This window comes from Streptomyces sp. NPDC030183, assembly GCF_055573455.1.
Window position 1 is genome coordinate 281,135 of sequence record NZ_JBVIBK010000002.1, and the last position, 113,970, is coordinate 395,104.

At 72.5% G+C, this 113,970-nt stretch carries 95 protein-coding genes, 1 tRNA gene, 1 pseudogene and 1 riboswitch (2 of these 98 only partly in view); of the genes and pseudogenes, 46 read left to right on the top strand and 51 right to left on the bottom strand.

The genetic code is table 11. The features are described from left to right. Both ACZ4Z2_RS04145 and ACZ4Z2_RS04150 read right to left on the bottom strand, forming a co-directional pair. Positions 1 to 465, bottom strand: partial view of an SUKH-3 domain-containing protein gene (locus tag ACZ4Z2_RS04145; protein ID WP_468072128.1) — the 5' portion only. Its footprint begins 30 nt before the window's first position; 465 of the gene's 495 nt are visible here — the first part of the coding sequence; its start codon is at positions 463 to 465; the stop codon falls past the left edge of the window. Between the two features lie 220 nt (positions 466 to 685). After that, a complete protein-coding gene (locus ACZ4Z2_RS04150) occupies positions 686 to 1,195 on the bottom strand; it encodes a YwqJ-related putative deaminase (RefSeq protein WP_468072130.1) in 510 nt (169 codons plus the stop codon). 360 nt (positions 1,196 to 1,555) lie between these two features. On the opposite strand from ACZ4Z2_RS04150, the gene ACZ4Z2_RS04155 reads away from it, so the two are divergent. The 3 genes from ACZ4Z2_RS04155 (at position 1,556) to ACZ4Z2_RS04165 (ending at position 6,497) form a co-directional block, all read left to right on the top strand. Next, positions 1,556 to 2,557 carry an SMI1/KNR4 family protein gene (locus ACZ4Z2_RS04155; RefSeq protein ID WP_468072132.1) on the top strand — a complete coding sequence of 334 codons (1,002 nt, stop codon included), beginning with the start codon at positions 1,556 to 1,558 and terminating at the stop codon, positions 2,555 to 2,557. A 7-nt stretch (positions 2,558 to 2,564) separates the two neighbouring features. Then, on the top strand, positions 2,565 to 5,387 hold the full coding sequence (locus ACZ4Z2_RS04160; protein ID WP_468072133.1) for an SUKH-4 family immunity protein: 2,823 nt from the start codon (positions 2,565 to 2,567) through the stop codon (positions 5,385 to 5,387). Between the two features lie 225 nt (positions 5,388 to 5,612). Beyond that, entirely contained in the window at positions 5,613 to 6,497 is an 885-nt protein-coding gene (locus ACZ4Z2_RS04165; protein ID WP_468072135.1) for a cellulose-binding protein, read from the top strand. Between the two features lie 4 nt (positions 6,498 to 6,501). Here the strand turns inward: ACZ4Z2_RS04165 and ACZ4Z2_RS04170 are convergent, their stop codons facing one another. From ACZ4Z2_RS04170 to ACZ4Z2_RS04180, 3 genes and pseudogenes are all read right to left on the bottom strand, one after another. Beyond that, complete coding sequence (locus ACZ4Z2_RS04170; protein WP_468072137.1) at positions 6,502 to 8,172, bottom strand: sodium/solute symporter; 1,671 nt, start codon at positions 8,170 to 8,172, stop codon at positions 6,502 to 6,504. Positions 8,173 to 8,252: 80 nt separating this feature from the next. Next, positions 8,253 to 8,765: pseudogene (locus tag ACZ4Z2_RS04175) on the bottom strand (DUF485 domain-containing protein); the annotation flags it as partial. A gap of 196 nt (positions 8,766 to 8,961) precedes the next feature. Beyond that, on the bottom strand, positions 8,962 to 10,455 hold the full coding sequence (locus ACZ4Z2_RS04180) for an MFS transporter (RefSeq protein ID WP_468072138.1): 1,494 nt from the start codon (positions 10,453 to 10,455) through the stop codon (positions 8,962 to 8,964). Between the two features lie 468 nt (positions 10,456 to 10,923). Here ACZ4Z2_RS04180 and ACZ4Z2_RS04185 point away from each other — a divergent pair, with 468 nt between their 5' ends. After that, complete coding sequence (locus ACZ4Z2_RS04185; protein ID WP_468072140.1) at positions 10,924 to 11,712, top strand: ABC transporter ATP-binding protein; 789 nt, start codon at positions 10,924 to 10,926, stop codon at positions 11,710 to 11,712. Further along, on the top strand, positions 11,709 to 14,354 hold the full coding sequence (locus tag ACZ4Z2_RS04190; RefSeq protein ID WP_468072142.1) for an ABC transporter permease: 2,646 nt from the start codon (positions 11,709 to 11,711) through the stop codon (positions 14,352 to 14,354). Before ACZ4Z2_RS04185 ends, ACZ4Z2_RS04190 begins: the two co-directional genes overlap by 4 nt. A 133-nt stretch (positions 14,355 to 14,487) precedes the next feature. Here the strand turns inward: ACZ4Z2_RS04190 and ACZ4Z2_RS04195 are convergent, their stop codons facing one another. Continuing rightward, positions 14,488 to 15,045, bottom strand: a complete 558-nt coding sequence (locus ACZ4Z2_RS04195; protein ID WP_468072144.1) for a phospholipase A2 — start codon at positions 15,043 to 15,045, stop codon at positions 14,488 to 14,490. 113 nt (positions 15,046 to 15,158) lie between these two features. Beyond that, positions 15,159 to 16,601 carry a DUF2079 domain-containing protein gene (locus tag ACZ4Z2_RS04200; RefSeq protein ID WP_468072145.1) on the bottom strand — a complete coding sequence of 481 codons (1,443 nt, stop codon included), beginning with the start codon at positions 16,599 to 16,601 and terminating at the stop codon, positions 15,159 to 15,161. Between the two features lie 435 nt (positions 16,602 to 17,036). On the opposite strand from ACZ4Z2_RS04200, the gene mfd reads away from it, so the two are divergent. Next, positions 17,037 to 20,570, top strand: coding sequence for a transcription-repair coupling factor (mfd, locus tag ACZ4Z2_RS04205; protein WP_468072147.1), 3,534 nt, complete (start codon positions 17,037 to 17,039; stop codon positions 20,568 to 20,570). Between the two features lie 424 nt (positions 20,571 to 20,994). Here the strand turns inward: mfd and ACZ4Z2_RS04210 are convergent, their stop codons facing one another. After that, positions 20,995 to 21,642 (bottom strand): TetR/AcrR family transcriptional regulator, encoded by a 648-nt coding sequence (locus tag ACZ4Z2_RS04210; RefSeq protein ID WP_468072149.1) that lies wholly within the window; start codon positions 21,640 to 21,642, stop codon positions 20,995 to 20,997. Between the two features lie 198 nt (positions 21,643 to 21,840). Here ACZ4Z2_RS04210 and ACZ4Z2_RS04215 point away from each other — a divergent pair, with 198 nt between their 5' ends. Then, positions 21,841 to 22,677: an SCO6745 family protein gene (locus ACZ4Z2_RS04215; protein ID WP_468072339.1), complete on the top strand. Its 837-nt coding sequence runs from the start codon at positions 21,841 to 21,843 to the stop codon at positions 22,675 to 22,677. A 138-nt stretch (positions 22,678 to 22,815) separates the two neighbouring features. Then, entirely contained in the window at positions 22,816 to 23,535 is a 720-nt protein-coding gene (locus tag ACZ4Z2_RS04220; protein ID WP_468072150.1) for an HNH endonuclease family protein, read from the top strand. A gap of 72 nt (positions 23,536 to 23,607) precedes the next feature. On the opposite strand, the gene ACZ4Z2_RS04225 is transcribed toward ACZ4Z2_RS04220, so the two are convergent. Continuing rightward, entirely contained in the window at positions 23,608 to 24,342 is a 735-nt protein-coding gene (locus tag ACZ4Z2_RS04225; protein WP_468072152.1) for a hypothetical protein, read from the bottom strand. A gap of 144 nt (positions 24,343 to 24,486) precedes the next feature. Then, on the bottom strand, positions 24,487 to 24,870 hold the full coding sequence (locus ACZ4Z2_RS04230) for a hypothetical protein (protein ID WP_468072154.1): 384 nt from the start codon (positions 24,868 to 24,870) through the stop codon (positions 24,487 to 24,489). 211 nt (positions 24,871 to 25,081) lie between these two features. On the opposite strand from ACZ4Z2_RS04230, the gene ACZ4Z2_RS04235 reads away from it, so the two are divergent. From ACZ4Z2_RS04235 to ACZ4Z2_RS04310, 16 genes are all read left to right on the top strand, one after another. Beyond that, on the top strand, positions 25,082 to 27,109 hold the full coding sequence (locus tag ACZ4Z2_RS04235; RefSeq protein ID WP_468072156.1) for an N-6 DNA methylase: 2,028 nt from the start codon (positions 25,082 to 25,084) through the stop codon (positions 27,107 to 27,109). Positions 27,110 to 27,327: 218 nt separating this feature from the next. Continuing rightward, on the top strand, positions 27,328 to 27,939 hold the full coding sequence (locus tag ACZ4Z2_RS04240) for a hypothetical protein (protein ID WP_468072158.1): 612 nt from the start codon (positions 27,328 to 27,330) through the stop codon (positions 27,937 to 27,939). Between the two features lie 38 nt (positions 27,940 to 27,977). Beyond that, positions 27,978 to 29,471, top strand: a complete 1,494-nt coding sequence (locus ACZ4Z2_RS04245; RefSeq protein WP_468072341.1) for a protein kinase domain-containing protein — start codon at positions 27,978 to 27,980, stop codon at positions 29,469 to 29,471. Between the two features lie 133 nt (positions 29,472 to 29,604). Continuing rightward, positions 29,605 to 30,471 (top strand): glycoside hydrolase domain-containing protein, encoded by an 867-nt coding sequence (locus ACZ4Z2_RS04250; protein ID WP_468072160.1) that lies wholly within the window; start codon positions 29,605 to 29,607, stop codon positions 30,469 to 30,471. Positions 30,472 to 30,674: 203 nt separating this feature from the next. Next, on the top strand, positions 30,675 to 31,343 hold the full coding sequence (locus ACZ4Z2_RS04255; RefSeq protein ID WP_468072162.1) for a SurA N-terminal domain-containing protein: 669 nt from the start codon (positions 30,675 to 30,677) through the stop codon (positions 31,341 to 31,343). A gap of 142 nt (positions 31,344 to 31,485) precedes the next feature. Next, positions 31,486 to 32,490 carry a nucleoside triphosphate pyrophosphohydrolase gene (locus ACZ4Z2_RS04260; protein ID WP_468072164.1) on the top strand — a complete coding sequence of 335 codons (1,005 nt, stop codon included), beginning with the start codon at positions 31,486 to 31,488 and terminating at the stop codon, positions 32,488 to 32,490. A 42-nt stretch (positions 32,491 to 32,532) separates the two neighbouring features. Then, positions 32,533 to 34,641, top strand: coding sequence for a tetratricopeptide repeat protein (locus ACZ4Z2_RS04265; protein WP_468072166.1), 2,109 nt, complete (start codon positions 32,533 to 32,535; stop codon positions 34,639 to 34,641). 104 nt (positions 34,642 to 34,745) lie between these two features. After that, a complete protein-coding gene (locus ACZ4Z2_RS04270; protein WP_468072343.1) occupies positions 34,746 to 35,993 on the top strand; it encodes a cytochrome P450 family protein in 1,248 nt (415 codons plus the stop codon). Between the two features lie 183 nt (positions 35,994 to 36,176). Further along, a complete protein-coding gene (locus tag ACZ4Z2_RS04275) occupies positions 36,177 to 37,211 on the top strand; it encodes a transglycosylase family protein (protein ID WP_468072167.1) in 1,035 nt (344 codons plus the stop codon). Between the two features lie 182 nt (positions 37,212 to 37,393). Further along, a riboswitch (cyclic di-AMP (ydaO/yuaA leader) is annotated at positions 37,394 to 37,593 on the top strand. A gap of 4 nt (positions 37,594 to 37,597) precedes the next feature. Beyond that, positions 37,598 to 38,278, top strand: a complete 681-nt coding sequence (locus ACZ4Z2_RS04280) for a transglycosylase family protein (RefSeq protein ID WP_468072169.1) — start codon at positions 37,598 to 37,600, stop codon at positions 38,276 to 38,278. Between the two features lie 418 nt (positions 38,279 to 38,696). Beyond that, on the top strand, positions 38,697 to 39,977 hold the full coding sequence (eno, locus tag ACZ4Z2_RS04285; RefSeq protein ID WP_107424049.1) for a phosphopyruvate hydratase: 1,281 nt from the start codon (positions 38,697 to 38,699) through the stop codon (positions 39,975 to 39,977). Between the two features lie 108 nt (positions 39,978 to 40,085). Further along, a complete protein-coding gene (locus ACZ4Z2_RS04290) occupies positions 40,086 to 40,562 on the top strand; it encodes an FtsB family cell division protein (RefSeq protein WP_468072171.1) in 477 nt (158 codons plus the stop codon). A 33-nt stretch (positions 40,563 to 40,595) separates the two neighbouring features. After that, positions 40,596 to 41,201, top strand: coding sequence for a DUF501 domain-containing protein (locus tag ACZ4Z2_RS04295; protein WP_468072173.1), 606 nt, complete (start codon positions 40,596 to 40,598; stop codon positions 41,199 to 41,201). Next, positions 41,198 to 42,139, top strand: coding sequence for a Ppx/GppA phosphatase family protein (locus ACZ4Z2_RS04300; protein ID WP_468072175.1), 942 nt, complete (start codon positions 41,198 to 41,200; stop codon positions 42,137 to 42,139). Before ACZ4Z2_RS04295 ends, ACZ4Z2_RS04300 begins: the two co-directional genes overlap by 4 nt. A gap of 494 nt (positions 42,140 to 42,633) precedes the next feature. Next, positions 42,634 to 44,025, top strand: a complete 1,392-nt coding sequence (locus ACZ4Z2_RS04305) for an NAD(P)/FAD-dependent oxidoreductase (RefSeq protein ID WP_468072177.1) — start codon at positions 42,634 to 42,636, stop codon at positions 44,023 to 44,025. A gap of 330 nt (positions 44,026 to 44,355) precedes the next feature. After that, on the top strand, positions 44,356 to 45,654 hold the full coding sequence (locus tag ACZ4Z2_RS04310; RefSeq protein ID WP_468072179.1) for a class I SAM-dependent methyltransferase: 1,299 nt from the start codon (positions 44,356 to 44,358) through the stop codon (positions 45,652 to 45,654). Between the two features lie 70 nt (positions 45,655 to 45,724). Here ACZ4Z2_RS04310 and ACZ4Z2_RS04315 read toward each other — a convergent pair whose 3' ends face one another. Both ACZ4Z2_RS04315 and ACZ4Z2_RS04320 read right to left on the bottom strand, forming a co-directional pair. Continuing rightward, a complete protein-coding gene (locus ACZ4Z2_RS04315; RefSeq protein WP_468072181.1) occupies positions 45,725 to 48,259 on the bottom strand; it encodes an ABC transporter permease in 2,535 nt (844 codons plus the stop codon). A gap of 101 nt (positions 48,260 to 48,360) precedes the next feature. Next, entirely contained in the window at positions 48,361 to 49,131 is a 771-nt protein-coding gene (locus tag ACZ4Z2_RS04320) for an ABC transporter ATP-binding protein (RefSeq protein WP_468072182.1), read from the bottom strand. 503 nt (positions 49,132 to 49,634) lie between these two features. Between ACZ4Z2_RS04320 and ACZ4Z2_RS04325 the strand changes: the two genes are divergently transcribed. Then, a tRNA-Leu gene (locus ACZ4Z2_RS04325) sits at positions 49,635 to 49,717 on the top strand. 127 nt (positions 49,718 to 49,844) lie between these two features. On the opposite strand, the gene ACZ4Z2_RS04330 is transcribed toward ACZ4Z2_RS04325, so the two are convergent. The 14 genes from ACZ4Z2_RS04330 to ACZ4Z2_RS04395 form a co-directional block, all read right to left on the bottom strand. After that, the gene (locus ACZ4Z2_RS04330) at positions 49,845 to 50,579 is read right to left on the bottom strand and encodes a DsbA family oxidoreductase (RefSeq protein WP_468072184.1); all 735 of its coding nucleotides are present in this window, start codon (positions 50,577 to 50,579) and stop codon (positions 49,845 to 49,847) included. A 14-nt stretch (positions 50,580 to 50,593) separates the two neighbouring features. Beyond that, a complete protein-coding gene (locus ACZ4Z2_RS04335; RefSeq protein ID WP_468072186.1) occupies positions 50,594 to 51,100 on the bottom strand; it encodes a flavin reductase family protein in 507 nt (168 codons plus the stop codon). A 131-nt stretch (positions 51,101 to 51,231) separates the two neighbouring features. After that, positions 51,232 to 52,650, bottom strand: coding sequence for a dihydroorotase (locus tag ACZ4Z2_RS04340; protein WP_468072188.1), 1,419 nt, complete (start codon positions 52,648 to 52,650; stop codon positions 51,232 to 51,234). Positions 52,651 to 52,759: 109 nt separating this feature from the next. Beyond that, positions 52,760 to 53,926: an acyl-CoA dehydrogenase family protein gene (locus ACZ4Z2_RS04345; protein ID WP_468072190.1), complete on the bottom strand. Its 1,167-nt coding sequence runs from the start codon at positions 53,924 to 53,926 to the stop codon at positions 52,760 to 52,762. Beyond that, a complete protein-coding gene (locus ACZ4Z2_RS04350; protein WP_468072192.1) occupies positions 53,905 to 55,017 on the bottom strand; it encodes a PrpF domain-containing protein in 1,113 nt (370 codons plus the stop codon). The genes ACZ4Z2_RS04345 and ACZ4Z2_RS04350 overlap by 22 nt, the downstream gene beginning before the upstream one ends. Beyond that, positions 54,951 to 56,765: an asparagine synthase (glutamine-hydrolyzing) gene (gene asnB, locus ACZ4Z2_RS04355; protein ID WP_468072194.1), complete on the bottom strand. Its 1,815-nt coding sequence runs from the start codon at positions 56,763 to 56,765 to the stop codon at positions 54,951 to 54,953. The genes ACZ4Z2_RS04350 and asnB overlap by 67 nt, the downstream gene beginning before the upstream one ends. A 9-nt stretch (positions 56,766 to 56,774) precedes the next feature. Then, entirely contained in the window at positions 56,775 to 57,569 is a 795-nt protein-coding gene (locus tag ACZ4Z2_RS04360) for a cupin domain-containing protein (RefSeq protein WP_468072196.1), read from the bottom strand. Then, positions 57,505 to 58,452 carry an EamA family transporter gene (locus tag ACZ4Z2_RS04365; RefSeq protein WP_468072198.1) on the bottom strand — a complete coding sequence of 316 codons (948 nt, stop codon included), beginning with the start codon at positions 58,450 to 58,452 and terminating at the stop codon, positions 57,505 to 57,507. Before ACZ4Z2_RS04365 ends, ACZ4Z2_RS04360 begins: the two co-directional genes overlap by 65 nt. A 224-nt stretch (positions 58,453 to 58,676) precedes the next feature. Then, positions 58,677 to 58,940, bottom strand: coding sequence for an acyl carrier protein (locus ACZ4Z2_RS04370; RefSeq protein WP_468072200.1), 264 nt, complete (start codon positions 58,938 to 58,940; stop codon positions 58,677 to 58,679). Between the two features lie 78 nt (positions 58,941 to 59,018). Further along, complete coding sequence (locus tag ACZ4Z2_RS04375) at positions 59,019 to 60,281, bottom strand: ketosynthase chain-length factor (RefSeq protein WP_468072202.1); 1,263 nt, start codon at positions 60,279 to 60,281, stop codon at positions 59,019 to 59,021. Further along, positions 60,278 to 61,549 (bottom strand): beta-ketoacyl-[acyl-carrier-protein] synthase family protein, encoded by a 1,272-nt coding sequence (locus tag ACZ4Z2_RS04380; protein ID WP_468072204.1) that lies wholly within the window; start codon positions 61,547 to 61,549, stop codon positions 60,278 to 60,280. Before ACZ4Z2_RS04380 ends, ACZ4Z2_RS04375 begins: the two co-directional genes overlap by 4 nt. Further along, positions 61,546 to 62,334: a thioesterase II family protein gene (locus ACZ4Z2_RS04385; protein WP_468072206.1), complete on the bottom strand. Its 789-nt coding sequence runs from the start codon at positions 62,332 to 62,334 to the stop codon at positions 61,546 to 61,548. The genes ACZ4Z2_RS04380 and ACZ4Z2_RS04385 overlap by 4 nt, the downstream gene beginning before the upstream one ends. Then, positions 62,331 to 63,320, bottom strand: a complete 990-nt coding sequence (gene rfbB / locus ACZ4Z2_RS04390) for a dTDP-glucose 4,6-dehydratase (protein WP_468072208.1) — start codon at positions 63,318 to 63,320, stop codon at positions 62,331 to 62,333. The genes ACZ4Z2_RS04385 and rfbB overlap by 4 nt, the downstream gene beginning before the upstream one ends. Next, entirely contained in the window at positions 63,317 to 64,474 is a 1,158-nt protein-coding gene (locus tag ACZ4Z2_RS04395) for a DegT/DnrJ/EryC1/StrS family aminotransferase (protein ID WP_468072210.1), read from the bottom strand. The genes rfbB and ACZ4Z2_RS04395 overlap by 4 nt, the downstream gene beginning before the upstream one ends. 185 nt (positions 64,475 to 64,659) lie before the next feature. On the opposite strand from ACZ4Z2_RS04395, the gene ACZ4Z2_RS04400 reads away from it, so the two are divergent. From ACZ4Z2_RS04400 to ACZ4Z2_RS04425, 6 genes are all read left to right on the top strand, one after another. Further along, positions 64,660 to 65,445 (top strand): 3-oxoacyl-ACP reductase, encoded by a 786-nt coding sequence (locus ACZ4Z2_RS04400; RefSeq protein ID WP_468072211.1) that lies wholly within the window; start codon positions 64,660 to 64,662, stop codon positions 65,443 to 65,445. A gap of 25 nt (positions 65,446 to 65,470) precedes the next feature. Further along, positions 65,471 to 66,421 (top strand): aromatase/cyclase, encoded by a 951-nt coding sequence (locus ACZ4Z2_RS04405; protein ID WP_468072212.1) that lies wholly within the window; start codon positions 65,471 to 65,473, stop codon positions 66,419 to 66,421. After that, positions 66,418 to 67,278, top strand: a complete 861-nt coding sequence (locus tag ACZ4Z2_RS04410) for an SDR family oxidoreductase (protein WP_468072214.1) — start codon at positions 66,418 to 66,420, stop codon at positions 67,276 to 67,278. The genes ACZ4Z2_RS04405 and ACZ4Z2_RS04410 overlap by 4 nt, the downstream gene beginning before the upstream one ends. A 359-nt stretch (positions 67,279 to 67,637) precedes the next feature. Continuing rightward, complete coding sequence (locus tag ACZ4Z2_RS04415) at positions 67,638 to 68,264, top strand: hypothetical protein (RefSeq protein ID WP_468072216.1); 627 nt, start codon at positions 67,638 to 67,640, stop codon at positions 68,262 to 68,264. Beyond that, positions 68,258 to 69,697 (top strand): multicopper oxidase family protein, encoded by a 1,440-nt coding sequence (locus ACZ4Z2_RS04420; protein WP_468072218.1) that lies wholly within the window; start codon positions 68,258 to 68,260, stop codon positions 69,695 to 69,697. Before ACZ4Z2_RS04415 ends, ACZ4Z2_RS04420 begins: the two co-directional genes overlap by 7 nt. Positions 69,698 to 69,875: 178 nt before the next feature. Next, positions 69,876 to 71,336 (top strand): MDR family MFS transporter, encoded by a 1,461-nt coding sequence (locus ACZ4Z2_RS04425; RefSeq protein ID WP_468072220.1) that lies wholly within the window; start codon positions 69,876 to 69,878, stop codon positions 71,334 to 71,336. 101 nt (positions 71,337 to 71,437) lie between these two features. Here the strand turns inward: ACZ4Z2_RS04425 and rfbA are convergent, their stop codons facing one another. The 5 genes from rfbA to ACZ4Z2_RS04450 all read right to left on the bottom strand — a co-directional run bounded on the left by rfbA (position 71,438) and on the right by ACZ4Z2_RS04450 (position 76,836). Further along, complete coding sequence (gene rfbA / locus ACZ4Z2_RS04430; RefSeq protein ID WP_468072221.1) at positions 71,438 to 72,379, bottom strand: glucose-1-phosphate thymidylyltransferase RfbA; 942 nt, start codon at positions 72,377 to 72,379, stop codon at positions 71,438 to 71,440. 184 nt (positions 72,380 to 72,563) lie between these two features. Then, complete coding sequence (locus ACZ4Z2_RS04435; protein WP_468072223.1) at positions 72,564 to 73,481, bottom strand: NADP-dependent oxidoreductase; 918 nt, start codon at positions 73,479 to 73,481, stop codon at positions 72,564 to 72,566. After that, complete coding sequence (locus ACZ4Z2_RS04440; RefSeq protein WP_468072225.1) at positions 73,478 to 74,479, bottom strand: aromatase/cyclase; 1,002 nt, start codon at positions 74,477 to 74,479, stop codon at positions 73,478 to 73,480. The genes ACZ4Z2_RS04435 and ACZ4Z2_RS04440 overlap by 4 nt, the downstream gene beginning before the upstream one ends. A gap of 25 nt (positions 74,480 to 74,504) precedes the next feature. Further along, the gene (locus tag ACZ4Z2_RS04445) at positions 74,505 to 75,560 is read right to left on the bottom strand and encodes a hypothetical protein (RefSeq protein ID WP_468072227.1); all 1,056 of its coding nucleotides are present in this window, start codon (positions 75,558 to 75,560) and stop codon (positions 74,505 to 74,507) included. A gap of 118 nt (positions 75,561 to 75,678) precedes the next feature. Further along, a complete protein-coding gene (locus ACZ4Z2_RS04450; RefSeq protein WP_468072229.1) occupies positions 75,679 to 76,836 on the bottom strand; it encodes a nucleotide disphospho-sugar-binding domain-containing protein in 1,158 nt (385 codons plus the stop codon). Between the two features lie 144 nt (positions 76,837 to 76,980). Between ACZ4Z2_RS04450 and ACZ4Z2_RS04455 the strand changes: the two genes are divergently transcribed. The 8 genes from ACZ4Z2_RS04455 (at position 76,981) to rfbH (ending at position 85,585) form a co-directional block, all read left to right on the top strand. Continuing rightward, positions 76,981 to 77,703, top strand: a complete 723-nt coding sequence (locus ACZ4Z2_RS04455) for a nuclear transport factor 2 family protein (RefSeq protein ID WP_468072231.1) — start codon at positions 76,981 to 76,983, stop codon at positions 77,701 to 77,703. A 257-nt stretch (positions 77,704 to 77,960) separates the two neighbouring features. Next, positions 77,961 to 79,082 carry an acyl-CoA dehydrogenase family protein gene (locus ACZ4Z2_RS04460; RefSeq protein ID WP_468072233.1) on the top strand — a complete coding sequence of 374 codons (1,122 nt, stop codon included), beginning with the start codon at positions 77,961 to 77,963 and terminating at the stop codon, positions 79,080 to 79,082. 61 nt (positions 79,083 to 79,143) lie between these two features. Next, positions 79,144 to 79,608: a nuclear transport factor 2 family protein gene (locus ACZ4Z2_RS04465; protein ID WP_468072235.1), complete on the top strand. Its 465-nt coding sequence runs from the start codon at positions 79,144 to 79,146 to the stop codon at positions 79,606 to 79,608. Between the two features lie 10 nt (positions 79,609 to 79,618). After that, on the top strand, positions 79,619 to 80,686 hold the full coding sequence (locus ACZ4Z2_RS04470; protein WP_468072237.1) for an LLM class flavin-dependent oxidoreductase: 1,068 nt from the start codon (positions 79,619 to 79,621) through the stop codon (positions 80,684 to 80,686). Between the two features lie 37 nt (positions 80,687 to 80,723). Continuing rightward, positions 80,724 to 81,674: a 3-hydroxyacyl-CoA dehydrogenase NAD-binding domain-containing protein gene (locus ACZ4Z2_RS04475; RefSeq protein WP_468072239.1), complete on the top strand. Its 951-nt coding sequence runs from the start codon at positions 80,724 to 80,726 to the stop codon at positions 81,672 to 81,674. A 181-nt stretch (positions 81,675 to 81,855) separates the two neighbouring features. Further along, entirely contained in the window at positions 81,856 to 83,202 is a 1,347-nt protein-coding gene (locus tag ACZ4Z2_RS04480; RefSeq protein ID WP_468072241.1) for an NDP-hexose 2,3-dehydratase family protein, read from the top strand. Then, positions 83,199 to 84,227 (top strand): Gfo/Idh/MocA family protein, encoded by a 1,029-nt coding sequence (locus ACZ4Z2_RS04485; RefSeq protein ID WP_468072243.1) that lies wholly within the window; start codon positions 83,199 to 83,201, stop codon positions 84,225 to 84,227. The genes ACZ4Z2_RS04480 and ACZ4Z2_RS04485 overlap by 4 nt, the downstream gene beginning before the upstream one ends. Then, on the top strand, positions 84,224 to 85,585 hold the full coding sequence (rfbH, locus tag ACZ4Z2_RS04490) for a lipopolysaccharide biosynthesis protein RfbH (RefSeq protein ID WP_468072245.1): 1,362 nt from the start codon (positions 84,224 to 84,226) through the stop codon (positions 85,583 to 85,585). Before ACZ4Z2_RS04485 ends, rfbH begins: the two co-directional genes overlap by 4 nt. A gap of 72 nt (positions 85,586 to 85,657) precedes the next feature. Here rfbH and ACZ4Z2_RS04495 read toward each other — a convergent pair whose 3' ends face one another. From ACZ4Z2_RS04495 to ACZ4Z2_RS04525, 7 genes are all read right to left on the bottom strand, one after another. Continuing rightward, positions 85,658 to 86,497: an AfsR/SARP family transcriptional regulator gene (locus ACZ4Z2_RS04495; protein WP_468072247.1), complete on the bottom strand. Its 840-nt coding sequence runs from the start codon at positions 86,495 to 86,497 to the stop codon at positions 85,658 to 85,660. A 160-nt stretch (positions 86,498 to 86,657) separates the two neighbouring features. Next, the gene (locus ACZ4Z2_RS04500) at positions 86,658 to 86,924 is read right to left on the bottom strand and encodes an acyl-CoA carboxylase epsilon subunit (protein WP_468072249.1); all 267 of its coding nucleotides are present in this window, start codon (positions 86,922 to 86,924) and stop codon (positions 86,658 to 86,660) included. Beyond that, positions 86,921 to 88,513 carry an acyl-CoA carboxylase subunit beta gene (locus tag ACZ4Z2_RS04505; protein WP_468072251.1) on the bottom strand — a complete coding sequence of 531 codons (1,593 nt, stop codon included), beginning with the start codon at positions 88,511 to 88,513 and terminating at the stop codon, positions 86,921 to 86,923. Before ACZ4Z2_RS04505 ends, ACZ4Z2_RS04500 begins: the two co-directional genes overlap by 4 nt. 19 nt (positions 88,514 to 88,532) lie before the next feature. Then, positions 88,533 to 89,450, bottom strand: coding sequence for an MBL fold metallo-hydrolase (locus ACZ4Z2_RS04510; protein WP_468072253.1), 918 nt, complete (start codon positions 89,448 to 89,450; stop codon positions 88,533 to 88,535). After that, positions 89,447 to 90,337: a 4'-phosphopantetheinyl transferase family protein gene (locus ACZ4Z2_RS04515; protein ID WP_468072255.1), complete on the bottom strand. Its 891-nt coding sequence runs from the start codon at positions 90,335 to 90,337 to the stop codon at positions 89,447 to 89,449. The genes ACZ4Z2_RS04510 and ACZ4Z2_RS04515 overlap by 4 nt, the downstream gene beginning before the upstream one ends. A 2-nt stretch (positions 90,338 to 90,339) precedes the next feature. Then, entirely contained in the window at positions 90,340 to 92,124 is a 1,785-nt protein-coding gene (locus tag ACZ4Z2_RS04520) for an acyl-CoA dehydrogenase (protein ID WP_468072256.1), read from the bottom strand. A 101-nt stretch (positions 92,125 to 92,225) separates the two neighbouring features. Then, entirely contained in the window at positions 92,226 to 93,389 is a 1,164-nt protein-coding gene (locus ACZ4Z2_RS04525; protein ID WP_468072258.1) for an IS701 family transposase, read from the bottom strand. Positions 93,390 to 93,850: 461 nt separating this feature from the next. On the opposite strand from ACZ4Z2_RS04525, the gene ACZ4Z2_RS04530 reads away from it, so the two are divergent. Next, positions 93,851 to 96,871: an AfsR/SARP family transcriptional regulator gene (locus ACZ4Z2_RS04530; RefSeq protein ID WP_468072260.1), complete on the top strand. Its 3,021-nt coding sequence runs from the start codon at positions 93,851 to 93,853 to the stop codon at positions 96,869 to 96,871. 119 nt (positions 96,872 to 96,990) lie between these two features. Here ACZ4Z2_RS04530 and ACZ4Z2_RS04535 read toward each other — a convergent pair whose 3' ends face one another. The 4 genes from ACZ4Z2_RS04535 to ACZ4Z2_RS04550 all read right to left on the bottom strand — a co-directional run bounded on the left by ACZ4Z2_RS04535 (position 96,991) and on the right by ACZ4Z2_RS04550 (position 100,146). Further along, positions 96,991 to 97,239, bottom strand: a complete 249-nt coding sequence (locus tag ACZ4Z2_RS04535; protein ID WP_468072262.1) for a hypothetical protein — start codon at positions 97,237 to 97,239, stop codon at positions 96,991 to 96,993. 194 nt (positions 97,240 to 97,433) lie between these two features. Then, positions 97,434 to 98,552, bottom strand: a complete 1,119-nt coding sequence (locus ACZ4Z2_RS04540; RefSeq protein WP_468072264.1) for a hypothetical protein — start codon at positions 98,550 to 98,552, stop codon at positions 97,434 to 97,436. 56 nt (positions 98,553 to 98,608) lie between these two features. Beyond that, the gene (locus ACZ4Z2_RS04545) at positions 98,609 to 99,190 is read right to left on the bottom strand and encodes an NADPH-dependent FMN reductase (RefSeq protein WP_468072266.1); all 582 of its coding nucleotides are present in this window, start codon (positions 99,188 to 99,190) and stop codon (positions 98,609 to 98,611) included. Between the two features lie 383 nt (positions 99,191 to 99,573). Then, on the bottom strand, positions 99,574 to 100,146 hold the full coding sequence (locus tag ACZ4Z2_RS04550; RefSeq protein WP_468072268.1) for a YbaK/EbsC family protein: 573 nt from the start codon (positions 100,144 to 100,146) through the stop codon (positions 99,574 to 99,576). A gap of 369 nt (positions 100,147 to 100,515) precedes the next feature. Between ACZ4Z2_RS04550 and ACZ4Z2_RS04555 the strand changes: the two genes are divergently transcribed. Next, positions 100,516 to 101,397, top strand: coding sequence for a Bax inhibitor-1/YccA family protein (locus ACZ4Z2_RS04555; RefSeq protein WP_468072270.1), 882 nt, complete (start codon positions 100,516 to 100,518; stop codon positions 101,395 to 101,397). Positions 101,398 to 101,498: 101 nt separating this feature from the next. On the opposite strand, the gene ACZ4Z2_RS04560 is transcribed toward ACZ4Z2_RS04555, so the two are convergent. Beyond that, on the bottom strand, positions 101,499 to 101,729 hold the full coding sequence (locus ACZ4Z2_RS04560; RefSeq protein ID WP_009338122.1) for a DUF4287 domain-containing protein: 231 nt from the start codon (positions 101,727 to 101,729) through the stop codon (positions 101,499 to 101,501). Positions 101,730 to 101,832: 103 nt separating this feature from the next. Here ACZ4Z2_RS04560 and ACZ4Z2_RS04565 point away from each other — a divergent pair, with 103 nt between their 5' ends. Beyond that, positions 101,833 to 102,144 (top strand): hypothetical protein, encoded by a 312-nt coding sequence (locus tag ACZ4Z2_RS04565; RefSeq protein WP_468072272.1) that lies wholly within the window; start codon positions 101,833 to 101,835, stop codon positions 102,142 to 102,144. 28 nt (positions 102,145 to 102,172) lie between these two features. Here the strand turns inward: ACZ4Z2_RS04565 and ACZ4Z2_RS04570 are convergent, their stop codons facing one another. The 3 genes from ACZ4Z2_RS04570 to ACZ4Z2_RS04580 form a co-directional block, all read right to left on the bottom strand. Continuing rightward, positions 102,173 to 102,955 (bottom strand): hypothetical protein, encoded by a 783-nt coding sequence (locus ACZ4Z2_RS04570; RefSeq protein WP_468072274.1) that lies wholly within the window; start codon positions 102,953 to 102,955, stop codon positions 102,173 to 102,175. Between the two features lie 282 nt (positions 102,956 to 103,237). After that, complete coding sequence (locus ACZ4Z2_RS04575; protein ID WP_468072276.1) at positions 103,238 to 104,458, bottom strand: acetyl-CoA C-acetyltransferase; 1,221 nt, start codon at positions 104,456 to 104,458, stop codon at positions 103,238 to 103,240. Between the two features lie 390 nt (positions 104,459 to 104,848). Next, on the bottom strand, positions 104,849 to 105,937 hold the full coding sequence (locus tag ACZ4Z2_RS04580) for an SGNH/GDSL hydrolase family protein (protein ID WP_468072277.1): 1,089 nt from the start codon (positions 105,935 to 105,937) through the stop codon (positions 104,849 to 104,851). A 158-nt stretch (positions 105,938 to 106,095) separates the two neighbouring features. Between ACZ4Z2_RS04580 and ACZ4Z2_RS04585 the strand changes: the two genes are divergently transcribed. After that, a complete protein-coding gene (locus tag ACZ4Z2_RS04585; protein ID WP_468072279.1) occupies positions 106,096 to 107,490 on the top strand; it encodes a cystathionine beta-synthase in 1,395 nt (464 codons plus the stop codon). Positions 107,491 to 107,888: 398 nt separating this feature from the next. Here the strand turns inward: ACZ4Z2_RS04585 and ACZ4Z2_RS04590 are convergent, their stop codons facing one another. Further along, positions 107,889 to 108,338 carry a hypothetical protein gene (locus ACZ4Z2_RS04590; RefSeq protein WP_468072281.1) on the bottom strand — a complete coding sequence of 150 codons (450 nt, stop codon included), beginning with the start codon at positions 108,336 to 108,338 and terminating at the stop codon, positions 107,889 to 107,891. Between the two features lie 195 nt (positions 108,339 to 108,533). Between ACZ4Z2_RS04590 and ACZ4Z2_RS04595 the strand changes: the two genes are divergently transcribed. From ACZ4Z2_RS04595 to ACZ4Z2_RS04605, 3 genes are all read left to right on the top strand, one after another. Then, positions 108,534 to 109,115 (top strand): aromatic amino acid lyase, encoded by a 582-nt coding sequence (locus ACZ4Z2_RS04595; protein ID WP_468072282.1) that lies wholly within the window; start codon positions 108,534 to 108,536, stop codon positions 109,113 to 109,115. Further along, entirely contained in the window at positions 109,112 to 109,990 is an 879-nt protein-coding gene (locus tag ACZ4Z2_RS04600; protein ID WP_468072284.1) for a MurR/RpiR family transcriptional regulator, read from the top strand. The genes ACZ4Z2_RS04595 and ACZ4Z2_RS04600 overlap by 4 nt, the downstream gene beginning before the upstream one ends. A gap of 178 nt (positions 109,991 to 110,168) precedes the next feature. Continuing rightward, complete coding sequence (locus ACZ4Z2_RS04605; RefSeq protein WP_468072286.1) at positions 110,169 to 110,765, top strand: hypothetical protein; 597 nt, start codon at positions 110,169 to 110,171, stop codon at positions 110,763 to 110,765. 65 nt (positions 110,766 to 110,830) lie between these two features. On the opposite strand, the gene ACZ4Z2_RS04610 is transcribed toward ACZ4Z2_RS04605, so the two are convergent. The 4 genes from ACZ4Z2_RS04610 to ACZ4Z2_RS04625 all read right to left on the bottom strand — a co-directional run. Further along, complete coding sequence (locus tag ACZ4Z2_RS04610; protein WP_468072288.1) at positions 110,831 to 112,195, bottom strand: APC family permease; 1,365 nt, start codon at positions 112,193 to 112,195, stop codon at positions 110,831 to 110,833. Between the two features lie 125 nt (positions 112,196 to 112,320). Then, entirely contained in the window at positions 112,321 to 113,013 is a 693-nt protein-coding gene (locus tag ACZ4Z2_RS04615) for a lipoprotein (RefSeq protein WP_468072290.1), read from the bottom strand. A gap of 156 nt (positions 113,014 to 113,169) precedes the next feature. Beyond that, on the bottom strand, positions 113,170 to 113,544 hold the full coding sequence (locus ACZ4Z2_RS04620) for a roadblock/LC7 domain-containing protein (protein WP_033524857.1): 375 nt from the start codon (positions 113,542 to 113,544) through the stop codon (positions 113,170 to 113,172). A gap of 16 nt (positions 113,545 to 113,560) precedes the next feature. Continuing rightward, on the bottom strand, positions 113,561 to 113,970 hold the 3' portion of the coding sequence (locus ACZ4Z2_RS04625) for a roadblock/LC7 domain-containing protein (RefSeq protein ID WP_468072292.1). It continues 202 nt past the right edge of the window; the window shows 410 of its 612 coding nt (coding positions 203-612); the start codon falls outside the window, past its right edge; its stop codon occupies positions 113,561 to 113,563.

Consider the following 113,970-nt stretch of genomic DNA (forward strand, 5'->3'; position numbering starts at 1 on the left):
GCCCGTGAGGAGGGTGGTGAGGGCCGCGTCGATGTGGGGGCCCAGGTACCAGTCGCCGGTGTGGTCGAGGGCGTAGGCGCGGCCCTCGGTGTCGATGGCGAGGAGCGCTCGGGTGGCGGTCTCGTGGCCGAGGGGGCAGACCTCGGTGTCGAGGGCGCGGCCGAGGTCGCCGAGGGTGCGGGCCATGTGGAGGCCGTGCAGGGGGTCCAGGTGGAGGTCGACGGGGGCGAGTTGGCGGCCGGGGCCCTGTGCGGTGAGGTGGAGGCCGCCGAATTCGGCCCACGCCTCGACCGCGGCCGGGAAGACGGCGTGGCGGTGTCCCGCGGGTGAGGTGTGCTCGCGCAGGGTGTCGGCCCAGAACTCGGCCTGCTTTATGTCCCAGCGTCCGGGCTGCCAGCCGGCGGCGCGCAGGGCGGCGTCGACGGGTACGGAGAAGCGCGTGGTGGAGGTGCGGTCGGTGTGCATCTGCCCTTTGTTCGTCGGGGGGTTGGTCGGCGGCTCGGGTGGGGGTCGGCGTGGGTCGTCGAGGGTCTCCTGGTGTCCGGTGCGTGAGGCGTGTGTTTGCTCGCGTAACAGGTGACGTGTCGGGCGGGGCGGTGGTTCCGGGGGGTTCCGGTGAGTCCGTCCGGCTCGGCCGGTTTTCCTCCGGGGGCTTCCCTCAGTACTCCCGGTGAGGTGATCCCGTTCAGTTGCCCTGGGTCGGGTCGACGATGCGGACGCCGAAGTGGGCGCTGAGGGCGGTGCAGGCGCGGCAGGGGGTGGCGAAGCCGCCGTGGAGGGGGTCGCCGTCCTCGCGGATGTGGCGGGTGGTGAGTTTGGCCTGCTTGAGGGCCTTGCGGGCCTCGCCGTTGGTCATGGGTCTGCGGGAGGCGCGCTTGCTGCGGGCCGCGTCGGCGGTGGTGATGTGCCGCGAGATGAGGATGGCCTCGGCGCAGCGGCCGGTGAAGCGGTCGCGTTGCGCGGTGGCGAGGGAGTCGAGGAACTCCTGCACGAGGGGGTGCAGGGGCGGGGCGTGGTCGCCGCGCGCCGCGGTGCCGGTGAGGGTCTCGCCGCGTACGGAGAGGGCGGCGGCGACGGTGGGCAGGATGCCGTCGCGGCGGTGGAGGAGGGCGGGGGCGGGTGCCTGTTCGGCGGTGCTCCAGCCGATGCGTGGGTCGCCCGAGGGTCCCGCCTGCGTGGTGCTCATGATCGTCATCCCCTCCTGTCGCATCCCCCGTCAGCGGACACAGAGTGCCAAATGGCGTGGCCTGTGTGGAAGCTGGGGTTGTGCGACACGCCCGGGCTTAGGCGCACGGTGAGGGTGGTGTGACGGCTGGTCACGGAAGCGGAGGGCCGGTGACCGGGGTCGCCGTACCGCATAGGCTGTCGACAACCGCGATCCCCACGGGTCCCGCGTTCGAGTGCGGGTCCGGGGCGGGTCGGGGAGTGGGAAGGGGCCTTCGACGGGGCCTTTTTCACTGCCAGTGGTCAGTCCGTACAGACGTCAGTACCAGTCAGCCAACACCGTCAGCCAGTACCAGAACAGGTCGACAGAACGCCGCAGGGGGCTACCGCCATGACGACAGGTCGGCTCGGGCAGCAAGCCGCGCCGCCGAACGCGGCCTACGCCGGGCAGGTCGTGCAGTTCCCGGACCCGGTCCGGGCCGCGCGTCATCCGAGGGGTGTCCGTGTGGACGCGCACGGCTATCCGGATTTCTCGCCCTACGCGCGTGCCGCCGCGGAGATCGCCGATCCCCCGGAGGGGTTCGGGGTGGACGAGCTGCGGTTGACGGACTACGTGTCCGCGAACGCGGCGCTGGCGGCGTCGGGGCACGCGTTGTGGGACACGATTCCACCGGTGGCGACGCCGCACGGCTGGACGTGGCACCACGTGGTGGGCAGCCGGCGGCTGGAGTTGGTGCCGGTCGAGGTGAAGGCGCTGCTGCGGCACCACGGTGGTATCGCGACGGCGCGGGTCGACCAGGGCAAGCGGGGCACGCGGCCGTTGCAGGAGACGCGGCCGGCGCACTTCGGGTTGCCGAAGTCGTCGGCGGTGGCGGTGACGGAGGCGCAGGTGCAGGGGGTCGAGGAGGACCTCGGGTACCGGTTGCCGGGCGCGTACCGGTCGTTCCTGAAGGCGGCGGGCGGTTGCGCTCCGGTGGGGGCGGCGCTGGACGCGGAGTTGGGGTTGCTGGTGGACCAGCCGTTCTTCACGGTGCGGGACGAGGCGGCGATCAACGACCTGGTGTATGTCAACAAGTGTCTGCGGGACCATCTGACCAAGGACTATCTGGCGGTGGCGTTCGCGCAGGGCGGGCTGGTCGCGGTGAAGGTGAAGGGCGACCGGATCGGTTCGGTGTGGTTCTGCGCGTATGACGACGCCCGTGACGTGGATCCGTCGTGGCCGCCGGCCGAGCGGGTGGAGCGGTTGCTGCTCCCCGCCGGTGAGGACTTCGACGTGTTCCTGTCCCGGTTGGCGGGCAATCCGCCGGAGTTGGAGACGGTGGCGAATCTGATGGTGGACGGTGGGTTCGCCCGGGCCGTTCCGGTCGCCGCCTCGTCTTCGGTGGGGGAGTGAGTTCTTGATGGTGACGTTCGCTCAGGCGCAGGAGCGCGCCGAGGAGTGGATCAACGGTGATCTGCCCGCGTACCAGCACCGTGAGGTGCGGGTGCGGGAGTTCGACCTGGGGTTCGTGGTGTGGGCGGAGGACCGGGCGGACGGTCCGCGGTCCGACGGCGGTGCCCAGCGGCTGGTGATCGCCCGGGACAGCGGGGAGGCCACGTTGTGGCCGTCGCTGCCGGTGGGTGAGGTGATCCGCCGTTACGAGGAGGAGTACGGGCGGACGGAGGTGCCGCCCGCCGAGGCGCCGGCTCCTCCGGCGCGGGTGGATCTGAACCAGACGTCGTTCCTGCTGACTCCGCCGGAGTGGTTGCAGGACGCGGCGGACCGGATGGGTATCCCGGATCGTCGTTCTGGTGCCGGCTCGGGCGGCGCCGGCGCGTCGGACGGTGCCGGGTCGCGTCCGGCGGCGTCCGTGACCGGCGGTGCGATGCCTCAGACGCTGGCGGGGCCGTCGGGTCCGCCGTCCCCGGCGCCCGCGGACGCGCCGCCGGCCGGTGCCACGCCGTGGCCGGCCGCCGCGTCGGTGGAGGACGAGGTACGGGACGCGGTGCCGCCGCCGAGGGACGCCGAGCCGCAGGACGCGGCGCCGGGTGTGCCGGACGGGGCGACGCCGTGGGCCGGGACGGACACCAACGCCGAGGTCGAGGACGACCGTTCGGTACCGCTGCCGGACACGGTGTTCGCGCCGCAGCTGACCGAGGTGAGCGACGAGGACGACACGCCGCCGCCCAGTGCCCTGCCCGAGGCCAAGACCGCGCTGATCTCCGGCGGCAGTCAGCTTCCGCGGACGGCGGTCGCTCCCGCGCTGGATCCGTCGGGGCAGCCGCAGCCGCAGCCGCAGCCGCAGTCGCAGTCGCCGGCCGGTCCGGGGACCCCGCCGCCGGGTACGCCGTCGTACGGGTATCCGCAGGCCGGCGCGCAGGGGCCGGGTACTCCGCCGCCGGGGCGTCCGCTGGCGCCGCACGCCGGGGACATCGCCGACGCCGCGACGAGCAAGGCGGCGCCGCCTCCGCGCAGGGGTGGTGGGCTGGGTACGCCGCCGCCTCCGCCGGGTGTTCCGGGGGCGCCCGGTGCCCGTCCGGGCGCCACGCCTCCGCCGCCGTCCGCGCCGGGCGCGCCTGGCGCTCCGGGGGCGCCGGCGGGTGCGTATGTGCCGACACAGATGGTCTCCGCCCTCGGCCCGGACGGGCCCGGGGGTGCGCCCGGCGCTCCGGGCCGGCCGGGTGCTCCCGGTGAGCCTGGGGCTCCCGGCGCACCTGGTGCGCCGAATCCGCCGGGGGGTACGCCCGCCGGTGGTGTGCATCACGCGGCGACGATGCTGGCCGGGCCGTCGATCGGCGGTCCGGGCGCGCCGTTGCCGCCGGGCGCGCCCGGTGCTCCTGGTCAGCCGGGTGCTCCTGGTCAGCCGGGTGCTCCTGGTCAGCCGGGTGCTCCCGGTGCGCCGAATCCGCCGGGGGGTACGCCCGCCGGTGGTGTGCATCACGCGGCGACGATGCTGGCCGGGCCCGCCGTGGGCGGTCCGGGGGCTCCGCTGCCGCCGGGGGTTCCTGGCGCGCCCGGTGCTCCGGGGCAGCCCGGGACCCCGCACGGTGGTCCCGCTCCGGTGCATCACGCCGAGACGATGCTGGCCGGGCCCCCGGTGGGCGGCCCCGGCGCCCCCGGCATGCCGCAGCCGCCCGGCCCGCCCGGTATGCCGCCGGGGGCGCCGCAGGGCATGCCCGGTCACCCGGGTCAGCCCGGGCACCCCGGGCACCCCGGGCAGCCGATGGGTGGTCCGCCGGCGTACGGGTATCCGCAGCAGCCGACGGGGCAGCCGACCGTGGGCCCCGGCTACCAGGCCGTCCTGCGGTACCGCGCGCCCGACGGTTCCGAGCAGCAGGTGATCCGGCGTTCCGCGCCGGGCACCCCCCACCCGGAGTGGCAGATCTTCCACGAGCTGCGCGGGCTGAACATTCCGCCGGAGGCGGTGCTGGAGCTGCACACGGAGCTGGAGTCGTGCGAGCTGCCGGGGGCGTACTGCGCGCGGATGATCCGCGAGCAGTGGCCCAACGCGCGCATCACGTCCATCGCCCCGTACGGCAAGGACCACGCGAGCCGGCAGCAGGGCATGGCGCAGCTGCTGGCGCATCAGGGCGAGCTGCACCAGGTCGCGGACGGTCCGGCGCGGCCCGCGCCGGTGCGGGCGCCGTTGCCGCCGGTGCAGCCGGCGCCGCCGATCCCGCCGGAGGCGATCGGGCAGGAGCTGGCGGCGGCGTTCGGGCCGGGGGTGTTCCGGTTCGACCAGCAGGCGGTGTCGCGGCAGGGGGTTCCCCCGATCGTGGCGCACACGCTGGTGGTGGCCGGGCTGCCGGTGGACATGGGTCCGTTCTTCTGGGCGCAGGCCCAGCCGGGCCGTCCGGTGCCGACGCTGGCGGAGCTGGCGCAGGAGCGGGGTGTGCGGCCGGCGGCGGACGCGGGCTCGTACCTGGTGATGGGCAGCGACTTCGGCAAGGCGCTGTGTGTGCAGTACGGCACGGCGAACATCGTGGCGGTACCGGTGGAGGCGGGGCCGGGCGGTGCGCCCGTACCGCCGCAGTTCGTGAACACCGGACTGCCGGAGTTCGCGCGCTGCCTGGCGCTGCTGGGCCGGATGTGGCGGCTGCGGTTCGGGCTGAACCAGGAGCAGGCGGGTCGCTGGACCGTCGACTTCCAGGCGCAGCTGGCCGCCCTGGACCCGGCGGCGCTCGGTTCGCCGGAGAGCTGGTGGTCGGTGCTGCTGGAGCAGATGTGGGACGGCCTGCTGTGAGCCGAGGCTGTAGCTGTAGCCGCTGACGTAGGCGGCGGCGGACATGAGGGGCCGGGCCCGGTCGTGCGACCGGGCCCGGCCCCTCGTTGTTTTCCGCCGTCTCGCGTGACCTGCTTCCGCCGCCCGGCCCTCGCACGGAGTGTCGTGTTGTGAACACGTCTGTCCGGTACCTCAAGATATGCGCGAAATCATCATTTCGTGTGCGTCCGGCGAGAGGTTCCCAGCATGAGCAGCGCACCGGCGGCGCCCCAGGGGTGCGACTTCGACTTCGACGTCGTACGGCGTGGCTACCGCCCCGACCAGGTCGACGCCTGCGCGGCGGCCCTCTCGCAGGACCGTGACGCGGCGTGGGAGCGTGCGGCCCGGCTGACGGTGCTGGCCAAGGAGATGGGCGCGGAGCTGGCCCGGCTGCGGGAGACCGTGGCCGGGCTGCCCCGGCAGACGTACGAGGCGCTCGGGGGGCGGGCCCGGCAGCTGTTCGAGCTGTGCGTCGAGGAGGCGGCGGCGCTGCGGGAGGACGGGCGCGCCGAGGCCCGGCGGCTCGTCGAGGAGGCCGAGGAGGCCGCGCGGCGCGCGCGGGAGGAGGCGCGGGCGTACGCCGACCAGCTGCGCGGTGAGGCGGAGGAGCGGGCCCGGCAGCGGGTCCTCGCGGCGCGGGCCGAGGCGGACGACCTGCGGATCACCGCACGGCTGTCCGTGAAGGAGGGGCGGACCGAGGCGCTGGCGGCGCTGCGGGAGGTGCGGGAGCGCACCGAGGGGATGCTCACCGAGATCGACAAGGAGTTCGCCGAGCGGGTGGCCGGCATCGAGCGGGCGGTCGCCGAACGGGAAGCCGTGTTCGACGCCCGCCACGCGGAGCGGGTCGCCCGCGCGGAGGCCGCCGTCGTCGAGGCGGAGCGGGCCCTCGCCGAGGCGGAACGGCACGCGGCGCAGACGCAGGCGGAGGCGGAGGCCCGTGCCGCCGAGGTGATCGCGGAGGCACGGGTCCGGGAGGAGCGCGTCGCCCGGGACACCGAGCGGGTCCTGCGCGAGCACGCCGAGCGTGAAGAGGGCCTGAAGGTGCAGATGGACTACGTCCGCGACAGCCTCTCGGCGCTCACGGACCAGTAGCCGGTCACCCGCCCTCGTTCGCGGCCCCGCTGCGCACCGCGCCCGCGAGGATCCAGCCCTCCACCGCCTCGTACTGCCTGCGCTGCTGTTCCGCCTTGCCGCGGCCCGACCACACCGTGCCCAGCCAGCCGAACGCGAAGCCCAGCGGGATGGAGACCAGGCCGGTCGTGGTGAACGGGAACCAGTTGAAGTCGGCGCGCGGGAACGCGGCGAACGGTGAACCGGACACCAGGTTCGTGCCGGTCATGAGGACCATGACGGCGAGCGTGCCGCCGATGAGCGTGCACATCAGCCCCGTACGGGTGTAGCGGCGCCAGAAGAGGCCGTAGACCAGGGCGGGGGCGATCGCGGAGGCGCCCAGGCAGAACGAGAGGGTGACCAGCGGCTGGAGGCTGCGGTTCTGGACCAGCGTGGCGAGGACGATCGCGGTGACACCGACGGCGCCCGCCGACAGCCGGGCGATGGTCATCTCGCGGCGGGGCGTGAGGGGCCGGGTGGCGACGGCGGCGAACACGTCGTGGGCCAGGGAGTTCGCGCAGGCGAGGATCATGCCCGCCACCGAGGCGAGGAGCGTCAGGAAGACCGCTGTGGCGACCGTGGTGAACAGCAGTGTCTCCGCGGTGGAGACCTCGGCCCCGAACGCCGCCATCGAGCCCAGCAGATAGGCCGTGTTGCCCTGCGGGTCGGCCGTCGCGATCACCTCGCGGCCGATCAGTGCCGTCGCGCCGAAGCCGATCACCGCGATGATCAGCACGAACAGGGCGACCGACGGCACCGCCCAGGACAGTGAGCGGCGGACCTGGCGGGCGCTGCGCGCGGTGTACATGCGCATGGTGACGTGGGGCAGGCAGGCGCCGCCGAGGACGACGGTCAACTGGGCGCTGATCATGTCGAGATCGGGGTACGGGCCGCCCGAGAACTGGAGCCCGGAGTGGAGGTAGCCGGTGCCGACCCCGCTCTTGTCCGCCGCGGCACCCAGCAGGAGGCCGGGGTCCCAGTCGAACCTGTTGAGGATCAGGACGGCGATGACGCCGCCGGAGCCGAGCAGCATCACGATCTTGATGATCTGGATGAGGGCGGTGCCCTTCATCCCGCCGATCGCCGCGTAGCCGATCATCAACGCGCCGACGACGACGACCACACCGGTCTTCAGGCTGTCGTTGGAGAAGCCGAGGATGAACGCCAGCAGGTCGCCGGTGCCGGCCAGTTGCACCAGCATCATCGGCATCAGCGCCGCGAGCGTCACGACGCACGCGGTGATGCGCACGGCCCGGCCGGGCATCCGCCGGGCCAGCGCGTCCCCCATGGTGAACCGGCCCGCGTTGCGCAGGGGTTCGGCCAGCAGGAGCATCAGCAGCATCAGGGACAGGGCCGTGCTGAGGGCCAGGACGACACCGTCGTAGCCGAAGAGGGCGATGACTCCGCCGGTGCCGAGGACCGTCGCGGCGGAGATGTAGTCGCCCGCGATGGCGAGGCCGTTGCGCATGGGGGAGAGCGAGCTGTAGCCGGTGTAGAACTCGTCGAGGTCGTCCCGGTCGGGGCCGGTCATCACGCACAGCAGCAGTGTCACCGTGGCGACCGCGGTGAAGCCGACGAGGGACATGGCCTGCGCCGATCCGCTGAACTCGGCGACGACACCGGCGGCGGTGGGCAGGGAGGAGGCGGTGGTGATCATCGGGCGGGCCCCCACGAGGAGTTCTGGTTGACGTTCCGTCGGGGGGCGCGGTCGGTGCTCCGGCGGGTGCGGTCCGCCTCCCGCTGGGCGTCGCGGCGCGCATCGGCCTCCGCCAGTCGGCGTATCCGGTCCGCGAGGGGGTCCACGCGGCGGCGCGCGGTGCGTTCGTACAGCCAGATCGCCAGACAGGTCACGGGCACCTGGAGCAGCCCTAGCAGCAGTCCCGTCGACAGTCCGCCGCTGACCGTGCTCGTCATGAACGACGGGGCGAACGCCGAGAGGGCCAGGAACAGCACGAAGTAGCCCAGCGCGGTCAGCGTCGCCACCCGCCGCTGCCAGCGGTACGCGCTCCGCAGCAGGCGCAGGTCGCTGTGGTGGTGCAGAAGGGGGTCGTCGGACGCGTCGGGCAGCGGCGGCGCGAGAGGGGGGTCGTACGGGGACGGGTACTGGGTCGGGTACGTGGGTGAGGACTGCTGGGCGTACGCGGACGGGGACGCGTACGCGGACGGGGGCGGGGGCGGGTACGAGGGGGCGGACTGGTGGGGTGGACGGGACGGGGGTCGGTGCGGGGGTGACGAGAACGGGTCGGTCATCCCTTGTCTCCTTGCGCGGCTCTGGTCCGGTGCCTGCGGACCGCAGGGAGCGGGGGGCGGGCGTGAACGCTACCCGCGGGTTCGGTTACGCGCGAGGGTTTCCGCAAACTGAGTGGTCGGTATGCGCTTTCTTCTGGGAACCCGTGCTGACCTGGGGTGTTACCCGGATTAACTCAGGCTTTTTCGCGGCCTCGGCTCAGTCCTTCAGCACCGGGAACCGGCGCGGCGCCACCACCAGTAGCACCAGCAGGGCCACCGTCGCCGCGCAGGCCGCGCCCAGGTACACCGCGTGGACCGCCTCCGCGACCGCGCGGCGGACCGGCTCCGCCGTCGTGCCCGCGTCCAGACCATGGGTCACCGCGTCGAGGTCGCCCGCACCGCCCAGGCGGGAGGCCAGGACGCCGTTCGCGACCGCGCCGAAGACCGCCGCGCCCAGGGTCTGGCCGGTCTGGCGGCAGAAGAGGATCGATCCCGTCGCCGTGCCCCGTTCCTCCCACCGCACCGTCGACTGGACGCCCACGATCAGCGGGAGCTGGAAGAGGCCCAGCGCGGCGCCCAGCAGGAGCATCAGCAGGGTCGGCTGCCACGCCTCGCCGGGGTACGGCAGGAACGGGAACGCGAACAGCAGCAGCGCCGCCGCCGCGATGCCCAGGATCGCCGTGTCCCGGAAGCCGATACGGCGGTACACGTGCTGGCTCAGGGCCGCCGACACCGGCCAGCTCAGCGTCCAGATGGAGACGACGAAGCCGGCGGCCACCGGGGCCAGGCCCAGGACGGACTGGGCGTAGGTCGCGAGGAAGACCGTCGGCGCCACCATCAGCAGGCCCAGCGCGGCCAGCGCCAGGTTCACGGCCGCGATCGTGCGCCGCCGCCACACCCAGCCGGGGATGATCGGGTCGGCCGCCCGGCGTTCGATGACGATCAGCGCCGCGACGAGGGCGACTCCCGTGCCCAGCAGGGTCAGTGAGGGCCACGACAGCCAGGCCCAGGCCACTCCGCCCTGCACCAGCGCCGTCAGCAGGGCGCCTCCGCAGGCGAAGACCGTCAGGGCGCCGGCCCAGTCCACCCGGGGCCGGGCGGTGCGCTCCCGGGCCGGCTCGTGCAGATGCCGGACCAGGAGCCAGAGGGCAGCGGCACCGAGCGGGAGGTTGATCAGGAAGATCCAGCGCCAGTCCGCGTAGGCGGCGAGGACGCCGCCCACTCCGGGGCCGGCCACCGCCGACACCGCCCAGACCGTGGACAGCTTCGACTGGATCCTGGGCCGCTCCTCCAGGGGGTAGAGGTCGGCCGCCAGCGTCTGCACCGTGCCCTGGAGCGCCCCGCCGCCCAGGCCCTGGACGACGCGGAAGGCGATCAGCGCGCCCATGTTCCAGGCCAGCGCGCACAGCAGCGAGCCCAGCAGGAACAGGGCCGCGCCCGCGATCAGCACCGGCTTGCGGCCGAAGGTGTCGGAGAGCTTGCCGTACAGGGGGAGGGTGACGGTGACGGCGAGCAGATAGCCGGAGAACAGCCAGGAGAAGACGGAGAAGCCGCCGAGGTCGGCGACGATCTGCGGGACGGCGGTCGAGACGATCGTCGAGTCCAGCGCGGCCAGGCCCATGGCCAGCATGAGCGCGGCGGTGACCGCTCCCCGTCTGCCGGATCCGGTGTGCCGTGCCGTGTCGCGGAGCGCGGGTCGCGTGTCGCCCACCGGATTCCTTCCCCCTGCATCTATCTGCCGGGCACCACCATGCCACTTGTCCCTCAAGCCACGGCAGGGTGCAACCTGACTGCATCGGAAGGCGGAGTCCGACCCTGAGACCGGCTCCACCTCTCGGTGGAGATCCCTTAGGGGTACCTCCGTACAACGGCCAGGGGTGGGTTCGTACCGCCGGAGGAAGAGGCGGACCTCTCCCCGTCCTTAACGTGGTCCTACGCCGCTGGGGGGCGGCGCGCCGGGACCACGGGGGTGGGGGCCGGAGCCCCGGGGGTGGGGTTTTCCCCAGCGGAAGACTGCGCCGAGCACCAGGGCGCCGGACACCCCCGGACGACCAGACTCAGGGCATCACCTCGTACCGCCGCGCATCCGCTGAGCGGCGGAACCACTTGCTGACGACATACCTGCTCACCGACACACCTGCTCACCGACATACCTACAGAACGACATAGGAGACATACCGTGACATCGGCTGTGACCATCACCAGGCACGGGGGCACTGGAGGGCGTACGGCCGTTGCCGCGCGGGCGCGGCAGGTCGTGAAGGCGTACGGGTCCGGCGAGACCCGTGTCGTCGCCCTCGACCATGTGGACGTGGACATCGCGCGGGGTCAGTTCACCGCGATCATGGGGCCCTCGGGGTCCGGCAAGTCCACGCTCATGCACTGCCTCGCCGGACTCGACACCGTGACGAGCGGTCAGATCCACCTCGACGAGACCGAGATCACCGGCCTGAAGGACAAGAAGCTCACGCAGCTGCGCCGGGACCGGATCGGGTTCATCTTCCAGGCGTTCAACCTGCTGCCCACACTCAACGCCATCGAGAACATCACGCTGCCCATGGACATCGCCGGGCGCAAGCCCGACAAGGAGTGGCTCGGCCGGGTCGTGGAGACCGTGGGGCTCGCCCAGCGGCTGAAGCACCGGCCGACCCAGCTCTCCGGCGGCCAGCAGCAGCGCGTCGCCGTGGCCCGGGCCCTGGCCGCGCGCCCCGAGATCATCTTCGGGGACGAGCCGACCGGCAACCTCGACTCGCGCGCCGGCGCCGAGGTGCTGGGCTTCCTGCGGCGCTCCGTCGACGAGCTGGGCCAGACCATCGTGATGGTCACCCACGACCCGGTCGCCGCCTCGTACGCCGACCGCGTGCTGTACCTCGCCGACGGACGCATCGTCGACGAGATGCACCAGCCGACGGCCGACCAGGTGCTGGACCGCATGAAGGACTTCGACGCCCGGGGGCGCACGTCATGAGCGTGATGAGAACGTCGATGCGCAACTTCTTCGCGCACAAGGGCCGGATGGCGCTGTCGGCCATCGCGGTCATGCTGTCGGTGGCGTTCGTCACGGGCACCCTGGTCTTCACCGACACGATGGGCACCACCTTCGACAAGCTGTTCGCGGCCACCTCCTCCGACGTCACGGTCTCCGTGGCCGGCGGTGAGGCCGACGAGGTCTCGCGGACCGGACGGCCCGAGTCCCTGCCCGCCTCCCTGGTGAAGGACGTGGCCGCCGCCGAGGGCGTCAAGTCGGCCGAGGGCGCCGTCTCCTCGATGGACGTGACCGTCGTCGACCGTGACAACAAGAACATGGGCTCCTCCACCGGCGCCCCCACCATCGCGGGCAACTGGACGAAGAACGACCTGCGTTCCATGGAGATCACCTCCGGGCACGCCCCGCGCGGCCCGACCCAGGTGATGGTCGACGCGGACACCGCCGACAAGCACGGACTGAAGCTCGGGGACGAGCTGCGCACCATCACCGTCAGCGGTGACGTCACCGCCCGGATCGTCGGCATCGCCTCGTTCAAGGTGACCAACCCCGGTGCCGCCGTGGTCTTCTTCGACACCACCACCGCCCAGCGCGGACTCCTCGGCGCCACCGACCGGTTCACCCAGGTCAACGTCGTCGCGGAGGCGGGCGTCAGCGACACCCGGCTGAAGCGGAACGTCAGCTCGGCCCTGGCGGCCCTCAAGGCCCGGGACGCGCAGGGTGCGAAGGGCGAGCAGGGCGGGCAGGGCGCGAAGGGGGCGCAGGAGGCGGCGTACCAGGTCCGTACGCAGCAGGAGACCGCCGACGCCAACCGCGGCGACGTCGACGAGTTCATGAGCGTCATCAAGTACGGGATGCTCGGCTTCGCCGGGATCGCGTTCCTCGTCGGTGTCTTCCTGATCATCAACACGTTCTCGATGCTGGTCGCCCAGCGCACCCGCGAGATCGGCCTCATGCGGGCGGTCGGATCCTCCCGCGGACAGGTCAACCGGTCGGTCCTCGTCGAGGCGACCCTGCTCGGTGTCCTCGGTTCGGTCGTCGGCGTCGGCGCGGGCATCGGCCTCGCGGTCGGCCTGATGAAGCTCATGTCGGCCGTCGGCATGGAACTGTCCACCCGCGACCTGACGGTGCACTGGACGACCCCGGCCATCGGCCTGCTGCTGGGCATCGTGGTCACGGTCCTCGCGTCCTATCTGCCGGCCCGCCGCGCGGGCAAGGTCTCCCCGATGGCGGCCCTGCGCGACGCCGGCACCCCGGCGGACGGCAAGGCCGGACTCGTCCGGGGCCTGGTGGGCCTGGCCCTCACCGGCGCGGGTGCCTTCGCGCTCTATCTGGCCGCCACCGCGGACCAGGCGAAGCAGGGCTCGCTGGTCCTGGCCGCGGGCATCGTCCTCAGCCTCATCGGCTTCGTCGTGATCGGCCCGCTCCTCGCGGGCGGTGTCGTGCGGGTGCTCAGCGTCGTGCTGCTGCGGGCCTTCGGCCCGGTCGGCCGGATGGCCGAGCGCAACGCCCTGCGCAACCCCCGCCGTACGGGCGCCACCGGCGCGGCCCTGATGATCGGCCTGGCCCTGGTCGCCTGCCTCTCCGTGGTCGGCTCCTCCATGGTGACCTCCGCCACCGCCGAGCTGGACAGGTCGGTCGGCGCCGACTTCATCGTCACCGCCGGCAACGGCGGCAAGCCCCTCAACCCCGCCACCGTCAAGGCAGTCGAAGGGGTCAAGGGCCTCGGCCACGTCACCCGTCTGAAGGAGGCACCGGCCAAGGTGACCGCGCCCGACGGCACCTCCGTGTCGGAGCAACTGCTCGCCGCGGAGCCCACCTACGCCGACGACCTGCGCCGCGAGACGGTCGCCGGTGACCTCGCGGCCGCCTACGGCGACGACGCGATGTCCGTCGGCTCCGAGTTCGCCGAGAAGGCGGGCCTGAAGGTCGGCGACACCCTGACCGTGGCCTTCGACGGGGGCCGCACCGCGAAGCTGAGGGTGGCGGCCATCACCTCCGACGACACGGGCCTCGACCAGGGCGCGATGTACACCAACCTCACGACCGTCGAGCGCTATGTGCCGGCCGAGCGGCTGCCGCTGGACACGGCCCTGCTCGCCAAGGCGGACGAGGGCAGCAAGGACCAGGCGTACGCCGCGCTCAAGACGGCCGTCGCCAAGGACCCCACGGTCCAGGTCATGGACCAGACCGACTACAAGCAGAACCTGAAGGACCAGGTCGGGCAACTGCTCAACATGGTCTACGGCCTGCTGGCGCTGGCCATCGTCGTCGCCGTCCTCGGTGTCGTGAACACGCTGGCCCTGTCGGTGGTCGAACGCACCAGGGAGATCGGCCTCATGCGGGCCATCGGCCTCTCCCGCCGCCAGCTGCGCCGCATGATCCGCCTGGAGTCCGTGGTGATCGCCCTGTTCGGCGCGCTGCTGGGACTGGGCCTGGGGATGGGCTGGGGCGCGACCGCCCAGCGACTCCTCGCCCTGGAGGGCCTGGAGGTCCTGGACATCCCGTGGCCGACCATCATCGGCGTCTTCGTCGGCTCGGCGTTCGTGGGCCTGTTCGCCGCCCTCGTCCCCGCGTTCAGGGCGGGACGGATGAACGTCCTCAAGGCGATCGCGACGGACTGACGCCGGCGCGGTAAGGAGCCGGGACGACCGGGCGGACCCGGCCCCTCGGACCGGTACGGGGGTCCCGCCCGAGGGGCTGTGCAACGGGGACGGCGGGGCGTGGGGAATGATCCCCACGCCCCGCCGGTTCTCGTCAGCCGGAGAGGCGGACGGCCTGGTAGTACTTCTTCGCCGTCTTCAGGCAGGCGGCCTTGGCCTTCGCGCGGACGGTCGGCGTCAGCGGATCGGCCCAGAACCTCTGTCCGCAGACACGGTTCATGTCGCCCAGAAACGCCTTGTCGATCCGCTGCTTGTGGGACCGCTTGAACGCGGCCTTGCCCGCGATCGTCTTGTAATTGCGGTATCCGAAGTCGTGCCGGTAGCAGGCGAACGAGAAGTCGTAGCCGCCCCAGAGCTTGTCCGGCGACGAATTGCAGTAGTTCGTGCTCCAGTTGAACTTGTACTTCGTGATCGCCGGCTTGTGCTTGCGGTGCTGCCCGAGCGCCGTGAACCAGTTGGTCTGGGAACCGGACGAGTTCCCCGTGAGAGTGCCCAGTTTCGAGAGCTTCTGCGCCTTGGTGACGCCGGCGACCGCCTGGGTGGACGCCCCGCCGTCCGCCGTGACGGGACCGGCGAGGGCGGGTGCGGCGCCGGTCAGCAGAAGAACTGCCGAAAGAGTGGCGCCGGGAATTACTCCGCGTAACGTGGTCATGGTTTTTCCCCGTTTCTGGTCGACTGCTTCCCGGAAGCGATCGCCACGGTGTCATGTCCACGGAGGGGTGCCAATTGTCCCTTGGTGCAGGGCGGAGGGCAGAGGGCAGGCGGTCACACGCGGCGCAGCAGTACATGTCCCTGGATGACGCCATCGAGTTCGTAGCGGTCCCGGGGATGCAGCTGACGGGCGTAACGGGGCACGTCCTTGACCCACCGCGAGGAGTTGTCGAAGACGATGTAGTCCGGGGCGAGGCCCTTGGTCCAGCCGATCCAGAAGACGCGGCAGCGTGACGTCAGACGGCTGATCGGGCCGATGTTGGACTCGACGGTGGCGCCGTCCGGGATCGTCGCCAGCAGCTTCTCCACGGCCACCACACGCTCCGGCACCCGGTAGGCGTCGGCTTCGGTGAGCGCCGACAGGGGCAGCGAGGTCGTCAGCGCCAGCGCCGCCGACGCGACCCCGGCGGGCAGATGGAACGCGTACGAGCGCAGCCACCGCCGGGGGCTGCGGCGCGCGGCCGGCAGCGCGTCGACGAGGGTGAGGAACACGATCGGCATCAGTACGGCGCTGTAGTGCCAGTTCGTGCCCCAGTAGTGGTCGTCGGACGACAGGAAACGCCAGCCCAGGGTGGGCAGGGCGGCGAGGAGGAGCGGCGAGCGCAGGGCGAGCAGCCCGGTGGTGGGGACCAGCAGCCACAGCAGGGTGCGGACCTTGGTGTCGAGGCCCTCGAAGGGGCCGGCCCCGCCGACCTTGCTCCAGTAGCCGTAGCCGCCGGAGGTGTGGAACGCCGGGATGATCATGGTGACGGTGACCAGCGCCGCGACCGCCCCGAACGACGCGACGGCGACGCCGAGGGCGACGTCGCGCTGCGAACCGTGCCGCCCGGCCCGCAGCACGACGAGCAGCGCGAGCGCCGCCACCGTGACCCCCAGGTCCTCCTTGACCAGCACCAGCGGCAGGGCCCAGAGCAGCGCCGCCCGCCATCGGTGGGCGAGCAGCGCCTCCAGGGAGAACCCGATCAGAGGTGCGGCGAAGCAGACCTCGTGGAAGTCGAAGTCCACCGCGCGCTGGAGCCCCCACGACAGCCCGTACGCCACGCCGATCGCGAGCCCCCGCGGCCGTCCCAGCCGCCGGGTCGCGGCACGTGTCACCGGCACCGCCGACAGGGCGAACAGCGCGGCCTGGGCGACGAGCAGCGTCACCGGCGAGGGGAAGACCCGGTACAACGGCGCGAGCAGCGCGGTGACCGGGCTGAAGTGATCGCCGAGCACATGGAACCCCGGCCCCTTGAGATCGACGACCGGCGTCCGCAGGTGCGCGTACGCGCGCACCGCCTGCTCGAATATCCCCAGGTCCCACGATCGTGTCCCCATGTTCCGGTACCGGCAGACGGACTCCGTCGCGTACGCCGCGAACAGGCCCACGGCCAGCAGATGGGGGGTGCGCCGCGCGAGGAACGAGCGCCGGTCGAGCGGCCGCGACGGCGCGGCCGTGACCGGCTCGGGTATACCGGGCGGGACGGAGGACGCCGGTGGTGACACGGTCGAGGACATCGGGACTCACGTTCATCGCGGGACTGCTGTGCGCCGAGCGCCCTACAGGGTAGGCGCACCCTCCGGACGAGGGGCGTGGAGCGAGGCGGTACGGAGGAAACCGGCCGCAGGCACCCATAGGGGCGCGGGGAACCGCGCGGGAAACCACGACGGTCCGCAGCCGAGCGAGCGCGGGAAGCCCCCTGCTTCATTGGGCGGGGCCCGGGGGGCCGGCCCCCGGCGGGGTCGAAGGGGCGCAGCCCCTGGGAGGGGACGGGTGAGCGCGGCGGGGCCGACTCCCTGACGGGGCCCGCCCCCGGTTGTCCACAGCCTCCGCACCACCCCCACCACCCGTCGTACCCTGGACACCCCCGGCCCCTCCCACGAGGTCGGGCGTTCGTGTTGCCCCCGCTGTACCCCAGCCGCAGCCTGACCCCCGGACGGGAAACGCCCTTCATGAGCCTCCACGGTCTGCTCGACGCCGTAGTCAAGGACGCCCCCCTCGCGGAAGCGATCAGGGCCGCGGCCGACGGCCACCGCACCCACGTCGACCTGGTCGGCCCCCCGGCGGCCCGGCCCTTCGCCGTCGCGGCCCTCGCCAGGGACGCCGGCCGCCCCGTACTGGCCGTGACGGCCACCGGCCGCGAGGCCGAGGACCTCGCGGCTGCCCTGCGCTCCCTCCTCCCCCCGGAGGGCGTCGTGGAGTACCCGGCCTGGGAGACCCTGCCCCACGAGCGCCTCAGCCCCCGCAGCGACACCGTCGGCCGCCGCCTCGCGGTCCTGCGCCGGCTGACCCACCCGCGCCCCGACGACCCGGAGACCGGCCCGGTCCAGGTCGTCGTCGCCCCCGTGCGTTCCGTCCTCCAGCCCCAGGTCAAGGGGCTCGGTGACCTGGAGCCCGTCTCCCTGCGCAGCGGCGAGAGCGCCGACCTGAACCGCACGGTCGAGGCGCTCGCGGCGGCCGCGTACTCCCGGGTCGAGCTGGTCGAGAAGCGCGGCGAGTTCGCCGTGCGCGGCGGCATCCTCGACGTCTTCCCGCCGACCGAGGAGCACCCCCTCCGGGTGGAGTTCTGGGGCGACGACATCGAGGAGATCCGGTACTTCAAGGTCGCCGACCAGCGCTCCCTGGAAGTCGCCGAGCACGGACTGTGGGCCCCGCCCTGCCGCGAGCTCCTCCTCACGGACGAGGTGCGGGGGCGCGCCCGCGCCCTCGCCGAACGCCACCCCGAACTGGGCGAACTGCTGGGCAAGATCGCCGAGGGCATCGCCGTCGAGGGCATGGAATCCCTCGCCCCGGTCCTCGTCGACGACATGGAACTCCTGATCGACGTCCTGCCGAAGGGCGCGATGGCGGTCGTGTGCGACCCGGAGCGGGTGCGCACGCGCGCCGCGGACCTGGTGGCCACCTCGCAGGAGTTCCTCCAGGCGTCGTGGGCGGCCACGGCCGGCGGCGGCGAGGCGCCCATCGACGTCGGCGCGGCCTCCCTGTGGTCCATCGCGGACGTCCGGGACCGGGCCCGCGAGCTGGACATGATGTGGTGGTCGGTGTCGCCGTTCGCCGCCGACGAGGAGCTGGACGGGGACACCCTCAAGCTCGGCATGCAGGCTCCCGAGACCTACCGCGGCGACACCGCGAAGGCGCTCGCCGACACCAAGGGCTGGCTCGCCGACGGCTGGCGCACGGTCTATGTGACCGAGGGCCACGGCCCCGCCTCCCGCACCGTCGAGGTCCTCGGCGGCGAGGGCATCGCCGCCCGTCTGGAGGCCGACCTCGGACAGATCGCCCCGTCGGTGGTGCACGTGGCGTGCGGCTCGATCGACTACGGCTTCATCGCCCCGTCCCTGAAGCTCGCCGTCCTCACCGAGACCGACCTCTCGGGGCAGAAGGCGGCCGGCAAGGACGGCACCCGCATGCCCGCCCGCCGCCGCAAGACCATCGACCCGCTCACCCTCGAAGCGGGCGACTACATCGTCCACGAGCAGCACGGCGTCGGCCGCTACATCGAGATGGTGCAGCGGACCGTGCAGGGCGCGACCCGCGAGTACCTGGTCGTCGAGTACGCCCCCGCGAAGCGCGGCCAGCCGGGCGACCGCCTCTACATCCCCACCGACCAGCTGGAACAGATCACCAAGTACGTCGGTGGCGAGGCACCCACGCTGCACCGCCTGGGCGGCGCCGACTGGACGAAGACCAAGGCGCGCGCGAAGAAGGCCGTCAAGGAGATCGCCGCCGACCTGATCAAGCTGTACAGCGCCCGCATGGCCGCCCCCGGCCACTCCTTCGGCCCGGACACCCCCTGGCAGCGGGAGCTGGAGGACGCCTTCCCGTACGCGGAGACGCCCGATCAGCTGACCACGATCGCCGAGGTCAAGGAGGACATGGAGAAGACGGTCCCGATGGACCGCCTGATCTGCGGCGACGTGGGCTACGGCAAGACGGAGATCGCGGTCCGCGCCGCCTTCAAGGCCGTCCAGGACGGCAAGCAGGTGGCGGTGCTCGTCCCCACGACGCTCCTGGTGCAGCAGCACTTCGGCACGTTCAGCGAGCGGTACTCGCAGTTCCCGGTCAGCGTCAAGGCCCTGTCCCGCTTCCAGACGGACACCGAGGCCAAGGCCACCCTGGAGGGCCTGCGCGAGGGCTCCGTCGACATCGTCATCGGCACCCACCGGCTGTTCTCCTCGGAGACCAAGTTCAAGGACCTCGGCCTCGTCATCGTCGACGAGGAGCAGCGCTTCGGCGTCGAGCACAAGGAGCAGCTGAAGAAGCTCCGCGCCAACGTGGACGTGCTGACGATGTCCGCGACACCGATCCCGCGAACCCTGGAGATGGCGGTCACCGGCATCCGGGAGATGTCGACGATCACCACGCCCCCGGAGGAACGCCACCCGGTCCTGACCTTCGTCGGCCCGTACGAGGAGAAGCAGATCGGCGCGGCCATCCGCCGTGAACTGCTGCGCGAGGGCCAGGTCTTCTACATCCACAACCGGGTCGAGTCGATCGACCGCGCCGCCGCCCGGCTGCGCGACATCGTCCCCGAGGCACGGATCGCGACCGCGCACGGCCAGATGTCGGAGCAGGCCCTGGAGCAGGTGGTCGTCGACTTCTGGGAGAAGAAGTTCGACGTGCTCGTCTCCACGACGATCGTGGAGTCCGGCATCGACATCTCCAACGCCAACACCCTGATCGTGGAGCGCGGCGACACCTTCGGCCTGTCCCAGCTCCACCAGCTGCGCGGACGCGTCGGCCGAGGCCGGGAGCGTGGCTACGCGTACTTCCTCTACCCGCCGGAGAAGCCGCTCACGGAGACCGCCCACGAGCGCCTGGCCACGATCGCCCAGCACACCGAGATGGGCGCGGGCATGTACGTGGCGATGAAGGACCTGGAGATCCGAGGCGCGGGCAACCTCCTCGGCGGCGAGCAGTCCGGCCATATCGCGGGCGTCGGCTTCGACCTATACGTCCGCATGGTCGGCGAGGCGGTCGCGGACTACCGGCGGCAGCTGGAGACGGGGGAGATCGAGGAGGAGCCGCCGCTGGAGGTCAAGATCGAGCTGCCGGTCGACGCGCACGTCCCGCACGACTACGCGCCCGGCGAGCGGCTCCGCCTCCAGGCGTACCGGGCCATCGCCTCCGTCAACAGCGAGGCCGACATCGCCGCGGTGCGCGAGGAACTCGTCGACCGCTACGGCAAGCTGCCGGAGCCGGTGGAGAACCTGCTGCTGGTGGCCGGGCTGCGGATGCTCGCGCGGGCCTGCGGGGTCGGCGAGATCGTGCTCCAGGGCAACAACATCCGCTTCGCGCCGGTGGAGTTGAGGGAGTCGCAGGAGCTGCGCCTCAAGCGCCTCTACCCCGGGACGGTCATCAAGCCGGCCGTCCACCAGGTGCTGGTGCCCCGCCCGAAGACCGCGAAGGTCGGCGGCAAGCCGCTGCTCGGGCGGGAGTTGCTGGGGTGGACGGGGGAGTTCCTGGCTTCGATTCTGGGGTCGTAGGTGTGGGGGTAGGTGCGGCTGCGGGCGGTCGGCTGTCGGTGGTGGGCTGCGGGGTGTGGCTGTCGGTGGTGGGCTGCGGGCGGTCGGCTGTCGGTGGGGGGCTGCGGAGGGCTGCGGGCGGTCGGCTGTCGGTGGTGGGCTGCGGAGGGCTGCGGGCGGTCGGCTGTCGGTGGTGGGCTGCGGAGGGCTGCGGGCGGTCGGCTGTCGGTGGTCGGCTGCGGGGTGCGGCTGTCGGTGGTGGGCTGCGGGGCGCGGCTGCCGGTGGTCTGCTGGGGGGTACGGCTGCCGGGCGTAGGTGCGGCTGCCGTGTGCGGCTCTCGGTGTGGGGTGCGACTTCCCGTGGCCGTGGCCGTGGCCGTGTCGTTGGCGGAGGCCGTCGCGTCGGCGGTCACTGCCCTGCGGGCCGGGGCCGTCGCGCCCGCGGTCACTGCCCCGTGGGCGGGAACATCAGCTCCGTGGCCGTGCGGAAGACGTCGTCCGGGTCCTGGTCACCGACCACCGCGTCGAGGTTGTGGCTGAGGAGCAGCGTGGCGAAGCCGTGGGAGAGGGACCAGGCGGCGATGCCGGCCAGCCGGGGGTCCGCCTGAGCGAACTCGGGGCGGGCGGTGGCGACCGCGACGCGCAGCCGCTCGCCCGAGAGGGCGCGGGCGGTGGTCAGTTCGAGGTCGTCCTCGCGGAGCAGCTCCGGCCGGAACATCACCTGGAAGTGGGCCGGGTGCTCCCGGGCGAAGCGGACGTAGCGGACGCCCGCGTCCCGCAGGTCGCCGGCCTCGGTGAGCGCGGCGGCCAGCAGGGCGTGACCCTCCGCCGCGATCGCCGTGAGCAGTCCCGTGCGGTCCTTGAAGTGGTGCGCCGGAGCCGCGTGCGAGACGCCCGCGCGGCGGGCCAGGTCCCGGAGGCTGAGCGCGGAGGGTCCGTCGGCGGCGATGACGTCGAGCGCGGCACGGAGGATCGCGCGCCGTAGATCGCCGTGGTGGTAGGGCCGGTCGGGACGAGCAGGCCGAGCGGGCCGAGCAGGGCGATCGGGCCGGTCGGGGCGGTCGGCGTCGTTGGTGGGGCTGCTGCGGGGCATGGGGTCAGCGTACGCCCAATCTTGTCGTTGACAAGTTCGTGGCCGGTCGGGCAATCTTGGCAGTGACAAGTTCTGGCCCGGTCGTCGAGGCCGGGGGAGCGTCGAGGGGGATGTGCCATGTCTGAGAACGTCACGGTGAACGGTGTGGGTGCGGCAGAGGACCGGCGTGACGGCGTCGCGCCGGGCGAGGTCCGCCGGATGTGGCACCTGCTGGAGCCGCTGCACGCCGTCTTCTACTACGCGCCGGAAGCCTTCGAGGAGGCCGCCGCCCTGGGATACGACGTGGCGGAGCGCTGGCCGAGCTACTTCGCCTACCGGGCGGCCCCCCTGGGGGCGGCCGGAAGCGAGCGAGTGGCCTCCGCGTTCTACAGCTTCAGCCCCCGCATGGTCGCCGAACACATCGAGCCCGCCTGGAGGACCGCGAGCCCCGAGGCGGTGCTGGCGGCACGGGACCGGGCGATGGACCGGGTGTATCGCGGGATGTTCGGCGAGCGTGCGCACAGCCCCGAGCTGGTCGAGGCCGCCGCCTTGGCCCGCCGCGCCGCGGAGTCCGTGAGCACCGCCGGCCGCCCGCTGGCCGCGGCCAACGCCGAACTGCCCTGGCCCGAGCCCGCACACCTCCAGCTCTGGCGGGCGGCGACGATCCTGCGAGAGCACCGCGGGGACGGCCACCTCGCGGCCTTGCTGGTCGCGGACCTGGACCCGGTCGAATCCCTCGTCTCTTTCGCGGCGATAGGCGCGGCATCCGTGGAGCGCTTCGCGAGCCGAGGCTGGTCCCCGGCCGAATGGGCGGCTGCCCGTGACCGTCTCGCCGCACGCGGACTGGTCGACTGCGACGGTACGGCCACGGAAGCCGGCCGGAGTCTGCGCGCGGAGGTCGAGCGTCACACCGACCGACTGGCCGCCGCGCCCTGGCGGTCCCTCGGCCCGGCGGACAGTGCGCGCCTCGCGGACCTGCTGGGCGAGTTCTGGGTCGCCGCGATCGGCTCGGGACTGCTGCCCTCCGAGACGACGCTGGGCATAGGCAAGGTGTGAGCGCGGAACCGGCGCCTGCCCCCTCGCCTTACCCATTGCCCCTTACCCACGCGGGCTACGGTGTCGGCCGGAGCGGGCAGGGAACACAGGCAGGGCAACCGGACCGTAGCAACCAGCAAGGACAGTGAGGAGGGTCGCGTGGTGCGTCTGAGGGGTGGGGTGGCCGTCGTCTCCCTGGTACTGGTCGCCGCCGTCAGCGGCTGCGAACCGGGCACCGAGGGATCCGCAGGGCCGGCGGAGAACCCCGGCGGGAGAGGCCCCGCCCTCGCCGCGGCGGAGTCCCTGACCGTGAAGGGGCGTGCTCCCAAGACCGGTTACGACCGGGAGGAGTTCGGCAGCCCGTGGGCCGACACCGACTCCAACGACTGCGACACCCGAGACGACATACTCCAGCGCGACCTGGAGAAGGTGACGTTCCGGGACGGGGACTGCCGGGTGGCCTCCGGTGTGCTCGACCCGGACCCGTACACCGGGGAGGACGTGTCGTTCGTGCGGGGCCGCAGCCAGATCGACGTAGACCACATCGTGGCCTTGTCGGACGCCTGGCAGAAGGGCGCCCAGCAGTGGGACGACAGCAAGCGCATAGCCCTGGCCAACGACCCGCTCAACCTCCTCGCGGTCGACGCGGGCACCAACCGGAGCAAGGGCGACGGTGACGCGGCCACCTGGCTCCCGCCCAACAAGGAATACCGCTGCACCTATGTGGCCGCCCAGGTCGCCGTGAAGAAGAAGTACGGCCTGTGGGTCACCTCGGCCGAACAGTCCGCGATGAAGCGGGTGCTGAGCGCCTGCCCCGACCAGAAGCTCCCCAGCGGCGGGAACCCGACGAAGGCCCCGGCCCGCTTCCACGCGGACTGAGGCCACCCGACGGGCCGGGACCCCCGGGGACCCGTGCGGGCCGTGCCCGCTCCGAGCCCCCGGGGTGTCACGTCAGCTCCACTCCTTGTCCAGGTCGATGACCTTGCCCTTGGGGGCGTCGGCCGGGACGGGCTTGTTGTAGTCGGTGAAGCTCATGTCGCCCGGCTCCTTGGCGGACTTGCTCACGACCCGCAGGAGGTACGGCTTGCCCTTGGTGGCGACGGACAGGGTGTAACGGTCCTTGCCGTCCTTCTCGTGGAGGAGGATCGCGGGGGTGCCGTCGACCGTGGTGGTCTTGCCGCGCTCGGCGTCGGAGTTGGTGTCCTCGAAGTCGGCGAGCACGGTGTCCAGGTCGCAGAAGCTGGCCATCTCCTTGGAGTCCTTGGCGGTCGCGGACGTCTTGGTCCACTTGCCGGCCAGCATGTCCACGATCATGTCGGTCTCCTCCTTGGAGGAACCGCCGGCCTGGGCGCGCAGGAACGCCTCGTCGTACTTCATGTAGATCGTGTCGCCGGTCTTGATCAGGTCGGCCTTGCCGTCCTTCATGCCGATCGTGCCGGCGCAGTCGCCCTTCTTGTTGAGGGCCATGTCGAGGTCGATCGTGCCGCCGGCGCTGTCGTCCTGGATCTCGCCCTTCATCCGGAGCGAGTCCGCGTCGGAGGTGGCCTTCACGGCCTTGTCGGCGATCTCACCGCCGCTCAGGCCGGAGAACGGCTCGTTCGACTTCTCCTCGCCGGGCAGGCAGCCGGTGAGCGAGAAGGTGGCCGCGGCGGCGATGCAGAGAGCGGCGAGTGCGGTGCGACGCATGGGAGGTCCCCCCTGGGATCTGATGTGTGAGCGGTGTCCCCGCCGCACACGGGCACGGGTGTGCGTGCGGCGGTGGACATGAGCGGTTGAGCGGTGTTCTCGGAGCGGTGGGCGGTGACGTCCGCCAGTGAAAGGAGGTGTCTGTCAGTAGGCGCGGGTGGCGAGTTGCTCGCCCGCCGCGTCGTAAACCGTGACGCGGCCCCGCTCGTCGTGCTTCCAGTCGGCGAAGGCGGCGGCGATCAGCCGGGCGGGGCGGGTACCGCCGCCTGGTGGGCCGCCGGTGAAGTCCGTGAGGACATCGGCGGAGTCTGTCCCGCCCGCGAGCGGTGCGGGTCTGTGCACCGCGGTCACATGCGAGACAGCGGCTCTCTCGGCGATGGTGCCGTGAGTGTTCACAAAGGCTTTGAATCGGTCGACGGATCCCGTGCCGTAGGCGGCGCTGTCACCGGTCTCGGCGTTCGCGGAGACCACACCGATGACGAGGAGACCGACCGTCGCATGCAGTGCGAGCTGGGTCTTCATGCCCATGGGCGGGTCTCCTTTCCTGGTGGACGGCCGCACGACGAGGTGTGACCACCCGAGGCGGGCGGCCCGTCGTTCGATGGGTCAATCACAGCAGAGCTTGTGAACCGAGTCAACACGGTTCACGATAGCGAGTGCGTACACGGCGTGAAGCGGTAGATCTTGCGTGCGTCGGTATGCTCAACGCCACACACCAGGTACGAGGGGAGCCGGGCGCGTGCAGGACAACGGGACAGAGGTCACCGCCGCGGAGATCGCGCGGCTCGCCGGCGTCGGCCGCGCCGCCGTCAGCAACTGGCGACGTCGGCATGCCGACTTCCCCAGGCCGGTCGGCGGCACGGAGACCAGCCCGTCCTTCGCGCTGACCGACGTCGAGGAGTGGCTGCGCAGACAGGGCAAGCTCGCCGAGGTCCCGCTCAAGGAGCGGGTCTGGCAGCAGGTCACCGGCCACCCGGACGGCCCCGTCGCGGCCCTGGTGCACGCCGGCTGCGCCCTGCTGTACCTCCACGACCGTCCCCTGGCCTGGCTGGAGTTGAGCGCCACCTCCGACGACGAGGAGTTGGCGGGCCGGCTGGCCGAACAGCTCGCGCAGTTCCTCCCCCCGCGCTTCGGCCCGGACGGCGAGCCCGCCGTGCACCTCCCCGCGGCCACCGACCTCCTGCCTTCGATCCCGCTGCTGCGCGGCGCCACCGAACTCGCGGCGGACCTGGGCGCGCGGCAGACCTTCGAGTTCCTGCTGGCCCGCCATCTCGACGCCAACCCCCGCCAGTACACGCTCACTCCGGGCGAGCTGGCCGAGCTGATGGCCGAACTCGCCGGTCCCGCCCGCTCGGTGCTCGACCCGGCCTGCGGCACCGGTGCCCTCCTGCGAGCCGTCGCCCCCCGCCCCGGCCAGGAGCTCCACGGCCAGGACAGCGCCCCGGAACTGGCCGCCCTCACCGCGCTCCGGCTCGCCCTGCGCACCAAGAGCGTCATCCGCACGGCCGCCGGGGACAGCCTCCGCGCGGACGCCCACGAGCGCCTCAGGGCGGAGGCGGTGCTGTGCCACCCGCCGTTCAACGAGCGCAACTGGGGTCACGACGAACTCGCCTACGACCCGCGCTGGGAGTACGGCTTCCCGGCCCGCACGGAGTCCGAACTCGCCTGGGTGCAGCACGCGCTGGCCCGACTGGAGGACGGCGGCACCGCCGTCCTGCTGATGCCGCCGGCCGTGGCGAGCCGCCGCTCGGGCCGCCGTATCCGCGCCGACCTGCTGCGCCGCGGCGCCCTGCGCGCGGTGATCGCCCTGCCGGTCGGCGCGGCACCCCCGTACAACATCCCGCTGCACCTGTGGGTGCTGCGCCGGCCGGGCCGGACGTCCGCCCCGCCGGAGCTGCTGCTCGTGGACACCGGGCGACTCGGCGCCGAGGGGCGCGGCGGGGTCGACTGGACCGCCGTGAGCGCCGCCGTGCTGGAGGCGTGGAAGCCGTTCGACCGCAGCGGCGAGGTGGTGGAGCGGCCGGGGCTGAGCCGTTCGATGCCGGTCATCGAACTGCTCGACGACGACGTGGACCTGGCGCCCGCCCGGCATCTGCCGCCACCGGCCGCGGGCGGAGGCGCCGCGGAACTCGCCGCCGTGCGCGAACGCCTCGGCGAGACCCTGCGGCTGACCGCCGACCTCACGCCCCCGCTCGCCGACGCGACGCAGCTCCCGCGCTGGCCGCTCACCACCGTCGGGGAACTCGCGCGCGGCGGAGCCCTGTTGCTGCGCACCGGCGGGAACGGCCCCCACACGCGCGTGCTCACCGACCACGACGTCCTGGCGGGCACGGCGCCCTCGGGGACCCTCACCGAGACCGGTGAGGAGCCGGTGCTGCTGGAGCGGGGCGACATCGTCGTGCCCGTCCTCGGCGGCGGCGGGGTCGCCCGGGTCGTCGACGAGGACACCGCCGGGGCCGCCCTCGGCCGCAACCTCACCCTGCTGCGCCCCGACCCGGCGGCACTCGACGCGTGGTTCGTCGCCGGGTTCCTGCGCGGCACCGCCAACAGCCGCCAGGCCAGCAGTTACGCCTCCACCGCCAGCCGCCTCGACGTGCGCCGCCTCCAGCTGCCCCGGCTGCCCCTGGACCAGCAGCGCCGCTACGGCGAGCGGTTCCGGGCGCTGGCCGCCTTCGAGGACACACTCCGCGAGGCGGGCCGACTGGGCGCACGACTCGTGCGCGGTATGTACGACGGACTGACGGACGGCACGGTCTCCCCGGACTGAAACGACGAACTGCCCGTACGATCAGGGGGTTCCGCCGAACAGTCGTGTGGATCCGCCGGGACGGCCGACACGGGTCCACCGGACGGAACCGCTCCGCACCGGGACGGCGTGACCAGGACCGCAACGGTTGTCCACAACCCTGGACCGCTTGTCGTGGTCGACCGATACGCTCGGAACCGACATCGCAGTCCACTTCCACCAGGCCCTCAGGAGCAGCCATGCACGGCCACGGCTACGCGCCGCAACAGCCCCCCGGCCCCTCGCAGGGGGCGCCGGTCACGCTGCGTGTGATCTTCGTGGTGGTCACCGTCATGAGCTGCGGCCTCCTCGGCTGGGCCAGCCTGCTGCGACTGGCCTCCGTCACCCGCAAACCGCTCGACTGGTTCCTGTTCGCCCTGGCGGTCGTGCACATCGTGACGACGCTCTACATCCTGGGCAGCGACCCGGGTGAGGAGGAGTTCACCACCTGGCGCGGCGACGTCGGCATGTCGATGCTGCTCATCGGCCTCGCGGTCACCGTCGCGTACTACCTGTACGCGGACATACGCCACTTCAGCCCCGCCCGCCCGGCCCCGCCGTCGCCGTTCGCCCAGAGCACCGTCTACTCCCAGCAGACGGGCTACAGCTACCCGCCGGTCCAGGCCCCGCAGCCCTACACCACGGCACCGCAGCCGCCCGTGCGGGCGCAGCAGACGCCGATCCCGGGGCCCCCCGTCCAGCCGCAGCCCGCCCCGGACCCGCAGCGTCCCGGCCCCGCCCGCATCGACCAGGTGCGCGCCGAGCTGGACGAGCTCAGTGACTATCTCCGCAGGAACGAAGGAGACCGGTGACCCAGGGGACCGGCCGCCTGATCACCGGCCGCTACGAACTGTCCACGCTCATCGGGCAGGGCGGCATGGGCCAGGTGTGGACGGCGTACGACCAGCGCCTCGACCGGCGGGTGGCGGTCAAGCTGCTGCGCCCGGACAAGGTCGCCGGCCAGGAGGCCGACGAACTGCGCCGCCGCTTCGTGCGCGAGTGCCGGGTCACGGCCCAGGTCGACCACCCCGGCCTGGTCACCGTGCACGACGCGGGCAGCGAGGGCGAGGAGCTGTTCCTCGTCATGCAGTACGTCGACGGCGCGGACCTCTCCGACCACCTCGCCGAGCACGACCCCTACCCGTGGCAGTGGACGGTCGCGGTCGCCGCCCAGCTGTGCGCGGTGCTGTCCGCCGTGCACGCGGTGCCGATCATCCACCGCGACCTCAAGCCGCGGAACGTGATGGTCAAGCAGGACGGCACGGTCACCGTCCTGGACCTCGGCGTCGCCTCCGTGATGGACACCGACACCACCCGCCTCACCCACACCGGCTCACCCATCGGCAGCCCCGCCTACATGGCCCCCGAGCAGGCCATGGGCGGCGCGGTCGGCCCGTACACCGACCTGTACGCCCTCGGCGTGCTGATGCACGAACTCCTCAGCGGGAACGTCCCGTTCACCGGCTCCACGGCCCTCGGCGTCCTGCACCGCCATCTGTACGAGCCGCCCGTCCCCGTCCGCCGGGTCCGCCCCGAGGTCCCCGAGGCCCTGGAGACGCTGGTGCTGCGCCTGCTCTCCAAGGACCCCCAGCACCGCCCCTCCTCCGCGCAGGAGACCTACGAGCAGCTCCTGCCGCTGCTCCCGGCGCGCGGCATGCCCACGGGCTCCCCGCTCGACCCCACCCGCCCCTTCCTGCGCCCGCACGCCCCCTGGCCGGACCGTGCCCGCATCCCGGCGCCGCAGCCCTCCGCGGCCCCGGCGGAGGCCCCTCCGGTCGACAAGCCCGATGTCGCGGGCGCGGTCGACGAGGTCAAGCGGCTCCTCGGCGAGGGCCGTATCACCCAGGCCGTCGACATCCTCGGGGCGATCCTCCCGGCCGCCGCCGCCCAGCACGGCGAGCACTCACCCGTGGTGCGCACCCTGCGCAAGCAGTACGCGGCCACGCTGATGGACGACGGCCAGTACCGCCGCGCCCTGCCCGAGCTGCGCCGCCTCGCCGACGAGCGCGCCGCCGAGGCGGGCCAGGCCGACCCGCAGTCCCTGCGCTTCCGCTACGACTGCGCCCAGTGCCTCGAACAGCTCGGCGAACCCGCGGCGGCCCTCGCGGAGTACCGCTCGCTGCTGCCGTACTTCGAGAACCAGTACGTGGGCGGCGACCCCGAGCTGGCCCTCGACGTCCGGCGCCGCATAGGCCACCTGCTCCTCGCCCTCGGCGACCGGGGCGCCGCCCACGAGACCCTGGGCCGCCTCCTGCTGGACGTGGAGCGGCTGCGCGGACCCGGCCATCCGATGGCGGGGGAGATCCGGCGCACCTTGCAGTGGCTGGGGCAGGTACGCGGCTGACACCCGACGCCGGGCGTATGTTTTGCGCCGCCTTGGCCGAAGTTTGCCGCATCGCAGAGACGGTGTTTCCCGAATCAGGAGCCGCCGCCGCTTAGCTGTGCACACACAGAGCGATCAAGAGGTGGGGCCACTCATGTCCGACGAGACGACCAGCCGCAGACGGTCCGGCAAGCCGAGTCACCGGCAGTCCCGGAGACGCCGGTACACCGCCTGGGCCGCGGCCGGGGCAGCCGTGCTCGCCGGCGCCGGAGTCGCCGCGCAGAACTCCCTCGCCACGACCACCGCCTGGCCGGCCGCCAAGGTCTACACGGGCCGCGCCTTCGACACCTGCACGGCACCGTCGCTGTCCGCGATGAAGGCGTGGCACACCGGCTTCTACGGCGCGGCGGCCGTCTACATCGGCGGTAAGAACCGCGGCTGCGCCCAGCCCAACCTCACCGCCTCCTGGGTGAAGTCGGTCAACACCCTCGGCTGGAAACTCGTCCCGCTCTACGTGGGCGCCCAGCCGCCCTGCCAGACCGGCTCCAGCCCCGAGGTGATCACCGCGTCGACCGCCGCCTCCCAGGGCGCCGCCGACGGAGCCGACGCCGTCGCCAGGGCCGCCGCCCTCGGCATGAAGCCCGGCAGCGCGCTCTACCTCGACATGGAGGCGTACGACATCACGAACACGGCGTGCAACGACGCCGTCCTCACCTACGTCCGGGCCTGGCACAAGGCGCTCGGCGCCAAGCAGTACCGCTCCGGGTTCTACGGCTTCAGCAGCTCCAGCGCCAAGGCGGTCGCCACCGCCACCGACCGCACGAATCTGCCGGGCAACCTCTGGTACGCGAAGTGGGACAAGGTCAACACCACGACCAGCGACTGGCCGTACGCCCCGACGCTGTACACCGGCCACCACCGCGCGCACCAGTACATGGTCAACAGCAAGGAGAGCCGCGGCGGCTACACGATCACCGTGGACCGTGACGCCTGGGACGCACCGGTGGCGATCGTCGGATAAGCCGCACAGCCGGACGGCGGGTGTGGTCCCGCGGAGGCCACGGGGAGACGGGCGCGGGCCGACGGGGGCGGCCTCGCGGTGCGGCGGTGCCGGAAGTCGGTGTGAATCGTTGGTCGAATGGCTGGCCGAGAGCAGGGCCACTGCCTACCATCGATCACCGCAAGACCTTGTGCACCGTCGCACAATCTCCTCGGGAGGCCAACTTGCACCGCCGCCGTCGCACCGCGCTCGTCCTCTCCGCCGCGATCGCCGCCGCGGCTCCCCTTCTGACCGCCTGCGGGAGCGACGCGCATCCCGGCGCGGCGGCCGTCGTGGGCGGCGAGCGGATCACGGTCGCGCAACTGGAGAACCGGGTGAACGACGTGCGCACCGCCCAGCGCGCCGCCAGCGGGGACGACGCCCAGTACCAGCGCCTCGTCGCCCAGACCGGCACCCTCACCCGCAACACGCTCAACGGCATGGTCCTGGAGAAGGTCCTCGACCAGGCGCTCGACGACGCCGGTGTGACCGTCTCCCGCAAGGAGGTCCAGAAGTACCGGGCGGAGCTGGAGCACGAGGCGGGCGGTTCCCGGGCGCTGGAGGCGGCCTGGCTCCAGCAGTACAACGTCGCCCCCGAGCACCTGGAGGAGAGCCTCCGCAGCGACGTGGAGGTCCAGAAGCTCGCCACCGCGCTCGGCGCCGACATGAACAGCCCCGAGGGCGGCACCGTCTTCTGGAAGGCCATGGCCGACGCGTCCGAGAAACTCGGCGTCGACCTCAACCCGCGCTACGGCTCCTGGGGCGTCGCCCAGGACGGCCGCCTCGGCATGGCGGACTCCAAGACGCCCTGGGTCCGTGAGGTGACGAAGGCGACCCAGCAGCAGCCGACCTGAGCCACCCGGCGAAGACCCGAGCCGCTGGACAGCGGGCCTGTGGGCACCGGGCCTGTGGACAGCGGGGCTGTGGACACCGGGCCTGACAGCGGGCCTGTGGATAACTTCGGGGGTCGTCGGTGACGTGGGTTACGTTCGTGGGGTGAACGCACACCGCCCCCATGACGCCCCCGACACCGCGGCCCCCGCCTCCGGCCCCGGCCGGGTCGTCCTGCTCACCACCAGCCACCGCGTCGCACCCGGCCTGCTCTCCTGGCCCGCCTGGCAGGCCCTGCGCGACGCCGACCGCGTCCTCTGCGCGGACGAGGCCCACCCGCAGCTGCCGTATCTGCGCGAGGCCGGCATCACCGTCGAGCAGGCCGCCCCCAGCGCCGAGGACCTGGTCGACGCCTGCGCCGGCGACCGGACCGTGGTCGTGGTGGCGACCGCCGAGGGCGAACCCCGCCTCACCGACGGCCTGGCCCGCCTCGCCGGTTCCGGGCGCCTGCGGATGCCGGCCCTGGAGCTGCTCCCCGCCTCCTACGACCTCCCCGGTGCCCGTCTCCTCGACCTGATCCAGGTCATGGACCGCATCCGCGCCGAGTGCCCCTGGTCCTCCCGCCAGACGCACAAGGGCCTCGCCAAGTACGGCATCGAGGAGGCGTACGAACTGGTGGAGGCGATCGAGGAGGGCGACCGGGACGAACTCCGCGAGGAACTGGGCGACGTCCTCCTCCAGGTCGTCTTCCACTCCCGTATCGCCGAGGAGGACCCCGAGGCGCCGTTCTCCATCGACGATGTCGCCGCCACCATCGTCACCAAGCTCATCCACCGCCACCCCCATGTCTTCGGCGACGCGACCGCCACCACACCGGAGGAGGTCAAGGAGCACTGGCTGCGCACCAAGGCCGTCGAGAAGCAGCGTGAGTCGGTCACCGACGGCATACCCCTCGGCCAGCCCGGCCTGGCCCTCGCCGCGAAGCTCGCGTCCCGGGTCCGCACGGCGGAGCTGGACGTCCCCCTCCCCGCGGGCGACGGCATCGGGTACGAGCTGCTGGCGATGGCCGTACGGGCCGAGGCCGCCGGCGTCGACCCCGAAGCGGCGCTCCGGGCGGCCGCCCGCTCGTACCGCGACGCCGTGCGGGCCGCTGAAGGGCTGAACGCTTAGTACCGTTGTTCTCACGGGTGGTCGCGACGCGTGGGGGCTTGAGTGGGTCGGGAGTCGGACGAGGAGACCGGGGGCAAGCGGTGGGTGAAGGCCGGCAGCGGCTCCATCGCCGCCGGGGGCAGCATCGGCAACGCCTTCACCGGCAGCGTCAGCAACGGCTTGTTCATCCAGGCCGGCCACATCGGCCACCTCTCGCCCGGGCCCTCGACCGACGAGCGCCCCGCCGGGTTCCCCGAGGACCGCGCCGGCGCCGCCGAGCACGACCGCTACGGCCGGGTGCTCGACCCGGCCGCCTGGCGGCCGGTCGGCGAGGTGGAGCCCCTGGAGTTCGGTGTCGGCCCGACCCGGCACATACCGGGCCAGCCCGACGTGCCGCCGTACGTGCCGCGCGACTGCGACGCGGACCTGCGCGCCAAACTCGCCCACAGCGGGCTGGTGCTGGTCCTCGGCGAGCGCTACGTGGGCAAGTCGTACACCGCGTGGCACGGGGTGCGATCGCTGGAGGGGTACCGGCTGTACGCCCCGGACCCCGGGGAGGACCTGCGGGCGGTGCTCGCCGCGCTGAAGGGCGCGCCCGGCAAGTACGTCATCTGGCTGGACGAGTTGACCGACCACCTCGGCGAGGACGGGCTGGACCGGAGGCTGCTGGGGCGGCTCGTCGGCCTGGGCGTGGTTCTGCTCGGCACGATGCGTTCCGAGGAGTACTACCGGCGCCGGATGATGAGCGACCCCATCGGCCTCGCCCTGACCAAGGCCCGCACGGTCGAAGTGCCGCGGGAATGGAGCGAGGACGAGCTGAACCGCCTCAAGGACCTCGACGACCCGCGCGCGTACCCGGCGTACATGTGGAGCGGCAAGGAGGGCGCCGCGTCCTACTTCGCGATCGGGCACACCCTGTACGACGAGTGGCGGCGGCCGGGGACGAAGGTGGAGCACCCGCGCGGCCAGCTGCTGGTCCGGGCCGCCGTCGACCTGGCGCGGTGCGGAGTGCAGGGCGCCGTACCGACGGAGCTGCTCAGACAGGTGCAGGAGCAGTACGGCACGGAGGAGCGCGAGTCGTTCGAGGATGCCCTCACCTGGGCCACGACCCGTATGTTCGGGGTCTCGGGCCTGCTCGTGGCGGGCGAGGAGCACCGCACCTGGCGGGCGTACGGGGCGCTCGTCGCGGGGGCGGAGGCCCTGCGCGCGGAGGATCTGCGCGCCGAGGACCTGGAGCCGGTGCCGGACGCGGTGTGGTGGCTGCTGCTGGACGCGGCGGAGGGGGGCGCGGGGATCGACCGCGAGGCCGTGCTGGACGCGGCCCGCGCGGCGCTGCGCCCGAGGATCGAGGCGGGCGAGCCCGACCTGCTGGTCGCCCTGGCCGAGCGTGTGGGCGGGGACGAACGCGCGGACCTGATCCGCCGGGCCGCGGAGGCCGGCCACCGTGGGGCCGCCGAGGAGTGGGCGGCGCATCTGGTGGAGGCCGGTGACGAGGTGGCCGCGATCCGGTACCTGGAGATCGCCGCGCAGGGCGGAAGCGTCGACGCGGCGCGGGAGGCGGGGCGGTTGCACCGCGAGCGCGCGGAGGCGCTGCTGCGGACGGCGGCCGAGGCGGGCGACGGGGCGGCGGCGCACGAGCTGGGCACGCTTCTCCGTGGGGGAGACCCTCACCAGGCCCTTCACTGGCTGACTCGCGCCGTCGAGGCCGGTCACACCGACGTCGCCGCCGACCTGGGAGGTCTGTTCCACGACTGGGATGACAAGGAGGAGGCGGAAGCCTGGTACCGCCGTGGCGTTGCTCAAGGGGATACCGACGCCATGCACGACCTCGCGTGTCTGCTGGACGAGCGAGGAGGCCACGACAGAGAGGTTGAACGGCTTTTCCGCCGTGCTGTGGAGAACGGGCATCAGGGGGCGTTCGCGAGTCTCGGGTCCTATCTGGCGGAGAAGGGCGCTGTCGACGAGGCTGAGGCACTCATGCGGCAGGTTGCTCTCGAAGGGCATTCGGAGGCCACGTACCAGCTGGCGCTGCTGCTCGACCGGCAGGGCAGGAAGGACGAAGCCGAGGCATGGCTGGGTAAGGCCGCCCGACAAGGCCACTACTACGCGAGGAAACGGCTCGCGGAGGCTCCCACCCCCCAGCCCGACCGGCCCGATACCGTCGACGAGTGACCAACCAGCCCCACCCGCCACACTCCCAGCCGCAGCCGCAGCCGCAGCCGCAGCCGCAGCCGCACTCCCAGCCGCAGCCGGAGTCTCCCTCTCAGGCCGCCCCGGTGCCCGCCCTGTTCACCTGGGAGTTCGCCACCGACCCCTACCCTGCCTACGCCTGGCTCCGCGAGCACGCGCCCGTGCACCGCACGAAGCTGCCCAGCGGCGTGGAGGCATGGCTGGTCACCCGGTACGCCGACGCCAAGCAGGCCCTCGCCGACCAGCGTCTGTCCAAGAACCCGGCGCACCACGACGAGCCCGCGCACGCCAAGGGCAAGACCGGTATCCCCGGTGAGCGCAAGGCCGAGTTGATGACGCACCTGCTGAACATCGACCCGCCGGACCACACCCGGCTGCGCCGCCTGGTCTCCAAGGCGTTCACGCCGCGCAGGGTCGCCGAGTTCGCCCCCAGGGTGCGGGAGCTGACGGACGACCTCATCGACCGGTTCGCGCAGAAGGGCGAGGCCGACCTCATCCACGAGTTCGCCTTCCCGCTCCCGATCTACGCGATCTGTGACCTGCTCGGCGTCCCCCGCGAGGACCAGGACGACTTCCGGGACTGGGCGGGGATGATGATCCGGCACGGCGGAGGGCCGCGCGGCGGCGTCGCCAGGTCGGTGAAGAAGATGCGCGGCTATCTCGCGGACCTCATCCACCGCAAGCGTGCGGCGCTGCCCGCCGAACCCACCCCTGGCGAGGACCTCATCTCCGGTCTCATCCGGGCCTCGGACCACGGTGAGCACCTCACCGAGAACGAGGCGGCCGCCATGGCCTTCATCCTTCTCTTCGCCGGTTTCGAGACCACCGTCAACCTCATCGGCAACGGCACCTACGCCCTGCTCACCCACCCCGAGCAGCGCGCCCGCCTCCAGACCTCCCTCGGCGCGGGCGAGACGGCCCTGCTGGAGACCGGCGTCGAGGAACTCCTCCGCTACGACGGTCCCGTGGAGCTCGCCACCTGGCGGTTCGCCACGCGGCCGCTGAGCATCGGCGGGCAGGACATCGCCGCCGGCGACCCGGTGCTGGTCGTCCTCGCGGCGGCGGACCGCGACCCGGCCCGCTTCGCCGACCCCGACACCCTCGACCTCTCCCGCCGCGACAACCAGCACCTCGGCTACGGCCACGGCATCCACTACTGCCTGGGCGCCCCCCTCGCCCGCCTGGAGGGGCAGACCGCGCTGGCGATGCTCCTCACCCGCCTGCCCGACCTGCGGCTCGCGGCCGACCCCGCCGACCTGCGCTGGCGGGGCGGTCTCATCATGCGCGGACTGCGCACGCTTCCCGTCGAGTTCACACCGCGTCAGGGCTGGTGAACGGGCCGTACCCCTATCAGGAACAGCGGCGGAAAGTGACACACCCTCAAGTTCGTGATCTTCACGTGATCTCCGCTGCATTAACTTGTGACAACTGATCGTCTACGGATACGTTCACACGTCAGTGCGAAGGATGGTCACATCCCTCGCACAGCTCTCTGCTGTCGCGTGAAAGGCAACCGCATGCTCTCCGGGAACGGTCGTCACCGTCGCCCCCGTCAGGCTCCGGCACTCCTCGTCGCGGCCGGAGTGACCGGCTCCGCCATCGCCATCCCGCTCCTCGGCGCCACCGGCGCGAGCGCGGCCAGCGGAACCACCTGGGATCAGGTGGCGGAGTGCGAGAGCGGCGGCTCCTGGAGCGCGGACACCGGGAACGGGCGCTACGGCGGCCTCCAGATCTCCCAGGCGAACTGGGAGCGCCACGGCGGCCTCGACTACGCGACCAGCCCCGACCAGGCCAGCCGTTCGCAGCAAATCGCGGTCGCCGAGAGAATCCTCGCCGATCAGGGTGTCGGCGCCTGGTCCACCTGCGGACTCCTCCACAACCTCGACGGTGACTCCGCCTCGGCCGACGTGGACACAGGCGTGGCGGGAGATTCCTCCAGCTCGGGTGATTCGTCCGGTTCATCCAGTTCATCCGGTAACTCCACCAAGTCCACTGACTCCTCTGATTCATCCGGTTCATCCGTTTCATCGGACTCCTCGGATTCCTCCGGATCGCCTGATGGGTCGGGTTCATCGGAATCGTCTGATTCGTCCTCCGATGTCGCTGGCGCCTCCGAGGACTCCGCCGAGGCCGACACCGCCGACGGCTCGCAGGAATCCGGCAGCTCGGCCCCGGATGACGCCAAGAGCGGCGACTCGGACAACTCCGCGCGGAGCGACACGTCTTCCACCAGCGGCGATGTCGATGGCGGCACCGGTCGCCACCGTGGCGCGAGCGCCGAGGAAGGCGTCCACGCCGACGCCGCCGACTCCCGCGGCGAGACCTCCGCCGGCCGTCATGCCTCCCGCGGCGGCGACGCCTCCCGTGAGGCCGTCGACGGCTCGTACACCGTCCGCCCCGGGGACAGCCTGACCGCCATCGCCGACTCCCTTGAGGTGGGCGGCGGGTGGCGGGAGCTGTACGCCGAGAACGAGGGCACGGTCGGAACCGACCCGGACCTCATCCTTCCCGGTCAGACCCTGGAAGTCGGTGCCGAAACGGGCGAAAAGTAGCGGCAGTTCGGGTCATGGTTCGCCCCTTGATGTCCGTTTTGATCTCGGTGGGAGATGAATCACAGACCCCCTGATCGTCTTTGAAATTCGGCGAATCACGTGTTTACGGTCGTGACCGCTCGCCACAGCGGGCCCTTGCGGTCGTCACGCCGAATCCTGCCGACGGCCGCTCGGAACAGTCGTCGCGTCAAGCGCCGTAGGCAGGAGCGGGGGACCCAAGGTTTGCGCCGGGTCCGGCGGTTGAGGCCCTTCGGGGTCACGCCGCCGGCACCGGCTCGGGGTGAAGCCGCATCACGTGCGCCGGAAGGCGAGCGGGTGCGGCCGGGCAACTCAACCGGCCCGAACCCGACAGCTCACCTCGTAGGCGTCGGTGAGGGGATCACTCCATGCTGTTTTCCAGCAAGGGCAAGCACCGTCGTCCGTCCAGGACCGCTCGCGCCATCGCCGTCGCCGGTGTCACCGGCGCCGCCGCGATCGCCGCCCCGCTCATGGCGGCCGGCAGCGCCTCCGCCGCCACCGAGTCCGAGTGGGACGCCGTCGCCCAGTGCGAGTCCGGCGGTGACTGGTCCATCAACACCGGCAACGGCTACTACGGCGGTCTGCAGTTCTCGGCCTCCACCTGGGCCGCGTACGGCGGCACGCAGTACGCCTCCACGGCCGACCAGGCCAGCAAGGCCCAGCAGATCGCCGTCGCCGAGAAGGTCCTCGCGGGCCAGGGTGCGGGTGCCTGGCCGGTCTGCGGCAAGGGTCTGTCCAGCGCCTCGTACGACGGCGCCGCCGCCTCCTCCGGCAACTCCGGCTCGGACTCCTCCTCTTCCTCGTCGCAGGAGAGCACTCAGGAGACCCGCGCCTCGCGTTCCTCCGAGCGCGCCACCGTCGAGACCCCGACCGGCAAGAAGGTCAAGAAGGGCGACGGCGAGTACAAGGTCGTCAGCGGTGACACCCTCAGCAGCATCGCCGCGAAGAAGAACGTCAAGGGTGGCTGGGAGAAGCTCTTCGAGCTGAACAAGGACATCATCGACGACGCCGACTTCATCTACCCCGGCCAGCAGCTCCACCTGAGCTGACGACCGGACCAGGACCGATGGTTCGGCCGGGCCGAAAAATGGCCGCTCCCCGGCTGAACCTCGGTCCGCTCCCGGCCGTGTCCTCCTGAGTGAAGACCTCGTGAGGGCCGCCCCCCGTCCCCACGGGCTCCCCGCCCCGGTGCGCATTCCCCCGTACGCACCGGGGCGGGGTTTTTCTGTGTCCGGGCCTGCTCCGCCCATCTGTCCGGGCCCGCTCCGCCCACCTGTCCGGCCCTCCGCCGACCCTTCTGTTCACTTTCCCGCCCACCCCCCTTTGTTCCGGGCTGGAACAATGGGTACGGTCTGTCTGTCCACGGGACGGTCGGTCGGCTGCCGACGGGCCCGGGGCGGTTAGGCTCTAGTCGCATGGCCCTCGTGGCCCCGCACCAACGCGTCACATCCCAAGAAGGAGATGCTCGTGCCGTCCATCGACGTCGTCGTAGCCCGGGAAATCCTGGACTCCCGAGGCAACCCCACGGTCGAGGTCGAGGTCGGCCTCGACGACGGCAGCACCGGTCGTGCCGCCGTCCCGTCCGGCGCCTCCACGGGCGCCTTCGAGGCCATCGAGCTCCGTGACGGCGACCCCAACCGCTACCTCGGCAAGGGCGTCGAGAAGGCGGTCCTCGCCGTGATCGAGCAGATCGGCCCGGAGCTGGTCGGCTACGACGCCACCGAGCAGCGCCTGATCGACCAGGCCATGTTCGACCTGGACGCCACCGACAACAAGGGCTCCCTCGGCGCCAACGCCATCCTCGGCGTCTCCCTCGCCGTCGCCCACGCCGCCTCCGAGGCCAGCGACCTGCCGCTCTTCCGCTACCTGGGCGGCCCGAACGCGCACCTGCTGCCCGTTCCGATGATGAACATCCTGAACGGCGGCTCGCACGCCGACACCAACGTGGACATCCAGGAGTTCATGATCGCCCCGATCGGCGCGGAGTCCTTCTCCGAGGCGCTGCGCTGGGGTGCCGAGGTCTACCACACCCTCAAGAAGGTCCTGAAGCGCAAGGGCCTCAACACCGGCCTCGGCGACGAGGGCGGCTTCGCCCCGAACCTGGACTCCAACCGCGCCGCCCTCGACCTCATCCTGGAGGCCGTCAACGAGGCCGGCTACACCCCCGGCGAGCAGATCGCCCTGGCGCTCGACGTCGCCGCCTCCGAGTTCTACAAGGACGGCGTGTACGTCTTCGAGGGCAAGGAGCGCACCGCCGCCGAGATGACGGACTACTACGCGGAGCTCGTCGACGCGTACCCGCTCGTCTCCATCGAGGACCCGCTGTTCGAGGACGACTGGGACGGCTGGAAGACCATCACCGAGCGCCTCGGCGACAAGGTGCAGCTCGTCGGTGACGACCTGTTCGTCACCAACCCCGAGCGTCTCGCCCGTGGCATCGAGGAGGGCGCGGCCAACGCGCTGCTCGTCAAGGTCAACCAGATCGGCTCGCTCACCGAGACCCTGGACGCCGTCGAGCTGGCCCAGCGCAACGGCTTCAAGTGCATGATGTCCCACCGCTCCGGCGAGACCGAGGACGTCACCATCGCCGACCTCGCCGTCGCCGTGAACTGCGGCCAGATCAAGACCGGCGCCCCGGCCCGCTCGGACCGCGTCGCCAAGTACAACCAGCTGCTGCGCATCGAGGAGATCCTCGACGACGCCGCGGTGTACGCCGGCCGCAGCGCGTTCCCGCGCTTCAAGGGCTGACACCAGTAGGGCGGCAGTAGGAAGCGTCGCACGTACGTCCCCGTACCCGGTCCCGTACCGTGTGCGGGGACGTACGCACGTAGGGACCGTAGGAAGGGGAAGTGGGACATGCCCGTGAAGGACCGGGACCGTTTCTCCACCGCGACCCGGCTGAAGCTGCTCGGCGAGCAGACGGCCGCCCGGGTCTACCGCTCCCAGACCCGGCGCCAGGCCCGCCGCTCCCGGCTCACCGGCCGCGCCGCACTGCTCGCCCTCGTCCTCTGCTCGATGATCGTGGCCCTCGCCTACCCCATAAGGCAGTACGTCTCCCAGCGCGCCGAGATCGCCGACATGCGGCGGCAGCGCGAGGAGGCGCGCGAGCGCGTCGAGGAGCTGCGCGACCTCAAGGCGCGCTGGCAGGACGACGCGTACGCCGAGCAGCGCATCCGGGAGCGGCTGCACTACGTCATGCCGGGCGAGACCGGCTACATCATGATCGACCCGGACGCGGCGAAGCAGTCCCGCACGACGCAGGGGGCGGCCGACCTCCCCTGGTACACCAACGTCTGGGACGGGGTCGACAAGGCCGACGCCGCCGACCAGTAACCGACCAGAGCTCCAGAGGACTTACGTACAGGTATGGACACGCCCCCGCCCTCCACTCCGCGCACCGAGCCCACCGACGCGGACGTCGAGGCCTTCCAGCAGCAGCTCGGCCGCCCGCCGCGCGGACTGCGCGCGATCGCGCACCGCTGCCCGTGCGGGCAGCCGGACGTCGTCGAGACGGCGCCGCGCCTGCCGGACGGGACGCCGTTCCCGACGACGTACTACCTGACGTGTCCGCGGGCCGCCTCCGCGATCGGCACGCTGGAGGCGAACGGCGTGATGAAGGAGATGACGGAGCGGCTGGCGGCGGACCCCGAACTGGCCGCCGCCTACCGCGCCGCGCACGACGACTACATCGCCCGCCGCGACGAGATCGAGGTCCTGGAGGGCTTCCCGAGCGCGGGCGGCATGCCGGACCGCGTCAAGTGCCTGCACGTCCTCGTGGCGCACTCGCTGGCCGCCGGGCCCGGGGTGAACCCGCTCGGCGACGAGGCGATCGCGATGCTGCCGGAGTGGTGGGCGAAGGGACCGTGTGTGATTCCCGCGGGGCCGCCGGCAGGTGAGGGCTGGGACGTGGACGCGAGCGAGTCCGGCTACTTCGCGTCCAAGCCCGTCGATCCGGAGGAGGACGCCCAGTGACCCGTGTCGCCGCCATCGACTGCGGTACCAACTCGATCCGGCTGCTCGTCGCCGACGCCGACCCCGCAACGGGTGAACTCGTCGATCTGGAGCGCCGGATGACGATCGTCCGGCTCGGCCAGGGCGTCGACCGCACGGGCCGCCTGGCGCCCGAGGCGCTTGAGCGGACGTTCGCCGCGTGCCGTGAGTACGCGGCGGTCATCAAGGAACTCGGCGCGCAGCGGCTGCGGTTCGTGGCCACGTCCGCCTCGCGGGACGCGGAGAACCGGGACGAGTTCGTCCGGGGCGTCATGGACATCCTCGGTGTCGAGCCCGAGGTGATCTCCGGCGACCAGGAGGCCGAGTTCTCCTTCACCGGCGCCACCAAGGAGCTGCTGGGCCGGGACGATCTGGCCAAGCCGTTCCTGGTGGTGGACATCGGCGGCGGCTCCACGGAGTTCGTCGTCGGCGACGACCACGTGCGCGCCGCGCGTTCCGTGGACATCGGCTGCGTGCGGATGACGGAGCGCCACCTCGTCCGGGACGGCGTCGTCGTCGATCCCCCCGGCCCCGAGCAGATCGCGGCCGTCCGCGCCGACATCGAGGCAGCCCTGGACCTCGCCGAGCGGACCGTGCCGCTGCGCGAGGCGCACACCCTCGTGGGGCTCGCCGGATCGGTCACGACGCTGTCCGCGATCGCGCAGGACCTCCCCGCGTACGACTCGACGGCCATCCACCACTCCCGGATCCCCTATGAGCGCGTCAGGGAGATCACCGAGGGGCTGCTGTGCTCCACCCACGCCGAGCGGGCGGCGATCCCCTCGATGCACCCCGGGCGGGTGGACGTGATCGCCGCCGGGGCCCTCGTGCTGCTCGCGATCATGGAGCGGATCGGGGCCGAGGAGGTCGTGGTGAGCGAACACGACATCCTGGACGGGATCGCCTGGTCCGTCGCGTAGTCCCGGGGCCGGTTCCGGGCGTTCTCCCGGTCGGCCCCGGGCTCGTGTGAGGACCTGTTTACTACTCGCCGGTAGCCTCTGTTGAGCTGTTCGGATAACGTATGAGCGCCTCCGAGGGGTGCTCGGGCACCCCTCGTTGACCCGCCGCCGTAAAACTTCGTGAAGTTCTTCACAAGAGAATCGGCCCTGTTGGGCGACGTTTTGAGGCTCCGCAGAGCCTTCGGGGGCTCCAGGGGGTCGGGAGGGTGCCTTCGAAGGGGCCATGGAGGGTGCTCGTCCGGGTGAAAACCGGGCCCCGATCGGAGTGTCGGCGAGGGGTCCGCAGGGCCGGAAGGGCAGTTCACGCGGCATTGACAACGGTCGGCCGTGCGGCGTGGTTCCCTCATCGGGCGAGGACCTGGATCAGGAGGGCCGCGCAGTGTAGCAGAGGGGCTGGGGAAGCTTGTGAAGGGGCGCACGAGCACCCCTCGGATGGCGGGTACATACTCGATGGCATGAGCACCACGGAGCGTCCCAGGATCCTCGTAGTAGGCGGTGGGTACGTAGGCCTGTACGCAGCTCGGCGCATCCTCAAGAAGATGCGCTACGGAGAGGCGACCGTCACGGTCGTCGACCCCCGGTCGTACATGACCTACCAGCCCTTCCTCCCCGAAGCCGCCGCCGGCAGCATCTCCCCGCGGCATGTCGTCGTCCCGCTGCGACGCGTGCTGCCCAAGGCGGAGGTCCTCACCGGTCGGGTCACCACCATCGACCAGGACCGCAAGGTCGCCACCGTCGCGCCGCTGGTCGGCGAGGCGTACGAGCTGCCCTTCGACTACCTGGTGATCGCGCTCGGCGCCGTCTCCCGCACCTTCCCGATCCCCGGCCTCGCCGAGCAGGGCATCGGCATGAAGGGCATCGAGGAGGCCATCGGCCTGCGCAACCACGTGCTGGAGCAGCTCGACAAGGCCGACTCCACGACCGACGAGGACGTCCGCCGCAAGGCGCTGACCTTCGTCTTCGTGGGCGGTGGCTTCGCCGGCGCGGAGACCATCGGCGAGGTCGAGGACATGGCCCGCGACGCCGCGAAGTACTACAAGAGCGTGTCGCGCGAGGACATGCGGTTCGTGCTCGTCGACGCCGCCGACAAGATCCTTCCCGAGGTCGGCCCGAAGCTCGGCAAGTACGGCAAGGAGCACCTCGAAGGCCGCGGTGTCGAGGTCTACCTCAACACCTCCATGGAGTCCTGCGTCGACGGCCACGTCGTGCTGAAGAACGGCCTGGAGGTCGACTCCAACACAATCGTCTGGACCGCCGGCGTCAAGCCGAACCCGGTCCTCTCCCGCTACGGCCTCCCGCTGGGCCCCCGCGGTCACGTGGACACCGCCCCGACCCTCCAGGTCCAGGGCACGGACTACATCTGGGCCGCCGGCGACAACGCGCAGGTGCCGGACGTCGCCGCCCGCAAGGCCGGCGTCGAGAACGCCTGGTGCCCGCCGAACGCGCAGCACGCGCTGCGTCAGGCGAAGGTCCTCGGCGACAACGTGGTCTCCGGTATGCGGGGCTTCCCGCAGAAGGAGTACGCGCACTCCAACAAGGGCGCGGTGGCGGGCCTCGGCCTCCACAAGGGCGTCGCGATGATCGTCATGGGCAAGATGAAGATCAAGCTCAAGGGCCGTCTCGCCTGGTACATGCACCGTGGCTACCACGGTCTGGCCATGCCGACCTGGAACCGCAAGATCCGCGTCTTCGCGGACTGGACGCTCGCGATGTTCCTCAAGCGCGAGGTGGTCTCCCTCGGCGCGATCGAGTCGCCTCGCGAGGAGTTCTACGAGGCGGCCAAGCCGGCCCCGGTCGCTGCGGCTGCGGCTGCCGCCAAGACCGAGGAGAAGGCCAAGGCCTCCTGACCTCTTCCGGTCACCTCCCTTCTGTTCGACCCGAAGGACCTTCCGCCATCCGTGGTGCGGGGGGTCCTTCGGAGTTTGGGGGCGCCTGGTAGCTCGGGGGTGCGCGGTTCGTCGGCGGGTGCGGGTGGGTCGTGGTTTCTCGCGCAGTTCCCCGCGCCCCTGAAAAGCGCGGGCTGCGCCCGTTCCTTCAGGGGCGCGGGGAACTGCGCGAACAACCCCCACTCACTCGCACCCGAACAACACACCCCCTACCGGGACTACGGCGGAGCCCCGCCCGTGTTTACCGTGGCGTTGGACATTCCGGGATCTGCTGTCACGGAGGTGTGCGCCATGCAGGACGCCGCGTCGCGGCTGACGAGCCTGTTCGAGCAGGCACTGGGGGCCCCGCTCCCGGTCCGGCTTCGGGCGTGGGACGGTTCGGAGGCCGGCCCCCCTCAGGCCCCCGCGCTGGTGGTACGGAACCGCAGGGCCCTGCGCCGGCTGCTGTGGAAGCCGGGCGAGCTGGGCCTGGCCCGTGCCTGGGTCGCCGGTGACCTGGGCGTCGAGGGGGACCTGTACGCCGTACTGGACCTGATGGCCGGGCACGTGTGGGAGCGGGACGAGGACGCCAGGGGGCTGGGTGACGCCCTGCGTGACCCGGAGGTCCGCGCGGCCGTCCGGGGGCTGTTGAAGCTGGCCGGGCCCGCCGTCCTGGTGCCGCCGGAGCCGCCCCGCGAGGAGGTGCGCAGAACCCGCCACCTGCACACCAGACGCAGCGACAAACGGGCCGTCAGCCACCACTACGACGTGGGCAACGACTTCTACGAGATCGTCCTCGGCCCGTCGATGGTGTACTCCTGCGCTTACTGGGAGACCGCCGACGGCACCCTCGAAGCCGCCCAGCGCGCCAAGCTCGACCTCATCTGCCGCAAGCTCGCCCTCGCACCGGGGCAGCGCCTCCTCGACGTCGGCTGCGGCTGGGGCTCCATGGCCGTGCACGCCGCCCGCGAGTACGGCGTCCGCGTCGTCGGCATCACCCTGTCCCAGGAACAGGCCGCGTACGCCCGCAAACGCGTCGCGGACGAGGGGCTGACCGACCGCGTCGAGATCCGCGTCCAGGACTACCGGGACGTCACCGACGGGCCCTACGACGCCATCTCCTCCATCGGCATGGCCGAACACGTCGGCGCCGACAAGTACCTGGAGTACGCCGAGAACCTGTACGCCCTCCTCCGGCCCGGCGGACGGCTCCTCAACCACCAGATCTCACGCCGGCCGCGCTCCGACGAGAGCGCGTACTCCATCGACGGGTTCATCGACGCGTACGTCTTCCCCGACGGTGAACTCGCCCCCATCGGCACCACCGTGACCCAGCTCGAACGCGCCGGGTTCGAGGTCCGCGACGTGGAGTCCCTGCGCGAGCACTACGGCCTCACCCTGCGCGCCTGGGTCGCCAACCTCGAAGCCCAGTGGTCCCGGGCCGCCACCCTCGCCGGGCCGGGCCGCGCCCGCGTGTGGCGCCTGTACATGGCCGCCTGCGCCCTCGGCTTCGAACGCAACCGCCTCGGCGTCAACCAGGTCCTCGCCGTGCGGACGTCGCAAGAGGGTGCCTCGGAGCTGCCGCTCAGGACCCGCACCTGGGGCGGCTGACAGCCCGTACGCCCGCGGGGCCCGTTCCTGGACGGAACGGGCCCCGCGGGCGTCTGCCGCTGCGGCGCCGCTACTCCGCCTTGATCGCGGCCAGCATGTTCAGCTTCGCCGCGCGCCGGGCCGGCCACATCGCGGCCAGGACGCCCACCGTGCCGGCCAGCAGCAGGAAGACACCCATCCGGGCCCAGGGCAGGACCAGTTCGTACGTCGGCATCCGGGAGGCGACCAGCTCACCGGCGGCCCAGCCGAAGAAGACACCGAGACCGATGCCGAGGACACCGCCGAACAGTGAGATGACCAGGGACTCCAGACGGACCATCCGCTTGATGTTGCGGCGGTCGAGGCCGATCGCACGGAGCATGCCGATCTCCTGGGACCGCTCGAAGACGGACATGGCCAGGGTGTTGATGACGCCGAGGACGGCGACGATCACGGCCATGGCCAGCAGGCCGTACAGCAGGTTCAGCATCAGCGTGAACATCTGGGCGATGTCGTCGGAGAGGTCGTCGCCGTCCTGGATCTTGATGGCCGGGTTGTCGCCGAGGGCCTTCGCCAGCCGGTCCTTGGTGGCGTCCGAGGCGCCGGACGAGGTCTTCACCATGACCATCATGTCGGCCGGGCGGGTGTCGGCGGGCAGCCGCTCGGCCAGCGTCCGGTTGTCCAGGAGGATGCCCCGGATCAGCTCGTTGGCCTCGTAGACCCCGGCCACGGTCAGCTTCCGCTTCCCGCCCTCGAACCCTGCCGTGAGGGTCGTCCCGGCCTTCCAGCCGTTGCGCTTCGCGGTCTCGGTGTCCACCACGACCTTCGTGCCGCCGACCTCGAACCTGCCCTGGTCGACGGGGAACTTCGTCACCTCGGCGATCGCGTCGCCGTTGACGCCGGTGACGAACTCCGTCCGCCCGTCGATGCGGGACTCGGCATTGCGCAGCGGAGAGACCGCCGTGACGCCCTCGGCGCCGGCGAGCTTCTTCTCCACGTCGGGGGAGAGGTAGTTGCCGTTGGCCATCGAGACGACGTAGTCCGCCTTGATGGAGTCGGCGGCCATCTTGCCGATGGCGGTCTGCAGGCTGCCCGCCATCACCGTCATACCGGTGATCAGGGTGAGGCCGATCATCAGGGCCGAGGCGGTGGCCGCGGTGCGGCGCGGGTTGCGCACCGAGTTCTGCCGGGCGAGCTTGCCGGAGACCCCGAAGACGCGCAGCACGGGGGCGGCGGCCGCGATCAGCGGGCGTGACAGCAGCGGCGTCAGCACGAACACGCCGATGATCAGCAGCACGGCGCCGATCCCCATCGGGACCTGGCCGTCGGAGCCCTCCAGCGTCGTGGCGTACAGGACGGTGGCGATGCCCGCGCCGGAGAACAGCGCGCCGATCGTGTTCCGTACGACGAGGGACCTGGTCGTGGCCTTCGCGTGGACGCTGCTCATCGCCGCCACCGGCGGGATCTTCGCCGCGCGCCGGCCCGGCAGCCAGGCGGCCAGCATGGTGATCAGCACACCGACCAGCAGGGCGGTGGCGACCGTGCCGGGGGTGACCACCAGCGGGCCGTCGGGCACGGTGTCGCCGAGCGTCCCGATCAGCGCCCGCATGCCCGCGCCGATGCCGACACCGACGGCCAGACCGGCGACCGCGGCGACCGCGCCCACCACGAACGCCTCGACCAGCACCGAACGCGTCACCTGGCGGCGGGAGGCGCCCACCGCCCGCAGCAGGGCCAGCTCCTTGGTGCGCTGGGCCACGAGCATCGTGAAGGTGTTGGCGATGATGAACGTGCCCACGAACAGGGCGATGCCGGCGAAGACCAGCAGACCGTTCTTCAGCCCGCTCATCGACGCGGCGATCTGCGTGGCCTGCTGGGACGCGAGCTGCTCACCGGTGATCGTGGTGGCGACGTCCTCGGGGAGGGCCTTGTCGATGGCCGACCGGAGCCGGTCCTGGCCGGTGCCGGGCGCCGCGGTCACGGTGATCTCGTCGAACTCGCCCTCGCTGTGGAAGAGCTTCTGGGCGGTCGCCGTGTCGAACAGGGTGAGGCTGCCGCCCGCGGCGACGTTGCCGTCGTCCGTCGTGAAGATCCCGCTGATCCTCGGCGTGAGGACCGGGCCGTCGACGGACAGCCGGACGGTGTCGCCGACCTCGTACCCGGCCCGCTCGGCGGTCTTGGCGTCGATGGCGATCTCGTGCGCGCCCCGGGGAGCCCGGCCCTCCTCGATCGGGTACCTGGGGTCGTCCTCGCCCCAGTAGTTGCCGCCCTGCGACTGGAAGCCGCCGCCGATCAGCTCGCCGTCCTTGTCGGCGAGCGCGGTGAAGCCGGTGACGACACCGGTCGCGGACTCGGCGCCGGGCACCCGCTCGACCTTCTCCAGCAGCGCGGGCGTCAGCTTCGGCTGCTCGGCGATCCGGTCGCCCTCGTCCGGGCGGTACGCCTGCTGGACCGCGACGTCGACATGGTCGAAGCCCTTGGCGGAGCTCTTCTGGTAGGCGTCCGAGATGGTGTTCGTGAAGACCAGCGTCCCCGACACGAAGGCGACGCCCAGCATCACGGCGAGCACGGTCATGAGGAGTCTGGCCTTGTGCGCGAGCACATTGCGCAGGGCGGTACGGAACATGAAGGGGGTCCCTGTTCGGGGTCGGGTGGTGAGGTGGACGGGGGCGGAGGGCACTGCCGCCGGACGGGAACGGGGAGGGCCGGGTTCCCGAGGGACACGACCTAGCTGGTGCGGCCCTTCGCGTCGAACCGCTTCATGCGGTCCAGGACGGAGTCCGCCGTCGGCTCGTACAGCTCGTCCACGATCCGTCCGTCGGCGAGGAAGACGACCCGGTCCGCGTACGCCGCCGCCACCGGGTCGTGCGTCACCATCACCACGGTCTGCCCCAGTTCCCGCACGGAGTTGCGCAGGAAGCCCAGGACCTCGGCGCCCGAGCGGGAGTCGAGGTTCCCGGTGGGCTCGTCGCCGAAGATGATGTCCGGCCGGGAGGCGAGGGCCCGCGCCACCGCGACGCGCTGCTGCTGGCCGCCGGAGAGCTGGGAGGGCCGGTGGCTCAGCCGGTCCGCGAGACCGATCATCCCGATCACGGTGTCCAGCCACTGCTTGTCCGGCTTGCGACCCGCGATGTCCATCGGGAGGGTGATGTTCTCCAGCGCGGTCAGCGTCGGCAGCAGGTTGAACGCCTGGAAGATGAAGCCGATCTTGTCCCGGCGGAGCTTGGTGAGCTGCTTGTCCTTCAGGGAGCCCAGCTCGGTGTCGCCGATGCGCACGGACCCGGCGGAGAAGCTGTCCAGGCCGGCCACGCAGTGCATCAGCGTGGACTTCCCGGATCCGGAGGGGCCCATGATCGCGGTGAACTGGGCCTGCCGGAAGTCGACGGTCACCCGGTCCAGGGCGACGACCCGGGTCTCGCCCTGTCCGTAGACCTTCGACAGTTCCGTGGCGCGGGCGGCCACGGCGGTGGCCCGGTCGGCGAGGGGAGTGGTGGTCACGGGGGAACTCCTGTCGGGGGCGAAGTCGTTCGGACGGTTCGGGGGATGAGCGCGGATGCACGGGGTGCGGACGCACGGGGTGGTGTCCGGCGTTTCCAGCGCTGTCTCCATCGTCGCCTCGGGGCGCCGCCGTGTAGTCAGCCGCTGTTCCGGTTCCGGGGGCAGACTTCTGACGGACGGAGGGGCGCGCCGTCATACCTGGGTATGACGGCCGTCCCGGAGAGAGGGGCCGTGGAACGGCGGTATTCGGCCGGTTTGGCCTACACGAGTCAGTCGTCAGCGTGCGGGCCGTCGGGAGGCCGCTCGTTCGGGCGGTGAAATTCCGTCATTCCGCATACGCCGGGCCGCACCGTCCGAAAGGCTATTGGCAAGTGCGGATGGCGTGTTCCATGGGCTGATGCACCCTCAGACGTCAATAAAATAAGACAACATCGGTCCGCTGTTCCGCTGTTCGGGGGAAGCCTCCCGATAGGCTCGGAACCTCAGCGCGGAGCCCATGGCCTGCCCGGATGGTGGAATGCAGACACGGCGAGCTTAAACCTCGCTGCCCCTCGCGGGCGTACCGGTTCAAGTCCGGTTCCGGGCACCTTCCCTCACAGGGTGTGAGTGCGTGAGAACCCGTTGTCACCGCAACGGCGCGCTGACGCGGTGCTGCAAAGATCGCCCCGGCCCCCGGAACGGTGTGTTCCGGGGGCCGGGGCGTGTCGGTCCGCTCACTCCGGCGGGGAAGCCGCCGGGGCGCGGTCGGCCAGGGAACGGACCAGGGACGTCCAGAACTCCGGGGTGTACTCCGTGATCCGCGGCCGGGGCGTGCCCTTGGGCCAGGTGAAGGCGATGCCCGGATTGTGTAGACCGGTGCCGTCGGGGAGGAAGAAGTGCGGACTGCCGCGCACCTCCGGCGCCTTGGACTCCTCCCACTGGTCGAAGAGGACCTGGCGGCAGGTGCCGCGGCGCAGCGCCCGGTCGAGGTGACCGGTGTCGACCAGCGGGCAGCCCTCGGCCACCGCGAGGATCTCGGAGTGGACGCTGACGCAGCGGGACTCGGCGTAGAAGGCGTGGCGCAGGGCCGCGTCGAGCTGGTCGGAGGCGGCCAGCCCCGCCTCCCGGGTGCCGGGCTGGGTCTTGACCGCCTGGACCGCCTCCATGGCGGGCAGCAGGGTCACCGGGTAACCGGACTCCGGGCCCTGCCAGTCCGTCCACCCGAGCGCGGGTTCCCGCTCGGCCACGGCGGCGATCTCGGGGTCGAGGATCCACTTGGGGGTGGGCCGGGAGTTGAACAGCTCCAGCGGGAACGCCCGGTGGTCGACGGCGAGCAAGACCCCCTCCGCGGCGGCCGCGCGCCGCAGGTTGAACAGCCCCAGAGAGGCCCAGGGGCAGCCGATGTCGGAGTACACGGTCACGGTGTTCGTCACAGTGGCCGTCGCGGGGTTCGTCACGGTGTTCGTCACGGGCGTTCCGTTTCTCAGCGGGCCGCGGCCAGGGCGGGGCTGGCCGCCTCCGGGCGGGTGAAGGCGCGGTTGTGGTAGACCAGCGGCTCCTGGTCCCCGACGTACACGGCTTCCACCCGGCCCACGAGAATACTGTGGTCGCCGCCGTCGAGCACCGCGTGAGCGGTGCAGGCCAGGCGGGCCGTGGCGCCGGGCAGGCCGGGCAGGTCCAGTTCGCAGGGGACCATGTCGCCGGTGGCGAACTTGTCGTGGCCCGAGCGGGCGAAGTGCTGGGCGATCGCGGCCTGTTCGGCGGACAGGATATTGATCATGAAGCGCTCGGCGGCCACGAACGCGTCGTGGGAGCCGGCCGACTTGGCGGGGCAGACCAGCACCAGCGGCGGGTCCAGGGAGAGCGAGCTGAACGAGCTCGCGGTGAATCCCCAGCGCCGGCCGCTGTCGTCCGTGGTGGTCACGATCGTGACGGGGCTGGGCACTTGGGCCATGGCGCGGGTGAAATCCGATGGGGCGACGGCGGACATCGGTCCTCCAGGGGCCGGGATGCGGATGGTGGCGGTGGGGAGGGACCGGCGGCCCCTCCCCGTGCGGAGGGACCGGCGGCCCCTCCCCGTGCGGAGGGACCGGCGGCCCCTCCCCGTGAGGTCCGTGCGGATCAGGCGCTGGTCTCGCGCTGCGCGGTGAACCCGCCGGGTACCGCCGGTTCGGCGTCGAGCCAGATACCGGACGCGGTGCCGAAGCGGGGCCGCTCCGGGTCCCGGCCGTCCCAGATGGTCTCGCCGCGGCGGACGGTGACGTCGGGGCGGCCGGTGAAGGTCCAGCCCTCGTACGCCGACCAGCCGACCTTGGCGTAGGTGTGCTTGGCGGCCATGATCCAGGTGACGTCCGGGTCGAACAGCGTGAAGTCGGCGTCGAGACCGACCGCGATCCGGCCCTTGCGGCCGCCCAGCCCGAACAGGTCGGCCGGCCCCTCGGCGGTGAGCCGGGCGACGTGCCGCATGGCCTCGTCGGTGGACATGGCCGGGTAGCGGCGCCGCATCCCCGTGTACAGGGCGATGATCAGCTCCTGCACCCCGGGCAGCCCGGGCGGGGCGTCCGCGGGGGCCAGGAGCTTCTCCTCGACGGTGTGCGGGGCGTGGTCGCTGCCGAGGCTGGCGACACTGCCCTCCATCACCGCGTCCCACAGCCGGCCCTTGTCCTTCTCGCAGCGGATCGCGGGACGCAACCGGATCCGGGCGCCGAGCCGCTGGGTGTCGGGCGCGGAGAAGGACAGGTGGTGCGAGGTCACCTCGTACGTGATGGGCAGGCCCGCCTTCGCGGCGGCCTTCAGCAGGTCCGACTCCTCGGAGGAGGAGACGTGCAGGATGTGCGCGGCGGTGCCGTGCTTGCGCACCAGTTCGATGACCCGGGACGAGGCGACGATGCCGCCCGTGCGCGGGTGCGCGGACTCGTAGGCGTCGTAACCGGCAGGCGGGGCCTGCGTCTCGTCCAGCAGCGAGAAGACGCTGTCGTCCTCCGCGTGCAGGACCAGCCGGATGCCGCGTTCGGCGGCGACCTGGAAGATCCGGTCGAGGACGACGGGGTCGCGGATGATGTTGGGCGCGGTGTGGTGACCGGTCATGAAGACCTTCACCGAGGTCGCCTGGCGGGGCTGGAGGCGGCGCAGGTTCTCCACGCTGTCGACGGTGACGCCCATGTGGAAGCGGAAGTCGACCAGGGAGTCACCGGAGACCGTGGACGCCTTCTCCGCGGCCAGCTCCGGTTCGATCAGCGGCGGTTGGGTGTTGGGCATGTCGATGACGGTGGTGACACCGCCGGCGGCCGCCGCCCGGCTGCCGTGCGCCCAGTCCTCCTTGTGGGTGAGGCCCGGCGTACGGAAGTGGACGTGCGGGTCGATGCCGCCGGGGAGCAGATAGCGGCCCCCCGCGTCGATGGTCTCCTTCGCGGGCGGCTGTTCGCCGTCCGCGAGGATCGCCGATATTCGCTCACCGGAGACGGCGAGGCCTCCGGACCTGACCCCGTCAGGGGTGACTACGCGCGCGTTGGTGACGACGAGATCGTAGGACTGCGTCACAGGTCCTCCGGGTCTGTGGATGGGCCGGTTCGTGGATGGGCCGGTTCGTGGACGGGCCGGTTCGTGGACGGGCGGGTCGGTGGATGAGGTGGTGCCGCGGCGGCCGGGGTCAGGCGGTCGTCCAGGAAGCGCTGACCAGTTCCCTGGCCAGGTCGTTGGTCGGGCCCATGAGGCCGACCGCGCGGGCGTCGCGGGCCAGCTTGTTCAGCGGGTGGTCGTGCAGATAGCCGGCGCTCCCCAGCAGCCGCAGCGCCTCCTGCACGACCTCCTCCGAGATCCGGGAGCAGAGGATCTTGCTGTAGAGGGTGGTGTTGCCCGGTTCCGCGGAGTCCCGGCGGGCCGACGCGTCGACCAGGGAGCGGGCGGCCTCGACCTTCGCGGCGAGGTCCACCAGCCGGTGACGTACCGCCTGCTGGCCTTCGAGGCCGCGGCGCTGCGCGTGGGCGAACGCCGTCCGGTACGCGGCGGCGGCGATCCCCGCCGAGACGGCGCCCAGCGTGGCACCGGACTCCCGCACCCCGGCGATGATCCGGACCGCCGCGCCCACCGGGCCGAGCACCGCCGAGTCGTCGGCCTCGCAGGCGGTCAGCTCGACGAACCCGGTCGCCGAGGAGCGCATGCCGACCAGGTCCATGCCGGTGTTGGCGAACAGGCCCGGGTTGCCCGCCTCGATGAGGAAGAACGTCTGGCCGTCGCTGCCGTAGGTGCTGGCGAAGCCGTCGGTCGGCGCCGACGTCTGGGCGAGCACCAGGTACACGTCCGCCAGCCCCGCTCCCGTGGTGAACGCCTTCGCGCCCTCCAGCAGCCAGTCGCCGCCCTCGGTGCGCCGCGCCTTGGTGGCGAGGTTGCGCTTGTCGGCGCCCGAACCGGACTCGCTCCACGCGGAGGCGGCGATCCACTCGCCGCTCGCCAGCCGCGGCAGGTAGCGCTCGCGCTGGGCCTCGCTGCCCCACTCGCTGATGCGGGAGCTGACCGCGTAGTGCTGGAACAGGATGATCGCGACCGACGGGTCCGCGGCGGCCGTCAGTTCGATCAGCCGGTTGGTGAGCAGGGAGTCGCCCCCCTGGCCGCCGTACTCCACGGCGATGGCCGCGCCGAGGATGCCGGAGGCGCGCAGGGCGGTGAAGACCTCCTCCGGGAGCTCGGCGGCCGCGTCCGCGCTCTGCGCGTGCCGGTGCAGGACCTCGGTGAGGCTCGCGTAACGCTCGGCGAGTTCGGCGCGGGTCGCGGCCCCGGTGCCCGCCTCCGTGAGGGTCAGACCGCCAGCGGGAGCCATGCCGTTTCCTCCTTGTAGTCGTAGTTCTTGAGCGAGGCGATGCACGCCGGCTCGTCGAGCTGGGCGAGTTTGCGGCTGACGCTGACCCAGTGCAGGGTGTCGGCGCCGTCGCCGCGCCCCGCCACCGACGCCGCGGCGGCGGTGCTGCCGCCCGGGGTGTCGATCTCGATGACACCGCGCGCCAGCCCGGCCCGGCGGGCCAGCCGCTCGGGGACGGTGCCGGGGATGCTGGAGGCCGCGGCCAGGCAGGTGGTGCCCGTCAGCGCGATGCTGGGATGCCACTTGGGCACCGAGATGGCCCGCACCGCGAGCCGGCCCTCCGTGTACTGGCCGACGGCCGCGATCTTCGGGAAGACCCCGTCGACGGGCCACTTGAGCAGCTCGCAGGCGGCCGTACGGATCTGAAGCATGCGCGCGTACATGTCGTCGCCCGCCCCGAACAGCTCGTCCACGCTGTTCAGGCCCAACTCCTCGGCGTCCACGAACACATAGGGGTTGCCCATGGAGACCAGGGACGCCTCCTGCACCCCGGTGCCGGTGATCAGCTGGTCCAGCGGGTTGCCGGTGAGCAGGAGCTCGTCGAGGCGGGCCCCCGCGTCCTGGAGGAAGTGCACGGTGAAGCTGCCGCTGCGGCGGCGCGCCTCGTCCACCTCGCACACCACGTGGTCGCCGTTGTTGATGACCCGGACCCGGACCCGGCCGCCGGGAGCGAGCTTGGGCAGCCACGCCTGGCCGTCGGCGGCGACCACCGAGGCGAGGATGGAGTGCCCGCAGCTGCCCTTGAAGTCGAACCGGTCGACGCCGCCGGTCAGCCCCTGAACGAACCGGTAGTCCAGGTCGAACATGGGGTGCGCGGAGGGCTCGACGAGCGCGAACTTGAGGATGTCGCCGCGGCCGTTGGCCTCCAGCCACTCCCGGATCCGGGTGAGCACCGGCGTGAGCCGCTCCTCGTCCCGGGGCAGCTGGCGGTGGTCCAGAACCAGGGTGGGGGTCGGGGCCCCCACGGCCCGCGCGATGTAGCCGATCACACCGTCACCCCCGGGACGCTCCCGGCGGCCGTGCCGGCGGGCGAGCAGAACTGGTCCAGCCACAGCTCGTGCACCATCAGCGACCAGATGGCCAGCGATGCCCGGTCGTTGGGGGACTGGGCCTGGACGCGGAACAGCTCCTCGACCTTGCGCGGGTTCAGCTTGCCGCCGCGGCGCAGCCGGTCCTCGGCCAGCAGGTCGCGGGCGTGGTCGAACAGCGCCTGGCCCGGCTGGAGCATGGCGGTGATGGGCAGGGTGAACGGCTGCTTCGGACGGTTCAGGACCGACTCCGGCAGCAGTCCGTCGGCGGCGGCGTAGAGGACCTTCTTGCGGCGGGTGCCGTCGATCTTGAGGTCGGCCTTGAGGGAGCGGGCGTAACGGACGACGCTCGGCTGGCAGAACGGCAGCCGCACCTCGACCGAGGCCGACATCGACAGGTGGTCGACGCGGCGCAGGTGGTAGGCGGGCAGCCGCTCGCCGATCTCGAACTCGGTGAGCGTGGTCATCCGGTCGGCGGTGGAGGCGCGCAGCCGCTCGGTGATCTCCTCGGCGGCGGAGCCGTTGGCCGTGACGAAGCCGAGGTACTCCGAGGAGTACAGGCTCTCCCGGAGCTGCTTCGGGACGGCGGCGAGGGCCTCGACGTAGTCCGGCACCCAGTCCGTGCCGAAGGGGGCGTCCATGGCCTTCTTCAGCCGGTCGTAGCCGCCGAACAGCTCGTCGGCCGCGTCCCCGGTGATGGCGACCTTGAAGCCGGCGTCCCGGACCGCGCCGAACAGGGCGTACGTGGACAGGGTGATGGGGTCGGCGTTGGGCTGACCGAGGTGCCACACGACGTCGGCCAGCAGCGACGGGAAGGTCGCCGGGTCGATCTCCACCTGGTGGTGGGTCGTACCGGCCCGCTCGGCGACCTCCCGGGCGAAGGCCCGCTCGTCGGACGGCCAGGTTCCGGTGTACGCGATGTTGAAGGAGTGCAGGTCGCGCACCTTCTCGGCGGCCAGCACGGTGACGAGGCTGGAGTCCAGGCCGCCGCTGGTGATCGCGGAGACGGGGACGTCGGCCTCGGTGAGCCGGTGCACCTCCGTGCGCAGCAGCGACCGCACGTGCTCGGCGGCCTCCGCCTCGGCGCAGTGGGGGGCGCGGGTACCGGCGGTGGGGCGGATGGTGACGTGCATGCCGCCGGCGCGGGTGACCCGGACGGTCGCGGCCGGCGGGAGCACCTTCACGCCCTCGAACATGGTCTGCTCGCCGAACGGCGTCTTCGTCGCCAGATAGGCGTCGAGGCCCGCCTCCGTGGGAGCGGCCCCCACGTTGCGGAACGACAGCAGGGCGGGCAGCTCGGACGCGAAGTACAGGTGCCGCCGGGCCGCGTCCCAGTGGTAGTACAGCGGCTTCATGCCGACCTCGTCGGTGGCGAGGTAGAGCGTCGGCTCACCGCGCAGGTCGACGACGGCCACCGAGTACATGCCGTCGAGGTACTCGGGGAAGGCCGCCCCGTACTCGGCGTACAGGGCCGGGATGACCGAGCCGTCGCAGGTGTCCTTGAAGGTGTGGCCGCGGGCGGAGAGCTTCTGCCGCAGCTCGTCGTGGTTGTAGATCTCGCCGTTGAAGACGACGACGATGTCCTCGCCGAGGGTGTACGGCTGGTCCCCGCCGTCGAGATCCATGATCGCGAGCCGGTTGTTGCCCAGCGCCCAGCCCGCGCCGTACGCGTGGGTCTGCGCGTCGGGGCCGCCGTGCCGCTGGGCCGCCGCCACGGACCGCAGTTCGTGCGGCGTGGCCAGGGCGTCGAAGTGGCCGAATATTCTGCACATGTCTGAAGATCACCGGACCTTTGTCGAGACACCGGCGCGCTGGTAGAGCACCGGATCGAACGGAGTGGGGCCACCGCACGTGGCGAAGCGGGGAGCGGCGGGGTCTTCGTCGGGGTGCCGGGTGCCGTGCGGCACACCGGGGGGCGCGTAGAGCACGTCGCCGGGCTCGGCGTCGTACCACTGGCCGTCGAGGTGGAGCTGGCCCTTGCCCTCGAAGGCGATGAACGCCTCCTCGCTCTCGGGGTGGACGTGGACGTTGAAGTACTCGCCGGGCTGCATGAAGCCGCAGTGGAGGCACAGCTGCGGGGAGCCGGTGCCAGGCCAGAAGAGGAAGTTCATGGTGGCGGTCCTGGCGGACGCCTCCGCCTGGCCGGTGCCGGTGAAGCCCTTCAGCTGGGTCTCCTCGTTCCACAGCCGGGAGAAGCGGCGGGGCTCGGTGCCGGGGGCGCGGTCGGGGCGCAGCGTGGTGTTCCACACGTAGGCCGTGAGGTCCATGCCGGCGTCGGCGCTCAGCTCGTACAGGTCGCCGGTCGGCGTGTACACCGTGTCGGCGCGGCTGACGCGCCGGCGGGCGGCGCCGGAGGCGGCGGAGCCGGAGCCCGCGAAGACGACCACGACGTTCTCCTCGTGCGCCGAGGACTGCGGCCGCCACACGGCGCCGCTGGGCACCTGGACCACGTCGAGCCGTACGATCCGCGCGCCGAGGTGCGGGCCGACCGCTGTCGCGACCCGGCAGCCGTCAAGCTGACGGAACTCCAGTTCGCCGGACTTGATGACGGCGCCCTGGACGGTTGCGGTGCTCATGGCTTTCCTTTCGCTGGGGGCGTGCGGGGCGGGGGGAGGGGAGCTGGGCGAGGACGATGCCGGCCAGGACGGCGGCGGCTCCGGCGAGCTGCGGCGGGGTGAAGCCCTGGCCGAGCACCACCAGCCCGAGCAGCGCGGCGACGACCGGGCTGAGCAGGCCCAGGAGGGACACGGCCACGGCGGGCAGCCGTTCCACACCGCGGAACCACACGGTGTAGGCGAACACCGCGCCCACCAGGCACAGATAGCCGTATGCCGTTAGATTCACGGTCGTGACCCGCTGGGGGAGCCCCTCGAACAGCAGGGTGAGGGGCAGCAGGAACAGTCCGCCCAGGGCGAGTTGCCAGCCGGTGAAGGCCACCAGCCCGGCCGGGCGGCCCCACCGCTTGGTGAGCACGATGCCGAGGGCCATGCAGCCGGCGCAGCCCAGCGCGGCGGCCACCCCGACCGGGTCGAGGGCGGTGGCGGAGGCGCCCACCAGCAGCGCCACGCCCGCCGTGCCGAGCAGACAGGCCGCCAGGTCCCGGCCGCGGGCCCGCTCGCCGAGCAGCGGCACGGCGAGACCGAGGACGAGCATCGGCTGGAGGGAGCCGATCAGCGCGGCGATGCCTCCGGGAAGGCGGTACGCCGCCACGAACAGCAGGGCGAAGAACGCGCCGATGTTGAGCACGCCGAGCACGGCGGCCCGCCCGATCCACACGCCCCGCGGCAGGCTGCGCGTGATCAGGACCAGCAGCAGCCCGGACGGCAGGGCGCGGACCGTCGCGGCGAGCAACGGGCGGTTCTCCGGCAGGAACTCGGTGGTGACGAGGTAGGTGCTGCCCCACACCATCGGCGCGAGCGCGGCGGACACGGCGTCGGCCGCACGGGGTCGCACGGACATTCGGGCCCCTCCTCTCATCAGGGGTGGGTCTGTGCCGAGCGTCTCCGGTTGCGGTCCCGTGTCCGTCCCGGTGTGATTCCTTCCGGTTCCCGTCGGTAGTTCTAGGGATCTGGTGGTTCGCGGTGAAAACGCACGTCGGGCCCGTGCCCGGCGCTCGGCCGGGACACGGGCCCGAAAAGGGGTGCGGAAGGGGAGGGGCGGTTGCTACGGGGGCCGCCCGTGGATCAGGCGGCGGTCTTGACGGAGATGGCCTCGTTGACCAGCTCCAGGTACTGGCGGGGCGTCTCGGCGTCCGTGACGGCGTCCTCGTCGAGGGTCACGTCGTAGTCGCGCTCGATGCGGCCCGTGGTCTGCAGGACGGCCAGCGAGTCGTAGCCGAGGACCTCGAACGGGACGTCCAGCACATCGCCGTCGAGGTTCACCGCCTCGGCCTCACCGGCGCACTCGCGCAGCAGGTCGGTCAGCTCGGTGATGGTGAGTGCGGGCATGGGGTCTTCCTCTCAATCTCTTGCGGTTCCAGGGACTTTCGAAGGACAACAGGGGAGTGAGGTGTGCGGAGGGACGGGTCAGCCGGCGGCGCGGACCACCATGGCCGCGTTGAAGCCGCCCCGGCCGCGCGCCAGCACCAGCGCCGTGCGCAGGGGCGCGGGGCGGGCCTCGCCGGTGACCAGGTCCACGGGGCAGTCGGCGGCCGGCTCCGTCACGTGGACGGTCGGCGGGATCACCTGGTCCCGCAGCGCCAGCAGCGCCGCCGCCAGGTCCAGCGAGGCACCGCCGGCCGCCAGCCGCCCGGTCATCGTCTTCGGGGCGGTGACCGGCACACCGCGCGCGCCGAACAGCGCGGCGAGCGCCTCGGCCTCGGCCCGGTCGGCGTCCCGGCGGCCCGCCGCATCCGCGAACACCACGTCCACGTCGGCGGCGGCCAGCCCCGCGTCGGCCAGGGCCAGTTCGGCGGCCGCGCCCAGCCGCGGGGCGCCCTTGCCCCGCGGCGGGTCGAAGGTCGCCGCGTACCCGGCGACCGTGCCGTACCCGCGCACGCCGCGCGCACGGGCCGCGGCCGCGTCCTCCAGGACCAGCAGCGCGCCGCCCTCACCGGCGACATGGCCCGACGCGTCGGCGGAGAACGGCAGATACGCGCGGGTGGCGTCCTCGACGGTGCTCAGCTCGCCGCCGGCCAGGTGTGCCGCCCAGCCCCACGGGCACAGCGAGGAGTCCACGCCGCCGGTGAGCAGCACCGGGACGCCCTTGCGCAGCTGCCTGCGGGCCTGCGCGACCGCGTCGAGGCCGCCGGCCTGCTCGGTGACCAGCACCCCGCTGGGTCCGCGCAGCCCGTGCCGGATGGAGATCTGGCCGGTGTTGACGGCGTAGAACCAGGCGAACGACTGGTAGGCGCTGACGTGGTGGCCGCCCTTGCTCCACAGGGCCTGAAGCTCCCGCTGGCCGAACTCGAAGCCGCCCGCCGAGGCGGCGGTGACGACCCCCGCGGAGAAGTCGGGCAGCTCCGAGGCGTCGATACCGGCGTCGTCGAGGGCCTCCGCGGCGGCGGCGAGCGCCAGCCGCGTCATGTGGTCGGTCTGGGGGAGCAGCCGGCTGGAGACGTGCTCCGCCGGGTCGAAGCCGGGCACCTCACCGGCGAGCTTCGCCGGGTACTGGCCGGCGTCGAAGCGGGTGACGGGGCGGATGCCGCTCTCGCCGCGCAGGGTCGCGGCCCACCACGCCTCGGTGCCCAGGCCGTTGGGCGCGGTCACACCGAGGCCGGTGACCAGGGGCGCGGCCGGGGCGGCGTCCTCCGGGGCGGGGGCGGAGCGGTCGAGGGTCTGGGTGGTCATGCGGCCTCTCCCGTGCGCGGGCGGGTCAGGATCATCGCGCTCTGGAAACCGCCGAAGCCGCTGCCCACGCTGAGCACCGTGTCGGTGCGCTGTTCGCGGGCGGTCAGCGGGGTGTAGTCCAGGTCGCAGGCGGGGTCGGGGGTGTGCAGGTTGGCGGTGGGCGGCACGGTGTCGTGCTCGATCGCCAGCGCGCTGGCGGCGACCTCCAGGGAGCCGATGGCACCCAGGGAGTGCCCGACCATCGACTTGATGGAGCTGACCGGCACCTCGTAGGCGTGGCTGCCGAGGCTGCGCTTGAACGCCGCCGTCTCGTGGCGGTCGTTCTGCTTGGTGCCGGAGCCGTGGGCGTTGATGTAGTCGACGGCCGTGGGGTCGAGGCGGGCCTCGTCGAGGGCGACCCGGATCGCCTCCGCCATCTCGGTGCCGTCCTTCGTCAGGCCGGTCATGTGGTACGCGTTGCAGCGGGTGGCGAAGCCCGCGATCTCGGCGTAGACGTGCGCGCCCCGGCGGCGGGCGGCCTCGAACTCCTCCAGGATCAGCACCGCCGAGCCCTCGCCGAGCACGAAGCCGTTGCGGGAGGCGTCGAACGGGCGGGAGGCGGTCTCCGGCTCGTCGTTGCGGGGGGAGGTCGCCTTGATGGCGTCGAAGCAGGCCACCGTGATCGGGGAGATCGGCGCCTCCGTCGCGCCGGCGACCATCACGTCGGCGCTGCCCTCGCGGATCAGCTCGACGGCGTGCCCGATGGAGTCCAGGCCCGAGGTGCAGCCGGTGGAGACCATGGAGACGGGGCCCTGCGCGCCGGTCCGCCAGGCCACCTCGGCCGCCATGGAGCTGGGCACGAAGTAGTCGAACAGGTGCGGCACGGCGAGGGTGTGGTCCACCTGCCAGGTGGAGCCGCCCCGGCTGACGGTGTTGTACTCGCGGTCCAGGCCCATCGTGCAGCCGACGGCGCTGCCCAGGGTCACGCCCGTGCGCAGCGGGTCGAGGCTCTCGGCGTCGAGGCCGCTGTCGCGCAGTGCCTCGTCGGCGCTGACGAGGGCGAACTGGGCGGCCCGGTCGAGGCGTTCGGCCTCCTCGGGGGTGAAGCCGTGGAGCAGCGGGTCGAAGTCGGCCTCGGCGGCGATCCGGGACCGGAACGGCGAGGCGTCGAACAGGGTGATGCCCCGGGTGGCGGTGCGTCCGGCGGTCAGCAGCGACCAGAACTCCTTGGTGCCCACGCCGCCGGGGGCGACCACCCCGATACCGGTGATGACGACACGTCGGTTCATTGGCTGTCCTTCACGGGAGAGTCCTCCAGCTGGGGTGCGGTCCAGGCGGTCGGGTGGGTACGGGCGGCCCCGGCGGGCCCCGGCGTCCCGGCCCGGCGCTGCACGACCCGGCAGGCCCGGTCCAGCAGCCGCGGCAGCGCCGGGCCGCGCAGGAAGAAGTGGTCGCCGGGGAGCGTGCGTTCGACGAACGGGCCGGTGGTCCACTCCCGCCAGCCGGCCATCACCTCCCGCCCGGCGAGCGGGTCGAGGTCACCGGAGACGGCGAGCAGCGGCACCGACAGCGGGCCGTCGGCGGCCTCCCGCAGGGACTGGGCGAGCCGCAGGTCGTCGCGGATCACCTTCAGCGCCGAGCGCTGCCACACCCCGCCGCGCGGGGTGTCGGGCGGTACGGCGCCCGCCTCCCGCAGCGTCTCCATCAGCTGGCAGTCCGGCAGGTCGGCCGCCTGGACGAGCCGTACCCGGGCGTCCGGCGGCGGGCAGGCGCCCACGACCACCAGAGCGGGGGCCGGGCGTCCGGCCTGCTCCAGGGCGCGGGCCACCGAGTAGGCGATCATGCCGCCGAGGCTGTGCCCGTACAGGACGTAGGGGGAGCTGGGCACGGGTTTGTGGTGGCGCAGCAGGTCGGCGAAGAGGGCGCGGCGGCCGGTGACGCGGGTCTCGCGGCGGCGGGCGTCCCGGCCGGGCAGCAGCACCGGCACGGCCTCCACCTTGGGACCGAACTGCTCGGGCCAGCGGGCGAACGCGGAGGTGCCGGCGCCGGCGTGCGGGAAGCAGTACAGCCTCATGCCGCACCTCCCCGGGACGCGGCGTCGGCCTGCGGCTTCCACCAGTCGGGGCGGTCCCGGTACCAGGCGACGACCTCGCGCAGCCCCTCGTCGAGCGTGCGGCGGGGCGCGTAGCCGAGTTCGGCGCGGATCTTGCGGTCGTCGATGGCGTACCGCAGGTCGTGGCCCTTGCGGTCCTCGACGTACTCGACGGACGAGAAGTCGGCGCCGCACAGGTCCAGCAGCCGCTTCGTCATCTCCAGGTTGGTCAGGGCGGTGGCGCCGCCGATGTTGTAGATCTCCCCGGCCCGTCCGCCGGTGAGGACCAGCTGGACGGCCCGGCAGTGGTCGTCGACGTGCAGCCATTCGCGGACGTTGGAGCCGTCGCCGTAGAGCGGGACGCTCATGCCGCGCAGCAGCCGGGTCACGAAGTTCGGGATGAGCTTCTCGACGTGCTGGTGGGTGCCGTAGTTGTTGGTGCAGCGGGTGACGCGGACGTCGAGGCCGTGGGTGCGGTGGTAGGCGCGGGCCAGCAGGTCGGCGGCGGCCTTGGACGCCGAGTACGGCGAGTTCGGCAGCAGCGGCTCCTCCTCGGTCCACGCGCCGCTGTCGATCGAGCCGTACACCTCGTCGGTGGAGACCTGGACGACGGGCCCGACGCCGAGCCGCAGACAGGCGTCGAGCAGGCTCTGGGTGCCGAGCACGTTGGTGGTGACGAAGGCGGCGGCGCCGGCCACCGACCGGTCGACGTGCGACTCGGCCGCGAAGTGCACCACCGCGTCGTGCCCCGGCAGCAGATGGTCCAGCAGCTCGGAGTTGAGGATGTCGCCGCGCACGAAGTCCAGCCGGGGGTGGTCCATCGGCAGGTTGGCGGTGTTCCCGGCGTAGGACAGCTTGTCGAGGACGGTGACGCGGGCGTCCTCGTAGCCCTCGTAACCGCCGGCCAGCAGGGTGCGCACGTAGTGGGAGCCGATGAAGCCGGCGCCGCCGGTGACGAGGATCCTCATGCCGTCACCTCCGCGAGGCGCTCGGCGACGGACTTGCGCAGCGCCGCGACCACGGTGAGCACGTCGGCGTCGGACAGGCCCGGGTGCAGCGGCAGGCACAGGGTGCGGTCGGCCGCCCAGTCGGAGCCCGGCAGGCCGGGCTCGGGCGCGCCGTGCGCGTACGCCGGCACCTTGTGCAGCGGCGCGTAGCGGAAGGTGGTGTAGATGTCGGCGGCCAGCAGGTCGCTCGCCACGGCGTCCCGGATCCTCGGATCCATCTGCACCCAGTAGAAGTAGTACGTCGACTCGTGGCCCTCCGGCAGCGGCGGCGGCAGCAACAAGCCGTCGGCGTCGGCGAGTTCACGGTCGTAGAGGGCGACGATCTCCCGGCGGCGGCCGACCAGCTCGGGCAGCCGGCGCAGCTGCACCGCGCCGATGGCCGCGGTCATGTCGTTGCCGATGACCCGCCGGCCCGGCTCGGGGACGTCCAGCTCCCACCAGCGGGCCGACACCTTGGCGTAGCCGAAGCCGCTGGGCTGGACCAGACCGTGGTAGGCCAGGCGCCGCACGCGGGCGGCGCGTTCGGCGTCCTTGGCGTAGATCATGCCGCCGTCACCGGTGACCAGGACCTTCATGGCGTCGAAGCTCCACATGGCGAGGTCGCCGAAGGTGCCCACGGCCCTGCCGTCCACCCGGGAGGCCACCGAGCAGGCGGCGTCCTCGACCAGGGTGATGCCCCTTTCCCGGCACAGCTCGGCGATCCGAGTGATCTCGCCCGGGTAGCCGCCGTAGTGCAGCACGACCACCGCGCGGGTGCGGTCGGTCAGGGCGCGCTCGACGTCCTCGGCGGTGGGGTTGAGGGTGCGGGCGCCGACGTCGCAGAAGACCGGTGTCGCCCCGGTGGTCAGGATCGCGTTGGCCGCGGCGACGAAGCTGAGCGAGGGCAGGACGACCTCGTCGCCCCGCGTCAGGTCCAGCGACTCCAGCGCCAGGAACAGTCCGGCCGTACCGGAGTTGAGGAAGACGACGTGCTCGGCGTCCACCCCGAGGTGCGCGGCGAAGGCCGCCTCGAAGGCCTTGGTGCGGGGGCCGTGCCCGAGCCACCTGTCCTCGAACACATCGGCGATCGCGTTCAGTTCCTCAGCGCCCACCTGGGGCTGGAAGAGATTGATCATAGCCGCCTCTCAGGTCCTCGTGTCGGGGCCGACTCTGGGCGGATCCGCTCGACACGGGATCGAGCCGCGATGGTCGGCGCGATGGCGGACGGGCCGCCGCCGACGGCCCCGAGAGGTGTTCGAGCGCCGTTCCAGCGCCGGACGCGAACCTCCTGCCGCCAGGACCGGACTATCCAGGAGAGCTCATGTCGGAACAGGAGCGACGGGTCGCCGTCGTCACGGGTGCGACCAGCGGTATCGGCCTCGCGGTGACCCGGCTGCTGGCGCAGCAGGGCCATCGGGTGTTCCTCTGCGCGCGCGGCGAGGACGCCGTGCGCGACACGGTCAAGGAACTCGGCGAGGAAGGCCTGGAGGTGGACGGCGTCGCCTGCGACGTGCGCTCCGCCGACGACGTCAAGGCGTTCGTGCGGGCCGCGGTGGAACGCTTCGGCACCGTCGACGTGCTGGTGAACAACGCCGGCCGCAGCGGGGGCGGTGTGACCGCCGACCTCACCGACGAGCTGTGGGACGACGTCATCGACACCAACCTCAACAGCGTCTTCCGGATGACCCGCGAGGTCCTCACCACCGGCGGCATGCGCCACAAGGACCGCGGCCGGATCATCAACATCGCCTCCACCGCCGGCAAGCAGGGCGTGGTGCTCGGCGCCCCCTACTCGGCGTCCAAGCACGGCGTCGTCGGCTTCACCAAGGCCCTCGGCAACGAGCTCGCCCCCACCGGCATCACCGTCAACGCCGTGTGCCCCGGCTATGTCGAGACGCCCATGGCGCAGCGGGTGCGGCAGGGCTACGCCGACGCCTACGACACCACCGAGGACAAGATCCTGGAGAAGTTCCAGGCCAAGATCCCGCTCGGCCGCTACTCCACCCCCGAGGAGGTCGCCGGCCTCGTCGGCTACCTGGCCTCCGACACCGCCGCCTCCATCACCTCGCAGGCCCTGAACGTCTGCGGCGGCCTCGGCAACTTCTGACCAGCCCGACGAGAGGGACAAGGACATGACGACCCGTGAGGTAGAGCACGAGATCACCGTCGCCGCCCCGGCCGCCGAGCTGTACCGGCTGATCGCCGAGGTGGAGAACTGGCCCCGGATCTTCCCGCCGTCCATCTACGTCGACCACGTCGAGAAGGGCGAACGCGAGGAGCGCATCCGGATCTGGGCCACCGCCAACGGCGAGCCGAAGAACTGGACGTCGCGCCGCGTCCTGCACCCCGAGGAACTGCGCATCGAGTTCCGCCAGGAGGTCCCCGCCCCGCCGGTGGCCGCGATGGGCGGCACCTGGATCATCGAGCCGCTCGGTGACGAGGAATCCCGGGTGCGGCTGCTGCACGACTACTCCGCGATCGACGACGACCCCGAGCGGCTCGCCTGGATCGACGCGGCCGTGGACCGCAACAGCCGCGCCGAGCTGGCCTCCCTGAAGACCAACGCGGAACTCGCCGTGCGGGCCGTCGGGCTGACCCTCTCCTTCGAGGACAGCGTCCGCGTCGAAGGCTCCGCGAAGGACGTCTACGACTTCATCAACGAGGCCGACCGCTGGCGCGAGCGCCTCCCGCACGTCGCCGAGGTCTCCCTGCGCGAGGACACCCCGGGGCTCCAGGTGCTGCGCATGGACACCCTCACCAAGGACGGCTCCCAGCACACCACCGAGTCGATCCGCGTCTGCTTCCCCCACCACCGCATCGCCTACAAGCAGACCACCCTGCCCGCCCTGATGACCCTGCACACCGGGTACTGGCAGCTCGACGAGGACGAGGACGGCGTCACCACCGCCACCTCCCAGCACACCGTGGTCCTCAACGCCGACAACATCACCAAGATCCTCGGCCCGGACGCCGGGGTGCCCGAGGCCCGCGAGTTCATCCGCGGCGCCCTCGGCTCCAACAGCCGCGCCACGCTGGGCCACGCCAAGGAGTACGCCGAGAAGCGCAGGGCGGCCGCGCGATGAGCGAGCACTCACCGCGCACCTGGCTGGTCACCGGCGCCTCCCGTGGCCTCGGCCGGGCCATCACCGAGGTCGTGCTGGAGGCGGGCGACAGAGTCGTCGCCACCGCCCGCAAGCCCGAGACCCTCGACGACCTGGTCGAGCGGTACGGCGACCGCGTCGTCCCGCTCGCCCTCGACGTCACCGACCGCGCCGCCGTCCTCGCCACCGTCGCCGAGGCCGTCGAGCGGGCGGGCCGGATCGATGTCCTGCTCAACAACGCGGGGTACGGCCTCGCCGGGGGCGTCGAGGAGGTCGGCGAGCGCCAGGTACGGGACCAGTTCGACGTCAACTTCTTCGGCGCGCTGTGGGTCACCCAGGCCGTGCTGCCGGTGATGCGCCGTCAGCGTGCGGGCCACATCCTCCAGATGTCCAGCATCGCCGGGATCACGACCTACCCGAACCTCGGCATGTACTGCGCCGGCAAGTGGGCCCTGGAGGGCATGAGCGAGGCCCTGGCGCAGGAGGTCGCGGGCTTCGGCATCCGCGTCACGATCGTCGAGCCCGGCGAGTTCCGCACCGAGTGGAGCGCCGGAAGCCTGGTCCGTGCCACGCCCATGCCCGAGTACGACGAGGTGCTCGCGCGGCGCAGGCACGGGCTGTCCGGGGCGTACGCCCACCTCCAGCCCGGCGATCCCCGCAAGGCGGGCGAGGCCCTGCTGAAGCTGCTCGACGCGGACCGGCCGCCGCTCAGGCTGCTGCTGGGCAACAGCGCCGCCGACCTCGCACCCCGCGCCCTGCGGGACCGCCTCGCGGAGTGGGAGGAGTGGGACGCGCTGACCCGCACGACGGACCACGACGAAACGGACACCCGACCGTGACCCCGACCGCGCGCCCGGCGACCAAGCGGGCCCCGGCCGCCGACCCACCACCGGCCTCCCCCGGCAGACCGGTCGGCCCCGGCCCGGGAACGCGGTCCGCCTCTCCGGACGCGCCGGGTGTTCCGCCGACCGGGGCACGGCCCGTCTCCTCGGGGACGCCGGGCCGCGTGGCCGCCGGCGCCCGCCCCGGCAGGCCGGGTGAGCCGGGCGCGGGGGCGCGGTCCGCCTCTCCTGGTGCGTCGGGTGTTCCGTCGGTCGGGGCGCGGCCCGTTTCCCCGGGGACGTCGGGCAGCCTGCCCGTCGGGTCATGGCCCGGCTCGCGGGGCGCCTCTGGGGCGGCGGCTCTGTCCGGTGCCGCCTTGGGCGTGGCGGTGCGGGCCGGCGGGCCGGGGCGGTTCCTTCGCGGAGTCGGCCTGCGTGCCCGGCGGGTCGCCTGGCGCGCGGTCCTGTCCCTGCGGCCGCTCGCGCTGGGCGTCTGCGCCTTCGCGCAGGCCGCCGCCGTCGCCTGGGTCGCGTACGAGCGGACACGTCCGCCCGCCCCGCAGCCCGGCGACCACGCCTGGTGGCACGGCGGCGGCCCGTCCGCCGTCGGCCACACCGCGCACGCCGGCGGCCACGGCGGGGACGCGAGCGGGCCCGTGCTGTACCTCGCGCTCGCCACGGCCGCCCTGTACCTGCTGCTGCCCCTGTTCGCCCTCGCCGCACACACCGTGCGGCACCTGGGCGGCGGCGCGTGGACCTTCGCCGTCGTGGGCGGCGCGGTGAGCGCGGCCGTCGCCGTGCCCGTCACCGCGCTCGCGGTCGCCCTGACCCCCGGCGCGCCCGCCGGGTCGTGGGCCGCGGCGGGCGACCACGCCCTGACCGCGCTGCGCATCTGCGCCCCGGCCGGTCTGCTGCTCGCCGTCGCCGTCGGGGTCCCGTCGAGCGCACGGCGACGGGCGGACCGTCCGCCGAGACTCGTGGAGAAGAGAACCCGATCATGCTGAACCGACGCCATCTGCTCAAGGCCGCCGTCGTGGGCGGCGCCGCCGCCCTGTTCCCCTGGGAGGGTCTGACCGGCAGCGGGTCCGCCGCCGCGGCCGGCGACCTCGCGGAGACGGCCCCCTTCGCGCACGCCATGCCGGTGCCGAAGACCCTCGCCCCCCTCGCCCGCAGCGCCACCGCCGACGTCTACGAGATGCGGATGCGGGAGGCCGACGTCGAGATCGTCAAGGGGCTGACCTCCCGGGTCCGCACCTTCGACGGCACGTTCCCCGGCCCCACCATCAAGGCGTGCCGCGGCCGGGCGGTGGAGGTGCGCCAGTACAACGACCTGACCGTGAACACCGCCGTCCACCTGCACGGCGGCGAGGTCCTCTCCCAGCACGACGGCCTCCCGATGGACGTCATCGCGCCCGGCGCGAACCGGACGTACCACTACCCGAACCAGCAGCGGGCGGCCTCCCTCTGGTACCACGACCACGCCCACCACCTGGAGGCCGAGAACGTCTACAAGGGCCTGCACGGGCTCTACCTGATCAGCGACCCCGAGGAGAAGAAGCTGCCGCTGCCCCGCGGCGCCTTCGACGTGCCGCTGGTCATCCGCGACGCCCGGGTGGAGACCGACGGCACCCTGCGCTACACCCGCCCCTCCGACTGCCCCCACATGCTGGTCAACGGCAAGGAGCGGCCGTACTTCAAGGTCGCCGCCCGCAAGTACCGGCTGCGCCTCTACAACGCCTGCGCCAACCGCTACATCAGGCTGCGGTTCGCCGACGGCACGCCGTTCACCCAGATCGCCTCGGACGGCGGTCTGCTGGAACGCCCGGTGCAGCGCGACGAGTTGCTGATGCTGGGCGGCGAACGCGTCGAGGTCGTCGTGGACTTCTCCCGCTACGCCGTGGGCCAGTCGGTGGTGCTGGAGAACACCGGCGCCCTGCCCACCGAGCGCCCGGAGGTGCTCCGCTTCGACGTCGACCGCAGGAGCACCGACAACAGCGAGGTCCCGGCGCGGCTGTCCACCCTGCCGCCGGTACCGCGGGGCACGGTGGAACGGGACTTCGAACTGCGCACGTTCCCCGCGATGACCATCAACGGCGTCAGCTACGACCCGGACCGCGTCGACGTGGCGACCACCGTCGGCAGCAGCGAGATCTGGACGATCCGCAACGTGGAGGCGCCGCTGGCCGCGCCGCCGGACTTCCACCTGTACCACAGCTTCCACACCCATCTGACGTACTTCCGGGTGCTGGAGCGCAACGGCGCACCGGCCGGCGTGCGGGACTCGGGGCTGAAGGACACCGTGTGCCTGGGCCCCGGCGAGACCGTGAAGATCGCCATGACCTGGGGCCCCTACACCGGCCAGTACCTCTACCACTGCCACCAGCTCGGCCACTCCTCCGGCGGCCAGATGGGACGCATCGACATCAACCCGGCCTGAACACCCGCCTCCGGGCCCCTCGGCAGCGCTGCCGGACCGTCCGCCCCGACGGCCCGGCGGCGCTGCCGTGCCCGCCCGCCCCGGCCGGCCGGGAGGACCCCGTGCCGGGCGCCGGAACATGGCCGGATCTCGAGCGGAATTCGAGGAGGCCGGGATCAGGGGCTCCTAGGTTGCCCTCATGCAGACTTCGCCCCCCGAACGGCTGGACCGCAAGCTCCTCGTCCTCGCGGGCACCCTCCTCATCGGTGCCATCGCGTCCCTCCTGGACTCGACCATCGTCAGTGTCGCCCTGAACGACATCGGTGAGGAACTGGACGCGTCCGAGACCGCGCTGTCCTGGGTCAACACCTCCTACCTGCTGACCCTGGCCCTGGTTACCCCGCTCGTCGGCTGGGCCGTGGACCGCTTCGGCGACAAGCGGATGTGGATGTTCGCCCTCGTGGTGTTCCTGGCCGGCTCGGTGCTGTGCGGGCTGGCCTGGTCGGTGGAGAGCCTGATCGCCTTCCGGGTCGTCAAGGGCATCGGCGGCGGCATGGTGCTGCCGATGGTGCAGGCGATCCTCGCTGAGGCGGCCGGGCCCAAGCGCTTCGGCCGGGTGATGAGCCTGGTCGGCATCCCCGGGCAACTGGCCCCCATCATGGGCCCGGTGGCCGGCGGTCTGATCATCGACGCGGCGGGCTGGCGGTGGATCTTCTTCGTCAACGTGCCCGTCATCCTCGTCGCCCTCGCCCTCGCCTGGAAGGTGCTGCCCTCCTCGGGCGAGCGGCGCGCCACCCGCGTCGACCGCGTCGGCATGCTGCTCCTGCCGCCCGGCATGGTCGCCCTGGTCTACGGCTTCTCCCGGGTCCGTGACGTGTCCCAGCTGACGAACCCGTTCACCCTCGGGGTGCTGCTGGCCGGCCTCGCCCTGGTGGCCGGGTTCTGTGTGCACTCCGCGCGCTCCGCGGACCCGCTGCTGGACGTACGGCTGTTCCGCTCCCGGGTGTTCTCCACCTCGTCGGCGCTGATCCTGCTGCACGGCGTGGCCATCTACGGCACCCTCTTCGTGCTGCCGCTGTACTACACGCGGGTGCTGGGCCACGACAGCTCCACCACCGGCTGGCTGCTCGCCCCGCAGGGCCTCGGCATGCTGATCGGCATCTCGCTGGCCGGGGCGCTCACCGACCGGTACGACCCGCGCACCCTCATCCTCGGCAGCACCGTCGTCGCCGCCCTCGGCACCGTCGCCTTCACCCAGCTCGCCGAGCGGCCCGACGACCTGCTGCTCGGCCTGTCCCTGTGTGTGCGGGGCCTCGGCCTGGGCGTCATCGGTGTCGCGGTCATCACCACCGCCTACCGCGACGTCCCCGCCGACCGCATCGCCCGGGGCACCGTGCTCATCGCGGTCGGACAGCGCGTCGGTGCGTCCTTCGGCACGGCCGTGGTGGCCCTGCTGCTGTCCGTCGGCCTCACCGCCGCGCCCGGCGGGAGCGGGGCGGGGGCGGGGGACGCGGCCGCGTACGGGGACACGTTCTGGTGGGTGCTGGGCCTGGTCGCGCTGATGCTGCTGCCGGCGCTCCTCATGCCGCCCAAGCCGCGCGAGCCGGAGCCGGACGCGGAGCGGGAGGAGGAGCAGCCGGCGGAGTCAGGACACCACTGACCACTGGTACGCCCCCGAGAACAGACCACCGGTACGCCCCGACAGGAGACCGCCCGGTCGTCCCCGTGGACGACCGGGCGGTCCCGTCCGCCGCGCTGCCGTCACGCCACCCGCCGGATGCCGCGCGGGTCCGCCGTGATGCCCGCCGTGGCGCGCACCGCCGTGCCGTCGGCCCGCGCGGCCCGGGCGACCGCCATGACGTACTCCCCGTACCCGGACCTGCCCAGCTCCTCGCCCAGCCGGTGGCACTGGTCGGCGTCGATGAAGCCCATCCGCAGCGCCACCTCCTCCACGCACGCGATCCTGAGGCCCTGGCGCCGCTCCAGCGTCTGCACGTACAGGGACGCGTCGAGCAGAGAGTCGTGTGTGCCGGTGTCCAGCCAGGCGAAACCGCGCCCCAGGTCCACCAGACGCGCCTGACCCCGGTCCAGGTACTCCTTGTTGACGTCCGTGATCTCCAGCTCGCCGCGCGCCGACGGCTTCAGGTTCCGGGCGATGCGGACCACGTCGTTGTCGTAGAAGTACAGCCCCGTGATGGCCCGGTTGGACTTCGGCCGCTTCGGCTTCTCCTCGACGGACAGCAGACGGCCTTCCGCGTCGGCCTCGGCCACGCCGTACCGCTCCGGGTCGCGCACCGGGTAGCCGAACAGCAACGCGCCTTCCTCATGGGGCAGATGGCTGCGCAGCACCTGGGAGAAGCCGGGGCCGTGGAACACGTTGTCCCCGAGGACCAGCGCGACCGGGCCGTCACCGATGTGGTCGGCCCCGATGACGAACGCCTCGGCCAGGCCCCGCGGTTCGGGCTGCTCGGCGTATGTCAGGCGCAGCCCGAGCCGGCTGCCGTCGCCGAGCACCCGGCGGAACTGGGGCAGGTCCTTCGGCGCGGAGATGACGAGGATGTCCCGGATGCCGGCCAGCATCAGCACCGAGAGCGGGTAGTACACCATGGGCTTGTCGTAGACCGGGAGCAGCTGTTTGGAGACCCCGAGGGTGATGGGGTGGAGCCGGGTGCCGTTCCCGCCGGCGAGGATGATTCCCTTCACGTCCTGCTCACCTCTGTAGTCGGCTTGTCGTCGTCGGCTCGTGCCGTCGTCGTGACGAGCGTGCGCCCACCCGTTCGAAGCCGCGGTCGTGGGCTCCTCGAAGCCGTGAGGGGGCGAGCCCCTGCCGGGCTCGCCCCCTCACGGGACCGGAGTGCGGTGCGCGACCGGTCGCCCCGCCCCGCGCTCAGTCGACGGTCAGCACGACCTTGCCGCGGCCGTGCCCGCTCTCCACGTCCCGGTGCGCGTCGGCGGCCCGGGACAGCGGATGGGTGGCCCGCAGATGGATCGTCACCTTGCCCCGCGTGTACAGGTCCACCAGCTCGGCGAGCCGCTCGGCCGACCGGGCACCGGCCACGTCCCGCAGGCCCAGGCGCTCCGCCTCCTCCGTGGCGATCATGGTGACCACCCGGTCGCGGTTCTTCGCCACCGCCACCGACGCCCGCAGCGCCTCGGGACCGGCCGCGTCGACGGCCGCGTCCACCCCGTCCGGCGCGATGGCCCGTACCCGCTCCTCCAGCCCCTCGCCGTAGGTGACCGGTACGGCGCCCAGGGCCCGCAGATGGTCGTGGTTGCGTTCGCTCGCCGTGCCGATGACCGTGCCCGCGCCCCAGGCCAGGGCGAGTTGCACGGCGAACGTGCCGAAGCCGCCGGCGGCGGCGTTGATGAGCACCGTGTCGCCCGGCTCCACACCCACGGTCGACAGGGCCATGTGCGCGCCCTGCCCGTTGCCCGGGAAACCGGCGGCGATCTCCCACGGCATGTCCGCCGGCTTGCGGACGATCTGGTCGGCGGGCACGGTCAGATACTCGGCGTAGGCGCCGAGCACGCTGTAGCCGAGCACCTCGTCACCGGGCGCGAACGCCGTCACGCCCTCGCCCGCCTGGTCGACGACCCCGGCGAACTCGTTGCCGAGCACCATCGGGAACTCGCGCTTGATGAACGGCGGGGTCCACCCGCCGCGCACCCGCACGTCGAACGGCAGCACCCCGGCCGCCCTCACCCGCACCCGGACCTCCCCGGGCCCCGCCTGCGGTTCCTTCAGCGTCGTCTCCTCCAGCACCTCGGGAGGCCCGAACGAGGACAGCGTCGCCGCTCGCATCATGCGTCCTTTCCACTGCGGTCGCCTTGATCGTGCTGCCGTTTGTACTCGACGTGCTCCTTCACGGCGTCCAGAATCAGCCGCACCTTGGAACTCAGCTCGGCCCGCACGAACGAGCGGGCCGCCTCCAGCCCGGTGCCCTCACCGAGCACGGCCGCGATGCCGGACTCCCTGATCACCACGGTCTGCGTGGACGTCACCGTCGTCGAGCCGTCCGGGCCGGCCGCGATCCGCCACCGCACGTGGTGCGAACTGCCCAGCGGCGGCAGCAGCAACTGTTTGTACGCGATCCGGTGGTGCGGCAGGCCCACCCGCGCGGTGCGCGTGGTGAACCGGCCGCCGTGGCGTTCCAGCGTCTCCATGTCCAGGACATGCGCGCCGGGGCCGCTCTCGCGCACGTCCGCCCGGACCACATGGGCCAGCACCGAAGGCCACCCGGCCGCGTCGAAGAGCAGGTCGTAGACCTCCTCGGCCGGCCCGTCGATCTCCACCCCGTCCTCGACCGTCATCAGCAGCTCGGGGAAGCGACAGGTGATCTCGGCGGCCGTCTGCACCGCCGCAAGCTCGCTGTGGGCGATCTCCTCGGTGGTGCGCCGCACCGCCTCCGCGGCCCGCGGGTCGTCGTCCGCCAGCCGGTAGTCGTGCTCCAGCCGCACCACGCAGCGGTCGTCCCCGTCCGCCCGGACGGACCAGGTGCGGCACAGCGACTCCAGCGGCGGCTCGACCTGCTCCGGCCGGAACTCGACGCGGCGCGCGTCCTCGTCGACGCGGCGCAGCGCCACCCAGTACTGGATACCGTCGCCGGCCGGGTCACCCGCCCCGGACAGCGCCCACATACCGACCCGCTCGTGCCCGTCCGCCGTGCCGAGCCGCTCCAGGTGCACGAAGGGCGGGAAGATCCGCGGCCAGGCGTCGAGATCCGCCAGCAGCCGGTAGACGTCATCGGCGGCCGCCCGCACCGTGACCTCGTGCCGTTCGCTCACCGCTTGTGGCGATGCCATGTGTTCCTCCTCGGCCGGGGGCCGCTCAGCCGCTCCAGCGGGCCGCGCGGACCGCGCCCTGATCGGTGGTCAGATAACCGACGGTCACGCCCTCGTTGTTCAGCAGGTACGCCTCGCTCGCCCCCGCCACGGCCGCGCCGAGATCCGTGACCTGGCCGCCGGGTGACCAGCGCACCGCGTGGAACACGCCGCCCGGCGTGTACGAGAACCCGACCGCGACACCGGCGTCGTTGATGCCGTACACCGCCGAACCCGTGTCACCGGGCAGCGGGCTCAGCGGGACCGCCGTGCCCGAGCGGGTCCACTTGACCGCGTGGAACGGGCCGTCGTACCCCTTGCCCGCCTTGTACGAGTTGCCCACCATGGCGCCGCGGTTGTTGATCCAGCTGGCCTGGCTGGAGTCGTCACCCGGCAGGATGCCGCCGAGCGGCACGGCGGTGCCGTCGGCGTTCCAGCGCACCGCGTGCTGCTTGCCCTCGGAGGTGCCGGAGAAGCCGACGGCCGCCCCGCTGTCGTTGATCTTCGCGGCGGCGCTGGAGACGTCGCCCGGCAGCGGCGGCAGATGCGTGGCCTTGCCGTCCACGTCCCAGCGCTGCGCCTTGTACACCAGCTCCGGGGTGGCCGAGAAGCCCACGGCGACCCCGCGCGTGTTCACGCCGTAGGCCCTGCTCCGGGTCGAGCCGGGCAGGCCTTCCAGCTGCGCCGCGCGGCCGTCGGGGGTCCACCGCACCGCGTGCTCGGCCTTGTCGGCGCCGACCGAGCGCCCGACGACCACACCCGCGCGGTTGATGTTGTACGCCGTGCCGGACACATCGCCCGGCAGCGTCCCCAGGTCGGATATCAGCCCGTCGACGCTCCAGCGGACCGGGCGGGTGACGCCGTCGGCGTTCGCCGAGGACCCGACGACGGTCCCCGCGTCGTTCACGGCGTACGCCAGGCTCGTCGTGCCGCCGGGCAGCGTGCCCAGGTCGGTGACGGCCGGCTTCGCTCCCGCGGGGAACGCGGTCGCGGCCGTCAGGGCGGCGGTGCCCAGGGCGACTCCGAGGCCGCGCGCGGCCATGGGCGACAGATGGGTTCTCACGTGCTGTTCCTGCCTTCCTGTTCCAGATGAGGCCGATGCTCTCGGCGTCCGCTCCACCGCCGGTCGAGTCCGGGTCGTGGCGTGCTCGACGAGATCCGCGGCCGCATGTCCCGGGGGTTCAGCGCCCCTTGCCCGCCAGCCCGACGAGACGGGTCACCATGTGGTCCGGGCCGGGCTCCGCGGCCAGCTCCTCGGCCAGCGCGGCGGCGTTCTTGCGGACCGGTCCGTCCTCGACCAGCGCGCGCAGCAGGGACGGGTCGACCTGTTCCGGCTGCCGGTCGAAGCCGATGCCCTCGCTCTCGATGATCGAGGCGTTGATCCAGTTGTCGGCCCCGTACGGCATGGCCAGCTGGGGCACACCGGCCTGAGCGGCGGCCAGCATGGTGCCGCAGCCGCCGTGGTGGACGACACCGTCGAGGGTCGGCAGCAGCGAGCCGAGCGGGGTCCAGCCGACCGGGCGCACGTTCTCCGGGAGGGTGCCCAGCGGTGTCAGGTCGACGTTGTCGCCCAGGGCGAGGACCAACTCGACGTCCAGGCCCGCCGAGGCGTCCAGCACACTGCGCAGGCTGCCCGAACCCGCCACGCCCGGCACGATGGTCCCGAGCGTCACCACGATCCGCGCCCGCTCCTTCGGCGCCGCCAGCCAGTCCGGCAGCACACCGCCGCCCTGGAACGGCATCGACCGCATCGACCAGCCCTCGCCCTCGCCGCGCATCAGTTTCTGCGGCGCGAAGTACACGGGCTGCACGAACGGAAGCTCCACCGGCACGCCGAGCCGTTCGAAGGTCGGCGCGAGGTGGGGCAGCATCCGGGCCGGGAGGTCGCCCTCGCGCAGGAAGCTGAAGCCGTTCTCCACCGCCGGGACGCCGAGGTCGCGGGCGGCGAGCAGGGCGGTGCCCTGCAACCGCGAGTAGACGATCAGATCGGGGCGCCAGCTGCGGGCGAACTCCAGCGTCCCGTCGGCCATCATGTCGTTGATCAGCCCGAACTTCTCCAGGATGATCTCCGGCGTCCGCTCCGACGCGGTGATCTCCGCGCCCCGCTCCCGCATCATCCGCACGCGCTCCTCGGGCGTGCCCTTCTTCGGGAACACCGTGCTGAAGTCGGCGTCCGGGGCGACGTCCCGCACGGTCAGGCCCGCCCGGACCGCGGCGTCGACCGAGACGCCCGCGGTCGCCACGGCCACGTCGTGGCCGGCCGTACGGAACGCCCAGGCCAGGCCCAGTGCCGGATACAGGTGGTCGAGGCCGGGTGAGACGTTGAACAGCACGCGCATGGCGGTTACCTCGTTTCCGTGGACAGCGGGTCTTCGGTGGACTCCGGTGCCGTGACCGTGCCGGGAGCGGCTCAACCCGTGCTCGAGAGACGGCTCCGACACTCACCGCGCCCCCCTCCACCGCCCCACGAAAGGCACCCACAGATGCCCACGGACCCCCTCGTGACCCCGGCCGCCCCCACGCCCCAGGGGGCCCGCAGGGCCCAGGGCGCCGGCAGGACCCCGGGGCCCCGCACGGCCCAGGGCGCCGGCACGGCGCCGGACGTCCGCACGGCGCCGGACGCCCCCACTGCCCAGGGCGCGGGCACGGCCCAGGACGCCGGCACCGCGTCGGGCCCCCGCACTGCGCCGGGCGCCCGCGCCACTCCGGACGTCCGCACCCCCACCCCCGACCCGCTCGCGCGACCGGACCTCCCGGCGCCCCCTGCCGGGGAGCCCGTGCCGATCTCCCTCTACGCCGAGATCCAGCAGTTCTACGCCCGCCAGATGAACCTGATCGAGGGCGAGCACGCGGACCCGGGCGCGTGGGCGGAGACGTTCACCGAGGACGCCGTGATCGAGCTGGCCGGGGACGCCCCCGACGTCGGCCGCGAGGCCATCCGCGCCTCGGTGGCCGCCGGGGTCGCGCATATCGCCTCCCAGGGCTGGGACTTCCGCCACTGGTTCGGCATGCTCGACGTCCGCCCCGGAGAGGGCGGCTCCGTACGCACCCGGTACTACGCCCTCGCCATGGCCACGCCCCGCGGCGGCGCCCTCGACATCCGCGGCTCCCTGGTGTGCCACGACGAACTCGTCCGCGCCGGCGACGACTCCGGCTGGCTGGTCCGCCACCGCCGCCTCGTCCCCGACGGCCGGCCCGCGGACTGAGCCACCCGGGCGGCGCCGGCACCCGTCCATGCCGCCCGCTCGTCGAGCGGGTCTCAAGACGTCCTGGACCGGCCCCCGATTCCCGGCGGCCACCGTGGGCCACCCAGCCGCGCCGTGGGCCGGACGGCTCGTGCCCCCGGTCGGCCGCCCCGTCGAGCACGGCTCAAGACCGGTTCCACCGGGCCGCCGCACGGTGGGCGGCGTGCGGCGGTGCCGGACGCGTTCCAGCGGATCACCGGGTGAGGAAGTGGGTCCTTATGCCGAGCCAGTCGACAACCAGCCGAACCGGTCTGCCGGAGCGGGCCCGTGAGCTCGCCGCGACCGCGGCCCGGTACGCCGCCGACGCGGACACCGACCGCGCACTGGCACCGGCGGTGACGGACGGCATCGTCCGCGCCGGTTTCGCCCGGCACTTCGTGCCCGCCCGCTTCGGTGGCGCCGAGGGCGGCGCCCGGGAACTGCTGGACGCGGTCGCCGCGCTGGCGGAGGGCTGCACCTCGGCCGCCTGGTGCGCGTCGGTCACGGCGGGCGCCGCCCGCATGGGCGCCTACCTGCCCGAGCGGGGCCAGCGGGAGCTGTGGGAGCGCGGCCCCGACACGGTGGTCGTCGGCGCGCTCATGCCGAGGGGCGCGGTCACCGAGGTCGCGGACGGCTGGCGGGTGACCGGCGAGTGGGAGTTCACCAGCGCGGTCGGCTTCTCCGACTGGGCGCTGGTGTGCGCCCTGGTGCCGCAGGACGACCGGCACGTGCCCTGGTTCTTCGCGCTGCCCCGCGCCGACTACCAGGTCGTCGACACCTGGTCGGCGATCGGCATGCGCGGCACCGGCAGCCACACCCTGACCGTCGACAACGTCTTCGTCCCCCGGCACCGCGGCTTCGCCCGCGACACCATGCTCACCGGGCGGGCCGTCGGCTCCACCGCCCGCTGCCACACCGTCCCGCTGCGGCTGGTCAGCGGCCTGCTGTTCGCCGCCCCGGCGCTCGGCGCGGCCCGCGGTGCCCTGCGGGTGTGGTCCGAGCACACGGCGATGGACGCCGACGAACGCAACCCCGGCCCGCGCGTCGCCCTGGCCCGCGCCGCCGTCACGGTCGACGCGGCCCAACTGCTGCTGGAGCGCGCGGCCGAGGTCGCCGACGCTCCCGCGGCGACCCCCTTGGAGCAGGTGCGCAACCCCGCCGACTGCGCCCACGCCGTGGACCAGCTCGTCGACGTCGTCGGGCAGTTGTTCCGCACCGTCGGCAGCACCGGCCAGCTCGCCGCCCACCCCCTCCAGCGGATCTGGCGCGACGTCCACTGCCTGGCCAGCCATGTCGCCCTGCGCTTCGACACCGCGGGCGGGGCGTACGGCGCGCGGCTGCTGGAGCCCGCCGCCGGCTGACGCCCGGCGCCGCCCCCGTCCTCGTACCGACCTGTCACACGACCTACGGAAGGCAGTTGGCATGAGCCACCCCACCACCCAGGACCAGGCGCCGGCGTCTTTCGCCCCGGCCGACCTGTACGCGGAGATCCAGCAGTTCTACGCCCGCCAGATGGGCCTGCTGGACGACGGCAGGCCCGACGACTGGGCCGACACCTTCACCACCGACGCGGTGTTCGCCGAGGCCAGCCGGCTGGCCGAGCCGCTGCGCGGCCGCGAGGTGATCCGTGCCTCGTCCCGGGCGCGGCAGGAGCGGCTCGACGCCGACAAGATCGACTTCCGGCACTGGCTGGGCATGCTCGACGTCCGCCCCCAGGAGGACGGTTCGGTGCGCACCCGCGCCTACGCCCTCGCCATGCGCACCCCGCGCGGCGGACAGCTGGAGATCTTCGCCAGCGTCGTCTGCCACGACCACCTCGTCCGCGTGGACGGCGCCTGGCAGGTGCGGCAGCGGGATCTGACCCACGACGGCTCGGCCCGGGACTGAGGAGCACACGATGAAGTTCGGCATCGTCTTCTTCCCCACCGTCGGCCCGGCCGACAAACCGGCCCCGCAGTACTTCGACGAGGCGCTGCGCCTGGTCGACCTCGCCGAGGAACTGGGCTTCGACCACGTGAAGATGGTCGAGCACTACTTCTTCGCGTACGGCGGCTACAGCCCCGACCCGGTGACGTTCCTGGCCGCCGCGGCGGGCCGCACCCGCCGGGTGCGGCTGGGCACCAGCGCCACCATCCCCGCCTTCCAGCACCCGGTGAAGCTGGCGGGCAAGCTGGCCATGCTCGACGCCATCTCGGGCGGCCGGGTCGACGCCGCGTTCGGACGGGCGTTCCTGCCGGACGAGTTCAAGGCGTTCGGCATCCCCATCGACGAGTCCAAGGACCGCTTCACCGAGGGCGTCGAGGCGGTCAAGCGGCTGTGGGCCGAGGAGGACGTGGTCTTCGAGGGCCGCTTCCACCGCTTCGGCCCGGTCACCCTGCTGCCCCGGCCGGTGCAGGACCCGCACCCGCCGGTGTTCGTCACCACCGCCCGCAGCGCCGAGTCCTGCGCCGAGGCGGGCCGCGCCGGGCACAACCTCCAGACCGTGCCCAACGTGATGTCCACCGAGGAGCTGCAGAGCCGGCTCGCCGTCTACCGCGAGGAGTGGGCCGCCTCCGGCCGCACCCCGGGCACCGAGCAGATCCACTTCAGCTACCCGTGCGTGGTGTCCGAGGACGGCGACACGGCCCGGGCGAAGGGCCGTCACGACGACGACCGCAACACCGCCGCGATCCGCGCCGCCGTCGCCTCCTGGGAGACCACGCGCAGCTCCGCCTACCCCGGCTACGAGAAGCTCGTCGAGGCCACCAGGACCTCGCACTTCGACGGGAAGCTGGCACAGAACAAGCTCCTCATCGGCGCCCCCGACCAGGTCCGCGCCCAACTGGAGCAGATCGCCGAGTGGTTCGGCGACGACATCACCATCAGCCTCGGCGTCCACTCCGGTCACCTGTCGTTCGACGACGCCGCCACCACCATGCGGTTGATGGCCGAGCAGGTCATCCCGAAGCTGTCCGCCGCGCGATGACCGCCGGCCCGTCCACCCCGAAACGAGGCACCCACCCATGACCACCCCAGCACCGCCGCGGACGGTCACCGTGATCGGCGCCGGCACCATCGGCCTCGGCTGGATCGCGCTGTTCCTCGGCCACGGGCTGCGCGTGAAGGTCAACAGCCGCAGGCCCGACGCGCCGCGCATCGTCCAAGACGCCCTCGACCTGTTCGCCCCGTTCCTCCCCGAGGGGACCGCGGACCCCGCCACGTTCGGGGAGCGCCTGGAGTTCGAGCCCGACGTGGAGCGGGCCGTCGCGGACGCCGACGTCATCGTGGAGAACGCGCCGGAGAACCTGGAGCTGAAGCAGGAACTCTTCGCCCGGATCGGCAAGGCGGCCCGGCCCGACGCGCTGATCCTGTCGTCCACCTCCACCCTCAACCCGGACGACATGGGCGCCCTCATGGCCGACTCCGCCCGGCTCGTCGTCGGGCACCCCTTCAACCCGCCGCACGTCGTGCCCCTCGTGGAGGTCGTCGCCGGTGAGCGCACCTCACCGGAGGCCGTGCGGGAGGCCGTCGCGTTCTTCGAGTCGGTGAGCCGCGTCCCGGTGGTGCTGCGCAAGCCGGTCCTGGCGTTCGCGGCGAACCGGCTGCAGTCCGCGCTGCTGCGCGAGTCGATCCACCTGGTGAAGGAGGGCGTGGTCTCCCTGGAGGAGCTGGACCGGGTCGTCACGCACTCCATCGGGCTGCGCTGGGCCACCGTGGGCCCCTTCCTCGCCTTCCACCTGGGCGGCGGCACCGGCGGCCTGCGCAAGTGGCTGGGCACACTCGGCTCCGGCCTGGAGAAGGGCTGGGAGCTGCTCGGCCGCCCCACCCTGGACGAGGCGACGATCCAGTCCCTCATCGAGCAGGCCGAGGAGGTGTACGGCGGCTCGTCGTACGAGGAACTGGTGCGCGAACGCGACACCCGGCAGACCGCCGTCCTCAAGGCACTGGCGGAGGTCGGCGACCGCCAAGCCTGAACGACGGCCGGCGCGGGCCGCACAGAGAGCCCGCGCCCCCGACCGGCGGGTGCCTCCACGGCACCCGCCGGTCCCGTTTTCCCTTGAAAACCCGAGGTCACCGCCGCGCCCCGACTTCGAGCCCCCTTCTACCGCCGTGCCGAATGCTGGCGGCACAGCAGCCGACCGGGAGGGCCCCACCGTGTTCCCCACTGTGTTCCGCTTCCGACAGACGTCGGAGTTCCTCGACTGGTTCGCCGAACGGAACCGCACGCACCGGCACCAGGTGACGCCCGTGCCGCTCGACGCCCTGGACGGCTGGGCGAGCGACCCGGAGACCGGGAACCTGCGGCACCGCACGGGGAAGTTCTTCACCGTCGAGGGCGTCGAGATCACCACCGGGCGCCGGGAGACCCGCTCCTGGACGCAGCCGATCATCGTGCAGCCCGAGGCCGGCATCCTCGGCATCCTCGTCAAGGACATCGACGGCGTACGGCACTTCCTGCTCCAGGCCAAGATGGAGCCGGGCAACATCAACGTCCTGCAGATGTCGCCGACCGTGCAGGCCACCCGGTCCAACTTCACCCGCGTCCACCAGGGCGGCGCCGTCCCGTACCTGGAGTACTTCCTGGCGCCGCCGCGGCGGCGCATCCTGTTCGACGCGCTCCAGTCCGAACAGGGCTCCTGGTTCCACCGCAAGCGCAACCGCAACATGATCGTGGAGCTGCCGCCCGACGAGGACGTACCGCCGCGCGACGGGTTCTGCTGGCTGACCCTGGAGCAGATCGGGGACCTGCTCGCCCTGGACGACGTCGTCAACATGGACACCCGCACCGTCCTGTCGGGCCTGCCCGAGCCCTGGTCCGACGACCTCGGCGGGCCCGGCGCCGAGGACCGGGGCCGGCACTCGATGACCGAGCTGCTCAGCTGGTTCACCGACGTCAAGGCACCGCAGGACCTGCACCGGCGCCGCATCCCGCTCGCCGAGGTGAAGGGCTGGGTCCACACCGGGGACCGCCTGGTCCACGAGGAGGGCCGCTACTTCTCGGTGATCGGCGTCGACGTCGAGGCGGACGGCCGCGAGGTGGCCCGCTGGTCCCAGCCGATGCTGGCCCCCGCCGGACGCGGTGTGATCGCCTTCCTCACCCGGCGGATCGACGGCCGCCGCCATGTGCTGGTCAACGCCCGCACGGAGGCCGGCTCCCTGGACATCGCCGAGATGGCGCCCACCGTGCAGTGCCTCCCGGCCAACTACGACGGCCGCCCCGAGGAGGAGCGACCCCGCTTCCTGGACACGGTCCTGTCGGCGGACCCGTCACGGATCCTCTTCGACGTGGTGCACTCGGAGGAGGGCGGCCGTTTCCACCACGCCGAGAACCGCTACCTCGTCGTCGAGGCCGACGACAGCGTGCCGCTCGACGCGGGCGAGGACCACATCTGGATGACGCCCGGTCAGCTCGGCAGCCTGCTGAGGTACTCGAACCACGTCAACGTCGAGGCCCGCAACCTGCTGACCTGCCTGCGCTTCCTGCGGCAGCGCGACCGATGACCGGGCGCACCGTGCGGCTGGGTCTGCTGGGCGCCGCCGACATCGCCGTCCGCCGGGTCCTGCCCGCCGTGTCCCGGGCCTCCGGGATCACCCTGACCGCCGTGGCGAGCCGTGATCCCGGCCGGGCGAAGGACCTGGCCGCCGCGTACGGGGCCGAGGCGCTGCCCCACTACCGGGCGGTCCTCGCCGACCCCCGCGTGGACGCCGTGTACGTGCCCCTGCCGGCCGCGCTGCACGCCGGCTGGGTGCGCGCCGCCCTGGAGGCCGGCAAACACGTCCTCGCCGAGAAGCCGCTGACCACCGATCCCCGCACGACAGCCGAACTGGTCGCCCTGGCCCGGCGGTCGGGGCTGGTGCTGCGGGAGAACTACCTGTTCGTCCACCACCCGCAGCACCGGGCCGTGCTCGACCTGATCGCGGGGGGCGCCGTCGGCGAGGTCCGCTCGGTCTCGGCCGCCTTCACCATCCCCCCGCGGCCCCCGGCCGACATCCGCTACCGCGCCGACCTCGGCGGCGGCGCCCTCCTCGACGTCGGCGTCTACCCGCTGCGCGCCGCCCAGCTGCTGCTCGGCCCGGAGCTGCGGGTCGCGGGGGCGGTGCTGCGCACCGATCCGGCGCGGGGCGTGGACGTGGCGGGCGCGGCCCTGCTGTGCCGGGACGAGGACGGTGCCACCGCCCACCTCACCTTCGGCATGGAGCACCGGTACACATCCCGCTACGAGGTGCTCGGCAGCACCGGCAGGCTCCGCCTCGACCACGCCTTCACCCCGCCCGCCGACCATCGCCCAGTCCTGCTGCTGGAGGGCCCGGACGGCGTCCGGCGGCACGAGCTGGAGCCGTACGACCAGTGCCTCGCGGCCGTCGAGGCGTTCGCCCGGGCGGTCGGCGACGGCGGGGCGACCGGCGACCCGACCGGCGCCGGCGGCGAGGCCGGTACGTCCGGCGCGATCAGTACCCGACAGGCGGAGCTCACCGCCGACATCCATCGACAGGCTCAGTACGCCGTGGGAGGCGATGCACGATGACCGTTATCCCGGAGACCGGTTCCCCCGACGCCAAGCAGGCGCGGGCGACCGCCAAGGCCCGCATCCTGGAACAGGTCCGCGACTACCACGTGCACGGCGACCAGCACGGCGGCGGGGCAGGGGAGTTCGTGCCCGGCGAGACCGAGGTCTGGCCGTCCGGCGCCGTCTTCGACGCCGAGGACCGGGCGGCGCTGGTCGAGGCCGCGCTGGAGATGCGGATCGCGTCGGGGGTCAGCTCCCGCCGCTTCGAGCGGGAGTTCGCCCGGTACTTCAAGCTGCGCAAGGCCCACCTCGCCAACTCCGGCTCGTCCGCGAACCTGCTGGCGCTGTCCGCGTTCACCTCGCATCTGCTGGAGGACCGGCGGCTGCGGCCCGGCGACGAGGTGATCACCGTCGCGGCGGGCTTCCCGACCACCGTGAACCCGATCATCCAGAACGGCCTCGTGCCCGTCTTCGTCGACGTCGACATCCCGACGTACAACACCACCCCGGAGCGGGTGGCCGCGGCCATCGGCCCGCGCACCAAAGCCATCATGATCGCCCATGCCCTGGGCAACCCGTTCGCCGTCGAGGAGATCACCGCGCTCGCCGAGGAACACGACCTGTTCCTGATCGAGGACAACTGCGACGCCGTCGGCTCGACCTACCGCGGCAAACTCACCGGCACCTTCGGCGACATCGCCACCACCAGCTTCTACCCGGCGCACCACCTCGCGATGGGCGAGGGCGGCTGCGTCCTCACCAGCAATCTGTCGCTGGCCCGGATCGTGGAGTCACTGCGCGACTGGGGCCGGGACTGCTGGTGCGAGCCGGGCGAGAACAACCGCTGCTTCAAGCGGTTCGACTACCAGATGGGCACGCTGCCGCACGGCTACGACCACAAGTACATCTTCTCCCACGTCGGTTACAACCTGAAGGCCACCGACCTCCAGGCCGCCCTCGGCCTGAGCCAGCTCCGCCGGCTGGACGCCTTCGGCGACGCCCGCCGCGCCAACTGGCGCCGGCTGCGGGAGGGGCTGGACGGCGTGCCCGGGCTGATCCTGCCGGAGGCGACCCCCGACAGCGACCCCAGCTGGTTCGGCTTCGCCCTCACGGTCCGCCCCGAGGCCCGCTTCACCCGCAAGGAGCTGGTGGACTTCCTGGAGGCCCGCAGGATCGGCACCCGCCGCTTCTTCGCCGGCAACCTCACCCGCCACCCCGCCTACCAGGACCGCCCCCACCGCGTGGTGGGCTCCCTGGTGAACAGCGACCTCGTCGCCGAGCACACCTTCTGGGTGGGCGTCTACCCGGGCCTGGACGAGCAGCGCGTCGACTGGATCGCCGAGAGCGTCCGGGACTTCGCGGCGAAGAACTCCTGAGGAGTACGACCCTCCGACACACGATTCGCCCCCGCCGGCCCTGGGCCGGCGGGGGCGAATCGTCTGGAGCGCTCAGGTGAAGACGGGCAGTCGCGCGGGCCCCTGCGCCGGGTTCCCGGGACCGGAGTGCGGGGTCCCCCGCGTCCCGCCGTCCGGTCGGGAACCCAGCAGCTCCAGCTGGAGCTTCTGAAGGTCCGCGGAGGGTTCGAGGCCCAGCTCGTCCGCGAGGATGCGCCGCAGGTTCTGGTACGCCTGGAGGGCCTCCGCGCGCCGCCCCGAGGAGCCGAGCGCCATGATGAGCCGGCTGTGGAACCACTCGTTGAGCGGGTAGTCGTTGACGAGCTTGCGCAGCTGCGGAATGGACTCGCGGTGCCGGTTCAGCCCGCCCTCCGCCTCGATCCGGATCTCCAGCGCCCGGATGCGCAGCTCCTCCAGGTGCACGATGTGACCGGTGAGCAGATCACCGGCCGGGATGTTGGACAGCGCGGGGCCCCGCCACAGCTCCAGGGCCGCGTCGATCCTGCGCACGGCCGACTCGTACCGGTGGGCGCCGAGATCGGTGTGCGCCTCCGCGACCAGCCGCTCGAAGATCCGTATGTCGACCTCGTCGTCCTCGACCTGGACGGCGTAGCCGGGGGCACGGGTGACCAGGAGGGGCCGTTCGGCGGGGACGAGGTTCTCGGCCACGAACATGCGCCGGGCGTGGTAGACGTACGTCTGCAGCGTCGTGACGGCGCTCCGGGGCGGGCTCTCGCCCCACAGCTCGTGGATGAGGGAATCGGACGTGACGATCTCGTTCGCCCGGGTCAGCAGCAACGCCAGTGTCTGGCACACCTTCGGCGTGCTCGGCAGATACGATCTGCCGTCCTGCGCGACGATCTCGAACGGGCCTATGAGGTTGAACCGCACCACGCTTGCTCCTCTTCATGTGGGGGCGAAGAATGCCGGTTGCCGCGTTCTGTGAGGTGATGACCAGAACGGTAGGCGTCGGGTGCGGTGTCCCCCTACGCGCACAGGGCGAGAGTGTCACTCTCGCCCTGTGCTCCTTGCCCGGTGCGTTCCTGACGGACCGTCACGCGGCCGAGCGCCAGCCCGGCAGGGAGCGCGCGGTCCAGGCGGGCGCCGGGCGGCGCCCCCCGCCACCGTCCCAGGACGCCGGGCGCGACGGCGCCCCCGTGTCGTCCCCGGACTGCGCGGCGCGCAGCCGGGCCGCCAGGACGACGGCCAGCGCGGCCAGTTCCTCCGGCGTGGGATCGCCGCGGGTGACGCGCCAGGACGCGCCGCTGAGCAGCACCTGCGTCTCCGCCTCCGGCCCGGTCGGCGTGCGCTCGGCGCTCACTGGGGCTGGTTCCCGTGCTTGCGGCTGGGCAGCGCCGCGTGCTTGGAGCGCAGCACCGACAGCGTGCGGATCAGGACGGACCGGGTGTCGGCCGGGTCGATGACATCGTCGACCAGACCCCGCTCGGCCGCGTAGTAGGGGTGCATCAGCTCCTCCTTGTACTCCTTGACCAGACGGGCGCGCATGGCCTCGGGGTCGTCCGCCTGCGCGATCTGCCGGCGGAAGACGACGCCCGCGGCGCCCTCCGCGCCCATCACGGCGATCTCGTTGATCGGCCACGCCAGCGACACGTCCGCACCGATGGACCGCGAGTCCATGACGATGTAGGCGCCGCCGTACGCCTTGCGCAGGATGAGCTGCACCCGGGGCACGGTGGCGTTGCAGTATGCGTACAGCAGCTTGGCGCCGTGCCGGATGACGCCGCCGTGCTCCTGGTCCACGCCCGGCAGGAACCCCGGCACGTCCACCAGGGTCACCAGCGGGATATTGAAGGCGTCGCACATCTGCACGAAACGCGCGGCCTTCTCACTGGCCTCGATGTCCAGCACCCCGGCCATTCGCTGCGGCTGGTTGGCGACGACGCCCACCACCTCGCCGCCCATCCGGGTCAGCGCGCAGATCACGTTCGGCGCCCACCGCTCGTGGACCTCGAAGACCTCGCCGTGGTCCGCGATCTCCTCGATCACCTTCGCCATGTCGTACGCCTGGTTCGGGTCGGCGGGCACCAGGTCCACCAGCGCCTCCACGCGCCGGTCGGAGGGATCGCAGGTGGGCCCGCCGGGCGGCGTCTCCCGGTTGTTCGACGGCAGGAACGACAGCAGGTGCCGTACGTCCCGCAGGCAGCACTCCTCGTTGTCGTACACGAACCCCGCCACCCCGGACCGCTCGGCGTGCACATCGGCGCCGCCCAGCTCGTCATGGGTGATCTGCTCGCCGGTGACGGCCTGCACCACGTCGGGGCCGGTGATGAACATCTGCGCGGTGCCGCGCACCATGAACACGAAGTCCGTCAGCGCGGGGGAGTAGGCGGCGCCGCCGGCGCAGGGCCCCATGATCACGCTGATCTGCGGGATCACCCCGGAGTTGCGCACATTGCGGCGGAAGATGCCGCCGTACCCGGCGAGCGCCGTCACCCCCTCCTGGATGCGGGCGCCCGCGCCGTCGCACAGCCCCACGACGGGCGCGCCGGCGGACTCCGCCAGGTCCATCAGCTTGTGGATCTTCTGCGCATGGGCCTCGCCGAGCGCGCCGCCGAAGATACGGAAGTCATGGGCGTACGCGAAGACGGGCCGGCCGTCCACCGTGCCCCAGCCGGTGACGACCCCGTCCGTGTGCGGACGGCGGTCCTCCAGCCCGAAGCCCGTGGCGCGGTGCCGGCGCAGCCCCTCGATCTCGACGAACGAACCCTCGTCGAACAGGATGTCCAGCCGCTCCCGTACGGTCAGCTTGCCCTTCGCCTTCTGCGCCAGGGTGGCCTTCTCGCCCGGCCCCGCGACCACCGCCGCGCGCAGCGAGGCCAGCTCCTCCACCCGTGCCCGGGTGGTGCCGGCGACCGCCGGCGCTTCCTCGGTCTCCTGGATGACACTCACTTCTGCCCCTTTCGGTCTCTCACGCGTGGCATTCGGGGAGGCGGCCGTGGAACTCGACCATTTCCGAGAACAGCAGTCCGATGTCGAGCGGATGGCCTGGCGGCGCGCCGCCGGCCTCCGCGAACGCCCGGTGCAGATTCGGCACCAGCCGCTCGCTGTCGAGGAGTTCCGCGTACGGGCCGAGGTCGGCCTCCCGCGCGGTCTCCAGCGGGGTCAGACCCGCCGCGAGGCCCTGCCCCGCCAGTTCCTGCACCCAGCGCAGGTACTGCTCGGCGGTGTCCAGCAACTCCGGCCCGCCGACCGGGCCGTGACCGGGCACGACGACCCGGGGGCCGAGCGCCCGCAGCTTGCCGACGACGTCGATCGTGCCCGCGACGGACCCGGTCAGGCAGAACGGCGTGGTCCCGTTCATCACCAGGTCGCCCGCGAACAGCACCTCCTGCTCGGGCAGCCACACCACGGTGTCGTTGGTGGTGTGCGCCACGCCCGGATGCGTCAACTCGGCCCGGATGTCGCCCAGATGCAGGGTCACCGGCTCACGGAACGTCAGGGTCGGCAGCTCCACGGCCACATCGCCCCAGCACACCTCGGGCCACAGGCCGGTCAGATGCAGCTGGGCCAGGTCCATCTCGGCGCGGGTCGCCTCGTGGGCGATCACCACCGCCTCGTCCGCGAAGAACCGGTTGCCGAACGTGTGGTCCCCGTGCGGATGGGTGTTGACCACATAGCGCGGGGGACGCGGTGCGACGGCCGCGACCGCCTCCCTCAGCGCCAGCGCCCGTGCCTCGGTCGCCGCCGTGTCGATCAGCGCGGGCCGTCCGCCGGTCGTGATCAGCCCCGCGTTGTTCAGGCACCAGCCGCCGTCCGGCTGGACGTACGCGTAGACCCCGTCGTCGACCTCGACCATGCGGGCCTCCGCCGGGGAGTGCCGGCTCACGCGGTCCTCCCCGTGCCGTCGCCGTCCTCGGCGCCGGTCGTGGCCAGGGCGTCCTTGCGGGAGCAGGTCACCACCGCCCGCATCAGGCCGCTGTCCACCATCCCGGACGCGTCCACCGTCCCGGTCGCGGTGTGCGGCGCCGGACCCACGGCCGCGCTGAGGGTGCAGTGGTCGTCCAGGGTGTGGGTCTCGAAGTGCCAGCCGCCGTCGTCGGCCGGCAGCCCGTCCGTGCCCAGCAGCCGCGGCGCGGCCGTCCGGGTCGTGGGGGTGGTGAACCCGAACGAACGGAACGACAGGCGCGTCCCGAGGCCCAGCGCCTTGGTGTACGCCTCCTTGAGCGTCCACAGCCGGATCACCGCGGCGTTCCGGTCGTCCTCCGGCAACCATCCCAGGGCCGCCCGCTCATGCTCCGTGCACACGTCCTCCTCCAGCCCCGTGCCGTACGCCGCCCTGCCCCGGGGTTCGACGTCCACGCCGATCGGGCCCAGCCGGCTCAGCCCCACCGCGACGACGTCGCCCGTGTGGCTGAGGCTCACGTCCAGCCGCCCGCAGCCCCGCAGGTACGGGCGGCCGTTGGGACGGCGGGCCAGCTCCAGATCGGCCGGGTCCGCGCCCAGCACCGCGGCCGCCCCGTGCTTCAGCACCAGCCGCGACACGGCGAACCGGGTGCGGGCCTCCTCGCCGTTCAACGCCAGGTAGCGGCCGTACTCGTGACCGAGGAGCCCGCGCAGCGCGGGACCGCGCGCCGCGGGCGCCCATTCGCTCGCCAGGCCGTACGCCAGCCCGTACCCGCCGTCGCGGAGGGCGCCGCGCAGCGCCTCCCACGGGCCGTCGGGGGAGGCGACGCGCAGCGGAGGCGGTCCTGCCAGACCACGGCGTACGGACATGCTCATCCCTTCTCGCGGCGCCGGGCCGGTGCGCCCAGCGCGGTGTCGTACAGATCGAGGCTGCGGCCCTCGCGGCAGCGCCGTACGGCCTCGGAGAGCATCACGTCCTCGTGGTCGGCCAGGGGGGCCGTCACCGGCAGGCCGAGTCGTACCGAGATCCGTCCCAGCGCGGTCAGCAGCCAGGCCGGCTCCGCGAGGAACCCGCCCGCGCCGCCCGCGGCGCGGGCCGCCCGCCACACCCCGAGGCAGGAGGCGGCCGCGGCGAGCAGCGCGTAGCGCTCGCCCAGGGCGAAGCCCCGGGGGTTGGCGAGCGCGGCGGGGTCCAGCTCGGGCAGCCGCCGGCACTGGTCGCGCAGCGCGGCCAGCTCGTCCGACAGCGCGGCCGGCCAGCCCGTCGGCGCTTCGCCGGCCAGCCCGTCGCGGGCCCGCGCGAGCAGCACGGTGAGGCCGTCGTCGGCCGCCGCCAGCTTCAGCCGCGCGCCCGCCAGCGGCGGCAGCGGGCCGTCCGGCCGGAAGAGTTCCTCCGGGGCGGGCCGTCCCTCAGCCGTCCAGGAACGTCGTGCCAGCGTCGGCAGCTGCGGCAGCAGCGTGGCCAGGGCGGCGGCCGACCCGGCGGGGCCGGGCGGCATCGCCGCGAGATCGCGCACCTGCTTGTGGAAGGTGCCCAGACCGTCCCCGTCCCGCAGCGACTCGGTGCCCAGCACCGTCATCAGGTCGCCCACGCCCTCCTGGAGCAGCCGCAGCACCAGATACCCGGCCGCCGCCGACCAGATGCTGGACCGTTCCGGCATCAGGTGCAGCGAGCGCAGCGTCACCAGCGACAGGCAGTCCGCGGCCAGCAGGTCCGCGAACGCGTACACCACCGTGCGGCGCGTGACCCGGGAGCGCAGCCCCCGCACCCCGCCGCGCTCCGCCAGTACCGCCGTCAGCACGGTGCGCAGAGCGGTGTCGGCGCAGCCGACCGCCATCGACGGGAGCAGCGGGAGGCGTGCCTGCGCCACCCGGCGGGTGACCCACTGGCCGTCACCGGCCTCGCCGATCACCGCTCCGGCCGGCACCGGCCATCCCTCCAGCACGAGTTCCCCCGCGGGGATGCGCGCCGGGACCGTGACGTCGTACGGCGACAGCTGCCCCACCGCGCCCGGCGGCAGGTCCTCGCGGCGCAGCAGCAGCACCGACTCGCCCTCCGGGCCGGCGCCCGGGCCCGCGCCCGTGTGCCGGGGCACCACCACGAACCCGGCGGCGCGGGGGGCGTTCACCAGGCCCGCGGTACGGCCGGTCAGCCGCAGTGGCGCCCGCTCGTCGGCGGTCGCGGTCAGGCCGTCCTCGACGGCCGCGCCGCCGGCGATCCGCTCACCGGCGAGCAGCGTCCGGGCGGTGGCGGCGCGCTGCCCGGCGGTGCCGAAGCACCACGCGTACAACGCGGCGCCCAGGGAGGCGGAGCCGTAGCCGCGGCCGAGCGCTGCGTCCCGCCGGAACACCGCCCGCAGCAGGGCGGCGGCCTCGTCCAGGCCCGCCAGGCGCCCGCCGTGCTCCTCGGGCACGAAGTCCTCGTGCAGCCCGAACGCCGCGAGCGACGGCTCGCCGCCGAGCGGCAGGTCCCCGCGGCGCTCCGCCGCGAGCACCGCGGCGTCGCCCAGCGGGTTCGCCGCGTCGCCCGGGTCGCCGAGCACCGCCTCCAGGGCGGCCCGCCTGGCCGCCGGATCGCGCGGCGCCGGGACCTGTCGCGGGGCTCCCGCCCGCCGCGCGGCGCCCCCCGGGACGCTCGCGACCCCTGCCTTCGTCATGATCGCCTCCTCGCGTCCGGTGCGTACGCAACGGTCACCCGGAAAGCTGGAACACGACTCGGGGCGGACTCGAACACGTCTCCGCGAGGCGAGGGGTGGCCCTACGCCGCGCGGACCCCCGGCACCAGCGGGCGGTCGCGGAGTACCGCTGCCGCGTGGGCCGCCGACGCGAGGGTCATGTGGCGGTGCCAGCCCTGGAAGGAGCGTCCCGCGAAGTCCCGTATCCCCGTCTGCTCGGCCACCTGGCTGAAGGCCAGCTCCACCGTGTCGGCCAGCGCGGCGAGCGCGAGCGGGGCCTCGTCGAAGCGGCAGGGCGCACCGCGCGACGGGCCGAGGCCGGAGGGCGCGCCGGGGCCGGGCGCGGTGGCCAGCCAGTAGCGGTCCGGGCCGCGGGTTCCGGCCGCCCACTCGGCGAGGAGCAGCAGCGGCTGCCGCGGGGCGGCGGGCAGTACGACCGGCAGGGCGGCCCGCACCCTGCGCCCTTCGGCGGGCCGCCACAGGCGCCGGCACCCGGCGACGAGCTGGTCGGCCGTGGACGGCCGTTCGCTGTAGCTGTGCAGGACCGAGGCGTCGATCCGGAGCGGGGTGGCCGCCGGTACGCGGACCACGCCGGGCACCTCGGCCGGGCCGAGCACCCGCAGCAGCCGCGCCGGGTCGAGCCCCTCCGCGTCGACCACGACCGGCCGCCCCGACGGCAGAGCGCGGCTCGCCCCGACGGCGAGCCGGCCCGCGACCTCCTCGGGTCCGGCGGGCAGCGCCCCGGCCGGGATCTGCGCGCGGCTGCGCCGCCCGGGGTCGTCGAGCCAGGCACGGGTCAGCAGCAGTGCCCAGTCGCAGGGCACGGCCGTGTGCGCGGACGCCAGCCACGCCCCGTACGCCTGCTGGCCGTGCACGGTCATGCCGAGGTGCGGCACGAACTGCTGGTCGACACCCACCGAGTGCGGCCCCGCCTTGGGGATCACCAGGGGCCGCACGACCCACGCGCGGGGCGCGACGGCGTCCTCGACGTATCCGGCGAGCGCGCGCCGTACCCGCGTCCAGTCCCAGGAGGAGTTGCTGATGAAGTGGTGGACGCTCTGCTTCGCGGGCTCCCGGTCGGCGGGCTCGCCCTCCATCCAGTCGGCGATGTTCCGCAGGGTCTTGCGCCCCGGCACCGACAGCAGGGCCCGGACGTACTGCTCCGCCTTCAGCCGCTGGCCGCGCCGCGGCATCGAGGCGAACAACCTGGAGCACAGCTCGGCGACATGGTCGCGATGGTCGTACATCGGCCTTCCCCCTCCGGACGGCGACCGGAGCGGCTACTCCCGGCCAAAAAACACACTGGCCGTCGGCGGTACCGAGCCTTTCCCGGCGCGATTCCGCATCGGTCCCGCTTGGCGGGAAGTCGCTGGCGCGGCGGGCCAAGCGGACAGAACGGGCGCTCCGGAACGAGGGGTGGAAAACAGCCACCGGTTGACCCGGGGGGTCGTCACAGGAAATAAGCGTTTACCGTGACACTGCGGTTGCGGAGCGTACAAGGATCAATTGATGCGATCGAACAAGCCTGCGTAGAATCTGGCAGCTGTCGATCAGACCTGAAAGATCGTCGACGGGGGGCTGTGCGAAGATGGCACATCGTGCTGCAGAAATTCGGAGCCCGAGATTCCGAATCCTTGGCGTTCTCGAAGGCTGGTGCGAGGACTCGCCGCTGAAACTCGGCGGGGCCCTCCGATCGCGCACACTGGTGATGCTGCTCCTGGAGGCGAACCGCGTCGTTCCCGTGCCCCGTCTGGTGGAGGCGGCCTGGGACGAGAATCCGCCGATCAGCGCCTCGCACCAGATCCGCAAGGCGGTCGCCGAACTGCGCCAGCGCATACCGGGCGGGGCCGAGATGATCCTGACCGACGGGCCCGGCTACCGGGTGTCGGTGGGCGAGGACCAGCTGGACCTCAGCCAGTACCGCTCCCGCCTGCGAAGAGCGCGCAAAGCCGTGGAGGAAGGCCGTCGGGCCCTCGCGGCGGAAGAACTGAGAGCGGCGATGGAGCTGTGGCGGGGCCCGGTGATGGCGGGCTTCGGCGGCTCGGTCATCGACGCGGCGTCGGCGGCGCTGGAGGAGCAGCACCTGGCGGCCGCCGAGCAGTTGTTCAACCTCCAGCTGTCGACCGGTGAGGCGTCGCAGGTCGTCGGCGAGCTGCGGGTGCTGGTCAACCAGCACCCGCTGCGCGAGACCCTGCGCGGGCAGTTGATGCTGGCCCTGTACCGCACGGGACGGCAGGCCGAGGCCCTGGAGGAGTACGGGCGCGTCCGGCACCTGCTCGCCGAGGAACTGGGCATCGACCCCAGCGCGGCCCTGACGAAGCTGTACGAGGACATCCTGCGCCAGAGCCCCGAACTGGCCCTCCCCGAGCCGGTACGGGACCAGGCCCCGCCCCCCGCCGCCGCCCCTTCTCGGCCACCGGCCGAGCCCGGCGCGCCCGCATCGCCGTCCTTCCCCGCCGTGCCCGCCGTGCCCGCGTCGACGCCCTCCGCCGCGCCCGCGCCGCCGGTCCCGGCCCTGCCCTCGTCGCCGAGCACGCTGCCGTACGCGCTGCGGGACTTCTCCGGCCGGGCGGCCGAGATGGACTGGATCCGGGAGACGGCCCTCGACAAGGACGGCGTCTGGGCGCACATCATCGCCATCGACGGCATGGGCGGCAGCGGCAAGACCGCGCTGGCCGTGCAGGCCGCGCACCGGCTCGCCCCGTACTGGCCGGACAGCCAGCTCTTCGTCGACATGCGCGGATTCACCCCCGGCCAGGAGCCGCTCAGCTCGGCCGCCGCGCTGGACGCGCTGCTGGCGTCGGCGGGGGTGCCCAGCGAGGAACTGCCCGACGACCCCGCGGCCCGTACCGCGCTGTGGCGTTCGATCACCGCGCAGCGCAGACTGCTGATCGTCCTCGACAACGCCGCCACCGCCGACCAGGTCATGCCCCTGATCCCGGCCTCCCCCGACTGCCTGACCATCGTCACCAGCCGCCCCCGCCTGGTCGACCTGGACGGCGCCCGCTGGCTCTCGCTGGACGTGCTGACCGACGACGACGCCACCGAACTGCTGGCCAGGACCCTCGGCAGGGAGTGGGTGGAACGCGAACCGGAGGCGTGCGCCCAGCTCATCCAGCTCTGCGGCCGACTGCCGCTCGCCATCCGGATCTCCGCCGCCCGCCTCAGGAACCGCTCGCACTGGACGATCCAGCGGCTCGTGGACCGGCTGTGCGACGAGACCCGCCGGCTGGACGAGCTCAACTCCACCGGCCGCAGCGTCGCCGTGGTGCTGCGCATGTCGTACCAGGCCATGGACGAGGGCAAGCGCACCGCCTTCCGGCTGCTGGGCCTGCACCCGGGCCGGAACATCGACCCCGCGGACGCCGGGGCGCTCCTCGACTGCCATCCCCACGACGCCGAGGAGGTCCTGGAGCATCTCCTCGACGCCCACCTGCTGGAACAGCGCGAGCCCGGCTGGTACCGCATGCACGATCTCGTCAGGAGCTTCGCGCGGGGCCTGCTCGGCACCCAGCAGGCCGGCGAGGAGGAGAACCAGGCCGTGGGACGCCTCCTGGACCACTATCTGCTGACGGCGGAGAACGCCTGCGACACGCTCTTCCCGAAACGGCCCCGGTTCCCGGAGTTCCTGCCGCCCGGCCGCCCGCTCCACCCCGGCTTCGCCTCGGCCGACGAGGCCCTCCACTGGCTGGACCGGCAGCGGGACAGCCTGCTGTCCGCGGTGGACCTGGCGGTGGAGAACGGCCATCTGCTGCACGCCGCTTACCTGCCGCGCGCCCTCGGCTTCCACTCCCACATCAGGAACTACCCCCACGACCTCCAGGAGACCAACCGGGCCGCCGTGGCCGCCGCCCGCAGCCTCGGGCAGCCGGTCCTGCTGCGCATCAGCCTGACCAACCTGGCGATGGGCCAGTGGCGGCTCGGCCTGTACGAGGAGTCCGCCGCGCATCTGCGGGAGGCGCTGGACGTCGCCCGCGCCGGCGACCGGCTCGGCGAGGCCGTGTGCATGAGCCGGCTGGGCCAGGTCTACAACAGCCTCGGCAAGTTCGCCGAGGCGCTGGAACTGCTCACGGGCTCGGCCCGCGTGCAGCAGGAGCTCGGTGAGGTGCGGGAGGAGGCGGTGAGCCTCGGGCTGCTCAGCTCGGTCAACGCCCGGCTCGGCAGGTACCAGGAGTCGGCCGACGCGGCCACCCGCTCGCTCGCGCTGTACCGGGAGATCGGGGAGATCAGCAACTCGATCGTCTCGCTGTCGACGCTGGCCCTGGCCCTGCTGGGCCTGCGAAGACCGCAGACCGCCCTGGAGCGGCTCGACGAGGCCCTGGAACTCTGCGACCGGCTGAACAAGCCCGCCAACACGGCCCTCATCCTGTCCTACTGCGCCGACGCCTGGGTGATGCTCGGCCGGCCCGAGCAGGCGCTGCCCTACATCGAGCGCGCCACGGAACTGGCGGCCGCCGAGACCACCGCGCGCCGGGCCACGGTGGAGAACGCGGCCGGACGGGTGCTGCGCGCGCTGGGGAAGTTCTCCGAGGCCAGGGACAGACACCGCAACGCCCATGACCTGGCCTCCGGCATAGCGTTCCGCTACGAGACGGCACAGGCCCTGCACGGGCTCGCCAGGGCCGGCGAGGAACTCGGCGACGTCGACGCCGCCTACGAGCACCGCCGCCGGGCCGACGAGCTCTTCGCCGAGATGGGAGTACCGCGCGACGCCCGCCGGCTCGCCTGACCCGGCCCCGGCCGGTCCCCGGTGACCGGCGCCGGAACAGACGTCGGGCCCCGGCCTCTGGTGAGGCCGGGGCCCGGATCCGTGCGGTGGCCGTCAGATGGGACGGCGTGCAGGGTGGTTCACGCGGCCAGGAGCACGGGCGACCGCCGCACGACCGACGGCCCGTGGTCGTCGTTCAGGGGCCCCGACGCGGACGCGACCGAGGGGCCGTGGTCGTCGTTCAGCGGACCGGAGGCCGCCGCGACCGAGGGGCCGTGGTCGTCGAGGGGCGCGACCGAGGGGCCGTGGTCGTCGGCGAGGACGAGTCGCGCGGATGCGCCGGAGGGCCCGTGGTCGTCCGCCAGCAGAGAACCGACCGGACCTGTCACAGCAATCCCCCACATGCCAGCCGTAGCGATAACGCCGATCACGCCGGTCATCTTGCCGCGCATTCTGTGCCCCTTCGGTGGTTGTCATTTCCTCTGACGCCACCGAGATTTCCAGTACCTCCTCCCGTGCCGTTCCTGACTTCCGACCTGCGTCTTCCTCGCCTCTGAGCTGGGAAAACAGCACCGTTACCGCCTCATTCCCGCGCCTCTTCCCGCCTTCCTACCCGTCTTTGCGCCGGGACCCGTCCCGGTGCCTTCTCCGGCTTGTCGTCCGTTCCCGAAACCGGCTTCTCGACCGGTTTCTCCTTCCGTACGTCGGCACGCAGCAGTCCCCGTGCGATACCGCTGCGCCGAGCCGCCTCCTCCGCCGTTTCACCCGACACGACCACATATCCGTTCCCGGTCCCATGGGGGACCGGCACGGAATCCCCCGGGGAATAGGGAAAATTCACCGCCTGGGTATACGGCAGGGCGCAGATGCTGTCGATTCCGGCGACCGTGCGCAGCCGCCCCGCGGGTATGCGGAAGAAATCGATCGCGGCGAAACGGGCGGCCTCGGGGACCGGGCCCAACTCCTTGCCCAGGAGGGAGTCGAACACCGCGGCCTCGAGATCGAGGCCGCGGGCGATGTCCACGAGCAGCGGAATACGGTCACCGCCCAGACCGGCCCGCGCCGAAAGGACCCGAGGGCCCTCCGGGGTGGCCGCGACCTCGAAGTGCGCCGGTCCGAAGCGGTGCCCCGCGGCGTCCAGTACGCGGGTGACCAGCCGGTCCACCGCCGGCCGGTCGAGGGCCGCGGGCGGAGCCGGATGGAGGTGGCCCGTGCCGTGCCGGGCGGTCACCCCGATGACCTGATGTCGTCCCTGCGTGGAGAACGCCTGAACGCTGAATCCCGGCCACTCCGGCACAGGGCCGGAGGGACCGGGACGAGGGATCGGATCATGAGGGGCGGGGCGGACGCGGCTCAGCGCACGGACGGCGGACGGCGGGTTGGGGGCCCGTCCGAGCCGCCATGCCTCTTCCAGCGCCGGCAGCACCCGGTCCAGCGCGTCGTCGGCGGACAGATGCAGCACATGGCCGATCCCGTGCCGCCGCACGGTCGTGTGCACCAACGCACGCAGCCCCCGCTCGTCGGAGAGGTCCGTGAGCAGGAGCTCGTGCGAGGCGTCCTCGATCCGGCGCAGGCTCCGCGCGTCGGTGAGCCGCGGATCCCACAGGGACCACACGTCGAATCCGGCGGCGACGGCCTTACGGACGAGCCGCTGCCGGGGCAGCACCAGCAGGAGCCGCCTTTCGTCAGTTCGAGCCCCCATGGTCACGAGCCCGCCTCTCTCTTGTTGTGGGGGGACCGGAGCCGTAACCGGGTCGGCTACGCCGCCGCTTCCTGAGGCGTCGCCGCGCCGATGTGGCCGGCGACCGCGTCGACCAGGCCGGCGAGGGCCTCGACCACGGAGGGCTCGGTGATGACGCCCTCGGGCGTGCGGAGCGCGATCGCGTTGCCGACCGCCACCTGCTCGCAGTCGACGAGCTTCGCGCCGCAGTTGCCGAGGATCTGACGCACGTGCGGCTGGACGTTCTCGCCGCCGGCCGGGCCCGGGGAGGCGCTGACGACGACGGTGGCCAGGCCCTCCAGCGGCGCGCGGTCCGCGTCGCCCGGCCGGGACAGCCAGTCGAGGGCGTTCTTGAGGACGCCCGACGGGTAACCGTTGTAGGCGGGGCTGCTGATGATCAGTACGTCGGCGGACGCGACCTCCGCCTTGGCGGCGAGCAGTTCGGGTGTGCCGCCGGTGCTCTCCAGGTCCTCGTCGAAGAGCGGGAAGTGACGCAGCGACAGCTCCGTGACCTCGTAGTTCTCGTCCCGCTGCTCCAGGAGCCGCCGGACGGTGGCGATCACGGCGGCGTTCGCCGACTCCCGGCGGATGCTGCCGGAGGCGAGCACGATCTTGGGCATGGCGTTGGGTCCTCTCCGAGGTTCCGTCCGGGCGCACGACCCGGCTCCGGTCGTTGAGTGGCGAGCATGCCGGGGCTCGTTCCCGTCCCGTTCCCGTCCTGTTCCCGCCCGCCTCCCCGGGATGGGGGGCGGGGCGGGGGTGTCGGCCGGAAGGGGATTCCGGGCCCCGCGGTGGGACGGAAGGGGGGAGCCGTCTCGCGCGGGGCCCGGAAGCAGGGGGGTGGCGCACAGCGTCTGGGCGCTGGTGGGGCGGGTGCGGGTGGGGGAGCTGTGGATCGCGGGGTGGGAGCCCCGGCCGGCCGGGGGACAACCGGCCGGGGAGTCAGGGGGACCGCGACGGCGCCGCCGCGGACCGGAGCCCCGCCGTGGGCACCGGAGCCGGCTCAGCCGGCGATCCGCGCCACCCGGGGGCGGGCGAGCACCTTGTAGTCCTCGGTCCGGATCGCGACCGACAGGTCGAGGCGGCCCGCGGTGAAGTAGATCTCCTCGTGCTCCAGCAGCGCCGGGGCGACGACGAGCTCCAGCTCGGGGCCGCAGGCGAAGGGGAGGACGGCGCCCCGCGGGGTCCCGCTGAGCCGCTCGGCCTCCTCCGGTGGGGTGAACGAGGCCGCCGTGCCGCCGAACAGACGGGCCACCGCGACCAGGTCGACCGTCCGGTCGCCCGGCACCACCGCGACGACGTCCCGGATGACGCGGCGGCCGCGCCTGACCCGGACCATGAGGCACCGGGCCGACTGCTCCAGGGGGCTGCCCCGGAGCCTGCTGGCCTCCTCGACCCGGTCCTCCGGCGCGTGCGGGATGACCCGGTAGCGGGCCCCCCGCAGATCGAACGTGGTCAGCAGGCGCGGCCAGTCACGGGTGTGCTCCGCGGCGGGAGCGGTCGCCTCCGGGGCGGGCGCGGCCGACGCCTCGGGCGTCGTACCGCGTGAGCGGTCGGTGTCGAGCAGGGTAGGCACCGGATCCCTCTCCTTAGGTTCCTCGGGTCGTCCCTCGGGTTCGTCGCGTGCTTTCCGCCGGCACCCGAAAGGTCGCAGACGCGCCTCCCCTTTCCCTCCTGCCTCGTTCCCGCCCCGCCCCCGCGCGCCCGGAGGAGCGGTGGAGTCCGCCTCGACGCCCGCCCGCGCCGCCCCCTTGATCTCCGAATGGTCGCGGGCCGGTAGCGGCTTGGTCAGGGGTTGAGGCGGTCGGGGCGGGGAATCAGGGAGACGCGTAGCGTGTTCGATGACACGGCAGGGGAAAGATCCTCCCTGAGCAGTAGAGTCAATCCCTTTGCCTACCTATTACTCTTGAGCCAAGGCCACGCAGGGTGGCCATGGAGGAGTGAAATGAGGAGCAGCAACCCGGTCTTCTCGCGACGGGGGTTCAGCCGCGACAACGGCTACGCGGGCTTCAACACCGCGCCGCAGGCCGGGGGAGCAGCTGTCGGCACCCAGGGCAACCCGTACGCCCAGCAGGGCGCCAACCCGTACGCGACGAACCCGTACGCCCAGCAGGACCTGCAGCACGGCGCCCCGCCGCAGGCCCCGGTCACCACCGGCCGTATGACGATGGACGACGTCGTCATGCGCACGGGCCTGACCCTCGGCACGGTCATCGTCGGCGCCGTCCTCGCCTGGGCCCTCCTGCCGGTCTCGCCGACCAGCTGGGGCCTGGCCATCGGTTCCGCGCTGATCGCGTTCGTCCTGGCGATGGTGCAGTCCTTCAAGCGCAAGGCCTCGCCCGCGCTGATCCTCGCGTACGCCGCCTTCGAGGGCGTGTTCCTCGGCGTGATCAGCGAGATGTTCAACAGCCAGTGGGACGGCGCGCCCTTCCAGGCGGTGCTCGGCACCATGGCCGTCTCCGGCGCCACTCTGCTGGTCTACAAGGCCGGCTGGATCCGGGTCACCGCGCGGTACGCCCGTATCGGTCTGACCATCGCGATCGCGTTCATCCTGGTGATGGCGGTCAACCTCCTGCTGGTCGTCTTCGGGGTCGCCCCCGACGGCGGTCTGCGCAGCATGGGCCCGCTCGGCGCGATCGTCGGCATCTTCGCGATCCTGCTCGGCGCGTTCTTCCTGACCCTCGACTTCAAGCAGATCGAGGACGGCATCGCGTACGGCGCCCCGCGTGAGGAGTCCTGGCTGGCCGCGTTCGGCCTCACCATGACCCTGGTGTGGATCTACATCGAGATGCTCCGTCTGGTCGCCATCTTCAGCGGCGACGACTAGGACGGCCGGCAGGGGGCGGGCCACGCGCCCGCCCGCCCGCAGTCAGGCGAAGGGCCCCCGGACCTCACGGTCGGGGGGCCCTTCGTGGTGTCACGGCGCCCTCAGCGGAGCTTCCTCGCGGCCCTCCTCAGGTCGTACTCATGAACGATCGCCTTGGCGTGGCCGTACGCGAGGTCGTACTCGTGCCGGAGCCAGCTGACCTTCTCCTCGAAGTTGAAGAGAGCGGGGCCTTCATCGACTTTGCGCAGCCAGTCGGAGACTTCACGACCGGTGCAATGGGGGATGCGGGCGAGCAGATTGCGATGGGTCTCCTCGGAGAAGACTTGGGACATCGGCGCCTCCGGACGAAAGGAAATGTAAGCCGGTCCTTCAGGTCACGTTGCCTGAGTGGCGGCGTATTGGCAACAGTCCGGCTCCTGCGCGTACGCTCGCGGCGTGCTTGATACGACGCCGTTGACCCGTGCCGTGGACCATTTCGCCGACCGGTTGCGGGCCGCGCCGCAGAGCCGGTTGCAGCGTGGCGCCGCGGCGGAGGCACTGGGGCTGGCCAGGGAATTGGCACTGCGTGCCCAGCGGCTGGAGACCCCGGACGAACCACCCCGGGAGATGCCGGACGCCGGGATGTTCGCGGCGGCGGACCAGGTGATGGTCGCCGGGAACGATCTCGCGCTGGTCCTGACCGACGAGGCCGGGCTGGCGGAGGCGGTGGCGCTGGTGGAGGAGGCCCAGAAGCGAGCGGGTGTGTAGATCCCGCCGGGCGCCCCTCGCGGATCGCCTACAGGGATGCGATGACCCGGTCCGCCAGGATGTAGACCACGTCGTCGCCGCACTCGAAGGTGAGGGTGTACGCGCCCGAGATGCCCGAGCCGCCCAGCAGGACCGGGGCGTCACCGGCCTGGAGGGCCCTGGCGAGGCGCTCGGCGGTCTCCCGGTGACCGGGGGTCATGCACAGGGTGGTGCCGTCGGCGAAGACGTACACGTCGAGCGTGCCGAGGGGGCCCGGACGGACGTCGGCCAGCTCGGTACGGGAGGCGGCCAGGTCCTCCAGACAGGCGACGGTGCGCTCGTGGTCGTTGGTGACCGGGGACTGCACCGGCACGAAGTCGGGGTGCGAGGGGTGGCGGCGGCGGGCCGCGGCCAGCTCCGCCGACTCCCCGGCGAACTCGTCGCCCTCCAGGCTCGGCTCGGTCACCGGTTCCAGATGCTCCAGACCCGCGAAATCGGACTGCCGGGGCAGGAACAGCTCACTGTCGGGCAGACCCAGCAGGGAGGGCGCGTCGGAGGCGTCACGGGCCTCCTGGGCGGCCCAGAACGCCCGCGCCTCGGCCAGCTCACGCTCCCGCTCCTCGGCGAGCGCCTCGGCGACGGCGGCGCGTATCTCCTCCGTGTCCGCGGCCGGACGGGCGGCGGGCACCACGGCCCGCGCACCGGCGGGACGGCTCTCGGCCAGTTCGTCCCGCAGAGCGGCGACCTGACGGCGCAGCCCGCTGAGGGTGCGCAGGACGGCGACGCCCACGGCGGCGGTGGCGGCCGTGGTGAGCAGCAAGGCGATCGGCATGGCGCTCACTGACGTACTCCCGGTTCAAAGTCGACCCCCGACTTCCTACATCAGCTTGAAGGGCGGACTAACCAGCTGTCAGTGCGTAACGTCACGAAAGGGACAGGACTTTGCCTGGGTGTTTCGTGGTGAAACGGCTCTGACCTGCGTAAATCGCTCTCCCGGGGGAGATAGGTCACATCCTGGGGGAGATTGGATCACAAAACGGCCCGGAGCCCCCGGGATTCCGGGGCTCCGGGCCACAGCGTCACGCCGGGTTCCCCCGCGGTGACGGCGGGGCGGTCAGCTGAGGCGCTCGATGACCATCGCCATGCCCTGGCCGCCGCCGACGCACATCGTCTCCAGACCGAACTGCTTGTCGTGGAACTGGAGGGAGTTGATCAGCGTGCCGGTGATCCGGGCGCCGGTCATGCCGAAGGGGTGGCCGACGGCGATGGCGCCACCGTTGACGTTCAGCTTCTCCAGCGGGATGTCCAGGTCGCGGTACGAGGGGATCACCTGGGCGGCGAACGCCTCGTTGATCTCGACGAGGTCGATGTCGCCGATGGTCAGGCCGGCGCGGGAGAGGGCCTGCTTGGACGCCTCCACCGGGCCGTAGCCCATGATCTCGGGGGACAGGCCCGAGACGCCGGTGGAGACGATCCGGGCGAGCGGGGTCAGGCCCAGCTCGCGGGCCTTCGTGTCGGACATGATCACGAGGGCGGCGGCGCCGTCGTTGAGCGGGCAGCAGTTGCCGGCGGTGACCAGGCCGTCCTCGCGGAAGACCGGCTTCAGGCCCTGCACGGCCTCCAGGGTGACGCCGGCGCGGGGCCCGTCGTCCTTGCTGACCACAGTCCCGTCGGGCAGCGTGACGGGGGTGATCTCGCGCTCCCAGAAGCCCTTCTTGATGGCTTCCTCGGCGAGGTTCTGCGACCGGACACCGAACTCGTCCATGTCCTGGCGGGTCACGCCCCAGGAGCGGGCCAGGTTCTCGGCGGTCTGCCCCATCGAGATGTACGGGTCGGGGAGCAGGCCGTCCTCGCGCGGGTCGTGCCACGAGGCGCCGACCGACTTCGACACGGCCTCGGTGCGGGCCTCCGCCTCGGCGAAGAGCGGGTTGTGGGTGTCGGGCATGCCGTCGCTGGTGCCCTTCACGCTGCGGGACACCATCTCGACGCCGGCCGAGATGAAGACGTCGCCCTCGCCGGCCTTGATGGCGTGCAGGGCCATCCGGGAGGTCTGCAGCGAGGAGGAGCAGTAACGGGTGACCGTGCAGCCGGGCAGGTGGTCCATGCCCATCTGTACGGCGACGATCCGCCCGAGGTTGTGGCCCTGCTCGCCGCCGGGGAGACCGCAGCCGAGCATCAGGTCGTCGATGTCCTTGGGGTCCAGCGCCGGGATCTTGTCCAGGGCCGCCTTGATGATGGTGGCGGTCAGGTCGTCGGGGCGCAGGTCCTTGAGCGAGCCCTTGAAGGCGCGGCCGATGGGGGATCGGGCGGCTGAGACGATCACGGCTTCGGGCATCACGGCTCCATTGGCGTACGTATGGTGCCCCCCGTAGCGCGCGGGGGCAGGGCTGTGGGGGAAGTTACCCGTACGTATGGGCGAGGTCACGGGCATGGGGGTGTGACACCGGCCGCACTTTTCTAAGCGCTTGCTTTTTTGGGGCCGGGCGCCTTGTAGCCCGGGGGTGCGGGTGGTTCTGGCGGGTGCGGGCCCGTCGTGGCCGTTCGCGCGGTTCCCCGCGCCCCTGAAAAGCGACCAGGACTGCGCCCCGTGCTTCTCGACGGCGCCATCCCGCTGAAGGCGGGGCCGCAGGCCCAAGCCTTCAGGGGCGCGGGGAACTGCGCGACCAGCCCCCACCCACCCGCACCCGCCAAACCGCCCGCCCCCCGAGCTGCCAGGCGCCCGGCGTCACGCGGACGGTTCGGCCGCCGTCGTGGGGGCCGGGTCCGTCGCCGGCACCCGCCGGCGACGGCGCCGCTTCAGGAGCGCCCACGGCCCCCGCGGCCCCGTCGGCATCGCCGCCGTCACCTCCGTGCCGGCCTCGGACGCCGCCTCGGCGGCCGCCCGGGCGACCGGCAGGAAGCCCTCGCGGCGGGAGACATCGGGACGCTCCTCCTCCGCGGGCCACAGGTTGAGCGCCGCGCACACGGTGGGGAGCACGGCCATCGCAGCCGTCGCGTACCCCTCCGCCGAGGGGTGGTAGTTGTCGGGGCCGAACAGCTCGCGCGGGTTCGCCGCGAACTCGGGGCCCAGCAGGTCGCCCAGCGACACCGTGCGGCCGCCCTGTTCGACGACGCCGATCGTCTGGGCGGCCGCCAGCTGCCGCGAGGCCCGTCGGGCGAGCCAGCGCAGGGGCTGCTGCACGGGCTCGATCGTGCCGAGGTCGGGGCAGGTGCCGACGACGACCTCCGCGCCGGCCGTGCGCAGCCGGCGTACCGCGGCCGACAGGTGCCGCACCGAGCGGGTCGGCGGCATGCGGTGGGTGACGTCGTTCGCGCCGATCATGATCACGCAGACGTCGGGGACCCGGGCCGGGTCCTCCAGCACCAGCGCGACCTGGCGGTCCAGGTCGTCCGACTGGGCACCCGGCAGCGCGACGTTCCGCAGCTCCACCGGGCGTTCGGCCACCGCCGCGAGCCCCGACGCGAGGAGGGCGCCCGGCGTCTGCCGGGCCCGGTGGACGCCCTGCCCGGCGGCGGTGGAGTCACCGAGCATGACCAGACGGAGCGGCGGGTCGTCGGAGGCGTCGTACGCGCCGTCGTACGGGGCGAACGGGCCGAAGGGGCGGCCGTACCCCCTGCCGTAGGAGCGGCCGTAGAGGCCCTCCGCGCTCGGCGGGTGCGGACTGTTGCCGTTGCCGACGGCCCGCTTGGCCATCCGCACCTCGGCCAGCAGTACGCCGACGGCCGCCGCACCGACCAGTCCGATGCCGCCGCCGCCGTACGCCGCGCCCGCCGCGATGCGCCGGGCCACCCTCGCTCTGGACATGCTCGACATGCGCCGCCGCCACCTCCTCGTAGCCGTACACCCACTCATTGCCCCGTAGCGGCCCTCGGCCAATCCATGCGGCGAGTGAACAGTGAGGAGATCAAGAGGGGCGGGGCTTAGGCTGGCGGGACATCAAGACCATCACTTTTGCGGCTCCGGAGACAACGGTGCAATTCCACGACTCGATGATCAGCCTCGTCGGCAACACCCCGCTCGTGAGGCTCAACAGCGTGACCGAGGGCATCCAGGCGACCGTCCTGGCCAAGGTTGAGTACTTCAATCCCGGCGGGTCCGTGAAGGACCGCATCGCCCTGCGCATGATCGAGGCGGCGGAGAAGAGCGGCGAGCTGCGGCCCGGCGGCACGATCGTCGAGCCCACCAGCGGCAACACCGGCGTCGGGCTCGCGATCGTCGCGCAGCAGAAGGGGTACAAGTGCATCTTCGTGTGCCCCGACAAGGTCAGCACCGACAAGATCAACGTGCTGCGCGCGTACGGCGCCGAGGTCGTCGTCTGCCCCACGGCCGTCGCCCCCGAGCACCCCGACTCGTACTACAACGTCTCCGACCGGCTGGTGCGCGAGACGCCCGGCGCCTGGAAGCCGGACCAGTACTCCAACCCCAACAATCCCGAGTCGCACTACCACTCGACCGGCCCTGAGCTGTGGGAGCAGACGGAGGGGCGCATCACCCACTTCGTGGCCGGCGTCGGCACCGGCGGGACCATCTCCGGCACCGGGCGCTACCTCAAGGAGGTCAGCGACGGCCGCGTCCAGGTCGTCGGCGCCGACCCCGAGGGTTCCGTGTACTCCGGCGGCTCCGGGCGGCCGTACCTGGTCGAGGGTGTCGGCGAGGACTTCTGGCCGACGGCGTACGACCGGACCGTCGCCGACGAGATCGTGGCCGTGTCCGACAAGGACTCGTTCCAGATGACCCGGCGGCTGGCCAAGGAGGAGGGCCTGCTGGTGGGCGGCTCCTGCGGCATGGCGGTCGTCGCCGCGCTGCGCGTCGCCGAGCGGCTCGGACCGGACGACGTCGTGGTGGTCCTGCTCCCCGACAGCGGGCGCGGCTACCTCAGCAAGATCTTCAACGACGAGTGGATGGCCGACTACGGCTTCCTTGAGGACGAGGGGCCGAGCGCCCGTGTCGCCGACGTCCTCACCCACAAGGAGGGCGGCTCCATCCCCTCGCTCGTCCACATGCACCCGGACGAGACGGTCGGTCAGGCGATCGACGTGCTGCGCGAGTACGGCGTCTCCCAGATGCCGATCGTGAAGCCGGGCGCCGGGCACCCGGACGTCATGGCCGCCGAGGTCGTGGGCTCCGTCGTCGAACGCGAGCTGCTCGACGCGCTGTTCACCCAGCGGGCCTCGCTCGACGACCCGCTGGAGAAGCACATGTCGGCGCCGCTGCCGCAGGTCGGTTCCGGTGAGCCGGTCGGCGACCTGATGTCCGTGCTCGGCCGGGCCGACGCGGCGATCGTGCTGGTCGAGGGCAAGCCAACCGGGGTCGTCAGCCGGCAGGACCTGCTGTCGTTCCTCGCCAAGGACGGGGTCAGGCAGTAGGCGGACAGGGCCGAGCGGGAGGCCGGCCGGGAGGAATCACTCCAAGAGGGCCCCAAGGGTGAAGATTTGCGCGGGTATCGCGTGCGACTTCGCAGAAGTGGTACGAGCGCGTCACGTCCGCGCAGCACCCGCTTAACACGGGCCCGGCACATTAGTGGGTGTCGGCAGGGCGGTGGGGGTACCTCCCAAACGTTCAGCACTGGGGGAGGCTCCCCGCCCCGGCCGGCACCCGAAACGGCGTCAAGGACCTCCGGAGCGGCTCCCGGACCTCCATGGACGCCACGGACGCGAAGCCCGGCCTGACCCGGCCCGCGTCCCCGCGGGGACCGCCGTCGTCCCGCCCCCCGTCACACGGGGGTGCGGCGGTCCCCGCGCATACTTCTACGCGCGGCGCACTCCTACTCCTGCCAGTCCGGGTCACCGGACCTGTCGGCCTTCCGCCTGCCCAGGCGCGGGGACGTGCGCAGGGCCCAGGCCACGTTCACGCCGACGATGCCCGCCCAGGTCACGAAGAGGCCGGGGAGTTCGGCCACGCCGCCGCCGATGCCGGAGAGCGGGATGGCGACGACGAGGGAGACGACGCCGAAGCCGTAGCGCTCGCCCCAGGAGTCGGTGGACCTGGGGGAACGGGGGCCGCGGGCCACCACCATCTGCTGCTCCGCGACCTGGCGCCGGACCCGGCGGTCGACCGCCCCGTCGATCCGCTGGTCCACCTTCTCCAGGAACGACTCCACGAGGGCGGACTCGTAGTCCTCACCCAGCTCCCTGCGCGCGTGCAGGGTCGCGGCGAGTTCCTTCTTGAGCTCGGCGTCCCCGAGCTGCACGTCACGGCCATCCATTCCGGTCATACCCTCACGGTAGGCACCGCCCGGCCCCCCGACACTGGGGACAGCCCCCCTGTTCCCCCTGAGCCCAGCCCCCGTCCCACCGTTCTCCCTCGGTGGTCGTGCAGGGGTGTGCCTTGAAGGGGCTGCATAGGGTCATGCAGAGTTCTCGGTGGCTGAATAGGGTGGGGTCGGGGAGCCGGCCGAGGGAGGTCGTGGGTGGTTGCTACTGGGCTCGTCGTACTCGACGGCCGCGGGCTCGGCGTGGCCGATGTCGTGCGGCTCGCCGACGGCCACGCGCGGCCCGTCCCCGACGGCGGGGCGCTCGGCCGCGTCGAGGAGTCCTGGGACGCCGCCCGGCGCATCGCGGCCATCGGGCGGGTCTACGGCCGCTCCACCGGCGTCGGCGCCAACCGCACCGAGGCCGTGCCCACCGAGGCCGCCGCCGAGCACGGCCTGCGGCTGCTGCGCAGCCACGCCGGGGCGATCGGCGAGGAACTGCCCGCCCGGCAGACCGTGCGGGCGTGCGGCGCGTACCGCCTCGTCGTGGGCTGCGAACTCGTCGCCGCCGTACGGGCGTTGCGTCAGCGTGAGTTGAGACCCGAGCCGGGGCTGCCGGTCGCGCGGGCACTGGAACTGGCCGAGGCCGTGCTCGACGCGGACACCGCCGACCGGCCGCTGACGAACGATGTGGGCGCGGCGGCCGTACTGCTCGACCGGTTCACGGAGATCTGGACGGATGTCCCGGCGGACGCCCGGACGCAGGTGCAGGCAGGAACGCAGAGGGGGAGCGCGTCATGAGCGCCGAGCGGAACACCGGCGGCACGGGGGCGGCGGGCGGTGCGGACAGCCCCGCCGCGCGCCTCCAGACGCTGTTCGAGGGGCACCGGCTGACGCCCACCCAGCGGCGGATCGCCCACAGCATGGTCCGGCGGGCCGCGGACGTGCCGTTCCTGTCGAGCGTGGAGCTGGCCGAACTCGCCGGGGTGAGCCAGCCGTCGGTGACCCGGTTCGCCGTGGCGCTCGGCTTCGACGGCTACCCGGCGCTGCGCCGGCATCTGCGCGAGGTCGCGCCCGCCGAGCCCGCCTCGGCCGCCGCCGCCCTCAACGAGTACCAGCAGGCCGTCGAGGCCGAGATCGAGAACCTGCGGCATCTGGCCGAGGCGCTCGCCGACCCCGCCCCGGTCGCCCGGGCCGGGCGGCTGCTCGCCGCGTCCAGGCCGCTGCCGGTGCTCGGGCTGCGGGCCGCCGCCGCCCAGGCGTACGGCTTCGCGTACTTCGCCGCGAAGGTCCACCCCGACGTACGGCTGCTCCACGAGGGCGGCAGCATGCTGCACGACCGGATCGACGCGGCGGTACGCGCCGGCGCGAGCGCGCTGCTGTGCTTCGCGCTGCCCCGGCACCCGCGCGAGGTCGTCGACATCCTCGCGTACGCCAAGGAGGCCGGGCTGACGGTCGTCACGGTCGCCGACTCCGCGTTCGCGCCCGTCGCCAAGGTCTCCGACCTGCTGCTCCCCGCCGCCGTCGGGACCGGGCTGGCCTTCGACACGGCCTGCGCGCCGATGCTGCTCGGCCGGGTGCTGCTGGAGGCCATGTGCGACGACCTTCCCCAGGCGCAGGCGAGTCTGGAGGACTTCGACGCCAAGGCCGCGGCCCGGGGACTGTTCGTGGAGTAGCGCGCCCTGCGTGCGGCGGATCGCCGGGTGACGCCTCGTTCGTGCGGCGGCACCTCTTGGGTTCGGGGCCGGTCAGTGGTATTTCGCTTTCTCAGGCACGTTTCACCTTCGCTGGTTAACGTGCCTGGCGACTGACGTACGACAGGGAAACCGAACCTGGGACACGGGAGGCGGGAGAGTGGCGCGCGGAGGACAGGGGCTGGCTCGGGTGGCCGTCGTGGTGCGGGCCGGGGCGGCACCGATGTGGTGGCTCGGAGTGGTGGCGGCGGGTGCCGGTCTGGTGCCCTCGGGGCTGACCGGACGGCGGATCGGGGTGCTCGCCGGAGCGGCGTTGTTCCTGGTCACGGCCGTGGTGGTCGCGGCGCTGCGGCGGGGGCGGTACACGGAACTGGCGCGCGGGGCCGCGCGGGCGGGCAAGCACGATGTGCTCCAGGACCGCGCGGTGACCCTGCGGAACTGGCGGCGCGGACACCGCTGGTGGCTGTCGCTGGCGTTCGCCGCGGCGGTGGCGTCGTCGTTCGCCGTCCCGGCGGCGGGCGGGATGCTCCTCGCCGGCGCCGGCACCGGCCTGTGGCTCAAGGCGGGCCGCCTCGGCCGCCGGGAACGCGCCGACGGCCACCTCCTCTGGGTCCGCGTGGACTGGCTGTCGTCCCGCGGCGGCGCCCCCGCCGGCAAGCGCGTGACCGGCTACCGCTCGACGGGCGCCGGCGCGGGCGACGCGGGCCCCGGCGGCGGCAGGCGACCGGCGAGGGCGATGACGGCGGGGCGCGTGTAGACCGCTCCTCGCCTCTGCCGAAGGGAGAGCGCGGCGGCGTCCGGGCGGACGCCGCCGACGGGAGGTCAGACCTCGCCGCGCACCCTGAGCACCAGCTTGTTCACCGCCCACAGGGCGATGCCGATGGCCAGCAGGACGGCCGCGCGGACGTAGACCTCGGCCGGCCGGTCGGCCAGCGGGCTCGCGAGCACGAGGGCCGTGACGGCGCCGAGGACCGGGAGGACCGTCGGCGTGCGGAAGTGGGCGTGGTCCACCCGGTCCCTGCGGAGGACCAGCACCGCGATGTTGACGGTGGCGAAGACGCAGAGGAGCAGGAAGGCGGTCGTGTCGCCGAGGCCCTCGATCTCACCGGTGGAGACCAGGCCGATCGCGAGGACGGTGACGAAGACGATGCCCACGACCGGTGTGCGGCGGCGGGGGAGGACCCGAGCCATCCCGCGCGGCAGGATGCGTTCGTTGGCCATGCCGTAGCAGAGGCGGGAGGCCATCATGATGTTGATCAGCGCGGAGTTGGTGACCGCGAACAGCGCGATGAGGGCGAAGAGCTTGTGCGGGAAGTCCACGCCGCCGGCCTTCACCACTTCGAGCAGGGGCCCGCTGGAGCCCTCCAGCGTCTCGTGGTCCACCAGCAGCGACGACACCAGCGCCACCAGGACGTAGATCGTGCCCGTCACCGCCACCCCGACGAAGATCGCGCGCGGGAACGTCCTGACCGGGTCCTTGGTCTCCTCCGCCATGTTCACCGAGTCCTCGAAGCCCACGAAGGCGAAGAACCCCAGGGCCGTGGCACCCAGGACGCTCGTGAGCAGGGCGTATCCCGAGCCGCTCGCCTCGAACTCGGTGAGGCGCGACGGCTCCCCGTCGCCGTGGAGGACCGCCCACGCGCCGATCGCGAGGATGATCACCAGCCCGGTCAGCTCGACGAGGGTCAGGACGACGTTCGTCTTCACCGACTCCGAGACGCCGCGCAGGTTCAGGGCGGCCAGCAGGACGATGAAGGCGATGGCGACCAGCGTGGGCGGCAGCGCGTCGTTCGTCAGCTCGCCCAGGTAGTCGCCGCTGAAGGCGCGGGCGGCGGCGCTCGCCGACGACAGGCCCGAGCACATCACCATGAACGCGACGATGAACGTCAGGAAGGGCAGCTTGAACGCCTTCTGGGTGTAGAGGGCCGCCCCGGCCGCCTTCGGGTACTTGCCGACCAGTTCGACGTACGAGGCCGCCGTCAGGATCGCCACGACGAAGCCGATGACGAAGGGCAGCCAGAGGGCCCCGCCGACCTTCCCGGCGACCTTGCCGGTCGTCGCGTAGATGCCGGTGCCGAGGATGTCGCCGATCACGAAGAGGATCAGCAGCTTGGGGCCGAGCACCCGTTTGAGGCCGGGCTCCTGCGCGGGCGCGGGCGCTCCGGCGGTCGTTCCGGTGGTGGACAAGAGAACCTCCCCCGATCGGTGATCCGTCCGGGGGAGTTCTGCCCTGTGCCGCGCCGTGGATGCCTGTGCGAGCGATTCTCAGAGGTTGACCAGAGGTTGGCCCGAGGCCGGGCCCGAGGTCCGGCTCAGCTGGCGCGCAGCGTCCGCTTGGCCAGCTCGTACGCCGGGAGCATGTCCTCGTGCTCCCGGGTGTCGAAGCCGCCGAGGTGGACGACGACGGGGCCCCGCGGCGTCACGGTGAGGAAGGCCCGCTCCTTCTTCGTCTCCTCCAGGGCCTCACTGGTGTAGAGGTACTCGACCTCGGCGCCGGACACTTTCGAGTCGGAGGAGAAGTCGCTGTACTTCGCCTTGCTCGTGGCGCCCTCGGCCTTCACGAACTCCCGCAGCAGGGCCTGCGCGTCACCGGCCTTCGCGCCCGCCTCGCCGGTCCACACCCGGATGAAGCCGATGTTCCCGGCGGGCTTGGCGTCGATCTCGCACGCGGCGGTGAAGGGGCCCTGGTGCAGCAGCGCCTCGGCCAGTTCGGCGGCGACCTCGTCCCCGCCCTCCGCCCCGGCGTCGACGGCCTCCGCCTTCCAGTTCTCCGCCGTGTCGAAGGACACCGGCAGCTCGCAGGCGGAACCCTTCTTCCCGACCGAGCCGCCGCGCACGGCGACGTCGTCCCCCTCGCGCCGGCCGGCGGAGTCCGCCGCCCCGCTGGCCGAGGCCGACGGCTTGGTCCCGCTGTCCTCCGCCGGTTCCGAGCACCCCGCCAGCAGACCGGCCAGCACCGCCACCTGGACGAGCGCCGCCCCCCGTACCGCTCTTCGCACCGTCACCCTCTCCTCGTCCGCTCTCGATCCGAAGCGGACACGGTAGCCGAGGGGGTACGCCAAGTTCGTACGGGTGTGCTGTCATGCGGCCGCGGCCCGGGGACGTACCTGGGCGGCGCGCCCCGGTCGGGGTGCGCCGCCTCGTGGGTGGGACTTCGGGTGTCAGACCTCCAGTTCCGCCTCGATCCTCTTCAACTGGTGCCTGGCCATCGCCAGGTTGGCCCGCTTGGCGTCGAGCACCAGGTACAGGAAGAGGCCGTTGCCGCCGCGGCCGGTGAGCAGCCGGATCAGGTGGTAGGCGTCGGACAGGGTGATCAGGATGTCCTCGATCTCGCCCTTGAGGCCGAGGTGCTCCATGGTGCGCAACTTGGCGCGGACGACGTCCGTGTTGCCGGCGGCGGCGACGGTGAGGTCGAAACCCTTGCTGCCGCCGATCGTGCCCAGTGCCATGCCGCTGGTGTAGTCGACGAGGGCGGCGCCGGTCGCGCCCTCGATCGACGCGAGGGCCTCTTTGAGTGCGGTCTCGGTGTTGGCCATGGTGTGCGGTGTCCTTTCAACTCTCTGACGTACTCGGTGCGTTGGGAGCGGTTCGGGGGGTGGATCGGGAGGTCGTGGCGCCGGGTGTCCGGCGGGGCATGGTCGACCTGACCGTGGCCCGGGACGGCGTCTGCGACGGGGGCGGTTCGGTGCCCGGGGGCGGGGTCTGGGCGAGGGACCTGGCCGGGGCCCGGCCTGCGGTGTCGGCCGGGGGCCTGATCGCGGGCCTGCCGAGGACCGGGTCGGCCGCGCGGCGGGGCGAGGCGTCCACCAGCTCGCCGATCCGGGTGCCGGTCCGCCGGCCCTCCAGATGCAGCCGGCCCACGTTGACCCGGTCCTGGGCGAGCAGCGTGAGCACGGCGGAGGCGCCCGCCGCGTACGTCGCCACATAGCCCTGCTCGCCGCGCAGCAGCAGTTCGCGGAGGT

Coding starts and splice junctions, on each gene's coding strand:
- ACZ4Z2_RS04150 (WP_468072130.1), bottom strand. CDS start 1,195: ATGACGATCATGAGCACCACGCAGGCGGGACCCTCGGGCGACCCACGC.
- ACZ4Z2_RS04155 (WP_468072132.1), top strand. CDS start 1,556: ATGACGACAGGTCGGCTCGGGCAGCAAGCCGCGCCGCCGAACGCGGCC.
- ACZ4Z2_RS04160 (WP_468072133.1), top strand. CDS start 2,565: ATGGTGACGTTCGCTCAGGCGCAGGAGCGCGCCGAGGAGTGGATCAAC.
- ACZ4Z2_RS04165 (WP_468072135.1), top strand. CDS start 5,613: ATGAGCAGCGCACCGGCGGCGCCCCAGGGGTGCGACTTCGACTTCGAC.
- ACZ4Z2_RS04170 (WP_468072137.1), bottom strand. CDS start 8,172: ATGATCACCACCGCCTCCTCCCTGCCCACCGCCGCCGGTGTCGTCGCC.
- ACZ4Z2_RS04190 (WP_468072142.1), top strand. CDS start 11,709: ATGAGCGTGATGAGAACGTCGATGCGCAACTTCTTCGCGCACAAGGGC.
- ACZ4Z2_RS04195 (WP_468072144.1), bottom strand. CDS start 15,045: ATGACCACGTTACGCGGAGTAATTCCCGGCGCCACTCTTTCGGCAGTT.
- ACZ4Z2_RS04200 (WP_468072145.1), bottom strand. CDS start 16,601: ATGTCCTCGACCGTGTCACCACCGGCGTCCTCCGTCCCGCCCGGTATA.
- mfd (WP_468072147.1), top strand. CDS start 17,037: ATGAGCCTCCACGGTCTGCTCGACGCCGTAGTCAAGGACGCCCCCCTC.
- ACZ4Z2_RS04210 (WP_468072149.1), bottom strand. CDS start 21,642: ATGCCCCGCAGCAGCCCCACCAACGACGCCGACCGCCCCGACCGGCCC.
- ACZ4Z2_RS04215 (WP_468072339.1), top strand. CDS start 21,841: ATGTGGCACCTGCTGGAGCCGCTGCACGCCGTCTTCTACTACGCGCCG.
- ACZ4Z2_RS04225 (WP_468072152.1), bottom strand. CDS start 24,342: ATGCGTCGCACCGCACTCGCCGCTCTCTGCATCGCCGCCGCGGCCACC.
- ACZ4Z2_RS04230 (WP_468072154.1), bottom strand. CDS start 24,870: ATGGGCATGAAGACCCAGCTCGCACTGCATGCGACGGTCGGTCTCCTC.
- ACZ4Z2_RS04240 (WP_468072158.1), top strand. CDS start 27,328: ATGCACGGCCACGGCTACGCGCCGCAACAGCCCCCCGGCCCCTCGCAG.
- ACZ4Z2_RS04250 (WP_468072160.1), top strand. CDS start 29,605: ATGTCCGACGAGACGACCAGCCGCAGACGGTCCGGCAAGCCGAGTCAC.
- ACZ4Z2_RS04275 (WP_468072167.1), top strand. CDS start 36,177: ATGCTCTCCGGGAACGGTCGTCACCGTCGCCCCCGTCAGGCTCCGGCA.
- ACZ4Z2_RS04280 (WP_468072169.1), top strand. CDS start 37,598: ATGCTGTTTTCCAGCAAGGGCAAGCACCGTCGTCCGTCCAGGACCGCT.
- ACZ4Z2_RS04290 (WP_468072171.1), top strand. CDS start 40,086: ATGCCCGTGAAGGACCGGGACCGTTTCTCCACCGCGACCCGGCTGAAG.
- ACZ4Z2_RS04295 (WP_468072173.1), top strand. CDS start 40,596: ATGGACACGCCCCCGCCCTCCACTCCGCGCACCGAGCCCACCGACGCG.
- ACZ4Z2_RS04305 (WP_468072177.1), top strand. CDS start 42,634: ATGAGCACCACGGAGCGTCCCAGGATCCTCGTAGTAGGCGGTGGGTAC.
- ACZ4Z2_RS04310 (WP_468072179.1), top strand. CDS start 44,356: ATGCAGGACGCCGCGTCGCGGCTGACGAGCCTGTTCGAGCAGGCACTG.
- ACZ4Z2_RS04315 (WP_468072181.1), bottom strand. CDS start 48,259: ATGTTCCGTACCGCCCTGCGCAATGTGCTCGCGCACAAGGCCAGACTC.
- ACZ4Z2_RS04335 (WP_468072186.1), bottom strand. CDS start 51,100: ATGTCCGCCGTCGCCCCATCGGATTTCACCCGCGCCATGGCCCAAGTG.
- ACZ4Z2_RS04345 (WP_468072190.1), bottom strand. CDS start 53,926: ATGGCTCCCGCTGGCGGTCTGACCCTCACGGAGGCGGGCACCGGGGCC.
- asnB (WP_468072194.1), bottom strand. CDS start 56,765: ATGTGCAGAATATTCGGCCACTTCGACGCCCTGGCCACGCCGCACGAA.
- ACZ4Z2_RS04360 (WP_468072196.1), bottom strand. CDS start 57,569: ATGAGCACCGCAACCGTCCAGGGCGCCGTCATCAAGTCCGGCGAACTG.
- ACZ4Z2_RS04365 (WP_468072198.1), bottom strand. CDS start 58,452: ATGTCCGTGCGACCCCGTGCGGCCGACGCCGTGTCCGCCGCGCTCGCG.
- ACZ4Z2_RS04370 (WP_468072200.1), bottom strand. CDS start 58,940: ATGCCCGCACTCACCATCACCGAGCTGACCGACCTGCTGCGCGAGTGC.
- ACZ4Z2_RS04375 (WP_468072202.1), bottom strand. CDS start 60,281: ATGACCACCCAGACCCTCGACCGCTCCGCCCCCGCCCCGGAGGACGCC.
- ACZ4Z2_RS04380 (WP_468072204.1), bottom strand. CDS start 61,549: ATGAACCGACGTGTCGTCATCACCGGTATCGGGGTGGTCGCCCCCGGC.
- ACZ4Z2_RS04385 (WP_468072206.1), bottom strand. CDS start 62,334: ATGAGGCTGTACTGCTTCCCGCACGCCGGCGCCGGCACCTCCGCGTTC.
- rfbB (WP_468072208.1), bottom strand. CDS start 63,320: ATGAGGATCCTCGTCACCGGCGGCGCCGGCTTCATCGGCTCCCACTAC.
- ACZ4Z2_RS04395 (WP_468072210.1), bottom strand. CDS start 64,474: ATGATCAATCTCTTCCAGCCCCAGGTGGGCGCTGAGGAACTGAACGCG.
- ACZ4Z2_RS04400 (WP_468072211.1), top strand. CDS start 64,660: ATGTCGGAACAGGAGCGACGGGTCGCCGTCGTCACGGGTGCGACCAGC.
- ACZ4Z2_RS04405 (WP_468072212.1), top strand. CDS start 65,471: ATGACGACCCGTGAGGTAGAGCACGAGATCACCGTCGCCGCCCCGGCC.
- ACZ4Z2_RS04410 (WP_468072214.1), top strand. CDS start 66,418: ATGAGCGAGCACTCACCGCGCACCTGGCTGGTCACCGGCGCCTCCCGT.
- ACZ4Z2_RS04420 (WP_468072218.1), top strand. CDS start 68,258: ATGCTGAACCGACGCCATCTGCTCAAGGCCGCCGTCGTGGGCGGCGCC.
- ACZ4Z2_RS04425 (WP_468072220.1), top strand. CDS start 69,876: ATGCAGACTTCGCCCCCCGAACGGCTGGACCGCAAGCTCCTCGTCCTC.
- ACZ4Z2_RS04435 (WP_468072223.1), bottom strand. CDS start 73,481: ATGATGCGAGCGGCGACGCTGTCCTCGTTCGGGCCTCCCGAGGTGCTG.
- ACZ4Z2_RS04440 (WP_468072225.1), bottom strand. CDS start 74,479: ATGGCATCGCCACAAGCGGTGAGCGAACGGCACGAGGTCACGGTGCGG.
- ACZ4Z2_RS04450 (WP_468072229.1), bottom strand. CDS start 76,836: ATGCGCGTGCTGTTCAACGTCTCACCCGGCCTCGACCACCTGTATCCG.
- ACZ4Z2_RS04455 (WP_468072231.1), top strand. CDS start 76,981: ATGCCCACGGACCCCCTCGTGACCCCGGCCGCCCCCACGCCCCAGGGG.
- ACZ4Z2_RS04460 (WP_468072233.1), top strand. CDS start 77,961: ATGCCGAGCCAGTCGACAACCAGCCGAACCGGTCTGCCGGAGCGGGCC.
- ACZ4Z2_RS04465 (WP_468072235.1), top strand. CDS start 79,144: ATGAGCCACCCCACCACCCAGGACCAGGCGCCGGCGTCTTTCGCCCCG.
- ACZ4Z2_RS04470 (WP_468072237.1), top strand. CDS start 79,619: ATGAAGTTCGGCATCGTCTTCTTCCCCACCGTCGGCCCGGCCGACAAA.
- ACZ4Z2_RS04475 (WP_468072239.1), top strand. CDS start 80,724: ATGACCACCCCAGCACCGCCGCGGACGGTCACCGTGATCGGCGCCGGC.
- ACZ4Z2_RS04485 (WP_468072243.1), top strand. CDS start 83,199: ATGACCGGGCGCACCGTGCGGCTGGGTCTGCTGGGCGCCGCCGACATC.
- rfbH (WP_468072245.1), top strand. CDS start 84,224: ATGACCGTTATCCCGGAGACCGGTTCCCCCGACGCCAAGCAGGCGCGG.
- ACZ4Z2_RS04515 (WP_468072255.1), bottom strand. CDS start 90,337: ATGTCCGTACGCCGTGGTCTGGCAGGACCGCCTCCGCTGCGCGTCGCC.
- ACZ4Z2_RS04520 (WP_468072256.1), bottom strand. CDS start 92,124: ATGACGAAGGCAGGGGTCGCGAGCGTCCCGGGGGGCGCCGCGCGGCGG.
- ACZ4Z2_RS04525 (WP_468072258.1), bottom strand. CDS start 93,389: ATGTACGACCATCGCGACCATGTCGCCGAGCTGTGCTCCAGGTTGTTC.
- ACZ4Z2_RS04530 (WP_468072260.1), top strand. CDS start 93,851: ATGCTGCTCCTGGAGGCGAACCGCGTCGTTCCCGTGCCCCGTCTGGTG.
- ACZ4Z2_RS04540 (WP_468072264.1), bottom strand. CDS start 98,552: ATGGGGGCTCGAACTGACGAAAGGCGGCTCCTGCTGGTGCTGCCCCGG.
- ACZ4Z2_RS04545 (WP_468072266.1), bottom strand. CDS start 99,190: ATGCCCAAGATCGTGCTCGCCTCCGGCAGCATCCGCCGGGAGTCGGCG.
- ACZ4Z2_RS04555 (WP_468072270.1), top strand. CDS start 100,516: ATGAGGAGCAGCAACCCGGTCTTCTCGCGACGGGGGTTCAGCCGCGAC.
- ACZ4Z2_RS04560 (WP_009338122.1), bottom strand. CDS start 101,729: ATGTCCCAAGTCTTCTCCGAGGAGACCCATCGCAATCTGCTCGCCCGC.
- ACZ4Z2_RS04570 (WP_468072274.1), bottom strand. CDS start 102,955: ATGCCGATCGCCTTGCTGCTCACCACGGCCGCCACCGCCGCCGTGGGC.
- ACZ4Z2_RS04575 (WP_468072276.1), bottom strand. CDS start 104,458: ATGCCCGAAGCCGTGATCGTCTCAGCCGCCCGATCCCCCATCGGCCGC.
- ACZ4Z2_RS04580 (WP_468072277.1), bottom strand. CDS start 105,937: ATGTCGAGCATGTCCAGAGCGAGGGTGGCCCGGCGCATCGCGGCGGGC.
- ACZ4Z2_RS04590 (WP_468072281.1), bottom strand. CDS start 108,338: ATGACCGGAATGGATGGCCGTGACGTGCAGCTCGGGGACGCCGAGCTC.
- ACZ4Z2_RS04600 (WP_468072284.1), top strand. CDS start 109,112: ATGAGCGCCGAGCGGAACACCGGCGGCACGGGGGCGGCGGGCGGTGCG.
- ACZ4Z2_RS04620 (WP_033524857.1), bottom strand. CDS start 113,544: ATGGCCAACACCGAGACCGCACTCAAAGAGGCCCTCGCGTCGATCGAG.